The sequence below is a fragment of the Magnetovibrio sp. genome (assembly GCF_036568125.1).
Taxonomy (GTDB): Bacteria; Pseudomonadota; Alphaproteobacteria; order Rhodospirillales; family Magnetovibrionaceae; genus Magnetovibrio.
On sequence record NZ_DATCTF010000016.1, the window covers coordinates 1 to 115343 of the forward strand.

At 59.0% G+C, this 115343-nt stretch carries 101 protein-coding genes and 3 tRNA genes (1 of these 104 running past the window's edge); 45 read left to right on the forward strand and 59 right to left on the reverse strand.

What is annotated here, in order from left to right:
- The 3 genes from VIN96_RS14130 to VIN96_RS14140 form a co-directional block, all read right to left on the reverse strand.
- Window positions 1-363: GTP-binding protein (locus VIN96_RS14130; protein ID WP_331896992.1), on the reverse strand; the 363-nt coding region annotated here is incomplete at its 3' end.
- A 92-nt stretch (window positions 364-455) separates the two neighbouring features.
- Window positions 456-529: transfer RNA gene (locus VIN96_RS14135), tRNA-Gly, on the reverse strand.
- Between the two features lie 62 nt (window positions 530-591).
- A tRNA-Tyr gene (locus VIN96_RS14140) sits at window positions 592-677 on the reverse strand.
- Window positions 678-851: 174 nt separating this feature from the next.
- On the opposite strand from VIN96_RS14140, the gene rlmB reads away from it, so the two are divergent.
- A complete protein-coding gene (gene rlmB, locus VIN96_RS14145; RefSeq protein ID WP_331896994.1) occupies window positions 852-1706 on the forward strand; it encodes a 23S rRNA (guanosine(2251)-2'-O)-methyltransferase RlmB in 855 nt (284 codons plus the stop codon).
- A gap of 6 nt (window positions 1707-1712) precedes the next feature.
- Window positions 1713-2231: an isoprenylcysteine carboxylmethyltransferase family protein gene (locus VIN96_RS14150; RefSeq protein WP_331896996.1), complete on the forward strand. Its 519-nt coding sequence runs from the start codon at window positions 1713-1715 to the stop codon at window positions 2229-2231.
- Here the strand turns inward: VIN96_RS14150 and VIN96_RS14155 are convergent.
- Window positions 2185-2880, reverse strand: a complete 696-nt coding sequence (locus tag VIN96_RS14155; protein WP_331896998.1) for a haloacid dehalogenase type II — start codon at window positions 2878-2880, stop codon at window positions 2185-2187. The two genes, VIN96_RS14150 and VIN96_RS14155, sit on opposite strands and share 47 nt — an antisense overlap.
- A gap of 118 nt (window positions 2881-2998) precedes the next feature.
- Here VIN96_RS14155 and VIN96_RS14160 point away from each other — a divergent pair.
- From VIN96_RS14160 to VIN96_RS14175, 4 genes are all read left to right on the forward strand, one after another.
- Window positions 2999-3074, forward strand: a tRNA-Thr gene (locus tag VIN96_RS14160).
- 170 nt (window positions 3075-3244) lie between these two features.
- Window positions 3245-4030 (forward strand): hypothetical protein, encoded by a 786-nt coding sequence (locus VIN96_RS14165; RefSeq protein ID WP_331897000.1) that lies wholly within the window; start codon window positions 3245-3247, stop codon window positions 4028-4030.
- A gap of 253 nt (window positions 4031-4283) precedes the next feature.
- Complete coding sequence (locus VIN96_RS14170) at window positions 4284-4568, forward strand: hypothetical protein (protein ID WP_331897002.1); 285 nt, start codon at window positions 4284-4286, stop codon at window positions 4566-4568.
- A gap of 260 nt (window positions 4569-4828) precedes the next feature.
- Window positions 4829-7753 carry an MHYT domain-containing protein gene (locus tag VIN96_RS14175; protein ID WP_331897004.1) on the forward strand — a complete coding sequence of 975 codons (2925 nt, stop codon included), beginning with the start codon at window positions 4829-4831 and terminating at the stop codon, window positions 7751-7753.
- Window positions 7754-7867: 114 nt separating this feature from the next.
- On the opposite strand, the gene VIN96_RS14180 is transcribed toward VIN96_RS14175, so the two are convergent.
- Complete coding sequence (locus VIN96_RS14180; protein ID WP_331897005.1) at window positions 7868-8326, reverse strand: hypothetical protein; 459 nt, start codon at window positions 8324-8326, stop codon at window positions 7868-7870.
- A gap of 130 nt (window positions 8327-8456) precedes the next feature.
- Between VIN96_RS14180 and recQ the strand changes: the two genes are divergently transcribed.
- On the forward strand, window positions 8457-10253 hold the full coding sequence (gene recQ / locus VIN96_RS14185) for a DNA helicase RecQ (RefSeq protein ID WP_331897007.1): 1797 nt from the start codon (window positions 8457-8459) through the stop codon (window positions 10251-10253).
- Here recQ and VIN96_RS14190 read toward each other — a convergent pair.
- A complete protein-coding gene (locus VIN96_RS14190; RefSeq protein ID WP_331897008.1) occupies window positions 10250-10906 on the reverse strand; it encodes a cytochrome c oxidase assembly factor Coa1 family protein in 657 nt (218 codons plus the stop codon). The genes recQ and VIN96_RS14190 overlap by 4 nt on opposite strands.
- 8 nt (window positions 10907-10914) lie before the next feature.
- On the reverse strand, window positions 10915-11739 hold the full coding sequence (locus VIN96_RS14195) for a DUF805 domain-containing protein (RefSeq protein WP_331897009.1): 825 nt from the start codon (window positions 11737-11739) through the stop codon (window positions 10915-10917).
- Between the two features lie 184 nt (window positions 11740-11923).
- Between VIN96_RS14195 and VIN96_RS14200 the strand changes: the two genes are divergently transcribed.
- From VIN96_RS14200 to VIN96_RS14225, 6 genes are all read left to right on the forward strand, one after another.
- Window positions 11924-12277, forward strand: a complete 354-nt coding sequence (locus VIN96_RS14200) for a hypothetical protein (protein ID WP_331897011.1) — start codon at window positions 11924-11926, stop codon at window positions 12275-12277.
- Window positions 12278-12373: 96 nt separating this feature from the next.
- Entirely contained in the window at window positions 12374-13027 is a 654-nt protein-coding gene (locus tag VIN96_RS14205; protein WP_331897012.1) for a DUF6134 family protein, read from the forward strand.
- An 82-nt stretch (window positions 13028-13109) separates the two neighbouring features.
- A complete protein-coding gene (locus VIN96_RS14210) occupies window positions 13110-13730 on the forward strand; it encodes a thermostable hemolysin (RefSeq protein ID WP_331897014.1) in 621 nt (206 codons plus the stop codon).
- Window positions 13723-15198, forward strand: a complete 1476-nt coding sequence (locus VIN96_RS14215; RefSeq protein WP_331897016.1) for an AMP-binding protein — start codon at window positions 13723-13725, stop codon at window positions 15196-15198. The genes VIN96_RS14210 and VIN96_RS14215 overlap by 8 nt, the downstream gene beginning before the upstream one ends.
- An 18-nt stretch (window positions 15199-15216) precedes the next feature.
- Window positions 15217-15906: an iron-containing redox enzyme family protein gene (locus VIN96_RS14220; RefSeq protein WP_331897018.1), complete on the forward strand. Its 690-nt coding sequence runs from the start codon at window positions 15217-15219 to the stop codon at window positions 15904-15906.
- The gene (locus VIN96_RS14225; protein ID WP_331897020.1) at window positions 15903-16682 is read left to right on the forward strand and encodes an SDR family NAD(P)-dependent oxidoreductase; all 780 of its coding nucleotides are present in this window, start codon (window positions 15903-15905) and stop codon (window positions 16680-16682) included. Before VIN96_RS14220 ends, VIN96_RS14225 begins: the two co-directional genes overlap by 4 nt.
- Here the strand turns inward: VIN96_RS14225 and VIN96_RS14230 are convergent.
- A complete protein-coding gene (locus VIN96_RS14230) occupies window positions 16679-16891 on the reverse strand; it encodes a hypothetical protein (RefSeq protein ID WP_331897021.1) in 213 nt (70 codons plus the stop codon). The two genes, VIN96_RS14225 and VIN96_RS14230, sit on opposite strands and share 4 nt — an antisense overlap.
- A gap of 438 nt (window positions 16892-17329) precedes the next feature.
- On the opposite strand from VIN96_RS14230, the gene VIN96_RS14235 reads away from it, so the two are divergent.
- From VIN96_RS14235 to VIN96_RS14245, 3 genes are read left to right on the forward strand one after another with little or no spacing between them, the layout of a single operon-like run.
- Complete coding sequence (locus VIN96_RS14235) at window positions 17330-20245, forward strand: molybdopterin oxidoreductase family protein (RefSeq protein ID WP_331897022.1); 2916 nt, start codon at window positions 17330-17332, stop codon at window positions 20243-20245.
- 1 nt (window position 20246) lies between these two features.
- Window positions 20247-20984, forward strand: coding sequence for a 4Fe-4S dicluster domain-containing protein (locus tag VIN96_RS14240; protein WP_331897023.1), 738 nt, complete (start codon window positions 20247-20249; stop codon window positions 20982-20984).
- A gap of 15 nt (window positions 20985-20999) precedes the next feature.
- Entirely contained in the window at window positions 21000-21947 is a 948-nt protein-coding gene (locus VIN96_RS14245; RefSeq protein WP_331897024.1) for a dimethyl sulfoxide reductase anchor subunit family protein, read from the forward strand.
- Window positions 21948-22021: 74 nt separating this feature from the next.
- Here VIN96_RS14245 and VIN96_RS14250 read toward each other — a convergent pair whose 3' ends face one another.
- From VIN96_RS14250 to VIN96_RS14265, 4 genes are all read right to left on the reverse strand, one after another.
- On the reverse strand, window positions 22022-23011 hold the full coding sequence (locus VIN96_RS14250; protein WP_331897025.1) for a TAXI family TRAP transporter solute-binding subunit: 990 nt from the start codon (window positions 23009-23011) through the stop codon (window positions 22022-22024).
- Between the two features lie 112 nt (window positions 23012-23123).
- The gene (locus VIN96_RS14255; RefSeq protein WP_331897026.1) at window positions 23124-24020 is read right to left on the reverse strand and encodes a MurR/RpiR family transcriptional regulator; all 897 of its coding nucleotides are present in this window, start codon (window positions 24018-24020) and stop codon (window positions 23124-23126) included.
- A 198-nt stretch (window positions 24021-24218) separates the two neighbouring features.
- The gene (locus VIN96_RS14260) at window positions 24219-25406 is read right to left on the reverse strand and encodes a fumarylacetoacetate hydrolase family protein (protein ID WP_331897028.1); all 1188 of its coding nucleotides are present in this window, start codon (window positions 25404-25406) and stop codon (window positions 24219-24221) included.
- A gap of 249 nt (window positions 25407-25655) precedes the next feature.
- Window positions 25656-26423, reverse strand: a complete 768-nt coding sequence (locus tag VIN96_RS14265) for a FadR/GntR family transcriptional regulator (RefSeq protein ID WP_331897029.1) — start codon at window positions 26421-26423, stop codon at window positions 25656-25658.
- A 483-nt stretch (window positions 26424-26906) separates the two neighbouring features.
- Between VIN96_RS14265 and proS the strand changes: the two genes are divergently transcribed.
- Window positions 26907-28415 (forward strand): proline--tRNA ligase, encoded by a 1509-nt coding sequence (gene proS / locus VIN96_RS14270; RefSeq protein WP_331897030.1) that lies wholly within the window; start codon window positions 26907-26909, stop codon window positions 28413-28415.
- Window positions 28416-28433: 18 nt separating this feature from the next.
- Here the strand turns inward: proS and VIN96_RS14275 are convergent, their stop codons facing one another.
- A complete protein-coding gene (locus VIN96_RS14275; RefSeq protein WP_331897031.1) occupies window positions 28434-29186 on the reverse strand; it encodes an SDR family oxidoreductase in 753 nt (250 codons plus the stop codon).
- 234 nt (window positions 29187-29420) lie between these two features.
- On the opposite strand from VIN96_RS14275, the gene VIN96_RS14280 reads away from it, so the two are divergent.
- From VIN96_RS14280 to VIN96_RS14290, 3 genes are all read left to right on the forward strand, one after another.
- On the forward strand, window positions 29421-30419 hold the full coding sequence (locus VIN96_RS14280; RefSeq protein ID WP_331897032.1) for a DctP family TRAP transporter solute-binding subunit: 999 nt from the start codon (window positions 29421-29423) through the stop codon (window positions 30417-30419).
- Between the two features lie 94 nt (window positions 30420-30513).
- Window positions 30514-31185, forward strand: a complete 672-nt coding sequence (locus VIN96_RS14285) for a TRAP transporter small permease (RefSeq protein ID WP_331897033.1) — start codon at window positions 30514-30516, stop codon at window positions 31183-31185.
- Window positions 31186-31193: 8 nt separating this feature from the next.
- Window positions 31194-32792: a TRAP transporter large permease gene (locus VIN96_RS14290; protein ID WP_331897035.1), complete on the forward strand. Its 1599-nt coding sequence runs from the start codon at window positions 31194-31196 to the stop codon at window positions 32790-32792.
- A 7-nt stretch (window positions 32793-32799) separates the two neighbouring features.
- Here the strand turns inward: VIN96_RS14290 and VIN96_RS14295 are convergent, their stop codons facing one another.
- Genes VIN96_RS14295 through rsmI form a run of 3 tightly spaced genes read right to left on the reverse strand, consistent with a single transcriptional unit; the run spans window position 32800 to window position 35044 of the window.
- Window positions 32800-33171, reverse strand: coding sequence for a glutaredoxin domain-containing protein (locus tag VIN96_RS14295; RefSeq protein ID WP_331897036.1), 372 nt, complete (start codon window positions 33169-33171; stop codon window positions 32800-32802).
- Between the two features lie 41 nt (window positions 33172-33212).
- Entirely contained in the window at window positions 33213-34208 is a 996-nt protein-coding gene (locus VIN96_RS14300; RefSeq protein ID WP_331897038.1) for an RsmB/NOP family class I SAM-dependent RNA methyltransferase, read from the reverse strand.
- A complete protein-coding gene (rsmI, locus tag VIN96_RS14305; RefSeq protein WP_331897040.1) occupies window positions 34208-35044 on the reverse strand; it encodes a 16S rRNA (cytidine(1402)-2'-O)-methyltransferase in 837 nt (278 codons plus the stop codon). The genes VIN96_RS14300 and rsmI overlap by 1 nt, the downstream gene beginning before the upstream one ends.
- Window positions 35045-35202: 158 nt before the next feature.
- Here rsmI and VIN96_RS14310 point away from each other — a divergent pair, with 158 nt between their 5' ends.
- The 3 genes from VIN96_RS14310 (at window position 35203) to VIN96_RS14320 (ending at window position 39044) form a co-directional block, all read left to right on the forward strand.
- A complete protein-coding gene (locus VIN96_RS14310) occupies window positions 35203-36075 on the forward strand; it encodes a DNA/RNA non-specific endonuclease (protein WP_331897042.1) in 873 nt (290 codons plus the stop codon).
- 81 nt (window positions 36076-36156) lie between these two features.
- Window positions 36157-37449, forward strand: a complete 1293-nt coding sequence (locus VIN96_RS14315; protein ID WP_331897044.1) for a nucleotide sugar dehydrogenase — start codon at window positions 36157-36159, stop codon at window positions 37447-37449.
- Window positions 37437-39044, forward strand: coding sequence for an acyl-CoA synthetase (locus tag VIN96_RS14320; protein WP_331897045.1), 1608 nt, complete (start codon window positions 37437-37439; stop codon window positions 39042-39044). The genes VIN96_RS14315 and VIN96_RS14320 overlap by 13 nt, the downstream gene beginning before the upstream one ends.
- Here VIN96_RS14320 and VIN96_RS14325 read toward each other — a convergent pair.
- Window positions 39031-41844: a putative bifunctional diguanylate cyclase/phosphodiesterase gene (locus VIN96_RS14325; RefSeq protein ID WP_331897046.1), complete on the reverse strand. Its 2814-nt coding sequence runs from the start codon at window positions 41842-41844 to the stop codon at window positions 39031-39033. The genes VIN96_RS14320 and VIN96_RS14325 overlap by 14 nt on opposite strands.
- 95 nt (window positions 41845-41939) lie before the next feature.
- Between VIN96_RS14325 and VIN96_RS14330 the strand changes: the two genes are divergently transcribed.
- Entirely contained in the window at window positions 41940-42206 is a 267-nt protein-coding gene (locus VIN96_RS14330) for a hypothetical protein (RefSeq protein ID WP_331897047.1), read from the forward strand.
- 194 nt (window positions 42207-42400) lie between these two features.
- Entirely contained in the window at window positions 42401-42610 is a 210-nt protein-coding gene (locus VIN96_RS14335; protein WP_331897048.1) for a cold-shock protein, read from the forward strand.
- Window positions 42611-42689: 79 nt separating this feature from the next.
- Here VIN96_RS14335 and VIN96_RS14340 read toward each other — a convergent pair whose 3' ends face one another.
- The 3 genes from VIN96_RS14340 to VIN96_RS14350 all read right to left on the reverse strand — a co-directional run bounded on the left by VIN96_RS14340 (window position 42690) and on the right by VIN96_RS14350 (window position 47914).
- Window positions 42690-45404 (reverse strand): cation-transporting P-type ATPase, encoded by a 2715-nt coding sequence (locus tag VIN96_RS14340; RefSeq protein WP_331897049.1) that lies wholly within the window; start codon window positions 45402-45404, stop codon window positions 42690-42692.
- Between the two features lie 3 nt (window positions 45405-45407).
- On the reverse strand, window positions 45408-46256 hold the full coding sequence (locus VIN96_RS14345; protein ID WP_331897050.1) for a universal stress protein: 849 nt from the start codon (window positions 46254-46256) through the stop codon (window positions 45408-45410).
- 128 nt (window positions 46257-46384) lie between these two features.
- Entirely contained in the window at window positions 46385-47914 is a 1530-nt protein-coding gene (locus VIN96_RS14350) for a SulP family inorganic anion transporter (RefSeq protein WP_331897052.1), read from the reverse strand.
- Between the two features lie 278 nt (window positions 47915-48192).
- Between VIN96_RS14350 and VIN96_RS14355 the strand changes: the two genes are divergently transcribed.
- The 6 genes from VIN96_RS14355 (at window position 48193) to VIN96_RS14380 (ending at window position 54614) form a co-directional block, all read left to right on the forward strand.
- Window positions 48193-49860: a Na/Pi symporter gene (locus VIN96_RS14355; protein WP_331897054.1), complete on the forward strand. Its 1668-nt coding sequence runs from the start codon at window positions 48193-48195 to the stop codon at window positions 49858-49860.
- Between the two features lie 188 nt (window positions 49861-50048).
- On the forward strand, window positions 50049-51047 hold the full coding sequence (gene bioB, locus VIN96_RS14360; RefSeq protein ID WP_331897056.1) for a biotin synthase BioB: 999 nt from the start codon (window positions 50049-50051) through the stop codon (window positions 51045-51047).
- A complete protein-coding gene (locus VIN96_RS14365) occupies window positions 51001-52098 on the forward strand; it encodes an 8-amino-7-oxononanoate synthase (protein WP_331897058.1) in 1098 nt (365 codons plus the stop codon). Before bioB ends, VIN96_RS14365 begins: the two co-directional genes overlap by 47 nt.
- A complete protein-coding gene (gene bioD, locus VIN96_RS14370; RefSeq protein ID WP_331897060.1) occupies window positions 52095-52709 on the forward strand; it encodes a dethiobiotin synthase in 615 nt (204 codons plus the stop codon). The genes VIN96_RS14365 and bioD overlap by 4 nt, the downstream gene beginning before the upstream one ends.
- On the forward strand, window positions 52706-53971 hold the full coding sequence (locus tag VIN96_RS14375; protein WP_331897062.1) for an adenosylmethionine--8-amino-7-oxononanoate transaminase: 1266 nt from the start codon (window positions 52706-52708) through the stop codon (window positions 53969-53971). Before bioD ends, VIN96_RS14375 begins: the two co-directional genes overlap by 4 nt.
- Window positions 53934-54614 carry a hypothetical protein gene (locus tag VIN96_RS14380; protein ID WP_331897064.1) on the forward strand — a complete coding sequence of 227 codons (681 nt, stop codon included), beginning with the start codon at window positions 53934-53936 and terminating at the stop codon, window positions 54612-54614. Before VIN96_RS14375 ends, VIN96_RS14380 begins: the two co-directional genes overlap by 38 nt.
- On the opposite strand, the gene VIN96_RS14385 is transcribed toward VIN96_RS14380, so the two are convergent.
- Together VIN96_RS14385 and VIN96_RS14390 are read right to left on the reverse strand one after the other, a co-directional pair.
- Window positions 54580-55143, reverse strand: a complete 564-nt coding sequence (locus VIN96_RS14385) for a TetR/AcrR family transcriptional regulator (RefSeq protein ID WP_331897066.1) — start codon at window positions 55141-55143, stop codon at window positions 54580-54582. The genes VIN96_RS14380 and VIN96_RS14385 overlap by 35 nt on opposite strands.
- Window positions 55143-55631 carry an HPP family protein gene (locus VIN96_RS14390; protein ID WP_331897068.1) on the reverse strand — a complete coding sequence of 163 codons (489 nt, stop codon included), beginning with the start codon at window positions 55629-55631 and terminating at the stop codon, window positions 55143-55145. The genes VIN96_RS14385 and VIN96_RS14390 overlap by 1 nt, the downstream gene beginning before the upstream one ends.
- Window positions 55632-55778: 147 nt before the next feature.
- Here VIN96_RS14390 and VIN96_RS14395 point away from each other — a divergent pair, with 147 nt between their 5' ends.
- Entirely contained in the window at window positions 55779-56924 is a 1146-nt protein-coding gene (locus VIN96_RS14395) for a NapC/NirT family cytochrome c (protein WP_331897070.1), read from the forward strand.
- On the opposite strand, the gene VIN96_RS14400 is transcribed toward VIN96_RS14395, so the two are convergent.
- The 12 genes from VIN96_RS14400 to gcl all read right to left on the reverse strand — a co-directional run bounded on the left by VIN96_RS14400 (window position 56921) and on the right by gcl (window position 69823).
- Window positions 56921-57520: a TlpA disulfide reductase family protein gene (locus VIN96_RS14400; protein WP_331897072.1), complete on the reverse strand. Its 600-nt coding sequence runs from the start codon at window positions 57518-57520 to the stop codon at window positions 56921-56923. The two genes, VIN96_RS14395 and VIN96_RS14400, sit on opposite strands and share 4 nt — an antisense overlap.
- A gap of 47 nt (window positions 57521-57567) precedes the next feature.
- The gene (locus VIN96_RS14405) at window positions 57568-59085 is read right to left on the reverse strand and encodes an altronate dehydratase family protein (RefSeq protein ID WP_331897074.1); all 1518 of its coding nucleotides are present in this window, start codon (window positions 59083-59085) and stop codon (window positions 57568-57570) included.
- An 11-nt stretch (window positions 59086-59096) separates the two neighbouring features.
- Entirely contained in the window at window positions 59097-60359 is a 1263-nt protein-coding gene (gene glcF / locus VIN96_RS14410; protein WP_331897076.1) for a glycolate oxidase subunit GlcF, read from the reverse strand.
- A 10-nt stretch (window positions 60360-60369) separates the two neighbouring features.
- The gene (glcE, locus tag VIN96_RS14415) at window positions 60370-61551 is read right to left on the reverse strand and encodes a glycolate oxidase subunit GlcE (protein ID WP_331897078.1); all 1182 of its coding nucleotides are present in this window, start codon (window positions 61549-61551) and stop codon (window positions 60370-60372) included.
- A gap of 7 nt (window positions 61552-61558) precedes the next feature.
- Entirely contained in the window at window positions 61559-63046 is a 1488-nt protein-coding gene (locus VIN96_RS14420; RefSeq protein ID WP_331897079.1) for an FAD-linked oxidase C-terminal domain-containing protein, read from the reverse strand.
- Window positions 63043-63348, reverse strand: a complete 306-nt coding sequence (locus tag VIN96_RS14425) for a hypothetical protein (RefSeq protein ID WP_331897080.1) — start codon at window positions 63346-63348, stop codon at window positions 63043-63045. The genes VIN96_RS14420 and VIN96_RS14425 overlap by 4 nt, the downstream gene beginning before the upstream one ends.
- Window positions 63345-64517, reverse strand: a complete 1173-nt coding sequence (locus VIN96_RS14430; RefSeq protein WP_331897081.1) for a pyridoxal-phosphate-dependent aminotransferase family protein — start codon at window positions 64515-64517, stop codon at window positions 63345-63347. The genes VIN96_RS14425 and VIN96_RS14430 overlap by 4 nt, the downstream gene beginning before the upstream one ends.
- A gap of 17 nt (window positions 64518-64534) precedes the next feature.
- Entirely contained in the window at window positions 64535-64912 is a 378-nt protein-coding gene (locus VIN96_RS14435) for a cyclophilin-like fold protein (protein WP_331897082.1), read from the reverse strand.
- 14 nt (window positions 64913-64926) lie between these two features.
- Window positions 64927-66198, reverse strand: a complete 1272-nt coding sequence (locus tag VIN96_RS14440; protein WP_331897083.1) for a glycerate kinase — start codon at window positions 66196-66198, stop codon at window positions 64927-64929.
- Between the two features lie 132 nt (window positions 66199-66330).
- Complete coding sequence (locus VIN96_RS14445; protein ID WP_331897084.1) at window positions 66331-67218, reverse strand: 2-hydroxy-3-oxopropionate reductase; 888 nt, start codon at window positions 67216-67218, stop codon at window positions 66331-66333.
- A gap of 32 nt (window positions 67219-67250) precedes the next feature.
- Window positions 67251-68033, reverse strand: coding sequence for a hydroxypyruvate isomerase (gene hyi / locus VIN96_RS14450; protein WP_331897086.1), 783 nt, complete (start codon window positions 68031-68033; stop codon window positions 67251-67253).
- 26 nt (window positions 68034-68059) lie between these two features.
- Window positions 68060-69823 carry a glyoxylate carboligase gene (gcl, locus tag VIN96_RS14455; protein WP_331897088.1) on the reverse strand — a complete coding sequence of 588 codons (1764 nt, stop codon included), beginning with the start codon at window positions 69821-69823 and terminating at the stop codon, window positions 68060-68062.
- Window positions 69824-70089: 266 nt separating this feature from the next.
- Here gcl and VIN96_RS14460 point away from each other — a divergent pair, with 266 nt between their 5' ends.
- Window positions 70090-70515, forward strand: a complete 426-nt coding sequence (locus tag VIN96_RS14460; RefSeq protein WP_331897089.1) for a heme-binding protein — start codon at window positions 70090-70092, stop codon at window positions 70513-70515.
- A gap of 15 nt (window positions 70516-70530) precedes the next feature.
- Here VIN96_RS14460 and VIN96_RS14465 read toward each other — a convergent pair whose 3' ends face one another.
- Entirely contained in the window at window positions 70531-71382 is an 852-nt protein-coding gene (locus VIN96_RS14465; RefSeq protein ID WP_331897090.1) for an IclR family transcriptional regulator, read from the reverse strand.
- A 150-nt stretch (window positions 71383-71532) separates the two neighbouring features.
- Between VIN96_RS14465 and VIN96_RS14470 the strand changes: the two genes are divergently transcribed.
- Entirely contained in the window at window positions 71533-72423 is an 891-nt protein-coding gene (locus VIN96_RS14470) for an NAD(P)-dependent oxidoreductase (RefSeq protein WP_331897091.1), read from the forward strand.
- Here the strand turns inward: VIN96_RS14470 and VIN96_RS14475 are convergent.
- The 6 genes from VIN96_RS14475 to VIN96_RS14500 form a co-directional block, all read right to left on the reverse strand.
- Window positions 72416-72592 carry a hypothetical protein gene (locus VIN96_RS14475; protein ID WP_331897092.1) on the reverse strand — a complete coding sequence of 59 codons (177 nt, stop codon included), beginning with the start codon at window positions 72590-72592 and terminating at the stop codon, window positions 72416-72418. The two genes, VIN96_RS14470 and VIN96_RS14475, sit on opposite strands and share 8 nt — an antisense overlap.
- 50 nt (window positions 72593-72642) lie before the next feature.
- Window positions 72643-73986, reverse strand: a complete 1344-nt coding sequence (locus VIN96_RS14480; RefSeq protein ID WP_331897093.1) for an amidase — start codon at window positions 73984-73986, stop codon at window positions 72643-72645.
- A 24-nt stretch (window positions 73987-74010) separates the two neighbouring features.
- Window positions 74011-75360: a TRAP transporter large permease gene (locus tag VIN96_RS14485; RefSeq protein WP_331897094.1), complete on the reverse strand. Its 1350-nt coding sequence runs from the start codon at window positions 75358-75360 to the stop codon at window positions 74011-74013.
- On the reverse strand, window positions 75360-75950 hold the full coding sequence (locus VIN96_RS14490; RefSeq protein ID WP_331897096.1) for a TRAP transporter small permease subunit: 591 nt from the start codon (window positions 75948-75950) through the stop codon (window positions 75360-75362). The genes VIN96_RS14485 and VIN96_RS14490 overlap by 1 nt, the downstream gene beginning before the upstream one ends.
- Window positions 75951-76050: 100 nt before the next feature.
- On the reverse strand, window positions 76051-77187 hold the full coding sequence (locus tag VIN96_RS14495) for a TRAP transporter substrate-binding protein (RefSeq protein ID WP_331897098.1): 1137 nt from the start codon (window positions 77185-77187) through the stop codon (window positions 76051-76053).
- 395 nt (window positions 77188-77582) lie between these two features.
- Window positions 77583-78551: a D-glycerate dehydrogenase gene (locus tag VIN96_RS14500; protein ID WP_331897100.1), complete on the reverse strand. Its 969-nt coding sequence runs from the start codon at window positions 78549-78551 to the stop codon at window positions 77583-77585.
- A 266-nt stretch (window positions 78552-78817) separates the two neighbouring features.
- Here VIN96_RS14500 and VIN96_RS14505 point away from each other — a divergent pair, with 266 nt between their 5' ends.
- On the forward strand, window positions 78818-80992 hold the full coding sequence (locus VIN96_RS14505; protein ID WP_331897102.1) for a malate synthase G: 2175 nt from the start codon (window positions 78818-78820) through the stop codon (window positions 80990-80992).
- Between the two features lie 4 nt (window positions 80993-80996).
- On the opposite strand, the gene VIN96_RS14510 is transcribed toward VIN96_RS14505, so the two are convergent.
- Window positions 80997-81917, reverse strand: a complete 921-nt coding sequence (locus VIN96_RS14510) for an AEC family transporter (protein WP_331897104.1) — start codon at window positions 81915-81917, stop codon at window positions 80997-80999.
- Between the two features lie 281 nt (window positions 81918-82198).
- Between VIN96_RS14510 and VIN96_RS14515 the strand changes: the two genes are divergently transcribed.
- The 4 genes from VIN96_RS14515 to VIN96_RS14530 all read left to right on the forward strand — a co-directional run bounded on the left by VIN96_RS14515 (window position 82199) and on the right by VIN96_RS14530 (window position 86615).
- Window positions 82199-83299: an ABC transporter ATP-binding protein gene (locus VIN96_RS14515; protein ID WP_331897106.1), complete on the forward strand. Its 1101-nt coding sequence runs from the start codon at window positions 82199-82201 to the stop codon at window positions 83297-83299.
- 72 nt (window positions 83300-83371) lie between these two features.
- Window positions 83372-84427: an ABC transporter substrate-binding protein gene (locus VIN96_RS14520; protein ID WP_331897108.1), complete on the forward strand. Its 1056-nt coding sequence runs from the start codon at window positions 83372-83374 to the stop codon at window positions 84425-84427.
- A gap of 72 nt (window positions 84428-84499) precedes the next feature.
- Window positions 84500-85747, forward strand: a complete 1248-nt coding sequence (locus VIN96_RS14525) for an ABC transporter permease (RefSeq protein ID WP_331897110.1) — start codon at window positions 84500-84502, stop codon at window positions 85745-85747.
- A gap of 7 nt (window positions 85748-85754) precedes the next feature.
- Complete coding sequence (locus tag VIN96_RS14530; RefSeq protein WP_331897112.1) at window positions 85755-86615, forward strand: ABC transporter permease; 861 nt, start codon at window positions 85755-85757, stop codon at window positions 86613-86615.
- Between the two features lie 27 nt (window positions 86616-86642).
- Here the strand turns inward: VIN96_RS14530 and pyc are convergent, their stop codons facing one another.
- From pyc to VIN96_RS14580, 10 genes are all read right to left on the reverse strand, one after another.
- Window positions 86643-90089 carry a pyruvate carboxylase gene (gene pyc, locus VIN96_RS14535; protein WP_331897114.1) on the reverse strand — a complete coding sequence of 1149 codons (3447 nt, stop codon included), beginning with the start codon at window positions 90087-90089 and terminating at the stop codon, window positions 86643-86645.
- Between the two features lie 8 nt (window positions 90090-90097).
- Window positions 90098-90679 carry an antibiotic biosynthesis monooxygenase gene (locus tag VIN96_RS14540; protein ID WP_331897115.1) on the reverse strand — a complete coding sequence of 194 codons (582 nt, stop codon included), beginning with the start codon at window positions 90677-90679 and terminating at the stop codon, window positions 90098-90100.
- 133 nt (window positions 90680-90812) lie between these two features.
- Window positions 90813-91733, reverse strand: coding sequence for an FAD synthetase family protein (locus tag VIN96_RS14545; protein ID WP_331897116.1), 921 nt, complete (start codon window positions 91731-91733; stop codon window positions 90813-90815).
- An 8-nt stretch (window positions 91734-91741) separates the two neighbouring features.
- Window positions 91742-92335 carry a 2-hydroxychromene-2-carboxylate isomerase gene (locus tag VIN96_RS14550; protein WP_331897118.1) on the reverse strand — a complete coding sequence of 198 codons (594 nt, stop codon included), beginning with the start codon at window positions 92333-92335 and terminating at the stop codon, window positions 91742-91744.
- 9 nt (window positions 92336-92344) lie between these two features.
- Window positions 92345-93112, reverse strand: a complete 768-nt coding sequence (locus VIN96_RS14555) for a 2-keto-4-pentenoate hydratase (protein ID WP_331897120.1) — start codon at window positions 93110-93112, stop codon at window positions 92345-92347.
- Window positions 93109-94128: a 4-hydroxy-2-oxovalerate aldolase gene (dmpG, locus tag VIN96_RS14560; protein ID WP_331897122.1), complete on the reverse strand. Its 1020-nt coding sequence runs from the start codon at window positions 94126-94128 to the stop codon at window positions 93109-93111. Before dmpG ends, VIN96_RS14555 begins: the two co-directional genes overlap by 4 nt.
- 12 nt (window positions 94129-94140) lie before the next feature.
- On the reverse strand, window positions 94141-95088 hold the full coding sequence (locus VIN96_RS14565) for an acetaldehyde dehydrogenase (acetylating) (RefSeq protein WP_331897124.1): 948 nt from the start codon (window positions 95086-95088) through the stop codon (window positions 94141-94143).
- 6 nt (window positions 95089-95094) lie between these two features.
- The gene (locus VIN96_RS14570; RefSeq protein WP_331897126.1) at window positions 95095-95889 is read right to left on the reverse strand and encodes a 2-keto-4-pentenoate hydratase; all 795 of its coding nucleotides are present in this window, start codon (window positions 95887-95889) and stop codon (window positions 95095-95097) included.
- Between the two features lie 8 nt (window positions 95890-95897).
- Entirely contained in the window at window positions 95898-97391 is a 1494-nt protein-coding gene (locus VIN96_RS14575; RefSeq protein WP_331897128.1) for a 2-hydroxymuconic semialdehyde dehydrogenase, read from the reverse strand.
- Window positions 97392-97411: 20 nt separating this feature from the next.
- Complete coding sequence (locus VIN96_RS14580; RefSeq protein ID WP_331897130.1) at window positions 97412-97726, reverse strand: 2Fe-2S iron-sulfur cluster-binding protein; 315 nt, start codon at window positions 97724-97726, stop codon at window positions 97412-97414.
- 188 nt (window positions 97727-97914) lie between these two features.
- On the opposite strand from VIN96_RS14580, the gene VIN96_RS14585 reads away from it, so the two are divergent.
- The 6 genes from VIN96_RS14585 to VIN96_RS14610 all read left to right on the forward strand — a co-directional run bounded on the left by VIN96_RS14585 (window position 97915) and on the right by VIN96_RS14610 (window position 105901).
- Window positions 97915-98826 (forward strand): LysR family transcriptional regulator, encoded by a 912-nt coding sequence (locus VIN96_RS14585; RefSeq protein ID WP_331897131.1) that lies wholly within the window; start codon window positions 97915-97917, stop codon window positions 98824-98826.
- 95 nt (window positions 98827-98921) lie between these two features.
- Window positions 98922-99401 (forward strand): formate dehydrogenase subunit gamma, encoded by a 480-nt coding sequence (locus VIN96_RS14590; protein ID WP_331897132.1) that lies wholly within the window; start codon window positions 98922-98924, stop codon window positions 99399-99401.
- Complete coding sequence (locus VIN96_RS14595; protein WP_331897134.1) at window positions 99401-100963, forward strand: NADH-quinone oxidoreductase subunit NuoF; 1563 nt, start codon at window positions 99401-99403, stop codon at window positions 100961-100963. Before VIN96_RS14590 ends, VIN96_RS14595 begins: the two co-directional genes overlap by 1 nt.
- Window positions 100960-103782 carry a formate dehydrogenase subunit alpha gene (gene fdhF / locus VIN96_RS14600; protein WP_331897136.1) on the forward strand — a complete coding sequence of 941 codons (2823 nt, stop codon included), beginning with the start codon at window positions 100960-100962 and terminating at the stop codon, window positions 103780-103782. The genes VIN96_RS14595 and fdhF overlap by 4 nt, the downstream gene beginning before the upstream one ends.
- 3 nt (window positions 103783-103785) lie before the next feature.
- Window positions 103786-104601 (forward strand): formate dehydrogenase accessory sulfurtransferase FdhD, encoded by an 816-nt coding sequence (gene fdhD / locus VIN96_RS14605; RefSeq protein ID WP_331897138.1) that lies wholly within the window; start codon window positions 103786-103788, stop codon window positions 104599-104601.
- A 109-nt stretch (window positions 104602-104710) separates the two neighbouring features.
- Window positions 104711-105901, forward strand: coding sequence for a helix-turn-helix transcriptional regulator (locus tag VIN96_RS14610; RefSeq protein WP_331897140.1), 1191 nt, complete (start codon window positions 104711-104713; stop codon window positions 105899-105901).
- A gap of 90 nt (window positions 105902-105991) precedes the next feature.
- Here the strand turns inward: VIN96_RS14610 and VIN96_RS14615 are convergent, their stop codons facing one another.
- The 7 genes from VIN96_RS14615 to VIN96_RS14645 all read right to left on the reverse strand — a co-directional run.
- Entirely contained in the window at window positions 105992-106921 is a 930-nt protein-coding gene (locus VIN96_RS14615) for a catechol 2,3-dioxygenase (RefSeq protein ID WP_331897142.1), read from the reverse strand.
- Between the two features lie 54 nt (window positions 106922-106975).
- Window positions 106976-108031, reverse strand: coding sequence for a universal stress protein (locus tag VIN96_RS14620; protein WP_331897143.1), 1056 nt, complete (start codon window positions 108029-108031; stop codon window positions 106976-106978).
- A gap of 51 nt (window positions 108032-108082) precedes the next feature.
- Window positions 108083-109072, reverse strand: a complete 990-nt coding sequence (locus tag VIN96_RS14625) for a dihydrodipicolinate synthase family protein (protein WP_331897144.1) — start codon at window positions 109070-109072, stop codon at window positions 108083-108085.
- Window positions 109073-109203: 131 nt separating this feature from the next.
- A complete protein-coding gene (locus VIN96_RS14630; RefSeq protein ID WP_331897145.1) occupies window positions 109204-110409 on the reverse strand; it encodes an acyl-CoA dehydrogenase family protein in 1206 nt (401 codons plus the stop codon).
- Window positions 110410-110579: 170 nt separating this feature from the next.
- Window positions 110580-112940: an efflux RND transporter permease subunit gene (locus VIN96_RS14635; RefSeq protein ID WP_349257170.1), complete on the reverse strand. Its 2361-nt coding sequence runs from the start codon at window positions 112938-112940 to the stop codon at window positions 110580-110582.
- Window positions 112941-113026: 86 nt separating this feature from the next.
- Complete coding sequence (locus VIN96_RS14640; RefSeq protein WP_331897147.1) at window positions 113027-114112, reverse strand: WD40/YVTN/BNR-like repeat-containing protein; 1086 nt, start codon at window positions 114110-114112, stop codon at window positions 113027-113029.
- On the reverse strand, window positions 114109-115343 hold the 3' portion of the coding sequence (locus VIN96_RS14645; protein WP_331897148.1) for a DUF1329 domain-containing protein. Its footprint extends 127 nt past the window's final position; the window shows 1235 of its 1362 coding nt (coding positions 128-1362); the start codon falls outside the window, past its right edge — the gene reads right to left on this strand; its stop codon occupies window positions 114109-114111. Before VIN96_RS14645 ends, VIN96_RS14640 begins: the two co-directional genes overlap by 4 nt.

Sequence of the window (115343 nt, forward strand, 5' to 3'; positions counted from 1 at the left end):
CAAGATGTGCTCGCGGGTCTGCGGCATCGGGCCGTCAGCAGCCGAAACCACCAAAATGCCGCCGTCCATCTGCGCCGCGCCGGTGATCATGTTCTTCACATAGTCAGCGTGGCCCGGGCAGTCGACGTGCGCGTAGTGGCGCGCTTCGGTCTGGTATTCGACGTGCGCCGTCGAAATGGTGATGCCGCGCTCGCGCTCTTCGGGGGCTTTGTCGATGTCGGCGTAGCCAGAGAACGTGGCGCCGCCCGTTTCAGCAAGAACCTTCGTGATCGCAGCCGTCAACGTCGTTTTACCGTGGTCAACGTGACCAACCGTGCCGATGTTGCAATGCGGTTTAGTACGTTCAAATTTCTCTTTAGCCATTTCCGACTTCCTCAAAACCTTGCGGTAACAAAATCATAATAGATCAAACAAATATTGCCCGACCTACACTTAGCCTGCCCTTCACAGCGGGTTGGAGCGGGTGAAGGGAATCGAACCCTCGTCGTAAGCTTGGAAGGCTTCTGCTCTACCATTGAGCTACACCCGCAAGCGGTTTCCAACCCCCCGTAGGGATTCCGGCCAGTGTTCGGTAACGTGCGTGCATGAGGATGGTGGAGGGGGTTGGATTCGAACCAACGTAGACATACGTCAGCGGATTTACAGTCCGCCCCCTTTAGCCACTCGGGCACCCCTCCATATCCACAAGGATGCACGCCGGATTACCGACGGTCCGGACGGTGCGCAATATGAACAATTACAAGGCTGTGTCAACAGGCGAATGAGCCTTGCGGGCAAAGTTTTTTTTCGTCCCGCTCCTCAGCGCTGAAAAGGGCGCTGACAAGCGTGGCTTTGAAATGATACAAGCTGCCATGGCTAAGCGCAAAAAACACGGTCGCTCCGGGCGGCCCACCCACGATTTCGCCTCTCCTGACGGCGTCGGCGAGACCTTCAAACGCTCCAACAAAGGCGGAGAGCTGTGGCTCTACGGCGCGCACGCGTGCCTAGCCGCATTGGCGAATCCGGAACGCGACGTGCGCCGTATCGTGCTGGCGACGCAAAGCGCCGACGAATTGGAAATTCCGGTGTGCGACGCCGCCAATGCCGCGTTCGAGGCCTGCCAGACGCCGCGTCCGCAAATCGAATGGCGCGACCGCCGCGACATCAACGACTTGCTGCCGCGCGACGCCGTGCACCAGGGCATCTGCATCGAAACCACGCCCCTGCCCCATCCCCAGATCGAAGACGTGATCGAGGACGCCCAGGGCCTTTCCAGCGCCTGCATCGTGGTGCTCGACCAGGCCACCGACCCGCGCAACATCGGCGCGGTGATGCGTTCCGCCGCCGCGTTCGGCGCACTGGCGGTGGTGGTCCAGGACAAGCACGCCCCCGACATCACCGGCGCGTTGGCCAAGGCCGCGTCCGGCGCGGTGGAACGCCTGCCCTACATCAAGGTCACCAACCTTGCGCGCACGCTCGACCAGCTCAAAGCCGCCGAGTTCTGGTGTGTGGGTTTCGACGGCCACGCCGACGACTATCTGTCGGCCAAGACCCTGCAGGGCCGAAACGCCATCGTGATGGGCGCGGAAGGGGCCGGTTTGCGCCGCCTGACCCGCGAAACCTGCGACTTGCTGGTAAAAATCCCCATGACCGACGCGGTGGAAAGCCTCAATCTTTCCAACGCCGCCGCCATCGCGCTGTATCAGTTCCAGCAATCGAACGGCTAATCCCGCATGAAGACGGCTTTACACCTCATTCTCGGCGGATTGTTGCTGCCCGGCGTGGTGTTGTTGCTGGTGCCGGGCATCTTGGTGTGGCTCTATCCCATCGAACTGCCCAATCCGACCCTGGTGCGCTATTGGTTCGCCAAGGTGATGCTGCCGGGCGGGTTGGTGTTGATGGGCACCTGCGCCGCGCAATTCGTCGTCACCGGTCACGGCACGCCCGCACCCTGGGCCCCACCTAAAAAACTCGTCACCAGCGGGCTTTATGCATATGTGCGCAACCCGATGATCCTCGGCATGCTGCTGATGCTCGGCGGCGAAGCCCTGCTGATCGCGTCGCACGCCATCGGCATCTGGTTCGCCATGGTCGCAACCGTGATCGTCGCCTACGTGCACCTGATCGAAGAACGCGGCCTGCAAGCCCGCTTCGGTGACGCCTACGCCACCTATAAGGCCAATGTCCCCGCATGGTTTCCGCGGTTTAAGGCGTGGGCAGCACCAGACCAGCCAGACCCGTCAGATCCTTGATCTCCGCCTTAGGCGGAAAGCCCAGGGTTTCCGGCTTTTGGCCGCTGCGATTGACCCACGCGACCTGAAAACCGAAAGCCGCCGCGCCGGTGGCGTCCCAGCCGTTGGAAGAGACGAAGCAGATGTGTTCGCGCGCCACGCCGAGCTGATCGACCGCCAATTGGTAGACGCTGGGTGACGGTTTGTAGATGCCCGCGTCCTCGATCGAAATGACTTCGTTGAGGCTGTTTTCCAACCCCGCCGCCTGGACTGCGGTGGCGAGCATCTTGGGCGAGCCGTTGGAGAGAATCGCGGTTTTCATCCCCGCGCGGTTGAGGGTGTCGAGCATGCCCGGCACCTCCGGATAGGCATCCAAGATTTCGTAAAGCGCCATCAGCTTGTCGCGCAGGTCCCGCGCGTGCAGATCGAGCGTATCCATGGCGAAATCCAGCGCCATGGCGGTGATCTCGTAGAAATCGCGATGCCGCCCCATGAGGCTCGACAGCCACGTGTATTGCAACTGCTTGGCGCGCCACAGTTCCGCCAGCGGCCCGGCCTTGTCGCCCAGCGCGTCGCGGCACCGCGCCGCCGCCGCATTGACGTCGAGCAGCGTGCCGTAGGCGTCGAACACGCACGCGCGAATGTCGTGAAAAGGGGAAGTCCGGGTCATATCGTCACCTGCGTATTTGAGAACGCACGCAGTATAACCCGCGCATGGCCTTTTAGGTAAAGCCCGCGCTTGCAGTCGACCCAAGGCGGGGGTATATGATCCGGGTCTTGAAACATGTGCCGGCTTAGCTCAGTTGGTAGAGCACCTGATTTGTAATCAGGGGGTCGCGGGTTCAAATCCTGCAGCCGGCACCACTTCAATCGGGGCCTCCTTCATGGGTAACCCCATTTTTTCAAGTGCCGCCTCTATTGCTGTGAAAATAGACAGCACTGCTGAAATAAAACCTACTTGCCCCCCCCACACACTCACGCTACCTTCAATTGTATACACACAATCAACTCATTGAGTTATCACTGGGAGTGACATGATGTGGTTCAAAATAAAATATAAGTTACTTGCGGCTGGAATATTTGCACTAATTTTTGTTTCAGCAGCCCTTATAATGATCGAAACATATGTCAGCAGCCAAGTCATCTTATCTTATTTTAGAACAGTTTTGGTAAGCTTAATTTCGACAACTGTAATTGCGATTCTTGTCGACCAAATAATTCGTAGAGATATTATTGATTTAGTATTTGATAAAATCGGAGTAGGGGAAATACTTAAAGAATCTGGATTGTCTAAATTAAATAAAAAGAGAATGAATGAGAATTTAGAACATTACATATCCGAATCCAAGGGCAGTATTTTCATTTCATCCATGACGGGAAAGAACACCATTCACCATCATTATGATGAAATCAAATCCGCCCTAATTCGCGGTGTCAACATTACTCTCCTGACTCCAGATAAAAACTCTGTATTCTTAACAAAAAGAGAGGGTGAAGGGCATTCGGAAACGATATACAAAGATGAAGCAGAATTTGTCATTTCGACCCTACAAAGCATGTGCTCGGAAATTGAAGCTGCTTCACAAGCTGCTAAAGGCTCAATAAGCCTGTTATCTCACCATGAAATTCCATTTTGTTTTTCTGCTATTTTCGATGACAACCACATAATCTACGCCCCCTACTTATACAAAACGCCGGGCGGCAACACCGCATCCTACAGTTTCACTGGTTCGAATGGATTTGGGTTTAAAAGCATCTTAAAAAGTATGGATGAGCTGACACGCGACTCGACAGTAACATTTAAATGGCCTGAATGTTAAAGGTCATAACCTAAACACACTTCTGCTATCCACCATTCCGACGACCGGTCGGTTTCGTCGATATTTGAAAACTCAATTTCACAAAAAAAATTGGCGTTTTGCGTTTCATTTTGCAAAACACGGCTCTCCAGCCCCCTTGCCGAAAATGTTTTTGTCACGCGCTTTCAATGCATTAAGCGCCTTCGACAAGCTGGCGCACTCTTTGCTTTCACACCATTAACCATCCGAAACAAAATCTCGAGAGGAAGCCATCATGTCGTTCATCAATCCCCATGTGGAAATCAATGGCAGCACAGCTCAACTTGCCACGTTCACCGATTCATTCGCCTGTATCCACGTGGAGGACGAAACCTGCATCCAAGGCGAAGAGTTTAAATTCACGATCTTCGTCAACCTAATGGGCAAGCAGGTTCCGGTGAAGCTCTGTGGGCAAGTTGTGCAACGCCACGACGGGGCAATTGACGTGATGTTCAAGGCACCGACGAACAACTGGAACCGTCTCATTCGAGTTATGTTGCGGCGTGAATGTCTGATGTAATCCGAGGTCACCGTTCTTCGGGAAGCAAAGGCATGGAAAAGCAACCATGTACATCGGCATCAAATGCAAAACGGTCTACGCTAGCTCACATGGATTAACCGTTTGAGGCATCGGTTCTGCAGAGTGGAAAATATCTCTCATCGCCGTGAACGCGGTACCCACAATCATCAATGACGGAGTACAATCGAAGCGCTAGGCGCACCATGGATACAAGAGCCTGACGTGACCGCAATAAAGAACCAAACGGGATATATTTTGACATGGGAAGCTATCTACAGTTTTTAGACCCCACTCAAGATCTATCGCTTGCCTTCCACAGCGAATACAGCATTCCTCTTGTCATACTGTCCGTGTTAACCGCCGTATTTGCCTCGTTCATGGCGCTGCAGTTGGCGGATCGCATCCGCAATGCCCAGTCGCTTAGCATGAAAATCGTGTGGTTGTGTCCGGGTGCATTGGCGTTGGGCGGTGGCGTATGGGCTATGCATTTCATCGGCATGCTGGCGTTCAGCCTCCCCTGCGGCATCACCTATGACCCCGTCACAACCTTGCTGTCCATGTTTCCCGGGATCCTCGCCAGCGCCGTGGCGTTGTGGGTCATTGGTCTCAAGAGAACCACACTCTCCTCGCTCTTGATGGGGGGCGTGCTGATGGGCAGCGGCATTGGCACGATGCACTATGCCGGGATGGCGGCCATGCGCCTGGATGCCGTGATCTATTACTCCCCGACCATCTTTGCCGTATCGATCGTGTTTAGCATATTATTGGCGATGCTGTCGTTGTACGCCAAGATCGGTTTGCATCGTCAATTCCCCGACATTCCCGATTGGAGCGTGCTGTTTCTCAGCGCACTGCTGATGGGCCTCTCGATTTCGGGCATGCACTACATTGCGATGGAAGCCGCCTACTTCATTCCGGTTGGAGAAACGACCGCCTCTACACCCGGGATTTCCCCAACCGTATTGGCCATCGGCATTGGCACGATCACTGCCCTGGCCGTGGCATTGGCGTTGGCCGCAGTTATTTTGGGCAAACACCTTGAGACCATCAAAGTTCTCAACCATGAAATTTCCGAACGCATGCGCAGTGAAGACGAAATGCGCAAGATGTCGCGCGCGGTGCAGCAAAGCCCGGTCACCGTGGTGATTACGGACAGATTGGGCAATATCGAATACGTCAATCCGAAGTTCACGCAAACGACAGGCTACAGCGCAGAAGAAGCCATCGGCCAAAATCCGAGAATCCTCAAATCCGGCGACAAGCTACCCGGAGAATATCAAGAACTGTGGGATACCATTCTTGCCGGTAAGGAATGGCGCGGCGAATTTCATAACAAGCGCAAGGATGGAACACACTATTGGGAGGCAGCCAGCATTTCCCCGATCAGGGCGGAAGACGGAACCATCACCAACTTCATGGCCATCAAGGAGGACATCACCGAGCGGAAAAAAATTGACGCCGATTTGATCGCCACCCGCACCCAGGCGGAACTGGACGCGGCACAGGAAAAAGTGCTCGAAAACTTGATGCGATTATCTCTCGCGACGGTGTCGATGGAAGAGTACCTGAATAAAGCGATCAGTTCCCTGATCAATGATGTGCCGTGGCTGACATTGCTGCACCAGGGTGGAATTTTTCTGACCACCGAACAAGGCGCAGGCGATGGTTTGGAGTTGATCGCGGGTTATAAATTGCACCCTCAGCTTATGTCGCTGTGCGCCAAAGTCCCCTTCGGTTATTGCCTCTGCGGACGGGCGGCTGTAAGTCGAGAGATTATGCACGCCGATTGCATCGATGACCGCCATGACATCAGTTTTGACGGGATTGAGCCACACGGCCACTACATCGTTCCGCTTCTTCAGGAAGAAACCGTGCTGGGCATGATTACGCTGTACTTGCCGCATGGTTACCAAAAGCAAGAGAATGACGTGCAGTTTTTGCGCCGGGTCAGCGATGTGCTCAGCATTGGTATTTCCAGGCGATACGATGCGCGTGAGCTGAGGCAAGCGAAAGAGGATGCGGAAGCCGCCAATCACGCCAAATCCGAATTTCTATCGTCGATGAGCCACGAATTGCGCACGCCCTTAAACGCCATTTTGGGATTTGGGCAACTGTTGGATTACAACCCCAAAGAACCACTGACCCCGGCGCAAAAGGATTCCGTCAAACAAATCATGAGTGGTGGGCAGCACCTGCTTAATCTGATCAACGATGTCTTGGATCTTGCGAAGATCGAGGCCGGCAAAGTGCAGCTTTCCATTGAGAACGTATCCGTCAAAACCGTTCTCAACGAGTGCCTGTCGCTCACGCAAACGTTGGCGGATAAGCGCGGCATTCGGCAAATTGTCGGCGAGGGTTTTCAAACCAACAAGGATATTCGTGTCGATCATACCCGCTTCAAGCAATCGTTGTTGAACCTGATGTCGAACGCCGTCAAATACAACAAGGAGAACGGCTCGGTCACCTTGGATTGTCACGAAACCCTGGATGGTATGCTGCACATCTCCGTGACCGACACAGGCGAAGGCATCCCGGAAGAAAAATACGAAGAACTGTTCAAGCCGTTCAACCGGCTGGATGCTGAGAACACGGAAATTGAGGGTACCGGCATTGGCCTCACAATTACCAAGCAGTTGATCGAAAGAATGGACGGTCATATCGGCGTTGTGAGCGAAGTGGGACAAGGGTCCACTTTTTGGTTGGAACTACCATGCTCGGAGGCAAAGCTCGTGCAAATGACGGATGAAGAGGAGTTAGATGCAGAACGTAAAGATGCCTATTTACCCGGCATCGACGGAACCGTTCTGTATGTCGAGGACAATCCGGCAAACCTGAGCTTGATGGAGATGATCGTCCAACAGGTTGAAGGACTTTCCATGATCTCGGCCCACAACGCTGAATTGGGCATCGAGATGGCCAGAACGCAAAAACCCGACCTGATCATCATGGACATCAACCTGCCAGGCATGAACGGCTACGAAGCGCTCGCGAAACTACAGAGCCTGTCGGAAATCAAAAACATCCCCGTGATCGCGTTAAGCGCAAACGCGATGCCCAAGGACATTGAAAAAGGTATCGCGGCCGGATTCCGCCGCTATCTGACCAAGCCAATCGTGGTGGATGAAATCGTCTACATCATGAAGGATATTGTTGAGGGATTGCAGCACCCCAGCCCAAACGCATGACCTTACTGGCATGTTCCGGGGAGGCTGAATGGAAATGTAAGTTTTTTTCCACTGCTGGGGAAGCTCTGCAGCCGACACCATATCCTTCACATCCATCGATATAATTTGGGTTACCTATTTGGGCGTCCAAGCTCCGCCATTGCGCAAGATCAGCGGCGTGATCTCGAAGGCGCGGGTCATCGAATCACTGCGCCCATAGCGCCATTCGTCCGTCGAGCAGACGAATTCTGCGGTATGTCGGTTGAAATAAAGGTTGTCGCGAACCCCCTGCCCCGAAGCATCGACGACCACCCAGCCGTCCAGCAAATCCTCGATACTGTAGATGGTGATCTCGTCGCGGCGCACCTTTTGGCGCTGATTCAGCGACAAGGCGTCATTGCGATTGCTGACAACGCCTTCGCGCACCGGCTGTTGTCTGGACTGCTTACCCATCTGCACCAGCCCGACCACGCAGTGCTTGGCAAGGATGTCGCGCGCCAAATCTGCGTCCTTGCTTTGCAGATTCTGGGCGCTCTCGCAGCCGCTCAATGCCAAGACGCACACCACACCGAGCGAAACCATGATGCTCTTCATCGAACAAGCCCCTTAAATCGCGTTGATTTATAACGATACCATTTGCTTATGAACGCATACTGAACGCGCAATTTCAAATGAACCCTCTCAAAGGCTCTCGAATTTCACACCGACGGGGTATAGTCCCCCCATGCCCAACCAGATTCTCAAAAACGTTTTCGGATACGACAGCTTCCGCCCCGGCCAAGCCGAAGTGGTCGATGCCTTGCTTTCGGGCGAAAACGCCCTGGCGGTGATGCCAACAGGCTCAGGCAAATCGCTGTGCTTTCAAATCCCGGCGTTGGTCAAAGGCGGTCTGACCATCGTGGTGTCGCCGTTGGTGGCACTGATGGAAGACCAGGTCGCGGCGTTGAAACTGGCTGGCGTGGCCGCCGAAACCATCAATTCGTCGCGCGATCGCACCATCAACGTCGACGCCTGGCGACGCGTCGCGGCGGGGAAAACCCGGTTGCTGTATCTGGCCCCCGAACGGCTGATGACGGAGCGCATGCTGGATGCGCTGACGAAGCTGCCGGTGAGCCTGATCGCCATCGACGAGGCCCACTGCCTTTCGCGCTGGGGGCCGTCGTTTCGTCCCGAATACGAGGCCTTGTCGCGCCTCAAGGACCATTTCCCCGGCGTACCCATCGCCGCGCTCACCGCCACCGCCGACAGCGCCACCCAAGAAGACATCGCCGCCAAGCTGTTCGGCGGCCAGGGGCGTGCGTTCGTGTCCGGTTTCGATCGCCCCAACATTCGTCTCAGCGTCGAAATCCGCACCGACGCCAAGCGTCAATTGCTCAACGTCATCAAGGACTTCGAAGGCGAAAGCGGCATCGTCTATTGCCTGTCGCGGGCCAAGACCGAAAAAACGGCGGCGATGCTGAACGAAAACGGGATCCGCGCCTTGGCCTACCACGCCGGTCTGTCGGCGCAAATGCGCGCGCAAAATCAGCAAATCTTCATGATGGAGCCCGGCGTCGTGATCGTCGCCACCATTGCGTTCGGCATGGGCATCGACAAGCCCGACGTGCGCTTCGTCTGCCACACCGACATGCCCGGCAACGTCGAGGCCTACTACCAAGAAATCGGCCGCGCTGGTCGTGACGGCAAGCCCGCCGTGGCGCACATGTTCTACGGTCTCGACGACGTGCGCATGCGCCGTATGTTTATCGAACAAGAAGACAGCGACCCCGATCACAAGCGCCGCGAACACAAGCGCCTGGACGCGCTGATCGCGTACTGCGAAGCGCCCAGTTGCCGCCGCCAGGCGCTGTTGGAATATTTCAACGACACCATCGCGCCGTGCGGCAACTGCGACATGTGCCTCACCCCCCCGGAAATGGTCGAAGGCAGCGACACCGTGCAAGCCTTGCTGTCGGCGTGCGTCGCCACCGGGCAGATGTACGGCCAAGCGCACCTGATCGACATCGTGCGCGGTGCGGACACGGAAAAAATGCGCCAGACCGGCCACGACCAATTGCCTGAACACGGCCAAGGTGCGGACATTTCCAAGGATGCGTGGCGTTCCATCGTGCGCCAACTGGTCGCCGGCGGCTTTCTCAAGATCGACGTCACCGGCCATGGTGGATTAAGCCTTTCGCCCAAAGGCCAAGCGTTGCTCAAGGGTGAGGAAACTTTCCGCTACCGCAAAGATTTGGTGCACAAACCGGCGAAAAAGAAAAGCCGCGGCGGACGGGCCGAGCCTCCCGCCGACCTGAACCCGGACGACGCCAAGTTGCTAACGGAGTTGAAAAACCTGCGCACCCATCTGGCGATGGAACGCGAAGTCCCCGCCTACATGATCTTTTCCGATCGCACCTTGGAAGACATGGCGCGCAAAAAGCCCCGCAACGAGACCGCCTTCGCCGATATTCACGGCGTCGGCGCGGCAAAGCTTAAAGACTTCGCCGAAGCGTTCATCGGCGTGGTGGTGGAAAACACCTAAATGGCATCTGCCGGCTCCACCAGCACGATGCGTTCGCCGTCTTCGGTCAACACATTGAGCTGGCGGATGGTCCACACGCCACCACGTTTATCTAAATAGACGAACACCGTGCCATCCCCCCTGGGGCCTTGCACGTCGAAGCTCAGCTCCGCCCAGCCTTCATCGTTGGTGGTTTGAATGTTGCCCGTGGTCCACCAAGTCGACGGTTCGACCGGCAACCCCAACCGCCGTTCCAGCGCCGGGTGATCGCGCACCGCGTCCACGGTCAGGCGATAGGCGTCGCTGCTGGTGAACAGCATCGTGACAAGAGCGAACATCGCAGCAAACATCAGTGGAATGCCGATAAACGCGCCCCACCCGACCCGCGCCCATAGGCGCTGGGTGCGCTTGAAATGTTCGACGTCGCGCCATGTGTTGTTGGCCCAGGCCCAGGCGTTGCCCTTCGCCCCCAACACGAACAGCATCACGATGTTGACGCCGGGCACGAACATCAACAGCGCAATCGGCGTGTTGTGTGCGATCCCCCACACCCAGTTGAGAAAAAACGCCCCCCAGTTCCAGCCACGCAGTTCGATGGGCAACTCGGCAGGCTGCTTGCCGGGTAATTCTGGCGGCAAAGCGGATGGCCGGTGAACGGGGCTGCGGTTTGGCATCCCGCACCTTAGCCTACGGGCTCGCGACCGCCGCCGCCTTTGCGCTTGATCGGACGCATGATGTCGTCGCCGAGACGGCGCTTGATGACATCGAGATTGTCCGCACCGCCGGACAAATCAACCGGCGTGAAATCGGCCTCGGGCTGCGTCTCGGCTGGTGCCTCCGGCTTGGCAAACTTTCGCCCACCGAAGCCCTGGGGCGCATCGTCGCCACCTTGGGGCGGACGCGGGTTGGGGTGTGAAGGCGCGGACGCTTGCCCATCGCCGTCGTCTTGCGCGCCGCCGGTCATCTCATCGATGTAATCGTTGATCGGGTCGATGGGATCGGGACCGTAATCGTTGGGGCCCGGGGTGCCGCGAAAAAATCCCATCACGATGGCCATCCACAGGTTGTAGATCGGCACCAAAAACAACAGCAACCACCAGCCCGAATGACCCAAATCATGGGCGCGTTTGACGCTGATCGCCAAGCTGACCCAAAAATTGAACACCAACAGCGGCAACAGCACGAGCAACGCCGCACTGGCACCAAGGATCGCGCCAAGCCCCGACGTCCCCGACAGCAGACCGATCAAGACGCCGAACATCTGTACACCGAAGCCGATCAGCGACATCAGCAGCACGCCTTTGAGCCAATAGGCTTTGCGGTTCAGGCGTCCGGAAAGCGAAAACCACACCCACGAAAGCGGCTGATCCCAGCCCTTCATATTGCGCCGAGCAATCAGCAAGATCGCGCCAAACAGCAACACGAAGAAAACCAGCATGCCCAGTTCGATCATCGATGCCATGGTTTCCAGTTGCGCCATTTGCTCAGGCGCTTGTTGCGCCCCCATCTGAGCCCCCATCTGAGCCCAGGCCGGTGTCGCGAAGGCAGCCGCTACGAGACTTGTCCATCCAAGACGTGAAAGCATGTTCGAATAAAACATTTTGGCTCCACCACCGACCATACAGACATATTCCGCTCTCATTGTGCCCAAAAAATATAGAAATGCGAAGGCATTACGATATGCTGTCGATATGAACCGCATTATCGTCATCGTTATCGCCATGAGCATCGCGTCCCACGCATTGGCTCAAGCTGCTGCTCTCGAGCAAGTGTCCAGCGATCCGCGCCACGTTCAGTGTTTTACGAAATCAAAGAAAAAACCCGATTGGCCGGTGTGCGAAGAGCTGATCGAAGCGATGCTGGCGCGCCACAACCGGGGCGAAAAAGTTTCTGGTTTTATTTCCTGCGTTCCTCCTGGAACTCCACCAGAAGAGGTACGCAAAACCTTTCACGCCTGGATCTCAAAACGCCCGCATTTCGCTAAATACACCCCCTGGGACACGCTCTCGGGCGGACTGTCGGTGCTATACCGCTGTCCCCCCTAACTCCCGTTTAGATCACACAAATACATTCAGCACGGGTTCAGATTGTCACCCGTATGCTCCTCACCAGAATCGAAAAAATGTGTGGGGATATTTTTCATGAAGACCTTGATCCGCTCCGTTGCGTTTGCGATGGCCGCCGTGGTCGCCACCGCCACTTGGCAAGCACATGCCGCGAACAAAACCCTTGCGTTCACCGTTCTGCGTGATGGCTCAAACATCGGCACCCACAGCTACGCTATTTCCGAGCACGGCGACGAAACCCTGGTCGAGGTCAACACCGACATCGAAGTCAAAGTGCTGTTCATGACGGCATACAAATTCATCCATGCCTCCAAGGAAGTATGGAAAAACGGCAAGTTGGTTCAGCTCAACTCCACCACCGACGACGACGGCACCGCCAAGTCGCTCAACGTCAAAGCTCAAGGCGACACATTGACCGCCGACAGCGTGGTCGCAGGCCAAGACCGACGCCAGAACGCCGCGCCGACCGTGATCCCCGCCAGCCTGTGGAAACAAGACATCGTCAAACAAAGCGCGGTGCTCAACACGCTCGACGGCACGTTGATGAACATCAAGGTCGAAGATTTGGGTGCCGAGGAAGTCGAAGCGGGCGGCGCGAAGATCGAAGCGCAACACTATTCCATCACCGGCGAACTGACCCGCGAACTGTGGTTCAGCGGTGCGGGCGATCTGGTGCGGGTTCGCTTTCCCGACAAAACCGGATCAGAAATCGTCTACGCCTTAAAATAGAATTTTATTCAAATTGACGTGAATTATTTTCGACCGCCAACCGTTGTCCCTCGACGATAAAAATAATGAAGGTTGCGAACTCATGAAACCGGCGTTGCTTCCCGTTCTGATCTCCCCCGACCACCCTGACCGTGCCGCGGTCGAGGCCTTGGTGCGCGGCGTCTATGACCGGGAATACGGCGCGAAAATCGAAACCTTCGCCGAATTGATGATCGCGCTTCCGAGCGAAAACGGCGGCTATCTCGCCGCTGCGGGACTGCGCATCGGCAATGATTTCTTTTCCGAAATCTATCTCGACCGCCCCATCGAAGACTTGTTGTCCGACTATTGGCGCCCGCCCGCCGCCCGCAATGAAATCGCCGAGGTCACGACCTTGGCCGCCAGCCATCCGCACGCTTCGTTGGCGTTGATGGCGGGCATCACCGGACATCTGCGCAACGTCAATGTGCGCTTCGCCTTTTTCACCGTGACGGAACGTCTGCACATGATGCTCAAACGCGTCGGCGTTCCGGCCCATGAGTTGGCGCCGGCGCGTATCGACAAAGTGAAAAACCCGCAGGACTGGGGGCTGTATTACGCCACCAACCCGCGCGTGGTCGCGATCCACGACGCGTTCGTGTCCCTGCCCGCTAGCGATGTCGGCCATGTCGGCGGTGGCAAATCCGCACCCGTTCCCCTGCGGGAGGAGGCGGTACGTGTTTGAGGTCCTCGCCGCCCTCCACCGCCACAGCGAAGCCCGCCCCCAAGACCGCGCCTTTTTACAAGACGACCTTTCCCTCACCTACGCTGAACTCGCCGCGCGCGTTGGCGGACTGGCCCAAGACCTGACGGCGCTCGACAGTAACGTGATCGCCATCTACGCGTCCAACGGCCTGGAATGGGTGATCGCCGATTTGGCCGTGGCCTGCGCGGGCAAGACCATGGTACCCCTGCCGACGTTCTTTTCCCCGGACCAGATGCGTCACGTCTTGGCCAACGCCGAGGTCGGACACATCTTGACCAATGCCGACATTGCAGCATCCGCAAATGCGCTGGGCCTGCCGGTCACCGCCGTGCACCTCGACGGTCCCACCGCCGCGCTGCGCGAAGAGAATAACCGCGGTCGCGACGCGGGACGCATCATCTATACATCCGGCACCACCGGCGCGCCCAAAGGCGTGCGCCTGGGCGACCGGCAAATCGCCGCCAGCGCCAAGGGCTTGTTGGCCGCCAGCGGCGCGAGCGAGAAAGATCGTTACCTGTCGGTGTTGCCGTTTTCTCTGCTGCTGGAACAGATCGCGGCGATCGCCCTGCCGATTTTGGCCGGCGCACCGGTGACCATCGCGCCGAACGCCATGATGGCGGCTTTGCAAGGCGACACCATGGCGTTGGTCAACGCCTTTGAAACCGCTTTCGACCATCAAGGGGCCACCGCCAGTGTGCTGGTTCCCGGCTTGCTGGACGCATGGGTCAAAACCCTTGCGGCAACGGGTAAAACAGCACCTGGATCGCTGCGCTTCGTCGCTGTCGGCGGCGCGCCGGTGAACAGCGACCTGGCTCAATCCGCGTGGCATTTGGGCGTACCGGTGCACGAAGGTTACGGCCTATCGGAATGCTGTTCGGTGGTCAGCGTCAACCGCCCCGGACGGCGTGTCGCTGGCAGCGTCGGCGAACCGATCCCCGGTTTGAGCGTGACGCTGGACGACGGTGAAATCGTCGTTCACGGCGATACCGTGATGAGCGGCTACCTGGGGCACGACGTCGACCCCAATGGCGTTTGGCGCACCGGCGATTTGGGCGTATTCACGGCTGAGGGCGCGCTACGCATCATGGGTCGCAAGGACAACCTGATCGTCACCCCGGCGGGGCGCAACATCAGCCCCGAATGGGTCGAAGGGCTGTGCGAGGCCAACCCCACCGTTGCCAAGGCCGTGCTTACACAGGTCGATGGGCACGGCTTGGTGCTGATCGTCCTCGCATCGGCGTCCACACCCGACACGGCACTCGCCCTCGACACATTTTTGCAAACTCAATACGCCAAACTGCCCGATTACGCCCGCCCCGATCACACTGCCATCATCAATCGGACGGACGTGGCAGAGCACCAATTGCTGACACCGTTGGGAGATGCACGCCGCGCCCAATGCTTGGATTTCGCCCAAAAGTGGGCCGCCCGCCAGAACGCCGCGTGAAGACTTGAGGAACCGAACATGACTTTTTTTGACCGCCTTGTCACCGAAACCCAGTCTGAACGCGAAGACTTCCGTTCCATCAGCGTGATCCAGACTGCTATCAGTCAAGGCGTGACCAAAGAGCTCTACGCAAAGTACCTTACCCAGGCTTACCACCATGTGCGCTTCACCGTGCCGTTGCTGGAATGCGCCTTGGAAGACTGCGGTGTCGGCGACGAAGCCTACGCCAACGCGTTGGCCGAATACATCGCAGAAGAATCCGGTCACGACGAATGGATTTTGGATGACATCAAGGCGCTTGGCGCGGACAGCGAAGCGGTGCGCAACGGCCGTGGCGGTTTTGCCTGCCGGGTGATGATCAGTCACGCCTATTACTTGGTCGAAAAAGAAAGCCCTTATGCCCTGCTCGGCATGGTGCATGTGCTGGAAGGCATGTCGGTGGAACTGGCAGAACGCGCCGCAGGCGCGATCCGCGCGGGTTTTGGCGACACCCCGCCCAACGCGTTTTCGTACCTCACCAGTCACGGTGCATTGGACATGGAACACGTGCGCTTTTTCGAAGATCTGGTAAACGGCCTGAACGATACGGAAATCGAAAACACCATCATCGCTGCGGCCAAGGACTTCTACAAACTGTTCGGCAACATGTTCCGCGAACTGGGTGAAGAACTGCTCGCCCCGGCCGCGAACCAAGGGGCAAGCGCATGATCATCGACGGTAAAGTGTTTGTGGTAACCGGTGCCGGTTCCGGGATCGGGCGGGCGCTGGCGCAAAATTTGTCAAAACAAGGGGCCAGGCTGGTGTTGGCGGACCTCAATGCCGACGGCTTGCAAACCACCCAGGCCGCACTCGACCACCCCGGTCACGCCCGTTGCGTGACCGGCGACATCACCAAGAACGAGACCCGCCAGGCCATCATCGCCACCGCCGTTGAGGCCTTCGGCGGCATCGACGCGTTGGTCAACAATGCCGGCGTCGTCGCGGTGGGGCCTTTGGCCAAAGCCGAAGACGCCGCATTGGAACTGATGGTGCGGGTCAACCTGCTGGCGCCGATGCTGTTGGTGCGCGACGTTCTGCCGACCCTGGAGAAATCCGACTGCCCGACCATCGTCAACGTGGGGTCCATGTTCGGCGACATCGCGTTTCCGTTGTTTGCGGGCTATTCGGCCAGCAAATTCGGCGTGCGCGGCTTGTCGGACGCCTTGCGACGCGAACTGGCGCCGAAAAACATCACGGTGACCTATATCGCGCCGCGTGCCGCCAAAACCGGTGCGACGGGCGCGTTCGAACATCTGATCGAACCAATGAAAATGAAACTGGACGAACCCGAAAAGGTGGCGCAAAACATCGCCGATGCGATCCGGCGCGGCGCGCGTTCCAGCTATCCCAAAGGCGCCGAACGTTTGTTCGTGCTGATCCAACGCATCGCGCCCAAGCTGGTGGACAATTCGATCATTGCCCAGTTGAAATCTCTGAAGAGCTAGTCGTCATGCGAATCGTCATCGTGATTGGTGTCGAACACGCTCAGCGCGTCCCAATCGGCATCTTCCAAATGATCGACAGCGGCGAACACGGCTATGGATAACACGGCCAGAAAGATCCACACCAACGGGTGCAACCCCAAAAATTTGCGCGTCGGCGGCAGCTGCGGTTCATCGCCGTTTGGGGCTGGGTATTTGTCGGAATATTTCATCGCCGCAAGCTACCGTCTAATCCCTCTTTCCCGCAAGACGCAGATTGCTCAAAAGCTCGAAGGGGACGGGCCGGAAAAATAACCAGACCGATTCTAACCTAGGGCTGCTACACTTTCGGGCAACGGAGCTTCGCCTGAGGGTGGGAATAACACCTGCACAGGCAAAATATCGGCCAATAATGGTTAAATTCGGGCGGTTTTTATTTTTTAGGTTTCCCTTATATAACCATTTCATTATATATGATCCGGAATGCTTTGCGGGCCGCAAACAGTTCGCAAACGCACAAAAATAGCGCGCTTTTTGGGTGCGCTGCACAAAAATAATTGAACCCCCAATTCCGGGATCTGGCTTTGCTGTGGGCCCCGTGCGCCGAAAACCGATGCGCAAAAGGCCCTGAACGCTATAGGTCGTGAACAACGACCGAGCGGAGACGTCGAATGAATGAAATTAAAAAGCCGTCCACCGTCGTGGACGACCCCAATGCCGCCGACGACAACGTCGATCTATCGCCGAGCCTGGGCGATGAAGTGAAGTACACCACGTGCTATATGTGCGCGTGCCGCTGCGGCATCAAAGTTTATTTGGATGAGGGCAAGGTCCGCTATATCCAAGGCAACCGCAATCACCCCGTCAACGGTGGCGTGCTGTGCGGCAAGGGCTCCAGCGGCATCATGCAGCACTATTCCCCTGCCCGGCTGTCCAAGCCGTTGAAGCGCGTCGGCGAACGCGGGTCCAACCAATTCGTCGAAATCGAATGGGACGAAGCCCTGCAAATCGCTTCCGAGCGTCTCGGCAACATTCGTTCGACCGACCCCAAAAAGCTGGCATTTTTCACCGGCCGCGATCAATCCCAGGCTCTCACCGGGTGGTGGGCGAGCCAGTTCGGCACGCCGAACTACGCCGCGCACGGCGGGTTCTGTTCGGTGAACATGGCTGCGGGTGGCCTATACACCATCGGCGGCGCGTTCTGGGAATTCGCCGAACCCGATTGGCACCATTCCAAATACTTCATGATGTTCGGCGTCGCCGAAGATCACGATTCCAACCCGATCAAAAAGGGTTTGGGTCTGCTGAAAAAGCGTGGCGCGAAATTCGTCGCCGTGAACCCGGTGCGCACCGGTTACGGTGCGATCGCCGATGAATGGGTCGGCATCCGCCCCGGTACAGACGGCCTGTTCGTCATGTCGCTGGTGCACGAATTGCTGAAATCGGGCAACGTCGACGTCGAATACCTGATCCGTTACACCAACTCGCCTTGGCTGGTCATCCAAGACCCCGGCGCCGCCGACCATGGCCTGTTCGCCCGCGACGCAGACGGCAATCCGCTGTGCTGGGACCAAGACGCCGGCGCGTTGGCCAACGCCAAATCCGGCAAGGTCGAACGACCTGCGTTGAAAGGCGAGTTCACCCTGGCCGATGGCCGCAAGGCGGTGCCGAGCTTCGAGATCTTGGCCAGGCGCTATCTCGACTCTCAGTACGCCCCCGAACAAGTCGCCCACGTCTGCGGTCTGAAAGTCGCCGATATCAAGCGCATCGCCGCCGAACTGGCCCACGTCGCGTTCAAGGAAACCATCGAGATCGACCAGGAGTGGACCGATTGGACCGGGCGTAAGCACGACAAGATGATCGGTCGCCCGGTGTCGTTCCACGCCATGCGCGGCATCTCGGCGCACTCCAACGGCTTTCACACTTGTCGCATGCTGCACGTGTTGCAAGTGTTGCTGGGCTCGGTCGAAGTGCCGGGCGGTTTCCGCGTCAAGGCGCCGTATCCCAAGCATATTCCGCCGGGCATCAAACCGACCGGCAAACCGGGACAAGTCAACCCCAACACCCCGCTGCCAGGCGCGCCGCTGGGCTTCCCCACCGGCCCCGAAGACCTGTTGGTCGAAGACGACGGCACCCCGCGCCGCATCGACAAGGCGTACAGCTGGGAACACCCGATTTCCAGCCACGGCATGATGCACATGGTGATCCACAACGCGTGGAAGGGTGACCCGTACAAGATAGACACCTTAATGATGTTCATGGCCAATATGAGCTGGAACTCGTCGATGAACACCGCCGGCACCATTGAAATGCTGACGGACAAGGATGAAGACGGCAATTACAAGATCCCCAACATCATCTACTCGGACGCCTATTTCTCCGAAATGGTGCCGTATGCAGATCTGGTCTTGCCCGACACCACCTACCTGGAACGCCACGACTGCATTTCGCTGTTGGACCGTCCCATTTCCAACGCCGACGCGTGCGCCGACGCCATCCGTTACCCGGTGGTCGAACCGGACCGTGACGTGCGCGGCTTCCAAAGCGTGCTGATCGACCTGGGCCACCGCTTGGGCCTGCCGGGCCTGACCAATGATGACGGCACGGCGAAGTATCCGGGCGGTCTGGCCGATTACATGGTCAACCACGAACGCGCGCCGGGTGTCGGCATGCTCGGCGGTTGGCGTGGCGAAAAGGGCGACAAGCCGCTCAAGGGCGAAGTCAACCCCAACCAGCTCAACAAATACATCGAGAACCAGAGCTTCTGGCAGCATGAATTCGCGCCCGATCAGCGCTATTTCAAGATGGCCAACAAGAACTACCTGGACTGGTCCGCCGACATGGGCCTGTTGCCCAACGGCGATCCAATCATCTTCCAACTCTATTCGGAAGTGTTCCAGAAGTTCCGCCTGGCTGCCGAAGGCCACGGTGACAACGTGCCGCCGAAAGCCGACGCGGAACGCATCTTGAAGTACTTCGATCCGCTGCCGATCTGGTATCAGCCGTTCGAAGAATCCATGGTCGACACCAAGGAATTCAATCTGCATGCGCTGACCCAACGCCCGATGCATATGTATCACTCGTGGGGTTCGCAAAACACCTGGCTGCGCCAGATCACCGGCAAGAACCGTCTGTTCATCCATCAAGACGTTGCCGAAAAAATCGGTGCGACCGACGACGATTGGGTGTGGGTATCGAGCCATCACGCGCGCATCCGCTGTCAGATCAAGATCGTCGACGGCGTCAACCCCAACACGGTGTGGACCTGGAACGCCATCGGCAAGCGCCGCGGTGCGTGGAACCTGGACAAGGACGCTTCCGAAGCGAAAGAAGGCTTCTTGCTCAACCACTTGATTTCGGAACTGTTGCCGCAACAAGACGATGGCTATCGCTATTCGAACTCCGACCCGATCACCGGTCAGGCCGCATGGTTCGACTTGCGCGTGAAGATCGAGAAAGCCGAGCCGAGCCAATACGGCGAAAGCTATCCGCAATTCCCGGTCATCGAAAAGTTCGCGCAGCTCCCCGACACCCCGAAGATTTCGCGCTATGGCGAGGCCTTCCGCAAAAAGCGGGAGGGCAAATAACATGACGTCACTACCCAGTCACACGAAGAAAAAGCTCGGTCTGGTCATCGACTTGGACACCTGCGTCGGCTGTCACGCCTGCGCCACCAACTGTAAGGAATGGAACACCGGCGGGCATTCCGCACCGCTGCCCGATTACAACCCTTACGGCGCGGAGCCGGACGGCGTGTGGTTCAACCGCGTGCATTCGTTCGAAGTCAAACGCGGCGATCGCCCGAACCTGACCATCAACTTCCCGCGTTCGTGCCTGCATTGCGACAACGCCGCATGCGTCACGGTGTGCCCGACGGGCGCGTCGTACAAGAGGTCCGAAGACGGCATCGTGCTGGTCAACACCGACAAGTGCATCGGCTGCAAGCTGTGCAGCTGGGCATGCCCTTACGGTGCGCGTGAATTCGACACTGACGAAGGGGTGATGAAGAAGTGCACCTTGTGCATCGACCGCATCTACAACGAAAACCTGGAACCCGAAGACCGCCAGCCCGCATGCGTGCTGACTTGCCCCACCGGGGCGCGCCACTTCGGCGACCTCAACGATCCGGAATCCGATGTTTCCCAGTTGACCGCAGCCCGTCACGGCCGCGACTTGATGCCGGAACTCGGTTATAAACCCACCAACAAGTACTTGCCGCCGCGCGCACGTAAAGTCGACAGCTTTGATGTCGGCGCGCCCGAGGAGCTGGAGCCCATCGTGGCCGACGGCTTCCTCGGCTGGCTCGACAAAGTGCTTTCGAAGTAAGGGGGGACGACAGATATGCATCCCGCTTTTTCCGTTATCTTTTTCACCACCTGTTCCGGCGCGGGCTACGGCCTGCTCGCCATGATGGGCATTCTCGGCGCTTCTGGCATGTTGCCTTCGGACCGCTGGATGGGCCTCGCCGGGCTGTTCTTCGCGCTCGCACTGGTCACCGTCGGTTTGTTGTCGTCGACCTTCCACCTCGGCCGTCCCGAACGCGCCTGGCGCGCCATGACCCAATGGCGGTCTTCTTGGCTGGCGCGCGAAGGTGTGATGGCGGTGCTGACCTACATCCCCGCCGGGCTGCTCGGCATTGGCTGGGTGTGGTTCGAAGACACCACCGGCCCGTGGGCCGTAGCCGGTGTCGTGTCCGCCATCTTGGCGTGGCTGACGGTGATCTGCACGGCAATGATCTACAAGTCGCTTCGCACCATTCACCAATGGCACAACGATTGGACGGTGCCGTCCTATCTGTTGCTGTCGGTAATGAGCGGCGCGGTGCTGATGAGCGTGCTGATCCACCTGTTCGGCGTGGACAACCTCTACATCCAAGGCCTGACCGTGGTCACGCTGGCGTTGGGCTGGGGTCTGAAGACCATGTATTGGAGCTTCAACAAGCGCTCCAAGGGTCTGCCGACGGTTAATTCCGCCATCGGCATCGACGCTGCCGGTGACGTTAGCGTATTGGAACTGCCGCATACCTCAGCCAACTACCTGATGAAGGAAATGGGCTACAAGGTTGCGCAAAAGCATGCCGACAAGCTGCGAGTCATCTCCCATCTGACGGGCTTCGCCCTGCCGCTGTTGTTTTCCGCGTTGGCGATGTTTGCAAGCGGATACGTCGCTCTGGCGTGCGTGGTGTTGGCGTGGGGCCTGTGTTCGCTGGGCATCATCGTCGAACGCTGGCTGTTCTTCGCTGAAGCCAAGCACACGGTGAACCTCTACTACGGCGCCACCAGCGTCTAAGTGCGATACCGTCATCATTGAAAAGGCCGCCCTTCGGTTGCGAAGGGCGGCCTTTTCGTGTTCCGTTCAGCGGATCATTTCAGCAATCCCACCTCTCGGTAATAGCGTTCCGCCCCTGGATGCAAAGGCGCCGACAGGCCGTGGTTGATCATCTTGGCTGGTTCCAAACGCCCGAACGCGGGATGCAGCATGCGAAAATCGTCGATGTTTTCAAACACCGCTTTGACCAATTCATAAACCACGCTTTCGGGGGTGTTGGCCGTCGTCACCAGCGTTGCGCCGACGCCGAATGTCCGCGCGTCGCGTTCTGATCCCAAATACATGCCGCCGGGGATTGTCGAGAGACGAAAGAACGGCTTATCGGCGATCAGTTTCTCGATATCGGGCCCCGTCACCTCGACCAAGCGGGTGGCGCATGTGATCGAGGCTTCCTTGATCGAGGCGTTGGGATGGCCGACGATGAACACCATTGCATCGATCTTGTCGTTGCACAGCGCGCGCGATTGTTCCGCAGACGTCAGCTCCATGGTCTCGGAAAAATCAGAGGCGGACCAGCCCTTTACATTCATCAGCATTTCCAAGGTGGCGCGTTGGCCCGAACCGGGATTGCCGATATTGACGCGTTTGCCCTTGAGGTCGTCGAAGACCTTGATGTCAGCATCGGCGCGCGCCAGCACGGTGAACGATTCCGTGTACAAGTTAAACACCGACCTCAAATCGGGATACGGGCCCATGATTTCGAACGGGGCCTGGCCGTGAACGGCGGCGTATTGAACGTCGGACTGCACCACACCGAAATCCAGATCGCCGGTGCGCATGGCATCGACGTTGAACGAAGACCCCTTGGTGCTTTCGACCGAACAGCGAATACCGTGGCTGCGCCGTCCCTTATTGACCAAGCGGCAAACCGCGCCGCCTGCGGGATAATAGACCCCCGTCACGCCGCCGGTGCCGATGGTGACATAGCGCACCGCGGTTTGCGCATCGGCGGTGCCGCCGAAGGGCAATGCAAGCACCACCATCGCCAATGCGCCGCCCACGATAGTCGTCAAAAGCTGCTTCATAGCGTTCCCCCTTTTGCGCCTCGCGACGAGGAAAAATGTGATGTATCCAAGACTAAAGGAGTCCGCCGTCCCGATCCAGAAAAACAGCGCTACGCCGGGCTGAGCGCACGGATCAGCGACGTATCCGGGTCGATTTTTCCAGCCAATAGGCGTCGAAACCGTTGAGTTGCTCTTCACTTTCTTCCAGGGCTGAAATGGCTTCGCTGCCGCCGCGTGCGATCATCAGCATCACCAGCGCCTCGATCACGGCCATGGCTGGAACGATCGAATGAAACAGCGATGGGCTTTCCTTACCGACCACCAACGTCACGGTATCCTTGCCCCGTGTAATGGGCGACACCGTGCTGTCGGTGACCGCAACAACCCGCGCACCGTGATCCAAGGCGTAATCGACCGCCCGAACGGTGTTGCGGGTGTACGGCGAAAAACTCGTCGCCAAAACCACGTCGCCCGTACGCACGCCGCGCAATTGATCGGCAAATGTGCCGCCATGTCCACCGACGAGATGGACGTTGTCGGTGAACATCCGACAGGCATAGTGAAAATAAAAAGCCACCGGATACATGGACCGCACGCCGACCGCGAAAATGTTACGCGCGCCGCACAACACGTCTGCAGCCTTGGCGATTTCATCGGGGTTTTGCGATTGCGACAAGACCTTAAAGGCCTGGCATTCCATTTGAAACATTTCCGCGACCAAGGAACTTGTGTTGCCGTTGCCCCCGCGCGCCTGCAAATCGCGCGCACCGCCGACATAGCTGATTTTCGGCTTGGAACGCAGCCGTTCTTGAAACGGTTCTTGGAATTGCGCGTGACCGTCGAAGCCCATCTCACGCGCCAATCGCACCATCGTCGAGGGATGCACATCGGCATGCGCCGCCAACTGGCGCATGGAATATAATGCAACATCATCTGGGTGATCGATCACATACCGGGCCGCTTGTTTGAGCTGTGGACTCAAGCGCGAAAAGGCCCCTTCTATGCGGGCGATGGTTTCTTCGAAGGTCATACGGCTTCGTTTCACTTTGATTTTGTTGACTTAACCACGCTCATGATGATGAAAGCTTGGCCTGGGGTGCGACAGCGCTTCACGTTGAAAAGCAACCGATCATAATCTTGCCCGCACCCAAATTGCAACAAATGAAACACTAACAACTCACCTGACACAGTTGTGCCGTACCAAAACGGGGCCAGAATGGCTTGCCCTTCAGCCGATCAGGTGGCGATTGGCCAGATTGTTCATCAAGTCTGCAAAGCCGAAATTCCAGGGGCGCACCTTGTTGGAATGATTGACCTTGTTGATCAAAGTTCCCAACCCTGGTGCCTTGATGGTGACGATATCGCCGATTTTGTGGGTGAAGCCCTTGCCAGACTCATCGCGATCTTGGTCGGGATAGAACATCGTGCCGGTGAACAATGCCAATCCATCGGGGTATTGATGATTCTCGTTGAAGGTCTGGCCCACCAGCTCGTCAAGGGTACGGGTCATTTCCTCCATCGGATAGGTTTCGCTGAGCAGATAGCCGTCATCGCCCTGAATGGTCATGGCGACGTTTTGCGTGCGCACATCATCCAGGGTGAAGGTGTCATCGAACAGGCGGATGAACGGTCCCACTGCGCACGAAGCGTTGTTGTCCTTGGCACGGCCCAGGAACAGAGCGCTCAGCCCTTCAAGATCATGCAGATTGACGTCGTTGCCAAGCGTCGCGCCGACGGGCTGACCTTGATTGTTGGTGATCAGCACCACTTCGGGTTCGGAATGGCTCCATCTCGACTCGGGATGAATGCCGACTTCCGCACCAATACCGACGGTGCTGAGCGGTTGGGCCTTGGTGAAGACTTCCACATACGGACCGATCCCGGCTTCGAGATACTGCGACCACATACCGCGCTCAATCAACGCGGCCTTGAGTTTGGCCGCCTCTTCACTGCCCGGTTCGACGGTGGCGATTTCTCCGCCGATCTCGCCTTCCAGAACCTTGTACAGTTCTTCAGCTTTGGCCGGATCCTTTTGCGCCTGCTCTTCGATGGCGCGGACCAACATGCTTTTGACGAACGTCATACCGCATGCCTTAACCGCGTGCAGATCGATGGGCGACAGGAAATAAGGTTTCAACGGATCGTGCGTTTCCGGTGTGGAATTGGCGAGCAATTCGTCCAGCGTACCGAGATACACACAATTGCGCGTGGCTTTGGTGGCGCGCTCGATCGGATTGTGGGAATTCAGAAGCTCAGCCATGGTCGGCACGGTACCGGAAATGTTGTGCACGCCATCTTCGCGGATCACCACAACGCACGGCCCCGGATACGCGCCGGGAAACAGGGCTCGACCGACCAATGCGCCTGCGAAACCGTCCGCCGGCAAAATGTTTTGTGCTGTCATTTTCGGAAACATGTCGTCCTCCTGATCACCCCAGCCCCGGACGAACCAAGCGAGACTTTGCTCTTTTTGACTTTGGTTCCCGAGGTTGCGCCCATGCGCGCGCATCTACCTTAGCCTCTTGAATGTAGAGGACAAGTCGAAGTGGAGCAAACGAACCTTTATGATAGGAGTGCGGTATTGAACCAGCTCGTCTCTAAGACGAAAAACAGCCAAGAGAAAAACGAGCCATCACACGAACACTCGTCTCTCTCTTGCTGATTTTTAAGCTTCGACGGACTCGTTTTCGCGCATTTCGCTCAACACGGCCGTGTTGTAGCTTTTGGCGTAACCCAACAAATTGACCATGGCGTCATGGGCCTGCTGAGGGTTGCGGTCCAAAATGGCATCGAGCACCGCTTTGTGAACCGGGAAGGAATCCAGCTTGATCGCAGGTGTCGCGAGACGGAAGCTCATCGTCAACGCGGCCTCGATCAAAGCGCCCAACGGCGCCAGCAATTCATTACCGCTGGCATGCAAAATGCCTTGATGAAAGCGCAGGTCGGGCTCGACCCCTGCATGGACATCCTCACCGGCGGCAACCATATCGAAATATGCCTGCTCAATGTAGGCGAGTTGTTCTGTGGTGGCGCGGGTCGCGGCCAAGGATGCCGCCAAGGGTTCCACAGCCATGCGAAATTCGACCAGATCCTGAATAAAGCGATCCGGGTCATGCGCGGTGGACCGCCACGCCAGGATGTCCGGGTCCAGCATGTTCCATTCGTGACGCGGACGCACGCGCGTTCCCGTCCGGGTGCGACTTGCAAGCAGTCCTTTTGCGGTGAGAACCTTTATGCCTTCGCGCAAAGCCGTGCGGCTCACATCGAACGAAGCGCCCAGCTCCGTTTCATTCGGCAGCACTTCACCTTCGTCGATATCACCGGTGACGATGCGCTTACCAAGCTCATGCACCACCTGTCCGTGTAAACTCCGGGTAGAGTATGTGCGCTGGCCGCTTTTCGCGCCCTTCGCTTCTTTCCAATCGTGATTCACGTTGCAATCCCCTATACGAATTGTGCCACCGCCACCTCATCATTTCGTGATGATCAAGTGATCACTATGGCGTTTATATGATTTTTAGTTCTCTACCCTCGTTACAATGTAGTACATATGTACGCGTCGCGCCACAGTTCTTTGTCATATAATGTGATCAGAGCAGCGGAAATTTCGTACTAAAATCTGACGATTTCATCGTCGAACGTAAAAAAATCAATAACTCGGACGCCAACCTAATTAACACTGTGGGTTGCAAGGCCTTACCTACATTTAGTCAACTCGTGACACACAATTTATTGCCGTTTCTTGTCATTTTTATGACACCTCCCTAACGAAGGGCGAATTGGGTGGCGCATCAGCCCTTGATTTCCGGCTAACTTTGTTTGATACCAAGCGACATTGAAACGGAGCGCCCACTGAAATGGGGCGTCCACGCGCCCGCGCCACCCCACGAACGGTACACGAACGGTAAAAGCAGCCATGTCCAACAAGCCCAAAAAGACCGCCATCAGCGTCAGCCGCGAAAACAACTTCCCCAAGTGGTACCAGGAAGTGATCAAAGAGGCCGACATGGCGGAAAATTCCGGTGTCCGTGGCTGCATGGTGATCAAGCCGTGGGGCTTCGGCATCTGGGAAAACCTGCAGCGCCGTCTGGACCAGCGGATTCGCGAAACCGGTCACCAAAACTGCTATTTCCCGCTGTTCATTCCGCTGGAACTGATCGAAAAAGAAGCCGCGCACGTCGAAGGATTCGCCAAGGAAATGGCCGTGGTCACCCACCACCGCTTGGTCGCCAAAGACGGCAAGTTGGTTCCTGCGGGTGAATTGGAAAGCCCGTTGGTGGTGCGCCCGACCTCGGAAACCATGATCGGCGAAAGCTTCGCCAAGTGGATCCGCAGCTATCGCGACCTGCCGGTGATGATCAACCAGTGGGCCAACGTGGTGCGCTGGGAAATGCGCCCGCGCCTGTTCTTGCGCACGTCGGAATTCCTCTGGCAGGAAGGCCACACCGCCCACGCCACCGAGCAAGAGGCCCGCGACGAAACCGCGACCATGTTGGAAGAATACCGCAAGCTTGCCGAAGACTGGCTGGCGATACCCGTCATTCCTGGCGAAAAGTCCGCATCGGAGCGCTTCCCCGGTGCCGTGGAAACCCACACCATCGAAGCCATGATGCAAGACGGCAAGGCGCTTCAGGCCGGCACGTCACATTATCTGGGGCAGAACTTCGCCCACGCCGCCGACATCAAATTCCAAGACAAGGACGGCGGCGAAAGCTTCTGCCACACCACGTCTTGGGGGGTATCGACGCGCATGATCGGCGCCATGATCATGACCCATGGCGACGATGACGGCTTGCGCGTGCCGCCGACCATCGCGCCGCACCAGATCGTCATTCTCCCCATTGCCCGCGACGACGAAGCCGCCGCCCGGGTGCTGCCCGCCGCCGACGCGCTGGCGGAAAAACTCAACAACACCGTCGCATTCGGCAACGTGGTGCGCGCCCATGTCGACAAACGCGAAGTCAATGCCGGTGAAAAGCGCTGGAGCTGGATCAAAAAAGGCGCGCCGATCGTGGTCGAACTGGGCCCGCGCGACCTGGACCAGAACACCGTCATGGTCACCCATCGCACCGACATCTATGGCAAAGCCTCCCAAGACAGCGACGCCTTCGTCGCCACCGTGCGTGAGCAACTCGAAGCCATTCAAAAGACCTTGTTCGATGAAGCCAAAGCCTATCGCGACGCCCGCGTGCGCACCGACGTCACCGACTTCGAGGCGTTCAAGACAGTCTTCGCCAACGACGATCACGCCACATCCGGTTTCGTGCGCGCTTACTGGTGTGAGAGTGTGGAAAGCGAAGAAAGCCTCAAAGAGCTCGGCGTCACCATCCGCTGCCTGCCTTACGACCAACCCACGGAACCCGGCACCTGCGTGCTGACCGGCGCGCCCGCGACCAAGCAGGCCATTTTCGCCAAGGCGTATTGATCGCCCATAAAATCAGCCTTATGCGCTGGCCCCGCCGTCGATGGGCAGCGCCACGCCGTTGATCGCACGGGCTTGGTCGGAAGCGAGAAACACCGCTAAATCGGCGACTTCCTCCGGTTCGGTCAAGCGACCGTTGGGGCTGTCCGCTGCACACGCGGCAATCGTCTCGGTCACGTCCAAACCGCGTTGGTGAGCCTCGGCGGCCAGCATCGGCGTGTTGACGTCACCGGGGCAGATCGCATTGATGCGGATGTTTTCCGCAGCGTGATCCAGCGCCATGGCTTTGCTGAACAGCACCACAGCCCCCTTGCTGGCGCAATAGGCCGCTGCCCGCTCGCCACCTTGCAGCCCCCAGTCGGAGGCAATGTTGACGATCGCCCCACCGCCTTGATTGCGCAACGCCGGCACCACCGCGCGCGACAGATAAAACACCGCATCCAAGTTGACCGCCATGGTCTCGCGCCACTGATGATCCGTGGTGTCTTCTGCGCGGGCGCGATGAATAACGCCCGCGTTGTTGACCAGAACATCGACGCCGCCGAATGCGCCAATCGTCTCGGACACCAAATCGGCACAGGCTTGGGCGTCGCATAAATCGCCCGACCATGTGCGGACGTTTTCAAGTTCCGCCACGGCGGCGTGCAATCGCTGCGCATTGCGCCCCGCCGCCATCACCCGATAACCCGCACCCGAGAACGCCCGTGCTGTGGCCGCGCCGATACCACTACTGGCGCCGGTGACAATGACGGTTTTCAACCGGCTCTGCGTCATTTTGGTCGCAACTCCCATGTCTGTGTCCCACTTAAGTCTATGAAGCATGAGTACGAAGGATTTGTCGATGAATTGAAAATTTCAATTTTCACCATGTGAAAATCGCCCAAGGCGCCGACATGTTAACAGATGAGACTATTGCGCCCGGTGTACGCTTCGTTACACTGATTTGCCTAAAACTAAGCTCGAGGCTTAATTCTTGAGCATAAAACGATCCTTTGGGAGGAACATACTATGCGTCTCGTCAGTGTTGCCGCGCTTGCCGCCGGCATTATTGCAACATCCGCCACCGGCGCTCTCGCCAATTGCGACAGTGGCGAAATGGTCATCAAGTTTTCACACGTGGTCGCCGCCACCGGTCATCCCAAAGGCGATGCCGCCACGATGTTGGCCGATCGCGTCAACAAGGAGATGAACGGCAAGGCCTGCATGGAGGTGTTCCCCAACTCCACGCTGTACGATGACGACAAGGTGATGGAAGCCTTGTTGCTGGGCGACGTGCAACTGGCCGCACCTTCGCTTTCGAAATTTGAGGCCTACACCCTCAAATACCGCGTGTTCGATCTGCCGTTCATGTTCTCCAGCCAAGCCGCGTTCGACAAATTCACCACCGGCAAGGACGGCAAGGCATTGCTTGGCGCTGCATCCGGCAGCGGCTACCAGGGCTTGGGCTACTGGTTCTCCGGCCTGAAGCAATTCTCGGCTAAAAAGCCTTTGATTGCTCCGAGCGACGGCAACGGCCTCAAGTTCCGCGTTCAGACCTCCGACGTCGCCGTGGCGATGATCGAAGCGATGGGCGGTTCGGCGCAAAAGCTGGCGTTCAAGGAAGTCTATGGCGCGCTGCAGACCGGCGTCGTCGACGGTCAGGAAAACTCCTGGTCCAACATCTACACCAAGAAATTCTTCGAGGTGCAGGATGGCGTGACCGAAACCAACCACCAGGTGCTGGCGTACTTGCTGGTGACGTCCAAGGAATGGCTCGACAGCCTGCCCGCCGACGTGCGTGACCAATTCGTGAAAATCACCGAAGAAGTCACCCTGGCCGCCAACGCTGCGGTCGGCAAAAAAGAATCCATGAACCGCGCCAACATCATCAAGGCTGGCGGCACGGTGCGTGAACTGACCCCGGCACAACGCAAGATCTGGGTCGACACCATGAAGCCCGTTTGGGACCGTTTCGAAGGCGACATCGGCAAGGACTTGATCGAGTCCGCCGCGTCGTCCAACAACTAAGTCACCTTTGCAACCACCGTTCGGGTTTGAACGCCCGAACGGTGTATTGTCTTGGCGTACTACGCGTTCGCACGGTCTTGAGGGAGGGTGTCTTATGGGTCTCACGCTTGCGATTCTGGTTTTTCTCGCCCTGCTGTTCGTAGCCGAGCGCATCAAACCGGATTGGGTTCAAAGGACCGAGGAAAACATCCTCGCCATCTTGCTCGCCACCATCACGGTCGTGTCTTTCGCGCAAGTGATCGCGCGCTACGGCTTCAATATGGGCTGGGGCGGCGCTCTTGAATTCACCCGCATTCTGTTCGCGTGGATGATCCTGTTCGGCATGGGGTTCGGCATCAAGATGGGTACCCATCTCGGCGTCGACGCCTTGATCCGTAAATTTCCGCCGCCCCTGTTCAAGACCATCGCCCTGTTCGGCGCGCTGTGCGGCGTGTTCTACGGCGTGATCTTGCTGTCGGCGGATTGGCTGCAACTGTTCGGCGCCAACACCAAGGGCGGCGCCATCGTTTATTGGTCGAAATTCTTCAAAATCGGCATCGGTTTGGACGATCTGCGCTATCCGGCATGGTTCATGGACCTGTTCGGCGTGCAAGAACGCGTCCACCGCTGGCTGGCCTACATCATGTTGCCCCTGGGCCTGGCCTTGTTCGCCTACCGCTGTCTTCAGGCCGTCCTGCAGATCTGGCGCGGGGATCGTGAACTGATCGTCGCCGGTCACGAGGCCGAAGACCTGGTCGCTGAAAACAAAAACTTGCTGAGGGACTAGGTCGCGTCATGGAAGGTCTCATTCTTTTCGTTATGGTTCTGACCCTGCTGTTTTTGGGCGTTCCCATCGCGGTGTCTCTTGGGCTGTCCAGCATCATTGTGATCGCATTCTTTTCCAACGACTCCATGTCCTCGGTGGCGTTGCAGTTGTTCACCGCATCGCAGAACTACACCCTGTTGGCCATTCCGTTCTTCATCTTGGCGTCGTCGTTCATGTCGACCGGCGGGGTTGCGAAACGCATCATCCGGTTCGCCATCGCCACGGTGGGCCATTTTCGCGGCGGTTTGGCGATGGCCAGCGTGCTCGCCTGCATGATGTTCGCGGCCCTGTCCGGATCGTCGCCCGCCACCGTGGTGGCGATCGGCTCCATCGCCATCGCAGGCATGCGCCAAGTTGGTTACACCAAGGATTTCGCGGCGGGCATCATCGCCAACGCCGGTACCCTGGGCATCTTGATCCCGCCGTCCATCGTCATGGTGGTGTACGCCGCCGCCACCGACGTTTCGGTAGGCCGCATGTTCCTGGCCGGCGTCATGCCGGGGATCGTCGCAGGGCTGATGCTGATGATCGCCATTTACGTGATGGCGCGGATCAAAAACCTGCCGTCGGGGGAATGGCAAGGCATTGCCGAATTCGTCGCCGGCGGCAAGGACGCGGGTTGGGGCTTGTTCCTGATCGTGATCATCATCGGCGGCATTTACGGCGGCGTGTTCACGCCCACCGAGGCAGCCGCCGTGTCGGCGATTTACGCCGGTGGCGTGGCGCTGTTCATATATCGCGACATGGGGCCGCTCAAGGACATTAAATGGGTGAGCGACGACGCGCCGTTGAAGACCCGCGTCGGCTTCATGGCTTCCGTCTATGCGGTGTCGTTTTATTTCGTGTGGTTGATCCTGTCGTTCTTCATCATGCGCGAGACGCCGTTTGCCTCGCGCGCGCTGTTCGGGCTGGCGCCGGTGGCGATCATCTTGTTCGGCTATCCGTACAAAAAGGGCCTCGCCAATCCGTTGGCTTTTCTCGCCAGTCTCGGCGTGTGGCGGCGCAATCTGGGCCTGATCGCGGTGAAGTTCTTCCCCGCCCTGATCCACGACGATACCCGCAAAGTGCTGATCGATTCATCCAAGACCATCGTCATGTTGATGTTCATCATCGTCAACGCGTTGCTGTTCGCCCACGTGTTGACGTCGGAACGCATTCCCCAGCACATCACCGAATGGATGGTCGGGGTCGGCTTCAACTGGTTCACGTTCCTCATCGCCGTGAACCTGCTGCTATTGCTCGGCGGGCAATTCATGGAACCGTCGGGCCTGCTTTTGATCGTCGCCCCGGTGGTGTTTCCCATCGGCATGGCGCTGGGCGTCGACCCGATCCACCTGGGTATCATCATGGTGGTGAACATGGAAATCGGCATGATCACGCCGCCGATCGGCCTCAATCTATTCGTGACCTCGGGCATAACGGGGATGAGTCTGGTTCAGGTGGTCAAGGCCGCGCTGCCGTTCGTGGCGGTGCTGTTCGTGTTCCTGATCATCGTCACCTATGTCCCGGCGCTGTCCACGTGGTTGCCCTACGCCCTGATGGGGCCGGAGATCGTCGGTCACAGGTGACGCGGTTTTACGATGCCAGTTGAAGCTCGGTTTCCAAATACGAAATGATGTCGTTGGATTCGTAAAGCCAAGTGACTTCGCCGGATGCATTTTCGATGCGCAAGCAAGGCACCTTGTGCTTGCCGCCTTGGCTGGTCAGTTCTTCCTTGAACTGGGCGTTGTTTTTGGCGTCGCGCAGTTCGATGTTGAGCGCGTGCTTGCGCATCACCCGGCGCACCTTGACGCAAAAGGGGCAAGCCTCGAATTGATAGAGTGCCATCGGTGCGGTCTTGGCGTCGATGGCGGCTTGCGCGGCCGGATCGCGCTTGATCGGTTGGGGACGGGTGAGAAAGTCGATGGTCAGGACCAAGCGTCCCAGCAGCCAGCGCACGAACTTCATTGGTAGGCTCCAATTTTCTGATTTTGATCGGGGTCTGTCTTTTAGCCTTTTTTGCGCAAGCGGCACACAAAAAAACCTTCGAGGTAGTCCGACGGCAGCACCCGGACGGCGTGTTTCAGGTCTGGGTGGAACGGTTGGCCATCCCACGATTTCAAGCCAGGGGCGCGCCCAGGGATGTCGAGATCGATGGGTTCGATGGATGCATCGACGTTGTGCTTCAAGTGCCGCGACACCGGACCTTCGTTTTCTTCCGGGCCGAAGGTGCAGGTGGAATAGATCAGCACCCCGCCCGGCTTGAGGACCTTCCACGCCGCCGTGAGCATCTTTTGTTGCAGGTAGCTCATCTTGATCACGCGTTCCACCGACCAAAAGCGCAACGCGTTACCGTGGCTGAGGTCCAACATCCCCTCGCCGCTGCATTGCGCATCGAGCAAGATGCGGTCGAAGTGATGTTCCCCTGGGCCGCCGCCCATTTCATCCACGTGACGGTCGATGAACTGACCTTCGAAATTGGTGATGGTGGCGTTTTCGACGTGAAAGGTGGTGAGCACCTCTTCGAGTTTTGACAACCGCGGTTTCATCGCGTCGTTGGCGACAATCACCGCCCCGCCGCCCGCCAAGGCTTGGATATGCGAGGTCTTGCCGCCCGGCGCGGCGCACACGTCCAAAATACGTTCGCCCGCTTGGGGGGCCATCGCCAACGCAGGAATAAGGCTGGAGGCGTTTTGAATGTAGACGTGGCCGTCTTGAAACAAATCCGATTCCGCCAGCACACGTTTGTCGCTGTGCAGGTGATAGGCGCCAGGGCACCACGCAATGGGTTCCCGTTCAGCGCCGATGGCGTCGAGCTTGGCCAAGATTTCCGCCTCGTTCAGCGGCGACAGCGCGTTGATGCGGATCGAACTTTTGAGCTGAACCGAGGCCATGCGTTCCGCCAGCGCTTCGCGCACGCCGAAAATTTTGCTCAAGCGGCTCAAGTAGGTTTGACGCAGGTTGAGCTTGCCGCCACCTCGCCCGCCTTTGCCGGGACGCGCCATCAGTCGTCGTCCTCGTCATGCTTCGATTTGCGCCGTACTCCTTCGATCAACACCGTGATCTCGCCCTTGGGCTTGTCTTCTGCGAACTCCTCGACCAATTGGGACAACGGACCGCGATGATAGCGTTCGAACATCTTGGTCAGTTCCAGCGCCACCACCGCTTGACGATCGCCCAGGACCTCCAACGCGTCGGCCAGCAACGCGCCGATGCGGTGCGGGCTTTCATAGATGATCAAGGTGTGCTCGGCCTCGCGTTCGGCTTCCAGCATCTTCTTGCGCTTGCCCGATTTGCGCGACGCAAATCCCAAAAACGTAAAGCTCGACGTCGGCAGCCCCGACGCCACCAGCGCCATGGTCGCGGCGTTGGGGCCGGGTAAGACCTCGACCTTCACGCCTTCGTCCAACAAGGTGCTGATGACCCGGTAACCGGGATCGGATATGCCTGGCAAGCCTGCGTCCGAAACCAACCCCACCGCGCGGCCCTCGTCGATCAGGGAACGGATACGCCCAACCGTGCGCGCTTCATTGTGTTCGTGGCACGAAAAGGTCGGATGCGGCTTGTCGATACCAAGGTGGCTGAGCAGCTTGGCCGAAACGCGGGTGTCTTCGCTGGCCAGGGCGTCCACGGCCTTGAGCGTTTCCACCGCGCGAAAGGTGATGTCGCCCAAATTGCCGATGGGTGTGGCAATGACGTATAGGCCCGGTTCCAACACCCCTTTGGGTGCGGCCAACGGCGTCGGCGCGGGCGCGTTGGCGCCGCGCCGGTCGGACCGTTCACGAGAACCGTGCGGGGGGCGCGTTGAACGCGCGGAACGGGACGAGCGCTTTTGCGCCATGGCGGGATGCTCCGAAACAATTGAGCCCCTTGATAGCACTCTCCGTGCCCCCGTTACCAGATTGCATATGAATTAGAAAACTTCTTTGAGTTGTGTTTTTCCAAAATACACGCATAATTTGCTTCTTATCATCATTACACCTATTTCGAGCTTTCATCATGAAGCACATCGTTTGGTTGACGTTCGCCGCCGCGATCATCGCGTCCGTCCCCGCCAACGCCGCGAACGGCTTCGACACCTGCGGCGCGATGTTTCCCGGTGGCGTCATCCCCGCCCCCCGGTCGCAAACCGTGCTGGACCTGTGCAAGCACTCCGAGGGCGAGGCGTTGTTCGCGATCCGCTTCGACACCACCCGCAAAATCCCTAATTGGACCGTGCATCGCCTGACGCCCGAGCAGATGGCGCAGATCACGGCCAATTCCGGTACCAGCAAGCGGCCCAAATTCACCCCCGACACGGACATTCCGGCGGACGATCAAGCCGTCGACAAAAGCTATGTCCGATCCGGGTACGCACGCGGCCACATCGTGCCCGCCAACGACATGAGCTGGCGCAAGGATGCCTACGACGCCACCTTTCATTTTTCCAACGTGGTGCCGCAAAAACAGACCTTCAACGCCGGAACCTGGCTGGGTGAAGAAGACGCCTTTCGTGCATTCGTGGCCGCGAAAAACGTCCCCATGTGGGTCTTTTCCGGCGTTTACGGCACCGTCGAGGACGACCCGGCCACGACGGACGTGAAGGAAGGCCCGATCATCGGCACAGCCCCCTTTACGCCCAACGTGCCGAAATGCTTTTACAAGATCGTCGTCGCCCGACCCGCCCCCGACGGCCCTTACAAAGTGCTGGCTTCGCTGTTTCGATGGAACGATTACGGCAAACGCACCACCTGGGTGAACGCCGTCACCCCGTTGGAAACCGTCGAGGCTCGTAGCGGCATCGATTTTCTGGCCGGGCTCGACGTGGAAAGCGATTTCGACGCTGCCTATTGGGGCGTCGAAACGCCCAACACCCCAGGGGACTGCCCATAAGGATAAGGACTTGCACCCCCAGTTCCTTGCGTTTAGACAAGGGACAGAGCACCGTTCGTGCGTGCAGAAGGAGTGTCGTCCATGAGCCATAACCGCACCGTATCCGTCGTTGGACTGGGCTATGTAGGTCTTCCGGTGGCGGTGGCGTTCGGCAAGCTTGGCCGCACCGTGGCGTTCGACATCTCCCTCACCCGCATCGCGGCGCTCAAGGCCGGTCATGACATCACCGGCGAGGTCGAAGACACCGACTTGGCGGCGGCCGATTTGCTGCTGACCACCGAGCCCGCCGACATCGCCCAGGCCGATTTTCACATCGTCACCGTGCCGACCCCGGTCGACGCCGCCAACAAGCCAGATTTGCTGCCACTGGTGGCGGCCTCGACCACCATCGGCGCGCACCTCAAAAAAGGCGACATCGTCGTCTACGAAAGCACAGTCTTTCCCGGTGCAACGGAGGAAGTCTGCGTGCCGGTTTTGGAAGAAATGTCGGGACTGAGCTGCGGCGTGGATTTCACCGTCGGCTATTCGCCAGAACGCATCAACCCGGGCGACAAGGAACATCGTTTTGAAACCATCACCAAGGTGGTGTCGGGACAAGACGCCGCGACCCTGAAAATCGTCGCCGACGTTTACGGATCGGTGGTCAAGGCCGGCGTGCACCAGGCCCCGACCATCAAGACCGCCGAAGCCGCCAAAGTGATCGAGAATACCCAACGCGACCTCAACATCGCGCTGATGAACGAACTGGCGCAAATCTTCGAACGGCTCGACATCGACACCAAGGACGTGTTGGAAGCCGCCGGCACCAAGTGGAATTTCTTGAAATTTTCCCCTGGTCTGGTGGGCGGGCACTGCATCGGTGTCGATCCCTACTATCTGACATACCGCGCCGAACAGATGGGCCATCACCCGCAAGTCATTCTTGCCGGGCGTGAGATCAACGACGCCATGGGCGCGTTCATTGCACGCAACGCCGTCAAATTGATGCTGCAGCATCGTCAAAACGATGGCGCGACACCCAGCACCGTGACCGTACTGGGCCTAACGTTCAAAGAAAACGTACCCGACCTGCGCAACACCAAAGTCATCGATGTGATCGAAGAATTGATGACCTACGCCATGAACATCCAAGTTCACGATCCCATGGCGGTCCCGGCGGAAGCCCAGCATGAATACGGCATCGAACTGACCCCCACCGACAAGCTGGAGGCCACCGACGCGGTGATCTTGGCCGTGCCCCACGCAGCCTATATCGACGGCGGCTGGGATCTGGTCACGGGCCTGTTGAAAAACGGCCGCGGCGTGGTCATCGATGTGCGCGGCGTCTTGGATCGCGAGGCGACCCCCGAAGGGGTGACCTTGTGGCGTCTTTAGACCCGAAACTCACCACCAGCCTGTTCGACCAGGGCGCGCCCGAAACCTTCATCGGTCCCCGTCCGCACGCGTTCAACGCCGCCGCCTACTGCGTGTCGCGTCCAGCCCAAACGCACCCGGATAAAACAGCGCTGATCGTGGTCAGCGATCCCGTAAGTTTGGAACCGGCCGAGCGTTGGAGCTACGCCCAACTGGACGACGCCATCCGCCGTCTCGCCGCCGGGCTCAAACACATGGGTTTGCAACCGGGCGAACGGGTGATGTTGCGCCTGGGCAATCACAGCACCTTTCCGCTGATGTTTTTCGCCACCCTTGCGGCGGGCGGCATCGCGGTGCCGACGTCGTCGCAACTGACCGGGCGTGAGGCGCGCTTCATATCTGAAGATTGCGGGGCGCGTTTCATCTGCACCTCGCGCGATCTCCATCTCGACACCCAGCCTGATGGATGCGGCCAACTGCTCGAAGACGACATCCGCGACCTGATGACGGGCGATGACCGTGCCGACTACGCCCCTACCTACGCCGACGATCCGGCGTATATCGTTTATACATCCGGGGCGACATCGCGGCCCAAGGGCGTGCTGCACGCACACCGCGCGGTGTGGGCGCGGCGTATGATGTATGAGGGCTGGTACGGGCTCAGCAACACCGATCGCATGTTGCACGCGGGCGCGTTCAATTGGACCTACACCCTGGGTGCCGGCTTGATGGATCCGTGGGCGGTGGGCGCGTGCACGATCATCTACAACGGCGAAAAGGACCCCGGCGTGTGGCCGCGCCTAGCCGACAAGCACAAGGCCACCTTGTTCGCGGCGGTGCCGAGCCTTTATCGCCAGATGCTCAAATACGCCGATCACATCGCAGAAGGCTTCGCGCACCTGCGCCATGGATTGACGGCGGGCGAAAAGCTTTCCGAAGCGGTGCGCGACAACTGGCGGAACGCCACCGGAAAACCGCTCTACGAAGCGCTGGGTATGAGCGAATGTTCCACCTATGCCTCAAGTGCGCCTTTGGTACCGATCAAGCCCGGATTCACCGGCCGTCCTCAGCTTGGGCGACGGGTGGCGGTCCTCAGCTTGGAAGACGCCAGCACCGAAACCGTGCCGATCAACCAACCGGGTTTGCTGGCGCTGCACAAGGACGATCCCGGTTTGATGCTGCGCTATTGGAACCTTGACGCGGAAACCCGTGCGGCGTTTCGCGGCGATTGGTTCCTCACCGGCGATATGGCGGCGCTGGACGAAGACGGTTATCTACAATACCTGGGCCGCGCAGACGATTTAATGAACGCCCAAGGCTATCGGGTAGCGCCGCAAGACGTCGAAGACGTCTTGATCCATCACCCCGGCGTGCACGAATGCGCCTGCGCCGAAATTCAGGTGCGCGATGACCTCAGCCTCATCGGCGCGTTTATTGTTGCCGAAGCCCATGTCGAGGTGACCGCAGACGACCTCGCCGGGTTCGCCGCTGAACGCTTAGCCGCGTACAAGGTGCCCAAGCAATTCGTCTTCGTCGATGCCCTGCCCCACACCCCAACGGGCAAGGTTTTGCGCCGCGAACTGCCCGCATTATTCACGCGGATCAAACAAGCTTGAGATTGGGGCCATCTTTGGCGTTGGCGCTTTTTCCGGCGCTACGATTTCCCACCATGGCGTAGAATGCATCGACGGTCATCGGCTTGCCGTACAGGTACCCCTGCAAAATATCACAACCCTGTTCTTGCAGCCACGCGGCTTGGCCTTGGGTTTCGACCCCTTCGGCAATGACCTTGAGGTTGGATCGTTGCGCCAACGCCAACACCGCGGTGACCAACGAACGGCTGTCTTCGCTTTCGGGCAGGTCCATCACGAACATACGATCGATCTTGAGGGTCGTGAACGGAAAGCGGTGCAGATAGCTGAGCGACGAATAACCGGTGCCGAAATCGTCGATGGAAATGCTCACGCCGACCTCAGCCAAATCCTTCAAGGTGATTTCCGCTTCATGCGGGTCTTTGATCAGCAAACCCTCGGTGATCTCGACTTCTAGGGCCGCTGGCTCCAATTGGTGCTTGAGCAAGGCCGTTTTAATAGTCGCGGCCATATCCGAGCCGATCAACTGCACCGGCGAAATGTTGACCGCGACATGGAACTCGGGAATGGCATCCCGCCATGCACGTGCATGGCGGCAGGCTTCGTCCAAAACCCATTGACCGAATTCAATGATCAATCCGGTGCTTTCGGCGACGGGCACAAACTCGTCCGGTCCGATGGTTCCCAATTCCGCGTCGTGCCAACGCAGCAGAGCTTCTGCGCCAATGATGCGCTCCGACTTGGCATCGACCAGCGGCTGGAACGCCAAGGATATATCGCCGCGTGCTTTCGCCCCGGCAAGGCGGGTTTGGATCGCCAAGCGCCGCGCGGATGCCGCGTGCATATCCGACGTGAAGGTCCGATAGGTGTTCCGCCCTCCGTCCTTGGCCGCATACATGGCGGTATCGGCCATCTGCAACAGGCCGGTGGCGGTATCGGTTTCGGTATCGGCAAACGCAACACCCAAGCTGATGCCGACATACAGACGATGGCCGGCAACCTCCAAAGGACGTTCGAATGCGCTCAAGACCGCTTCGCAGACCTCGGCGGGCACGCTTCGTTTGCCGCGGCACGGCACGATCAGAACGAATTCATCGCCGCCGAAACGCCCCGCCAGACTGCCCAACGGCGCCTTTTGGTGAATGCGCGCCGCCGCTTCTTTCAAGGCTTCGTCACCGATCACATGACCCAAGGTATCGTTGACGATGCGAAAATCGTCCAAGTCGCCCATAATGACGGCGAAGGGACCTTCGGGACTTTGATTTTCATGCAAGGCGTCGGCGAGATGTTCCAGCAACAACACGCGATTGGCCAAGCCGGTCAAGGGGTCGTAGTTGGCCAGACGTTTGAGGCGTTCTTCGTAACTGCGCCGCAAGGTGATATCGCGGATGAACAGGGAAAACCTGGTATGGCCTTCGGTCTTGATCGGCGTCAGGGTGATTTCCGCGGGGAACCCTTCACCGGTGCCGCGCACGGCGTAGGTTTCAAAACGTTCACGTTCCATCAGTTTACGTACGCCATCGGGCTGGCGGATGGAAACGGTGTCGGGGTCCATCAAAAACTCGGAAATTTCTCGCCCAACCAGATCGACTTGAGGAACGTTGAACACCCGTTCGGCAGCATGGTTCGCATGCCGGATGTAACCGCTTTGCGAACACATCATCACAACATCGTCGGATGCTTCGACCACCGCAGTGTTGCGCCGTTCGCTTTCATTGAGCGCATCGACCAAACGGCGATGATAGAGCCCATCCATCTGTTCGCGATTGGCACGGGTGGCGGCGAGGCGCCAGCTGCCGAACCCCAAGATGATCAAAACCAGCGCCATCAAAGCGGCTTCGGGGGCATGTTCGACGACTTGCTCCATGTACCAATTGCTCATCGGTACACGTGAAATCAACACCCAGTAGGGATCCGAATTATCCGTGATCACGGCCTGAGTTGGGGCTGGAAGCTTGGCGATAGCGAAGATATCTTGGCCCGCAACCACCTTAACGGAAACATCGGAAACCTGCCCCCAGACATCGGGAAAAAGGTCTTGCAAGCGATCGTCACGCCCAAACATAAAGGCCCACTCAAGGTCCTGACGGGGACCGATCAGCCAATAGCCTTGGGCGTTGGTGAGGAAGCCTTCGCTCAGTTTGGACGCAAACGTTTGGCGCACATGGGCAAGAAAGTTTTCCGCCAGATAGTTGAGCACCACCAATCCATAGCGTTTCCCCCCGACATCGACGGGCGCGACGAAACGAATCATTGGCTTGTACGGGGTTTCGACCATCCGCCCTTCGAGGTTCAAATCGAGCCGTGAGATAAAGATCTGACCTGCCGGAAGATCCATCCCATCCTTGAAGTAGTACCTTTGACGTTTATCTTGCAGCATGGCGCCGGGGACGGCTTGCGCCTCGTGATTGATCAGGTTGATGCGCACACGTTCCATGCCTGAGGTATCGATAAAGCGCACCTGATCGAAGACCTTTTTGGCGTCCGAAAAGGATAGAAACGTGCGTTCCAAGCGTTGACGGTGTTCTTCATTGGGGGCGAGCACATAGCCGACGAGATTTTCATCACGGACCAAAAAATTCAGATCCGATACGGCCGTGTTCAAGGCTTCGCGCAGATTGATCCGCGCTTCGTTGATTTTCGTCGTTTCCCGATCGATGATCGTCGTGCGGGCGTGATTCACGTTAAGATTGAATACGAACACGCCTGCGACCAGCACCGCCAGAAAAATGGGCGTGAAAATATAAAAGAAGTACTTCCGCGCCAAACCCGCGCTTAATTTTGCGCCACCGGAAGCGGGCTCTATTTTGTGCAAACTATCCACGGTCGTACATGATCTCGGCTATCTATCGGTCGGGGCGATGGGATCTTTATCGCCTATCACATTGTGCCCCTATCCCTATCTGATTGCATTAGAAAATGCCGCAGGAAAGCTTTTCATTTGCCAATAAGATCAATCGAGTTTTCATCATGCGCGCAATTGCAGCCCAAGCGCGCAAATCATTCCCCAAACGGGGATTGCCAACGTGCACCCATCACGATGCATTCGCCATATCGGCACGAGCTGAGGGTGCACAAAAAACCCAAACAAAACCACAGGTTGATATCCACCCTAGAATTAAACATCCTTTTGGCAGCATAACTGAATTCAACTTCAGACCGCCAACTGAAGGTCCTGAAATTTGAAATATGATTGAAAATGTAGACAAGCCGTGCAAATTGTTGAAAATTGTTGTATAACGCTGTTCGTTGTTGACTTCGCTAGGCCTGTCCTTCTTGCGCAAAACACGCATGTAAGTAATGCCCTTTATGACGACGCAGCAATCTCATCCTACACGGATCGTAGGGTGTACCATGTTTTGCCAAGTTAAGGAGTACCCATGGCAACCGGCATTGTTAAGTGGTTCAACACCACCAAAGGTTATGGCTTCATCACCCCTGATGAGGGCGGCCCTGACGCTTTTGTTCACATCTCGGCCGTGCAGAGTTCTGGCCTTCAAGGCCTCAACGAAGGCCAAAAGGTTCAGTTTGAACTGCATGAACAACGCAATGGCAAGATGGCTGCTGAGGACTTGGTCGCGCTCGACTAATCCCGGACATCTACTACTGACGATAGAAAACGCCCCCAGATCCTGGGGGCGTTTTTTTTTGCGGATAGACTGCAAACGCTCAGCCGCTGGGAATGGCCATGCCCCGCGCGCGCAATCCCGCCAGAACCCGCTTGCGCGCATAGTCCAGGGCGAAAATCGCAAATGGCCCGATCCACGCGACGGCGTAAACGCTCAGATCCACAGGTCCGGTGCCCAGCACCGTCGACAACGGCGGAAAATACAAGATCGCCCAAGAGAACACGATTTCGAACACGATCCCGCCGACGATCAACGGGTTGGACAGAAAGTCCAGACTCAAGCCCGATCCGGTGCGCGAACGCCGCCCGAACAGGTTGCCGATCTGCATCAAGATGATCGACGACAGCGTGATCCCGGTCGCCGACAGGTACAAGGGGTCTCGCACGGACAGATCCGCGCCCCAAACCCATCCACCGTCGAACAGCACCCAGAAAAACAGGCTCAAGGCGAACGCCGCTTCGATAAGGCCCAAGAACAGATAACTGTGTGCGATCAGCGGAAACGTCAGCAGCCCTTGTTTGTGATCGCGGGGCGGTTGCTTCATCACTTCGGGATCGGGTTTTTCCTGGCCGAGCCCCATGGACGGAATGATGTCGGTACCCAGGTCGATGGCCAAAATTTGAATCACCGTCATGGCGAGCGGCACCGGGAACAGCATGTACAGCAAATAGGGCAAAATTTCCGGACCGTTGCTGACCAACACATAGTTGGTGAACTTACGAATGTTGTTGAAGATGGTGCGGCCTTCTTCGATGCCGTTGACGATGGATGCGAAGTTGTCGTCGAGCAAGATCACCTGAGCCGCCTCGCGCGCCACGTCGGTACCGCTTTTGCCCATCGCGATGCCGACGTCGGCGGCTTTGAGCGCCGGGGCGTCGTTGACGCCGTCGCCGGTCACGGCCACCACCTTGTTCAATTCATGAAAGGCCGAGACCACTTTCCATTTTTGTTCCGGCGTGGTGCGGGCGAACACGGTGATGCCGTCCTTGAGCTTCTGCACCAATTGCACCTTGCTCAACCGCGACAGTTCCGCACCTGTCACGGTGGCCGACCCGGCCGGGGCATCCGCGGCGACAATGCCCGCGCGCCGCGCGATGGCTTCGGCCGTTTCGGGATGGTCGCCGGTGATCATCACCACCCCGATGCCGGCCGTGTGGCAAGCCGCCACCGCACCTGGGACCTCGTCGCGGATCGGGTCTTCGGCACCGATGAAACCTTTCAGGATCAAGTCTTGCTCAAGCTGCTCCTGCGTCGCGTCACCGTCTGAAGCGTCCGCCAGTTGGCGATACGCCAAGGCGATCACGCGCTGGCCGCTGGATGCCATCTTGTGCACCACATCTTCGGCCGCAGCCAAACGCTCACCGTCCAGATCAACCACCGAACCGTCCGCCAGGGCCACCCGTTTCATCAGCGGGCGCAGGCTTTCCCAGGCGCCCTTGACGCAATAGTCGGTCTTGTCGGCTTGACGCCACACCCCGCCTGCACGGCGTTTTTCGTCGTCGAAGGAAAAGCGTTTGATCGTTGCGTCATTGACCGCCTGGAATATACCTCCGTCGGCAATGAACGCTTCGGCCACCGCCACATCCAAGGGATCGCCGCGCAGCCCGTTTTCGCCTTCGCCGACATCCGACGCCGCCAGCGCCATGCCCAACGCTTGGCTGCGCAATGCGTTTTCCAAAGGTTCAGCCGTCTGCGGATCGTTCAGCGCCGTGATCGCCATTTGGTTTTGCGTCAAGGTGCCGGTTTTGTCGGTACAGATCACGTGCACCGCGCCCAACGCTTCGACCGCGTTGAGCCCCTTGACCAAGACGTTGCGCTTGGCCATGCGCAAACTACCCATCGCCAGCGACAGGGTAAAGGTCGGCAACAAGCCTTCGGGTACGTTGGCGACGATGATGCCCATCATGAACACCAAGTTGACCCACAGCGAGCGTCCGGTGAACACCCCGTAAGCAAAGAAGATCGCCCCCATGGTCACGGCGATGTAGGTCAACACCCGCACCATGTGCCCGGTTTCGCGTTCCAGCGGCGATGCATTTCGCTTCACTTCGTGGGACAAGGTAGCGATTTTTCCGAATTCGGTGCGCCCGCCGGTGGTGAACACCACCGCCTGGCCCCGGCCCTTTTTGACCATGCACCCGGCAAACAGAACGTTGATGCTTTCTGTGAGTATGGTGTCTTGCGCTTCTGCTGAAAGGCGTACCGGATGGGCTTCGCCGGTCAGTGGGGCATTGTTGACGATCAGGTCCTGAACCTCGATCAGGCGTGCGTCGGCGGGCACCTTGTCGCCTTCGGACAGGCTCAGCACGTCGCCGGGCACCAATTGTTCGGCGAGGATCTGCATTTCTTGGCCGTCGCGGCGCACTTGTACGTTTTGCGGCAGGAACTTGCGCAACGCCTCCATCGCTCGTTCGGCGCGGTATTCTTGAACGAAACTGAACAAGGCGTTGAGGATCGACACCCCCAGCAAAGCCCAGCCGAGGATGTTCATACCCTCGCCTGGCTGGATGCTATCGGCGACGAAACAGATCCCGGCGGAGATATCCAACAGGATGGAGAAGAAATTGGTAAACTGACGGCCCAAACTTTTCAGCCATACGAGACGCCGGGTTTCCTCCAAGGTGTTGAGGCCGACTTCGTTGAGGCGTTCCTCGACTTCACGCGCGCGCAGACCACCTTCGCGGCTGTGGAGAAAACGATAGACCTGCTCGGGAGGGATGTTTTGGATCTGGCGCTGAAAGGATTGACCGTCCACGACTCACACCCCTCGATAAATGGCGACATCGCATGGCGTGTCGCGCAACACGACCTCGATGGGATTGCCATATAAGAATGGGGCGCTGAGATCTCGCCACGAGGCTTCCATCAACACCAAATGCGATTTATGGCGGTTGGCGTCGATGATGACTTCCTGCGCCCAGTCGTCGGAAACTTTCACATTGGCGTCGACTTTCCAGTGGTCCAGGCCGATCGCATTAGCCAGTTCGACGCTCAGCCCCTTAAGGCTCGCCCAGCCTTTTTCGCGCAGGGATTGGGCCTGATTGTTAAGCAACCGGCGAAACAGCTGACGCTTGATCATCATCACGCGCAGCAATTGAATGCGTTCGATATCCGGGGCGAAACGTTTGAGAATTTCGACGGCGGTCAAATACCCTTCCAGATCGCCCGCCACTGGCACCAAGAACCGCCTCGGCGCGCCCAAAAGGCCGGGTTGCGCCACCCGCACCGCCATCACGCTGAAGCTTTTGTCGCTGAGCAATTTCGCCGACACGGTGGCGGTTAAATAACCGCTGCCGCCCGGTTTCAGGCGTGCGCCGCATACCAGCAACGTTTCCGGCGTTGCGGGCACATGAGCTTTTAAATCGTGAAAGATACGATCCGCACCGGAACCCGACGATGCTACCACATCCAAAGACATCTCCACCCCGACGTCGGCGCATTCGCGCTTGAGCAATTCTGCCTTGTCACGGACCTCGTCGGCACGAATTTCGTCGGTGTTCACATAGATCACACGTAAATGATGATCGGGATCGTGACGCGCCAAATTCACGGCATACCACGCCACCCAATCGCCATTGATGGAACCGTCGTAGGCTAGATGGATCACAGTGCACCTCGCTCAACAGGGAACACTTAAGTATCGCACGAACGCATTGATTGCGCATGAAAAAACGGGAACCCGGCAGAGCCGAATTCCCGTCTTCCATGTTTTATTCATCCCACCAATTAAGCGCGTTACGCCAATTCGTCAGTGGCAATGTGATACTTGGGGTCTTCGATCACGTTGACTTCAACTAGGTCCTTGGCGCGGTGCAAAAGCTTGCGGCATTCCGGGCTGAGATGACGCAAGTGCAGACGCTTACCGCGACGCTCGTACCGTTCCGCCAAGCTGTCGATCGCTTCCAGGCCGGAGTGATCCGCCACCCGGGAAAGACGGAAGTCCACCACCACGTCGTCGGGATCGTTCTGGGGGTCGAACAGGTCGCGAAACGACGTTACGGAGCCGAAAAACAGCGGCCCTTCCAACTGATATTCCTTGCCGCCTTGGGCGTTGATGATCGTGCGCGCCTGCATGCGCGAAGCGTTGCCCCATGCGTAGACCAAAGCCGAGACGATCACGCCCACCACCACGGCAATGGCCAAATCGGTGAACACCGTCACACCGGAAACCAAGATCAAGACGAACGCGTCGGAACGGGGAATTTTGTGCAGGATGCGAAAGCTCGACCATTCGAACGTGCCCAGCACCACCATGAACATCACGCCAACCAACGCGGCCAGCGGTATCATCTCGATCAGACTGGAGGCGAACAGGATGAACACCAGCAAAAACAACGCCGCCGAAATGCCCGAGGCGCGCCCGCGGCCACCCGAATTCACGTTGATCATGGACTGGCCGATCATCGCGCAACCACCCATGCCTCCGAAGAACCCGGTAACGATGTTGGCGGTGCCCTGACCGACGCATTCACGGTTTCCGCGCCCGCGGGTGTCGGTGATTTCGTCGATCACGGTCAGCGTCAGCAGGCTTTCGATCAAACCCACCGCCGCCATGATCACCGCATAGGGGAAGATGATGGTCAGCGTTTCCCAGGTCATCGGCACCATTGGAATGTGAAATTCCGGCAGCCCGCCGGCGATGGACGCCATGTCGCCGACGGTGCGCACGTCCAAACCCAAGCCGATTGCCAATGCCGACACCACCAAAATCGCCGCCAACGGCGCGGGGAAGGCTTCCGTCAGCTTGGGCAAAAAATGAATGATCGCCATCGCCAACGCCACCAGCGCCAGCATGATGTAGAGCGGCTGGCCGCTCATCCACTCACTGCCACCGTCCGGCAGCTTGATCTGAAACTGGTTGAGCTGCGCCAGAAAAATCACGATCGCCAAACCGTTGACGAAGCCGAGCATCACTTGATGGGGCACCATGCGGATGTATTTACCCAACCGCAACGCCCCTGCCGTCACCTGCAAAATGCCCATCAACACCACCGTGGCGAACAGATACTCGACGCCGTGATCCGCCACCAACGAGACCATCACCACCGCCAAGGCGCCGGTCGCACCGGAAATCATACCCGGCCGACCGCCGACCACCGCCGTGATCAGCCCCACCATAAAGGCGGCGTACAGGCCGGTCAGCGGATTGACCCCGGCGACGAACGCGAACGCCACGGCTTCGGGCACCAGCGCCAATGCCACGGTCAGGCCGGACAATACATCGGCCTTCATGGAGATGGCCTTGCGGTAATGAAGATCGAACATGCGCTCACTCACCCAACAAGAGACGGAACGGATACAAAAAATCGCGGCTGGTGTCGGGTTCTCCAGCCGTTGGTAATCCATGCATTTCGGAATAGGGCGTTCATACCAGCCACCACCTCCAGGCGGTACCGCACCCAGAACATGGCAGATATGCAATTATCACATAGCACGGATCTCAAAACCAGTGCGGATGCCCCAACACGGCCCAACCCGCGTGATGCCGAATGTCTGCTAACATGTTATAATTGCGCTACAACTGGTCGTGAAGGACGGTTATCGTGATCACCTTCAACAGCATCGGACAATTGATGGGCGGCGTCGGCCTATTCTTGCTTGGCATGTTGCTGATGACCGACGGGCTCAAGGTCGCGGCGGGGCGCACCCTTAAGGACATTTTGGAACGCTGGACCGACACGCCCTTGCGCGGGCTGTTTTCCGGTGCCGCGTTAACTGCGTTGGTACAATCGTCCAGCGCCGTGACGGTGGCCGCCATCGGTTTCGTCAACGCCGGGATGCTGTCGCTGGAACGCTCAGTATGGGTGGTGTTCGGTTCCAACATCGGCACCACCATGACCGGTTGGTTGGTGGCGTTGATCGGCTTCAAGCTCAATATCTCTCTGTTCGCCCTGCCTGCTATTGGGTTTGGCATGTTTCTAAAATTGACTGGTGGCGATACCCGACGTGGTGCTGTGGGTATGGCGGTTGCAGGTTTCGGGCTATTCTTCGTTGGCGTTTCTATCCTCAAGGATGCCTTTTCCGATGTCGCCAACATCATCGATCTCAGCGGCCTAGCGGCTACCGGGATGATGGACTATGTCCTGTTCGTCGGCATCGGCTTCATGATGACGCTCCTCACCCAATCGTCGAGCGCCGCGATCTCTATCGCACTGGCCGCCGCTGCCGGATCGTTGATTGCCCTTGAACCTGCTGCCGCGATAGTCATCGGCGCCAATATCGGCACAACCTCAACCGCCATGATTGCGGTGATCGGCGCAACCCCCAACGCCAAGCGCGTCGCCGCCAGCCACGTCGTGTTCAACGTCATGACCGGTGCCGTGGCCATATTCTTGTTGCCACTGATGCTGGGCGCCGTAGAACTCATCCGCTCGTCGCTGCATTTGCAACCCGACGTAGCGACCTCTTTGGCGCTGTTTCACACCATCTTCAACGTGCTGGGCGTGATCTTGATCTTTCCCGTGGCCGAACGTCTGACGGCGTGGCTCAAACTGCGCTTCGTCAGTTTGGAAGAAGATCTGGGCCGTCCGAGGTTCCTCGACAAGACCGCTTTGGTGGTGCCTGCGTTGGCGGTGGAAAGCATGTTGATGGAGCTGCAACGCCTACAAGAAATTTCTCTATCCATCGTCATCACTGCGTTGGACCCGGTGCCGGCGCGTCACCAAGACCTACGCCAACGTCTGGGCGTAGTGGAGACCCTGTCGCGCACCATCGGCGAATACGCCCGCAAGATGTACCAAGCCGAACTGCCACCGAGCATTTCGGACGCCTTGATGCACCCCTACCGCGCCCTGCAACACTTCGAGGAAATCGCACGCATCGGCGCGGAATTGCCGTTGCGACGCGCGGAGCGCCCGGCGTTGGACGACGAAACAGAACATCTATTGGACGTCTATCTTCGTGCCGTGACCCAAGAGCTCAAACAAATGACCTCGTCCGACCCCACGCCCGCCGACTGGGACCCGAAACGCGCCCGTATCCATATCAAAGAAGCCTATGCGGTGTTGAAACAGGCGCTGTTGAAGCTCGGCTCGCATGGGCACCTGCCGTTCCAGCAATTGGAAAGTACGGTGCAATACATCGACCACATCCACGCCTGCGGGGTGCGCGCCATCAAGGCCGAACGGCGCTTGCGACTGATCCGCGACGCCGCCGCCGGGGTCAAGAGCCAAGACCAGCCCGACCAAGTCGAACGTACCGACGACAGTTGACCCCAGCTGATCGGCACTCGCCTGCTGCATTGCAACAATTTGCGCTTGCCCCACCCCGTGGCGCGCATTAACGTGGCCGCCTTCTCTCGCAGCACCACCGAACAGCAGCGCGAACAACGCCGAATGGCAGGGCGACGCTGGGTTTGCCAAACCGACAACACGACCGACACATTGGGGCAAAAGACATCATGACACAGTGCCGACACGACTGGACCGTCGACGAGGTTCAGGCGCTTTACGACTTGCCGTTCATGGAACTGCTGTATCGCGCGCACAGCCAACACCGCGAAAACTTCGATCCCAATCAAATCCAATTTAGCTCGTTGATGTCGATCAAAACCGGCGGTTGCCCGGAAGACTGCGGCTATTGCCCGCAAAGCGCCCACCACGGTGCCGACCTGGAGAAAGAACGCCTGGTCGAGGTCGAGCGCGTCATCGCCGAAGCCCAGGCCGCCAAGGACCGGGGCGCGACGCGCTTTTGCATGGGCGCTGCGTGGAAGAACCCCAACGACCGCGACTTCCCCGTGGTGTTGGAGATGATCCGTGGCGTTAAAAGCCTCGGCATGGAATGCTGCGTGACGCTCGGCTCGCTCGACGAACAGCAGACCCGCGCGCTCAAGGATGCGGGGCTGGATTACTACAACCACAACCTCGACACCTCGCCGGAGCACTACGAAAACATCATCACCACGCGCAAATTCCAAGACCGCCTAGACACCCTGGAAAAAGTCCGCGACGCGGGCATCAGCGTGTGTTGCGGCGGCATCTTAGGGCTCGGCGAGGGCGAAAAGGACCGCGCCACGCTGTTGATGGAACTTGCCAACATGCCGTCGCACCCCGACAGCGTGCCGATCAACCTGCTGGTGCGCGTCAAGGGCACGCCGCTGGAACACGCCGAACAGATTGATCCGTTCATTTTCGTGCGCACCATCGCGGTGGCCCGCATCATGATGCCGCATTCCTATGTACGTCTGTCGGCGGGACGCGAAAGCATGGACGACGCCACCCAGGCGCTGTGCTTCTTCGCCGGGGCCAATTCGGTGTTCTTCGGCGAAAAGCTGCTGACCACGCCCAATGCCCAGGCCGACCGCGACATGGAACTGTTGCGCCGCTTGGATTTGCATCCTCAGGAGTCTCAGATTGAACAACCCGTTTCAGGACCAGTTGAACACGCTCTCTCGGCTTGAGAAGCGGCGTGAACTGATCCCGGCCAGCGGGATCGACTTCAGCTCCAACGACTATCTGGGCTTGGCGGGTCACAACGCCATTCGCCACAGCCTGATCGAAGCGCTGCAAGGCGGGCTTGCGCTCGGCTCCGGCGGCTCGCGGCTGTTGCGCGGCAATCACCCGGAACACGAACGCTTGGAAACCTTCGCCGCCGATTTCTTCGGTGCGCAATCGGCGCTGTTCATGGCGACGGGCTATCTCGCCAACGTCGCGTTGTTCACCACCTTGGCCCGGCGCGGTGACGTCATCGTCATGGACGAGTTGGTGCATGCCAGCGCCAAGGAAGGCATCCATGCATCCCCGGCCCGACGCGCCAAGTTCACCCACAACGACGCCCAAGCGTGCGAAGATGCGATCAAACGCGCACGCGACACCGGCGCCGCCAACGTATGGATCGCGGTGGAAAGCGTTTATTCCATGGATGGCGACATCGCGCCGTTGACCGACCTGATCGACATCGCCGACCGCTATGACGCCTATCTGATCGTCGACGAAGCCCACGCCACCGGGGTGCACGGCCCCGACGGCAAAGGCTTCAGCGCTGCATTTGAAGGCCGCGATAACGTGGTCGCGTTGCACACCTGCGGCAAGGCCTTGGGCCAAGTTGGCGCGTTGGTGACGTTACCGACCGTGATGAAGGACATCCTCATCAACACCGCGCGCAGCTTCATCTACACCACCGCGCCGACGCCGTTGGCGGCCATCGCGGTGCAGCGCGCCTTGGAAGTGGTGCGCGACGAACCGGAGCGACGAGCCCGCCTGCACGACCTTATCGCCCATGCCCACGCGGCGTTTGGCGTTGGACAAACGCAAATTCTGCCATTGTTGGTCGGCGGCGATGGCGAAGCGCTGGCGCTGGCCAAGCGTCTACAAGCTCAAGGTTTCGACATCCGCGCCATCCGCACCCCCACCGTGCCCGACGGCACGGCGCGGCTGCGCTTATCGGTGACGCTTAACGTCGACAGCCACGACATCGACGCCCTGGCGGCCGCTTATGGGGCGGCGTCATGAGCAGACTGATCGTCACCGGAACCGACACCGGCATCGGCAAGACCGTGCTCAGCGCCATGCTGACCCTGGCGTTGGCCGCAAGTTATTTCAAGCCGGTGCAATCGGGCACCGTGGACGAAACCGACCGCGATGCCGTCAAGCGCATGACCGGCCTCGGCGACGACCGGGTGCTACCCAATGCCGTAACCTTGCGCGAACCGCTGTCACCGCACCGTTCCGCCGAACTGGATGGGGTCGAGATCGACGTGGAAAGCCTCGCCCCGCCGCCCTCAGGTCCATTGATCGTCGAGGGTGCGGGCGGGTTGATGGTGCCGCTCAACCGCAAAACCTTGTTCATAGATCTGTTCGCACGATGGCAGTTGCCGGTGGTGCTGGCGGCGCGCACCGGGTTGGGGACCATCAACCACACGCTTTTGTCGCTCGAAGCCCTGCGCGCGCGCGACATCCCCGTCTTGGGCGTAGCGTTCATCGGCGACGACAACGCGGACAACATCCGCACCATCGCTGAAATGGGTGAGGTCAAGGTGCTTGGCCGCATGCCACTGTTGGAACGCATCGACGCCGAGACCCTGAACCAAGTGTTCGCGGAACATTTTGGAGGGACGATATGACCTCGCCCATCTGGCATCCGTTCACCCAGCACGCCCTGCAACCCGACATGACCAGGGTCGAACGGGCCGAGGGCGCGTATTTGTTCACCAATGACGGTCGGCGCATCGTTGACGCCATATCGTCGTGGTGGGTCGTCACCCACGGCCATTGCCACCCCGCCCTTGTCGATGCGGCGCGCGAACAGGGCGGCAAGCTGGATCAAGTGATCTTCGCCGGGCACACCCACGAACCCGCCGAACGGCTGGGCGAAGCTTTGATCAAGCTCGCGCCCGATGGTCTCGATAAGGTGTTTTATTCCGACAGCGGTTCCACCGCCGTGGAAGTGGCATTGAAGATGGCGCTTGGCTATTGGCATCACATGGGCGAAACCCGGCGCCAACGCATCGTGGTGATGGAAAACGGCTATCACGGCGACACCATCGGCACCATGTCGGTGGGCGAACGGGGCGTGTTCAACAAACCCTATGCGCCGCTGTTGTTCGACGTCGATGTTATCCCCTTCCCCCACCCCGGCAAAGAGTCCGAAACCACCCACACGTTCGAACGTTTGCTCGCCGAGCATCCGGGTGAAATCGCCGCACTGATCGTCGAGCCGTTGGTGCTGGGCGCGGGCGGCATGCTGATGTACAAAGCCGATGTCCTCAAAGACCTCAAGCGTATTTGCGAAGCCCACGACGTGGTGTTCATCGCCGACGAGGTGATGACCGGATGGGGCCGCACCGGCACCCTGTTCGCGTGCGAGCAAGCGGGAATCGCACCCGACATCCTATGCACATCGAAGGGCCTCACCGGCGGCTTCCTGCCGCTGGCCGCGACGCTCTGTCAGCAACGCTTTTTCGACGCCCATTACAGTCCAGACCGATCACGGATGTTTTTTCATTCCAGTTCCTACACCGCCAACCCGATCGCCTGCGCGGTGGCGTTCGCCAACACAGAACTGTGGCGCACAGAACCGGTGCAAGCGCGCGTCGATGCATTGACGGTCGAACAAGCCCGGCAGATCAAGAAATTCGACGGACATCCGCGCTTCGAAAACCTGCGCCAATGCGGCACCATCGCCGCGCTCGACGTCAAGGTCGCGGATCAGGGCTATCTGTCCAACATCGCGCCGCGCCTATATCAATATTTTCAAGACCACGGCTTGCTGCTGCGCCCGCTCGGCAACACCGTTTACGTTCTGCCGCCTTATTCAATCACCTCTGAAGACTTGGATGACCTCTACCATGTCCTTTCAAACGCACCCGACGTACTTGGACTTTGAAGCCGCCAACGCGGACTTTTCACACCGCCTGGACGCATGCCTGGACCTCATCACCGCCGATGCTCCGTTGCACGCGCGGTTCCTCAACACCTTGTCGATGATGGAACACATGGGCGCGCGGCGCATCATGATCACGCAAAGCCATACGGACCTGGCGCAAGACACCCTCAAGCACATGGCCGAAGAGGCGCGTCACGCGTTTTTCTTCAAACGCCAAGCCGACAAGTTCGCCGGCCGGTCCATGGATTACACATCTGCCGACACCATCGCACCGGCGTTTGCGCGGATGTATTTCAAACGCTTGGAGAGCTTCATTGCCCAAGACTTGAAAGACGTCGAGAACCCCGGCTTGGTGACATACTTGTACATGTCGATGATCATCGAGTTTCGCGCCGTATGGTCGTTCGGCGTGTATCAAACACGCCTAGATACCAACGCCGTCAAGCTGTCGCTGAAAAGCTTGCTGGCCGAAGAGCAAGGCCATTTGGACGAGATGGAAGCCACCCTCGCCCAAACCGGTATCGGGACCTCCGAACGCATTAACCGCTACCTTGCCAAGGAACGCGAATTGTTCGTAAAGCTGCTGAGCGCGTTGGAAGGCGCCGTGCTTACGTCATCTTCAAGCGGTCACGCAGCCGCTTAAGCTCGCGTTCGAAATAGCTGTTGTCGTCGAACGCCCGGGCAATCACCAGACCACCCTGGATTCCCGCCAACACGTCCTCGGCGGCGGATTGCGCCTGGGTACGGCTAAGACCCGAACGGCGCAGCGCCTCGACCAACGCCTCGGCCCAACGGCGGAAGTATCCGTTGACCGCTTCGGCGAAACTGTCGCGGGTGTCGCTCAACGCAAATACCCCCACCAGACACACCCGACCGCCGCATTGAAAGTATTCGGCGCACGCGTCGAGCATGTGATCTATAGCCTTGGCCGCAGGTGTCTCGGGATCGTCCAACAGCGTGAACACATTCAGTTCAAACCAGGCATCGATATCTGCCAGGACCGCCGCCGCCATTTCATCCTTACCGCCGGGAAAGGCATGGTAGAGACTGCCCTTACCCAACCCCGTGGCCTTGGTGATATGCGCCAAACTTGCGCCTTCGAAGCCGTGTTCGCGAAAAACCTCGGCCAAGCCTTGGATCACCCGTTCGGGGCTGTGTATGCGCGCGGGCATCAGGGCTGCAACGGATAAGGTGTTTTCGGCGCGATGCGATGCACCACCGCCGCCACCGCAACCAAGGCCACCGCACCGGTCAAAGTCGGAAACAGCAAGAAATCGAACCCAACCCCGGCAGCCATCACCACCAACGGGTCCGCGCCCGCAGGTGGGTGGGTGATGCGCAACGCCGCCATCGCCGCGATCGCCAACCCGACCGCCAGCGCCATGCTCCACCATGTGACCGGAAGCATCGCCAGCACGATCAATCCGATCAGCGTCGACACGACATGACCGCCGACGACGTTGACGGGTTGCGACAGTGGACTGGCGGGAACGCTGAACAGCAACACGCAGGTCGCGCCGAACGGCGCCATCAACCACAGCACCCCGGAGGCGTCGCTCAACAGAGCAACGATGGCGATCCCCACCCCCCCACCAAATCCGGCTTTGAGCACCGTCGCAATGGTGATGGGCGGCAGATGTCTATGCAGATAGGCTTTCATGTGTTCCACCTTTAGATATTTGTACCATTCAGTACAATGATGACTGTAACAGGGCGCGTCAATAGATTTCATCCGGTGTACGCGGATGATTGCGCCATCCACTTGATATGTTTATGATTCTGAAGGACGAAAGATGGGGGACAAATAATGAAATCACCGTGGAAATGGCTGTGTGAAAACACCACCAAGCCTGTATTCGCTGCTGTGATTTTTCTCATCGGCGTCGTCGTGTGGGGCGGCTTCAACACGGCCATGGAAGCCACCAACACCTTGGAGTTCTGTGTGTCGTGTCATGAAATGAAGGACAACGTCTACGCCGAATACGTCCAGACCACCCACTATTCCAACCGCAGCGGCGTGCGCGCCATCTGTTCCGATTGCCACGTCCCTAAGGAATGGGGTCATAAAGTCATTCGCAAGATCAGAGCCACCAACGAGCTTTTTCATTGGATGATAGGTTCCATCGACAGCAAGGAAAAGTTCGAAGCCAAGCGTTTGGAGCTGGCGCAAACCGTGTGGAAGGAAATGAAGGCCAACGGTTCGCACGAATGCAAGAACTGCCACTCGTTCGACGCCATGCACTGGCAAAAGCAGAACCTGCGCGCCATGGTGACGATGCAAACCGCACAACTACAAGACATCACCTGCATCGAATGCCACAAAGGCATCGCCCACAAGCTGCCCGATTTTTACGCCCACTACGCCACCTGGACCGAACAGTTCAACACCCAGGTTGCCGCCGATCCGTTGAGCACCGACACGGTGACGACCACTGCGTTCAAGCGCTTGTATTCCGCGCCCGATGCGCAATCGGCCAAGATGCTCGACGTCATGCCGCTGACCGATTTCAAGGTGATTGGCCGCGATGGCGAATGGCTGCATCTCAGCCTCACCGCGTGGGATCTCAACGCCAGCGCGGAAATTTTCAAAAAGGAAGGCCGCGAATTGGAAATCGGTCTGCTGTCGGACACCGCGCTGCAAGCCGCACAGTACGACGCCACCTATACCGATTCTGAGACCGGCGAGGTGTGGCGCAAGCTCACCGTCGAAGGCTGGACCACCCGCGAGCATTTGTCGTCGGACCGCAAACGGGTCACCGGCTTTGTCGAAAAACTATGGCGCACCGAATGCAACACCTGCCACAACTTGCCTCAGCCAGAGCGCTACGCGGCACACGACTGGTTGAAGCCGATCACCGCCATGCGCGAAAAATCGAAGCTGCCCAATTTGCAGATGACCATGATCTTGAAATATTTGCAGTACGGCGCGAAGGATATGATCGAAGCGAATTAACCGTTTTCGTTCAGCAACGCTTCGATCAGCGCCTTGCCTTCATCGGAATGCCAATTGGTCATGCCCAACACGCCGCCGCGCATGCGCCCGTCACGGTCGATCAAGAACGTCGTCGGCAAAGTTTCCAGATCGAAAGCTCTGAGAAACAGCGAGCGCGGATCGTAGTACGTTTTCAGTGCATCAAGGTTGCGCGCCCGCAAGAACTCCGCCGCGTCTTCACGCCCCTGTTTACCGCTGGCCACAGGGACGACCGCAAAGTCACGCCCGGCGAAGTCCTTTTGCAGGGCGTTGAGGTCGGGCATTTCGCGAATGCACGGCGGGCACCAAGTCGCCCACAGGTTCAACAGCACCACCTTGCCCCGATAGGCTTCCAAGGTGGTCTCGGCCCCGGCCTCGTCCTTCATCACCACCGACGGCACCATCGGCGGATCGACCAAAAGGCTGAATCCGGCCAATCCGTCGGCGGCAGAGCGAACGCTCTGTTGCGGTGCCTGCGCCTCGCCGGAAGTAGAGGGGGCCTTTTGATACAAAAAACCACCACCGATCGCGATCGAAAGAACAGCGGCGACAACAATCAAAGGCGTGCGGTATGACATTCAGGCTAATCCTTGCGTGATTTCGCCCATCCTATCATCGACCCGCCTTACATCACCACGCCGATTTGCCACGGGCAGAATTCCAACCCGCCGATGCCGTGCGCTTCGCTACGTGGCTTGTAGCCGGACGCCGTCTTCAAGATCACGTCGAAGATGTGCAATCCGGCTTGTTCGGTGCTCATTTCACCATCCGCGATCAGGCCGCAGTTGATATCCATATCGTCGGACATGCGCTCGAACATCGGGGTGTTGGTGGCCAGCTTGATGCTCGGCACCGGCTTGCCGCCATAGACCGAACCACGCCCGGTGGTGAAGCACGTCACGTTGGCCCCACCCGCGACCATGCCGGTGATCGACGCGGGATCGTAGCCGGGGCTGTCCATGAACACGAAGCCTTTGGCTGTTACCGGTTCGGCATAGCGGTAGACGTCGACCAGCGCCGTAGTGCCGCCCTTGGCCGCCGCACCCAACGATTTTTCCAAGATGGTGGTCAGACCGCCCTTTTTGTTGCCCGGTGTCGGGTTGTTGTCCATCACGGCATTGTTGGCAGAGGTATGTTGCTTCCACCAGTCGATGCGCGCGATCAGTTTGTCGCCGACTTCGCGGCTGACGGCGCGGCGCGTCAACAGATGTTCGGCGCCATAAATTTCTGGCGTTTCAGCCAAAATCGCGGTGCCGCCGTGACGCACCAGGGTGTCGACCGCATACCCCAACGCCGGGTTGGCGGTGATGCCCGAATAGGCGTCCGATCCGCCGCATTCCAACGCCACGATCAACTCAGAAGCGGGACACGTCTGGCGCTGCCAGCCGTTGGCGGCCTTGACCATCTCGCGCACGTGTTCGATCCCTGCGGCCACTGTGGCGGTGGTACCACCGTTGTCTTGGATGACCAAGGTGCGCAGCTTATCGCCTTTGTCCAAGCCGTAACGTTTCAACATGTCGTCGATCTGCGCGACCTCGCAGCCCAGGCCGACGATCAGCACGCCCGCAAAATTCGGATGGCGGGCATGACCGACCAAGGTGCGTTCCAGATTGTTGTGGGTGTCGCCGTCCAACGGGATGCAACAACCGGTCTGGTGCGGCAACGCCACCACGCCGTCGACGTTGGGATAGTCGATCATCACGTCGGCGCTGAACGCCTGGGCGATCATTTGCGCGACCGAGTTGGAACAGTTCACGCTGGCCAACACGCCGACGTAGTTGCGGGTGCCGACGCGGCCGTCTTCGCGTACGTAACCTTGAAAGGTCGCACGCTCGGCTTCGGGGACATAGGCGGTTTGTTCCGCACCCTCGCCGAAAGCGTAATCGCGGGCAAATTCGCCGAATTCCAGGTTGTGGCTGTGCACGTGATCACCGGGGGCTATATCGGCGGTGGCGAAGCCGATGATCTGGTCGTACTTGCGCACCGCATCGCCTTTGGCGATCGCGGCGGTAGCGACCTTGTGCCCGCGCGGGATGTCGGCGGTGACAGCAATGCCCTCCCCGTCGACAGAAACCCCGGCAGACAGATCGGCCGAGGCCACCACGACGTTGTCGGCTGCGTTTAAACGAATGACGTTCGACATGATTTCAGTCCTCAGCTTTGTAAAGGAGACGGGCCGCCGGTGGCCCAATCGAGAAGTTCAACCGAATGCACCACGGGCGTGCCCGCATATTCGCCGATCTGGATCAAGCAACCGATGTTGCCGGTGGCGATGACGTCGGCGTTGAGCACATCGAGGCTCGACGCCTTGCGCCCACCCAGTTCCGCCGCCATTTCGGGTTGCATGATGTTGTAGGTGCCCGCCGACCCACAGCACAAGTGCGCGTTCTTCGGCGTCGAGACCGTGAACCCGGCGGCTTTCAGCAGGTCTGCCGGTCCGTCGAGGTTTTTTTGCCCATGCTGCAACGAACACGGCGCATGGTATGCGACGCGGGGCTTGTCGAAATCTTCAACACCGTTCAAGCCCAATTCGGCGATCACTTCGCTGACGTCGCGCGCAATGGCGGATATCTTCGCCGCCCGATCCGCCCACACCGGGTCGTCCTTGAGCATGAAGCCGTAATCCTTGACCGTCGAGCCGCAGCCCGACGCGGTGATGGCGATCAGGTCTGGCTTGGCCTTTTCCCATGCTGCGATGTTGGCGCGGGCCTGGGCCAACGCGGCGTCTTCCTTGCCCATGTGATGGGTCAATGCACCGCAACAGCCGACGTTTGCGGCTTCGAACACTTCACAGCCCAAACGCGATAGCAGGCGCGCCGCGGCGCGGTTGATGCGCGGCGCCAATACTTGTTGAGCGCAGCCCGGCAACAATGCCACGCGCTTACGCACCTTGCCGTGTGCCGATAAGGGCAACACCGGATCGGCCTTGGGCAATTTGCCAGGGGCCATCGCGATCATGCCTTTGAGACGCCCCGGCAACAATGCGCGAAATGGCTTGGCTAAGCGCGCGCCGATCAGCGACAGACGAAACAGGCCCGGACGCGGCAGCACCACCGACAGCATCAAGCGCAACGCGCTATCGGCCAGCGGACGTTTGTACGTGTTTTCGATATGCACGCGGGCATGGTCGACCAAATGCATGTAGTCGACACCCGACGGACACGTGGTCATGCACGACAGGCAGCTCAAACACCGATCGACGTGCTTGACCGTGTTGGCATCGGCGGGCTTATCCGATTGCAACATTTCTCGGATCTGATAAATGCGCCCGCGCGGACTGTCCAGCTCGTCGCCCAGCACCACATAGGTCGGGCACGTGGCGGTGCAAAAGCCGCAATGCACGCAGGTGCGCAAGATGTCGTTGGCGATCTTGATCGGCGCTTCGTGAAGCTGTTCGGGCGTGAAATGCGTTTCCATGGTCTCTATCTCACATCCGTCCGGGGTTGAGAATGTTGTGCGGATCGAACCCGGCGCGCACCCGCTTCATCAGTTGCGCAACGCCGTCCGCTTGCGGCTGGAACACCGGCACACGCGCACGCACGTCTTCGCTTGCGCGCATCAAAGTGGCGTGCCCTCCGTTGATCAAGGCACCACGCACCTGATCGGCATTGGCCGTGTCGGTGGCGTCGATCGCCAACCAGAGCAAACCGCCCGCCCAATCGAAAAAGTGCTCGCCTGGCAGCTGCGCCACGATGGCCGGGCCATCCGTGGGAGCGACAGACAAACGCCAAAGCTGGCGGTCGTCGGCAAAGAACGACACATCGCGGATTTCCGACCACAAGCTCGCGGTGTTGGCGGTGTGCAATTCTTCAATTGCCCCATAAGGCGACAGCAGTTCGCGTAGCGCCTTGCAGCGCACCTCGACCGAAGGCCCCGGGCCTTCGACGCGCACCGCCGTCACGGATGCACCCGCACCACTGACGTACGAAACGCCGGAGCGCGCGGCAACGCTTTGCGGCAAATGCGCCACGCCGGAAACCTCATAAGGACTGTTTTGCGCGGCGCGCATGGCCTGGCCCGGATCGGTCGCGCCGAACAGCAAAACGGTACGGGACTTTTCCGCTTTGGGCAGCACCTTGAATGACACGTCGGTCATCACCGCAAGCGTGCCCATCGAACCCGCCATCAACTTGGTGAGATCGAAGCCGGTGACATTCTTGACCACCCGGCCACCGGATTTGAACATTTCGCCACGCCCACTGACGGCATGAAAGCCGAGCATGTGATCGCGGGCCGAACCCACCAACGGACGACGCGGACCGGTCACGGCGGATGCGAACACACCGCCGACGGTGCCGCCATCCGAACCGTAAAGGCCTTTCGGCGACCACGGCTCGAACGCCAGCATCTGGTTGGCATCGTCCAAGGCGGCCTGAACCTCGGCGATGGGCGTGCCCGCACGCGCGGTCATCACCAATTCTTCGGGTTCATAGAGCGTGATGCCGCTCAGCCCCGACAGGTCCAGCACATTATCGGCGTTTTGCGCCCGGCCCAACCCGCGCTTGCTGCCGTGACCCCGGACCTCCAGCACCTTGACGTTGCCGGTCGCCGCCCAACGCAAAGCATCGAGAACGTGCTTATCGTTTTCAGGTTTGAAAATATCGCTCATCTGGGCCTCAGAACCTGGGGATATCGGGGAACGGAAGGTTGCCGTCCTTAACGTGCATTTTGCCCAACTCGGCGCAGCGGTGCAGGGTCGGATAGACCTTTCCGGGATTGAGCAAGCCGCCCGCGTCGAAGGCGCATTTCAGACGCAATTGCTGCTTCATGTCGTCTTCGGTGAACATCTCGCCCATCAGGTCGCGCTTTTCGACGCCGATGCCGTGCTCGCCCGACAGCACCCCGCCGACTTCGACGCACAACTTCAAAATGTCGTGGCCGAACGATTCGGCTTTGTCCAAATCGCCCGCGATGTTGGCATCGAACAAAATCAAGGGGTGCAGGTTACCGTCGCCGGCATGAAACACGTTGGCCACGCGCAAGCCGTACTTGGCCGACAGTTCGTTCATACGCGTCAGCACTTCCGGCAAACGATGGCGCGGGATGGTGCCGTCCATGGTCAGGTAATCGGGCGAGATGCGGCCAACGGACGGAAACGCCGACATGCGACCCTTCCAAAACTGCTGGCGCTCGGCCTCGTTGGCGCTGACGCGCAGGAACGACGAGCCGACGCTTTCGGCAATTTCGCGCACCCGCTCGGTGAGGTACACGACCTCGGCCTCGGGTCCGTCCAGTTCCACCACCAGCAACGATTCGACATCCAGCGGATAGCCGGAATCGACGAATTTCTGCATCGCCCCGATGGCCATCTTATCCATCATTTCCATCGCGCCCGGAATGATGCCCGCGCCGATGATCTTGGCGACGCATGCGCCACCTGCTTCGACGCTGGGAAAGCCGACCAACAAAGCCTTGGCGGTGTCGGGTTGTTTGAGGATGCGCACCGTCACCTCGGTGATGATGCCCAGCAGCCCTTCCGAGCCCGTCACCGCGCCCAAAAGATCCAGTCCGCCCGCGTCCATGTGCTTGCCGCCCAAACGGATCACTTCGCCGTCCATCAACACCATCTCGACCCCCAACACGTTGTTGGTGGTGAGGCCGTATTTCAGACAATGCATGCCGCCCGCATTCTCGGCGATGTTGCCGCCGATGGTGCAGGCGATTTTCGACGACGGGTCGGGGGCGTAATAAAAACCCGCGTCTTCCACCGCATCGGTGATGGCGCGGTTGGTGACGCCCGGCTGGACCACCACGCAGCGGTTTTCATAATCGATGTCGAGAATGGTCTTGAATTTGCCCAACCCCACCGTCACCGCATCGGCCAACGGCAACGCGCCGCCGGAAAGTCCGGTGCCCGCACCGCGTGGGACGATTTTGACGCCCAGTTCGTGGCAGGTTTTCAAAATCTGCGCGACCTGTTCGGTGGTTTCGGGCAGCACCACCACCATGGGCAATTGCTTGTAGGCCATCAAGCCGTCGCATTCGAAAGTGCGCAATTCGTTTTCGTCGACGATCACACCTTCGCCCGGCACGATGGCGCGCAGGCGCTGGATGATCTCGGCGCGTTTGGCGATGGTGCCGGCGTCGGGTATTGGCATTTTCATTGCGCGGCCTCCTTGCTCTCTTGCAGCGCTTTGCGTTGCTCGGACAAGCTCTGGGTCTCAGACCAAAAATTTTTGACCGCGTCGGTCAAGCGCTGACCGTGTTCGGGGTTGGCCATGAAGGCAATCGCCAACCACACGAACGTGGTCGCCACCACGGCGATCTTGAAGGTCTTGGCGACGCGCGGTTCAGCCATAAAGACTTTCAGGCGGGCGCGATTTTTGGCATAGGTTTCCATCACCCACACGATCATCACGAACGGCGTGCGCAGATAGTTCTTCAACCCTTCGGGCAAGCCCGTCATGCTTTGGTCTCCACCAAATGGTCCAGTGCGGCATTGACGCCGCCCGCCGTGTGCGGCACGCCCGACAATTTCAAGCCCATCTCGACCCCGCTTAAGGTGCCCGCCAGCATCAGATCGTTAAAATCGCCCAGGTGACCGATGCGAAACACTTGACCCTGCACCCGGCCTAAGCCGTTGCCCAACGACATATTGAAATTGTCCAACACCACGCGGCGAAAGGCGTCGGCGTCGTGACCGTCGGGCAAGCGCACGGCGGTCAGCGACGCGCTGTACTCATCGGCGTTTTGGCACTGTAGCTCCAGCCCCCATGCGCTCACCGCGCGGCGCACGGCTTCCGCGTGGCGGTTGTGGCGGGCGAACACGTTGGTTAAGCCTTCCTCCATCAACATGGTGATGGCTTCGCGCAATCCGTACAAAAGATTGGTGGCGGGGGTATATGGGAACAGGCCGTTTTCGTTGGCTTTGAGCATCGGCCCCCATGCCCAATAGGATTTGGGCAACGTTGAGAACTGCGCTGCGTAAAGCGCCTTGGCGCTGACCGCGTTGAAGCTTAGCCCCGGCGGCAGCATCAGGCCCTTTTGCGATCCCGCGACGGTGACGTCCACGCCCCATTCATCGTGGCGGTAATCGATCGAGCCCAACGACGAAATGGTGTCGACCATCAATAGCGCCGGATGCCCGGCGTCGTCCAAGGCCTTGCGCAACGCGGCGATGTTGGACGTGATGCCTGTGGAGGTGTCGTTGTGCACGGCGCACACCGCTTTGACGGCGTGGGCTTTGTCGTCGTCCAAGTGGGCGCGTAAATCGGCAGCGCTCGCGCCGCTGCGCCAATCGCCGGGAATAAAATCGACGCGCAGGCCCAGACGTTCGGCCAATTCCCGCCACAGCACGGAAAACTGCCCGGTTTCAAACATCACCACCCGGTCGCCCGGCGACAAGGTGTTGACCAAGGCCGCTTCCCAAGCCCCCGTGCCCGATGCGGGATAGATGATCACCGGCTGATCGGTGTCGAAAATCGGCTTCAGACCAGCCAGAACCTCATTGCCCAAACGCTCGAAATCCGGCCCCCGATGGTCGATGGTGGGCCGGTCCATGGCGCGCAAAATCCGGTCCGGCACGTTAGTCGGACCGGGTATTTGCAGAAAATGCCTGCCGCTGTGGTGTGACATGAAGGGGAGATCCTTGATTATCCGTCGGCGCGTTCGACCATGATATCATCACCCGGCGAAACAGTGGCGCAAATCCGCACATTTTCGTCCGCATGGCCCCAAATGTTCGCCGCCGAGGCCAAACGCAATTCGTCGCCTCGCGAAACCGGGGTCGGACCGTAGGGAATCGCGATGCAATTGCCCGCCAACCAAAAGCCCATTTCACCCGGCTGCAACACGTCGCGGGCATCGTCTTCCATATCGCACACGACGGGCGTGTCGAAGTAGACCTCGTCGCCCCAGGTCTGGGCGATGGCGGAAAACGGCGCGGCGTCGTACAGCGCGTCAGCGGTCGGCGTGTCGAGCAGGCGCACGGTCAACACGACCTCGCCCATGGTCAATTTCAAGGTCCGCATCGGCGTTTCCCCTTTTAGTCTTCGATCACGATAGCGCGAAAATCGTTGACGTTGGTCAGCGTCGGGCCGCTGATCACCAAATCGCCGAGCCCTTCGAAAAAGCTATACGCGTCATGTCCGGCCTGATAGGCCTTGGCGTTGAGACCTTGGGCTTCGGCGCGTTTCAGCGTATCGGGACCGATCACCGCCCCGGCGTTGTCTTCCGAACCGTCGATGCCGTCGGTATCGCACGCAATGGCATGAACCTTATCCAAGCCGTCAAGGCAGATCGCCAGCGCCAGCAAAAATTCGGAGTTTCGACCGCCGCGACCGCCTTTGTTGCGGATCGTCACGGTGGTCTCGCCACCGGACAGGATCACCGCCGGCGCTTTCAACGGCTGATTATAGCTGAGCACCTGTCGGGCGATGGCGGCGTGCACGGCGGCAACATCGCGCGATTCACCTTCGATCCGGTCGCTCAAGATCATCGGCGTGTAACCCGCGTTGCGCGCCACTTCGGCGGCAGCTTCCAGCGACATCTGCGGCGTGGCGATGAGGATGTTTTCGACGTTGTCGAACCGCGCATCGCCGGGCTTGGGCGTTTCGTCAGGTTTGGCCGTGAACAATGCTGCGACAGCGGGCGGCAGCTCAATATCGTATTTGTCGAACACCGCACGGGCGTCGTCGTAGGTGCTGGGATCGACGACCGTGGCGCCGGATGCGATCGACGACAGGTCGTCGCCCGGCACGTCGGAAATCACCAGCGACACCACCTGCGCCGGATGGCAGGCGATCGCCAAGCGTCCGCCCTTGATGGCCGACAGGTGCTTGCGCACACAATTCATCTCGGTGATCGTCGCGCCGGATCGCAACAACGCATTGGTGACTTGTTGCTTGTCGTCCAAGCTCAAGCCATCTGCGGGCAGCGACAGCAACGCCGACCCGCCGCCGGAAATCAGACACAGCACCAGATCGTCTTCGCTGAGCCCGGACACGGTTTCGAGGATACGTTTGGACGCATCCATACCCGCTTGATCGGGCACCGGATGGCTGGCCTCGACGACTTCGATGCGTTCGGTCGGCACGCCGTGACCGTATCGCGTCACCACCAGGCCTTCAAGTTCGCCGTCCCAATGCTGTTCCACCGCACGCGCCATGGCGGCGGCGGCTTTGCCCGCACCGACCACGATGGTGCGGCCCTTTGGTTTTGCAGGCAGATGTTGGGCGATGCATTTGTCGGGCAACGCCGCCGCGGTCGCGGCGTCAAACAGGGCGTGCAACAAATCTTTGGCGGCGTTTGAGCTCATGGCGCGGTCCCGACGATTGTTGGTCTCAGAGAAATGGGGTTCCCCTTCTCGTCAGAGGAGGAGGGGGAGAAGACAGCGAAGAGGAACCCCGTGGCCCTTAGGGAGGCCATAACACGTTCAAGCAGGCGTCGATCAAGCCACTTCGTGATCGGCCAGACGTTCCAACGCCTTGACCATCGCGGAGTGATCCCAACCAGCGCCACCGGCGGCCTTACACGCATTGAACAATTCTTGCGCGGTTGCCGTGTTGGGCAAGGATACACCAATTTCACGGGCCGATTGCAGGGCCAAGTTGAGATCTTTTTGGTGCAGCTCGATACGGAAACCCGGATCGAAGGTGCGTTTGATCATGCGTTCGCCGTGCACTTCGAGAATTTTCGAAGAAGCAAAGCCGCCCATCAGCGCTTCACGCACCTTGGCCGGATCGGCGCCCGCCTTGGAGGCGAACAACAACGCTTCGCTGACCGCTTCGATGTTCAACGCGACGATGATCTGGTTGGCGACCTTGCAGGTCTGGCCCGCGCCGTTGGCGGTGCCGACCAAGGTGATGTTCTGGCCCATCAGGTCGAACAGCGGCTTGGCGGTATCGAACGCCTCTTGCGGGCCGCCGACCATGATCGTCAACGTTGCGTTCTGCGCACCCACCTGACCGCCGGACACCGGCGCGTCGAGGTACTGACATCCCAAATCGTTGATCTTTGCCGCAAAGGTTTTGGTCGCGGTCGGTGAAATCGAGCTCATGTCGATGACCATCTTGCCCGCCGACAAACCAGCGGCGACGCCGTCTTCGCCAAACAGCACGGCTTCGACGTCGGGGGTGTCGGGAACCATGGTGATGATGATGTCGGACTTTTCAGCGACTTCCTTGATGGTGTCGCAAACCGTTGCGCCGCCGTCGAGGATGTCCGCCGGGGTCGGCTTGGAACGCTTTTGCACGAACAGCTCATTGCCGCCCGCTTGCAGGTGCGCCGCCATGGGATGGCCCATGATGCCCAGACCGATGAAACCGATTTTTGCCATGTCTTTATCTCCTAGAAATATGTGTGTCTGGGTTAGCCTTTGAGGTAGGCGTCCGCCCAGCCCAGCCCTTCGACCGTGGTGGTGGCGGGCTTGTATTCGCAGCCGATCCAACCCTGGTAGCCGATCTTGTCGAGGAAGCCGAACAGGAACGGATAGTTGATTTCACCCGTGCCCGGCTCGTTGCGACCGGGGTTGTCGGCCAACTGGATGTGGTCGATGCTGGCCAGATGCTTTTGCATGGTGGGGGCGAGATCGCCTTCCATGATCTGCATGTGGTAGATGTCGTACTGAACCGCAATGTTGTCGGAACCGGTCTCGGCGATGATGTCGAGCGCCTGTTGCGTACCGCACAGAAAAAAGCCCGGAATGTCGCGGGTGTTGATCGGTTCGATCAGCAAACGGATGCCCGCGGCCTTGAGCTTATCGGCGGCGAACTTGAGGTTCTCGACGAACGTCTTGCGCACCAGGTCCGCATCGGCGTCGGCCGGTGCGATGCCAGCCAAGCAGTTGACCTGCTTGCAGTCCAACGCGGTAGCGTATGCGATGGCTTTGTCGACCCCGGCCTTGAACTCTTCGACGCGGTCGGGATGACACGCGATGCCGCGCTCACCCGCGCCCCAGTCGCCTGCGGGCAGGTTGTGCAGCACTTGGGTAAGGCCGTTGTCTTTCAACCGCGCGCTCAGCTCTTCAGCGGTGAAGTCGTAAGGGAACAGGTATTCGACGCCCTTAAAGCCCGCCTTCGCCGCCGCTTCGAAACGGTCGAGGAAATCGACTTCGTTGAACATCATGGTCAGGTTTGCAGCAAGTTGTACCATGTCATGGTCTCCGTATTTTTTGGGCCTTAGGCCAACTGGTTTTCCGGCAAGGGCAAGTCGAGGGTGTCTTCGAATTCGACGATGTCGTCGATTTCCGCGCCCATGGAAATGTTGGTGACGCGTTCCAAGATCAGCTCGACGACCACCGGCACGCTGTACTGTTCCATCCACGCTTCGGCTTGCTTGAAGGCAGCCTGAATTTCCGACGGCTGCGTCACGCGGATCGCCTTACAGCCCAAGCCTTCGGCGACCTTGACGTGATCGACGCCGTAGCCTTCGACTTCCGGTGCGTTGATGTTTTCAAACGACAGCTGCACGCAGTAATCCATCTGGAAGCCGCGCTGCGCCTGACGGATCAGACCGAGGTAGGAGTTGTTCACCACCACGTGGATGTAAGGCAGCTTGAACTGTGCGCCGACGGCCAATTCTTCGATGAGGAATTGGAAGTCGTAGTCGCCCGACAGCGCCACGATCTTGCGGTCCGCGTCCGCCGCGCGCACGCCCAACGCTGCCGGCAACGTCCAGCCCAGCGGGCCCGCCTGGCCGGCGTTGATCCAGTGGTTGGGCTTGTAGACGTGCAGCATCTGCGCACCGGCGATCTGCGACAGACCGATGGTGGACACGTAGCAAACGTCCTTGCCGAACGCTTCGACCATTTCTTGATAGACGCGATGGGGTTTCATCGGCACCGCGTCGTAGTCGGTCTTGCGCAGCATGGTCTGCTTGCGGCCCAGGCATTCCTTCGCCCATGCCGAACGATCCTTGAGCTTGCCGGCAGCCTTCATCTCTTTGGCGACGTCGATGAACATTTCCAACGCGGCTTTCGCGTCGGACACAATGCCCAAATCGGGGCAGAAAATGCGGCCCAACTGGGTTGCTTCGATGTCGACGTGCACGAACTTGCGACCTTCGGTGTATTTCGCCACCGAACCGGTGTGGCGGTTGGCCCAGCGGTTGCCCACGCCCATCACGAAGTCGGACGCCAACATGGTGGCGTTGCCGTAACGGTGCGAAGTCTGCAAACCGACCATGCCCGCCATCAAGTCGTGATCGTCGGGGATCGCGCCCCAGCCCATCAGGGTCGGGATCACGGGCACGCCGACCAGCTCGGCGAACTCGACCAATGCGTCGGAACCGTTCGCGTTGATGATGCCGCCACCGGCGACGATCAGGGGGCGCTCGGATTCATTGAGCATCGCAATGGCTTTTTCCGCCTGCGCACGGCTGATCGTCGGGCGATCAACGGGCAGCGGCTCGTAGGTGTCGATGTCGAATTCGATTTCGGTCATCTGCACGTCGATGGGCAGATCGATCAGCACCGGACCGGGACGGGCCGAACGCATGATCTGAAACGCCTTTTGGAACACGCGCGGCACCTGGGCGGCTTCGCGCACGGTCACGGCCCACTTGGCGACGGGCTTGGCGATCTGTTCGATGTCGACGGCCTGGAAATCTTCCTTGTGCAGCTTGGCGATCGGCGCTTGGCCGGTGATGCACAAAATCGGAATGGAATCCGCAGAAGCAGAATACAGACCGGTGATCATATCCGTGCCCGCCGGGCCGGAAGTGCCGATGCACACGCCGATGTTGCCGGGCGTGGCGCGGGTGTAACCTTCGGCCATGTGCGACGCACCTTCGACGTGGCGGCACAGGTAATGCTGAACGGATCCAGCCTTGTTCATGGCCGAATAAAACGGGTTGATGGCCGCGCCGGGCACACCGAAGGCTTTGGTGATACCTTCTTTTTCAAGAACCTTAACTGCGGCATCCACAGCTGTCATGCGAGCCATTGGGCCTCTCCTCGTACAAAATATTGGGGCTGGTGTTGGCTCAGACTTAGCGCGCGCGGGGGCCACAAACAATGAAAATGATAATGTTTTCCGCAATTCGGAATTGTCATTTTTATATCTTTTATTTCAATATGTTAATTTATTTCCATACTGTGGAAACGACGCCTTTTCAACGCCGTATAGGTTGGTTTTGGAAGCGCTTTGACGTATAGATAGACGCCACATCCGCGCACCCTTGCCGCGTGCGCCCAACGGGAGAACCGAAAGTGCTCACCATCCAACGTCTCGACCATGCAGACGCCCAGATCCTGATCGAGGGCGCAAAAGAAAAAGCCAGCGAAATCGGCGTGCCCATGTGCATTGCGGTGGTCGACGAATCCGGCTTCCTGATCGCCTTCCAACGTATGGACGGCGGCAAGCCCCTATCCACCACCCTGGCCCAAGACAAGGCCCACACGGCGGCGATTTCGCGCAAAAGCACCCAGGCCTATAACGAATGCTGCGTACCCGGAAGTTTGACCTTTGGCATTCACATTTCGGCGGGCGGGCGGTTCTCGACCGTCGGCGGCGGCATTCCGGTCGAGGTGGACGGCGTGCTGGTTGGCGCGATCGGCCTTTCCGGCGGCGCCCCCGAACAAGACATCGCGTGCGCCCAAGCGGGCATCAATCGTTTCCTGGCTGAGCGGGCTTAGGCTTAAGACTGGATCTCAGTCGCAAAAGCAGGTCTTTTTGCTTTTCGGCACCACCCCGCCCATGGCGGCGGTGATTTCGGCGGCGCACTCCTTAACCATGCCGCCGAGAACCGGAAAACGATCATCGCCGACGCGCGCCATCGGTCCCGACAGCGACACCGCCGCGATGGGTTCGCCGAATTCGTCGAAAATCGCCGAGGCCACGCACCGCAGTCCGACGCAATGTTCTTCGTCGTCATAAGCGAAGCCGGTTTCGCGCACCTCTTCGATCTCTTTGCACAGCGCCTGCTGGTCGATCACGGTGTTGTCGGTGGCGCGTTCGAACTCGCGCATCTGAATGAATTTCTTGGCCTTTTCCACCGGCATCGCAGCCAGAAGCGCCTTACCGACGGCGGAACTGTGGATCGGCACCCGCGATCCGGGCTTGGCTTGCACGCGCATCATCTGGCGGCATTCCACCTGCGCCAGGTAGATGCACTCACCTTGATCGGCGACCGCCAGATTGACCGTCTCGCCGCTTTTTTCCATCAAGGCCGCCATGAACGGCCGCGACGTCGCGATGATGTCGCGCGAACGCACGAACGCGTTGCCGATGATGAACGCCTGCACGCCCATCTTCCACAGCGACTGATCGTTGTCGTATCGCACGTAGCGTTCATGCTGCAAAGTCGTCAACAGACGGTGGGTGGTCGACATCGGCAGGCCCGCGCGCTGGGAAATATCGGTCATGGTCATGCCGTGATCGTCGTCGGCGATGACATTGAGGATCGACAGCGCCCGACACAGCGACTGCACTTGACCGCTGCTGTCGCCGCTTTTTTTCACGACATTTTTGATTCGCGCTTTGCGTCGCACTTCTTTCGCCATAACCGGCCTCCAATAAACGGTTTATTGGTTGAATATACTGGATAATTCAACCATTTCCGAATTGTGGAATAACATTTCAATAATTGACCATATAATCAGATATCGACTACATTGCCTAGATAAAATTCACACCTCTTTGGGCAGGTAGACATGACAGCGACAAACGCCTTGAACACCCATACCATCGGCTTCATCGGCGTGGGCCTGATGGGCAAACCCATGGCCCGCAACCTGCACAAAGCGGGGGCCAAGCTGATCATCTACAACCGCTCTCAAGCGGTGATCGAGGAATTGGCGGGCGAAGGCATGATCCCCGCCGCCTCCCCCGCCGACGTGGTGCGCCAAGCCGACACCACCATCTTGATGCTGCCCGACACCGACACCGTCAAGGCCATCTTGGAACGTGAAGACGGTGTGCTCGGCGCAGTCGCGCCCGGCAAGTTGATCATCGACATGGGCACCACCGAAGCCACCTTCACCCGCGCCATGGCCGCACACGTAGAAGCGGCGGGCGGCGCATATGTGGACGCCCCCGTTTCCGGCGGCACCATCGGTGCGGAAAACGCCACCCTGTCGATCATGGCCGGCGGATCCAATGACGCCTTGGAACGCGCCCGCCCGATCCTCGAGGTCATGGGCAGCCGTGTGGTCCATGTCGGCCCGGTGGGCGCGGGCCAAGTCGCCAAGGCCGCCAATCAGGTGATCGTCGGACTGACCATCAGCGCGGTGGGCGAAGCGCTGAAACTGGCCGAACGCGCGGGTGCCGATCCGGCACGGGTACGCGAAGCGCTCAAAGGCGGCTTCGCCGATTCACGAATTTTAGAAGTTCACGGCGCACGCATGATCAGCGGCGATTTCAAGCCCGGCGGAAAATGCACCACCCAACGCAAGGACCTCGATCAAGCGCTCAAGCTGGGCCGCGAATACGGGCTCGATCTGCCCACTACCGCTTTGGTGATGGGCCAATACGAACGCGTCATCGAGGCCGGTTTCGGCGACCTCGATCACGCCGCGTTGATTAAGATTCTTGACCTTAATTAGCGGCGTCTTTGCGCGCGTCGCGAATGGATTCGTAAAAATCGTACAGCGCCATGGCCGCAATCATTGCCACGATGATGATGAACGGCGCGGCACCGATGGATTGAGCAAGGCCACCGATAAAGGCCAGGAACAGCGCGATCCCGAACAGGCCGGTCAAAAGATTGGTCATGATGATATCCTCTCCATATTCGTTTTGGCCTTAGGCCGGGCGACGAGTTTCTAGGCCTCGTCCGCCAATTCGTTCAAATGTTTGACAAACCAACTTGCGTTGCGAAACAGCCGCGCGTCGTCGTGACGCAGGCTCACCATCTGCACCCCCAGCGGCATCCCCGCTTCGCCTTGCAGCACCGGCAAGGTCAGCGCTGGCATGCCGGTGAACGACCACAGCGTCGAACAGGCCGGATTGCCGGTCGATTCCAATCCGACCGGCGCTTCGCCCAAGGCGGCGGGCGTTATAATGGCGTCGAATTCCATCATCACGCCTTCGAACCCGCGGGCGAACATCGCCATGCGGTCCAGCCCCAAACTGTAATCCACGCCGTGAACCTTGCGGCCACGTTCGATCATCGCGCCGAGCACGTCGCTGAGCGGCGCGTCGTCTTGGTCCAGATACTTGCCGAGGTTTTTGGCGATGTCGGTTTCCATCACCACGCGTTGCCAGGCGAACACCTCGTCATACACGTCGGCGATTTGAATTTCTTCGACCCGATCACCGAGTGCGTCGACCAGTTCGCCAAACGCTTCTTGGGTTGCCGCATCGCAGTCATTCCACGCCGGCCCCTTGAGAAACGCAAAGCGCGGCGGCATCGGCGGTTCTTCATGGCATTTGGCCAGCAGATCGGGACGTGGGCGCAGCACCGTGTCTTCGTCTTGGGCGTCGAAACCGATCATGGTTTCGGCCATCAACGCGGCGTCCTCGACGGTGCGCGCAAACAAGCCGACATGGTCCAGATTCCGCGATGTGCGCAAAACACGATGGCGCGAAATCAAGCCGAAGGTCGGCTTATAGCCGACCACCCCGCAATAGGATGCCGGACGAATGACCGAGCCGTTGGTTTGCGTTCCCAACGCCAACGGCACCATAGCCGAAGCCACCGCCGCCGCAGAACCACTGCTGGAACCGCCCGGTGTGCGGGTGGCGTCATAGGGATTGGTGGTTTTGCCCGGCGACAAGACTGCGAATTCAGCCGTCACGGTCTTGCCGAGAACAATCGCGCCCGCTTGACGCAACCGCGCCACAGCCGTCGCGTCTTCGACCGTCTTGCGACCCGCGTGAATGGGGCTGCCGTATTCGGTCGGATAATCGAAAGTGTCGAAGATATCCTTCACCGCCACCGGCACGCCATGAAGCGGGCCGACCGGCGCGCCGGAGCGCCGGTGCTTGTCGGATTCACGAGCCTGTTCCAAAACGTAGCCGGGTTCCAAATGGGCCCAGGCCTGGACCGTGCCATCGACTTCTTCGATGCGGTTCAGGCAGTCTTGAACCAGTTCCTCCGACGAGACCTGCCCGTCTCGAATGAGACGGGCGGCCTCGAAGGCGGTCAGTTGGTTGAGGTTGCTCATCCTACTTCACCAGTCCATGCGGCCTTATGCCGGACCGAACAGGTATTCCGGCAGCCACAGGGCGATACCCGGGAAGTTGTACAGCAGAACCATCGAGAAAATGACGATCGCCAAGTACGGCATGATGCCCTTGAAGATATCCATCAATTCGACGTCAGCCGGGGCAACGCCTTTCAGGTAATACGCCGCCATAGCCATCGGCGGGGTCAGGAACGAGGTCTGCAGGTTCAGCGCAACCAGCATGCCGAAGAACAACGGATCGACGTTGAAGGCTTCCAGCATCGGCAGGAAGATCGGCACGAAGATGATGATGATCTCGGTCCATTCCAGCGGCCAACCCAACAAGAAGATGGTGACCTGGGCCAAAATCAGGAAGCCCACGGTGCCGATATCCAGCGCCAAGAACCAATCCTTGATGATGTCGTGACCACCGAGGTACGAGAACACCGACGCGAAGGTCCACGAACCGACAAACAGCCAGCAGACCATCGCCGCCGTCTTGGCCGTCAGGAACACCGCTTCTTTCAAGCGCGTCCAGGTCAACGAACGATAGATCGCAGCCAACAACAAACCGCCCGCGGCGCCAACGCCCGCGGCTTCGGCCGGGGTCGCAAGACCAAGCAAAATCGCACCCAGAACGGCCGTGATCAAAATCGCCAAGGGGAAGAACGAAACCAACAGTTCGTACATCACCTTGGAGAACGTCACGTCCTCATCCGCAGGCTTCGGCGCCAGGGTCGGATTGAAATAGGCACGCGTCACCACGTAGACCATGTAGAAGCCCGCCAGCATGAAACCGGGGAACAGCGCACCGGCATACAGACGCAACGGCGAAATTTCAGCAATGGCCGCATAGACGATCAGCATGATCGATGGCGGAATGAGAATGCCCAGGCAACCGCCGGCGCAGATCACACCCGCTGCGAAGCTTTTTTCGTATTTGGCTTCGAGCATGGCCGGGAATGCCAACATCCCCATCAGCGTCACAACGGCGCCGACGATACCGGTCGCGGTCGCGAACACCGCGCACGTCAGCAATGCAGCGACGGCCATGGAACCGGGCAAGTTGCGCGCCGCCAATTGGAAACTGAAAAACAGCCGATTGACGATGTTGGCGCGTTCAACCACGTAGCCCATGAATAGGAACAATGGCACCGCGACAAGCACGTCGTTTGACATCACCGAAAATGTGTTCTGAACGAACAGATCAAATATTCGGTTGTCGAACAGCGACTGCATGCGCATGGGGTCGTAGTAGGCATAATAGCCGAAGCCCAAGCCCATGGCGACCAGAGTGAAAGCGATCGGGAAGCCCAGCAACACCACAAAGATGAACAGGCCGAGCATAAAGAGTGCGATTTGAGGATCAGTCATCAGTGTTTCTCAACCTCGAGCTGGTGAAGGTCTTCGATTTCATGCACCAGCATGGTCTCCGTCTCCTGGACGTCATGCAAACGCGCGGGCCATTCACCGGTGCGGATGCACTGCACGCAACGCACGGCTTCGGCGATGCCCTGCAGCAACACCAAGGTGCCGGAAATGGGAATCAGAGTTTTGAAGAAATAGATCTGGATGCGTGCGGGGCTCGACCAGCTCACTTCCTTATAGAACCAGGAGTCGGCCGCAAATCCGTATCCGTAATAGATCAGCGCCACGGCACCCGGCGCCAAAAACAGGATGTACAGGACCAAATCGACACTGGCCTGAACTTTTTTCGGCATCAAGCGATAGATCACATCGCCGCGCACGTGCGCATCTTGAGACAGCGCGTAGGCGCCCGCCATCATGAACAGTGCGCCGTACATCTGGATGCTCATATCGAACGCCCACACGGTCGGGGAATTCAAAATGTAGCGGACAAACACTTCGTAACAGGTCGAAAACGTCAACACCACGATGCACCAGGCGAACGCGCGGCCGGTCCATGCACTGAGACTATCGATAAAGTGTAGGATACGGGTCATGCCTACAACCTCAATTCAGAAAGAAATATAGTGTAAGCCGTAAGGGCGACGCTTGAAAGCGTCGCCCTCCCGGTTTGGACCGAAAAAGTCCCAACCGTTTTTACAGCTTGCCGTAGTAGTGCTCGTAAGCGAGACGGTAGTTCGGCGTGTTCTGCAACGAGTACGCACCGTAACGTTTCGCCCAAGCTTTTTGCGAAGCAACGACCTTGGCGAAGAACGGATCGTCCTTGCTCATGCGGTCGACGACCACGTCCCAAGCTTTGAGCTGGTCGGCCATGACGGAATCGGGCGTACGGTAAACGTTGACGCCGTGCTCTTCCTTCAGGCTGACGAGGTCGGCGGAGTAACGCTCCATAGCCTTCCAAGCCATGTCCGACGAAGCCGCTTCGGAAGCGTATTCGAGGATCGACTGCTGTTCGGGCGACAGGTTGTCGAACAGGGTCTTGTTGAAGATGATTTCGAACGATTCCTGCGACTGATGGAAGCTGGCCAAGTGGTAGTGCTTGGACACGTCCTGCATGCCGAAGTCTTTATCGGACGTCGGGTTGTTGAATTCAGCTGCGTCGATCAGGCCGCTCTTCATGGACGGCTGAATTTCGCCACCCGGAAGCTGCACAACCGACATGCCCATTTCTTGCAGAACGTCGGCGGCGAGACCAACGGTGCGATACTTCAGGCCCTTCATCTGCGAAGCGTCGGTGATGTGCTCTTTGAACCAACCCAACGGCTGCGCCGGCATCGGGCCGGAGAAGAAGCCGACCAAGTTCAAGCGCAGCTTGTCGTGCATCAGTTCGTTGTAGAGCTCACGACCACCGCCGTATTGGATCCAGCCCATCAGTTCGTTGGCGGACCAACCGAAGCAAGGGCCGGTGCCGAACAGCGAGGCAACCGGGCTTTTGGAGTACCAGTAAGCGGTCACAAGGTGTGCACCGTCGAGAACGCCTTTGTGCACAGCGGTCTGCATTTCGGCGGTTTTCACAACGGCGTCGACGCCCAACAGTTCGATTTTCATCGAGCCGCCAGCCATCTTGTTCACGCGATCGGCGTAGTCCTGGGCGAATTCCAGGAAGATGCCGCCGCCCCAGGCAGCCTGAACCTTCAACACGGTCGCGGCTTTGGCGACGTGCGGTGCGGACAATACGGCCGCGGCTGCGCCCGTTGCAGCGATACCGCTGCCTTTCAGGAACTTACGACGCGACAGCGCTTTGTCCTGGTTCGTTTCAGTGGTCTTGGTCATGCTCTTGGCCTCCCAATTAAAAGAATTCCCTTTGAGGATATGCTGACGCCACGCCTTTGGGCAAATAACGCATCATACTCACTGAACAAACCGGATCACCCTGCTGGACCTTCGGTCTTCAGCTGCGATTCGGTTCAAAAACCCTCAGTGACGCCCGGATCACCCGGACCGCCTCCATTCTACGTGGCCTCTTAACCTTATCGTTTCAATCGATTATTGGACGATGATGGGATAAGGGGAGGCCCATTTATACAGCGCTCAAATGCACTGTTTTGTATCCTGACCGTAGGGCCATGATGCAAACGGGTCAACGCAAATGGTTTTCTTTTCCATCCTGCGAAAATGATACATTTTAGCCATACTTTTCAATGCACTGCACTGCATTTACACAAGCATTATGCAATACGATCGCCCGGCTCTCGCCCTGCGAAAATGGCATCCAGATTGTCCAGCGCGCGAAAGCCCATGCCGTTACGCGTCTCTACGGTTGCGCTGCCCAGGTGGGGCAACAAGAATACGTTGTCCAACTCGCGATACTTTGGATGAATATGATCCGGTTCGCCATTAAAAACGTCGAGTCCCGCCGCAAAGACTTTGCCCGATGTCAGCGCTTCGATCAGCGCCTCGTCATCGACGACGCCACCGCGCCCGGTGTTCACCACGATCGCGCCATCGGGCAACAAGGCGATGCGCTCGCGGTTCAAAAGTCCAGTGGTTTGTGGCGTTGCCGGGCAATGGATCGACAGCACATCGCAATGGGGCAGCAAATCTTCGACCGTTTCATGATAAGTCGCGCCGCATTCGAGATCGGCGCTGAGGCGGCTGCGATTATAATAGTGCACTTCCATGTCGAATCCACGGGCGCGTTTGGCGGCCACTTGGCCGACCCGCCCCATGCCGACCACGCCGAAACGCTTGCCGGTGGTTTGCGCGCCGAGCATGAAGGTCGGACTCCAATCTTTCCATTGCTGAGCGCGGATCATACGCTCACCTTCATAAGCGCGCCGCGCCGCGCCCAACATGCAAAGAATGGCGATTTCCGCGGTTGCGTCGCTCAGCACGTCCGGGGTGTTGGTGACGATGATGCCTTTGGCCTTGGCCGCGTCCAGATCGACATGATCGTGGCCCACCGAAAAGTTGGCGATGGCGCGTACGTTTTCCGGTAGCCTGGCAATCACCTCGGCGGGGAATTTTTCCGTGTGACACGGCAAGATCGCATCGGCGTTTGCCGCCATTTCAATGATCTCATCGGTCGAATACAGCCGATCATCGGGATTGAGCATGGGCTGGTAATCGCGCTGCAAGCGGGCCTCCACGGCGTCCGGCAGTTTGCGGGTGACAAGAATTCTGGGTTTGTCGCTCATGGCTCACTTATCCTCGTAGTGTATTGACGCACGCCAGTCTGTTCACGCCAGCGCAGGTGCGATCATACGATCAACGAAAATCCCCAGGCTAGACTTATTCAACCCACAACTTCCGCATCGTGGAAAATCATTCTGCAAATGGCTTCTCAAGCTTGGCGTTTATGCTGCAGTGCACCATAATATATATGTCGGGTCGATCGTGCCCGACAGGCCCGCTTCCAAGGAAGTGAGGACCTCCCCAACGATGAGAACAAAGGGCCGATATCATGACGAACCGGATCGCCGTCGGCGACCTGCGGGTCGCACCCCTGCTTTATCAATTCGCCGCATCTGAAGTTCTGCCCGGCACGGGTGTCGAGCCCGATGCATTCTGGGCAGGCTTGGACCGCATGGTCAAGGAACTCGCGCCGCGCAACGCCGCGTTGCTGCAAAAGCGCGACGCTCTGCAGGCGCAAATCGATGCCTGGCACAAAACGCATGCCGACCAACCGTTCGACACTGCGGCGTACAAGCAGTTCCTCACCGATATCTGTTATCTGTTGAACGAAGGCGACGCCTTTAAAATCACCACCACCAACGTCGATGCGGAAATCGCCACCATCGCCGGACCGCAATTGGTAGTGCCGGTGATGAACGCACGCTTCGCGCTCAACGCCGCCAATGCCCGTTGGGGCAGCTTGTTCGATGCGCTGTATGGCACCGATGTGATTGCCGAAGACGAGGGCCTGGAAAAAGGCGCGACCTTCAACCCCGCGCGCGGCCAAGCCGTGTTCGCCTACGCCGCCAAGTTCCTGGATCAAGCCGCCCCGCTTGCTGAAGGGCGTCACGGCGAGGTCACCGCTTATGACGTGATCGACGGCAAATCCCTGCGCATGACGCTGGCCGACGGGCGCACCACTGCGCTGGCCGATCCGACGCAATTCATCGGTTTCGATACTGATGGCACTGCGCACACGGTGCTGCTCAAACACAACGGCCTGCACATCGAAATCCGCACCGACGCCGATCATTATGTCGGCAAGGTACACCCCGCCCACGTCGCCGACGTGGTGATGGAAGCGGCGCTGTCGACCATTCAAGACTGCGAAGATTCCGTCGCCGCCGTCGACGCCGATGACAAAGTCCTCGCCTATCGCAACTGGCTGGGCTTGATGAAAGGCGATTTGCAAGAACAGTTCACCAAAAGCGGCAAGACCGTCGTGCGCCGCCTGAAATCCGATCGCGTCTATAACACGCCGGACGGCGGCGAATTGCGCCTGCACGGACGCAGTCTGTTGTTGGTTCGCAACGTCGGCCATCTGATGACCACCGACGCGGTGCTCGACCAAAACGGCAACGAAATTCCCGAAGGCTTTCTCGACGCCCTGTTCACCAGCGCGTGCGCGCTGCACGACCTCAAAGGCGCCAACAAGGGTGGCAACAGCCGCGCCGGCAGCGTCTACATCGTCAAACCCAAAATGCACGGGCCCGAAGAGGTCGCCTTCGCCGACACACTGTTTTCGTATGTCGAAGACATCCTCGGTCTGGCGCGCAACACCTTGAAAATGGGCATCATGGACGAGGAACGCCGCACCACCGTGAACTTGAAGGAATGCATCCGCGCCGCCAAGGATCGCGTGGTGTTCATCAATACCGGGTTCCTGGATCGCACCGGCGACGAAATTCACACTTCCATGGAAGCCGGACCGGTGGTGCCGAAAGAAGCCATGAAGGCCGAACCGTGGATCGCGGCATACGAAGACTGGAACGTCGACATCGGATTGGCGGCAGGGCTCAGCGGCAAGGCTCAGATCGGCAAGGGGATGTGGGCGATGCCCGACGAAATGCGCCGCATGGTGCAACTCAAGCAAGCCCACCCCGAAGCCGGGGCCAACACCGCGTGGGTGCCCTCGCCCACCGCCGCAACCTTGCACGCCATGCACTATCACGCCGTCAGTGTGGCGGAACGCCAGCGCGCCCTGGCGGATCGCCCCCGGGCAAGCGTGGATGATATCCTCACCATCCCGTTGCTCGGCGATCGCAAACTGACCGACATTGAAATCCAGTCCGAACTGGACAACAACGCACAAGGCATTCTCGGCTACGTGGTGCGTTGGATCGACCAAGGTGTGGGTTGTTCGAAAGTGCCCGACATCAACAACGTCGGCTTGATGGAAGACCGCGCCACCTTGCGTATTTCCAGCCAACATCTGGCTAACTGGCTGCATCACGGCATCTGCACCGAAGACCAAGTGCGCGAGACCCTGGAACGCATGGCCGCGGTGGTCGACGGACAAAACGCAGGCGATCCCAGCTATCGCCCCATGGCCCCGGACTTCGCGAGTTCAATCGCGTTTCAGGCGGCATCGGACTTGGTGTTCAAAGGCCGCGAGCAACCCAACGGCTACACCGAACCGCTGCTGCACGCATGGCGCAAAAAGGCCAAGGCGGCGCACACCTAAGCCGCTAATGCATCAACCAGGTGATCAAAAGCGGCAAGGTGATCATCGACACGGCGGTGGACAACAACACCGCCGTGGATGCCCTTACCGGCATGGCATTGTGTTCTTGGGCGATGACGAACAGCGCCGCCGCCACCGGTGTCGCCGCCCCCAAGGTTGCGACCAAACGCCATTCATCGCTGACCCCAAACGCCGTCATCGCCCCCCACATGATCAGTGGGTGCAACGCCAGCTTGGCCAGGCTGGCGAACGACGCCTCGCCCACGCCGTCCGCGATCGGGCGGCCCGCCAGCACCGCGCCCAATGCGAACATCGCCGCAGGTGCGGCGGCTTGGCCCAACAAATTGGTGAAATCCGCCAATTCGCCTGGCAAGCCGATCCCGGTGGCTGAAAACAGCGTCCCAACAACGATGGCTAAGATCAGTGGGTTTTTCGCCACGCCGCGCACGATGATGTGGCGCACCTGCCCTGCACCCATCGGGTTCATCAAGATCGTCGCAAAGGGAATGAAAAACGCCACATCGACCAGCAGCATCAACGACAGGGGCGCAGCCGCGCCACCGCCCAGAACCGACACCAAAAGCGGGATGCCCAAAAATCCGATGTTGCCATAACACCCTGCCAGCGCCATCACCGCGCGGTTGTTGCGTTCGGCGTGAAACAGCGCCTGCGCCAAAAACCATACCGTTGCGAACACCGCCAAGCCCGCGACCAAATGAGCGAGAACGAAGGCGCTCTCGTTAACCAGACGTTGAAAATCGCTTTCCGCCATCTTGTTGAACAGCAACGCCGGAAGGGCAAAGAAATAGACGAAGCGGTTGAGGCCCACCACCCCCGGCGCATCGATGATGCGGCCGAGCGCGGCCACGTAACCTGCGACAACCAGGGCGAAGAAAGGCAAAACCAAAAAGAATATATCGTTCATCAGCGGAGCCTAAACGAAGGTTCCACAACGGCGCAAGCGGATCAGAGACCGCTTGTTGGAAACTTCAGCACATCGATCAAAGATCTTGGCTCAATTATCCGAAACACACCAAAAACCCTAATTTCATAGTATTTATTTGTAAAACCAATGGATTGACGAGCTCATACGCAATCTGTACCAATTCATATACATAAACTGATCTATCGCAGTTTTGTTCCGTATTGCAGTAGTGTTGATTAAACGATAACGGGCATCGGAACGAGAGACCCTGGGGGTTTTCAATGACCACGGATGGCGCGCCGGATTTCCTGCGCTTCGCCAATATTCAAAAGAGCTACGACCAGAAAACCCTGGTCGTGAAGGACTTCAACTTGGACGTCGCCAAGGGTGAATTCCTGACCTTGCTGGGACCGTCGGGGTCCGGTAAGACCACCGTGCTGATGATGATGGCGGGCTTTGAAAGCGTCACCAGCGGCGACATCCTGTTGGACGGACATCCGATCACCCGCACCGCGCCGTACAAGCGCAACATCGGCATGGTGTTTCAGAACTACGCCCTGTTCCCGCACATGAGCATCGCCGAAAACCTCGCCTATCCGCTCAAGGTGCGCAAGATGCCCAAGGCCGACGTCTCGGAGCGGGTCGAGCGTTATCTCAAGCTCATCGAACTGGATGGTTTCGGCGGACGCACCCCCGGCCAGCTTTCCGGCGGCCAACGCCAACGCGTCGCGCTGGCGCGCGCCTTGATCTTCAGCCCCAGCTTGGTGCTGATGGACGAACCGCTGGGCGCGTTGGACAAAAAGCTGCGCGAACAAATGCAGCTGGAAATCACTCGTCTACACAAAAAGCTCGGCTTCACGGTCATCTACGTCACCCACGATCAGACCGAAGCGCTGACCATGTCGGACCGCATCGCGGTGTTCGACGATGGCGTGGTGCAGCAATGCGCGGCGCCGGACGTTCTTTATGAACAGCCCGCCAACGCGTTCGTCGCCGACTTCATCGGTGAAAACAATTTCATGCCGGGCACCGTCGTCGGTCATGACGGCGACACGGTGCGGGTGAAAATTTCCACCGGGGAAGAAATCGTCACTCGGCGCGCCGACTGCGACACCGTCGGCAGCCCCTGTAAAGTCGCCGTGCGCCCGGAAAAACTGTTCATCCTGCCCAGTGACCACGCTTACGACAACACCATCACGGCGACATTTTCGGTGCGATTGTATGTCGGCGATTTCATTCGTTATTTCTTCGACCTACCCGACGGCACCGAAATTGTCGTCAAGGTTCTCAACGACCATGCGGCGCCCCAATTCGCAGAAGGCGAACAAGCGAAACTCATCTCACGCCAGCATGACTGCTTCGCCTTTGCGGCGAAATCATAAGTAAGACACGCCACCGCGATCAGAGGGCGCGGTTTCATTTTTTTCTCACACGTACGGGAGGCTAAACAAAACATGAAAACCACAACATTGATCGCCGGGGTCGCGTTGGGAGCGATGCTCTCTTCCACCTCGATGGCGGCGGAACTGACCGCCGTTTCGTTCGGCGGCGCATACGGCGCGGCCCAGAAGAAACACATGATCGATCCCTACACCGCCAAGACCGGCACCAAGATCCTGTTCGAGGATTATTCGGGCGGCATCGCCGAAATCAAAGCCCAGGTCGAAGCCGGAAACATCCAGTGGGACGTGGTCGACATCGAAGTGATCGACCTGGAACGCGCATGTTCCGAAGGACTGCTGGAAGTCATCCCGCGCAGCGTCTTGGCGCCGGGCGCCGACGGCACCCCGGGTGAGAAGGATTTCATCCCCTCCGCCATCGCCAACGAATGCGGCGTCGGCAACATTGTGTGGACGATCATCTACGCCTACAACGAAAAGACCATCGGGTCGACCGCGCCGCAAACGATCGGCGACTTCTTCGACACCGCGAAGATCCCCGGCAAGCGCGCCATGCGCAAGCGTCCGCAGGTCAACATGGAATGGGCGCTGATCGCAGACGGCGTGCCCCAGGACAAGGTCTATGAAGTGCTCGCCACCGAAGCCGGTCAAGCGCGCGCCTTCGCCAAGCTCGACACCATCAAGAACGACATCGTGTGGTTCGATTCCTGGTCCCAGGTTCCGCAACTACTCAACGACGGCGGCGCGGTGATGGGCCAATCGGCCAACGGCCGCATCTTCGACGCCATCAAAAAGGACGGCAAGCCGTTCAAGATGGTTTGGGACGCCCACGTCTACGACTTGGACGTCTGGTCGGTCGTCAAAGGCAGCAAGAAGAAGGATCTGGCGTTCGACTTCATTTCGTTCGCTACCGGCACCAAACCGCTTTCCGGCATGCCGGAAGTCGCCTACGGCCCGACCCGCAAGTCGTCCATGGCGATGGTCGACGCCGGCGTGATCCCCGACCTGCCGACCTCGCACCTGGATAAGGGTGTAAAGGCCGACGGCATCTTCTGGGCCGACTACGGCGAATCGCTCGGTGAAAAATTCAACGAGTGGCTTTTGAAGTAAACCTGCTTTCATGCGGCGGCGCGGACCCAACCTCGCACCGCGCCGCCAAATGAAACAAAGTGACCGAACGCCATGAGCACCGCACAAGCCAATTTGCTGAGCAAGCACGAAGCGCGAAATGCGCGCCGCGAAATGCGCCGCCACAAGATGGTCGCGTTCGCCATGGTCACGCCGTTGCTGGCGTTTATTTTCTTCGCCTTCGTCGCCCCCATCGGCACGATGCTGCACCGGGGCTTTTACAATCCCGTGGTGGCCGAACTGATCCCGCAAACCCTGGAACAGTTGAGCGGCTGGAACGGCGACGACGTTCCCGACGACCGCGTCCTGAACGCCATGGCGATCGATCTGAAACGTCTGGCCGCGGAACGCAAATCGGGCAAGCTGGCCGAAGAGATCAACCGCAACAAGCCCGGCGCATCCAGCCTGATCAAATCGACCGCGCGCAAGATGGGCCGCCTGGACGACGCGCAACTGGCCGAAACCGGCGCTGCCCTATTGCTGAAAGCGCACAAGGGCTGGGCCGACCCGGCGTTGTGGCGCGCGGTTCAAAAATCCGGCCAAACCTATACCGACAGCCATTACCTGACCGCCCTGGATCTGGAACGCACCTTCGACGGCGAACTGCAACTGCGCGAGGCGACGCAAATCTATATCCAACTCTACACCAAGACCCTGCGAATGGCCCTGATCATCACGGTGCTGTGTCTGCTGCTCGGTTACCCGCTGGCCTATTATCTGGCCAACGCCCCGTCCAAGACCGCGAACATGTTGATGATCTTCGTGTTGCTGCCGTTTTGGACCTCGCTTTTGGTGCGCACCACGGCGTGGATCGCGTTGCTGCAAACCAACGGCGTGATCAATTCGTTCCTCACCAGCTTGCGCCTGACGGCCGAACCGCTGGAAATGCTCTACACCGAATTTTCCACCATCATCGCCATGACCCACATTCTGTTGCCGTTCATGATCTTGCCGCTCTACAGCGTGATGAAGGGTATCGATCCCAGCTACATGCGCGCGGCGATGTCCATGGGCGCGCGCCCGATCCCGGCGTTCTTGCGCGTCTATCTGCCCAACACACTACCTGGCCTTTCAGCGGGCGCGCTGTTGGTGTTCATCATTTCGGTGGGCTACTACATCACCCCCGCGCTGGTCGGCGGCACCGACGGGCAGATGATTTCCAACATCATCGCCTTTCACATGCAGCAATCGAACAACTGGGGTCTGGCGGCCGCGTTGGGCACGTTGCTGCTGGTGCTGATCTTGACCCTCTATTGGGTCTACGACCGCTTTGTCGGCGCAAGCAACATCAAGCTGGGATGAGCCGACTATGACGCAAAACCTTCCCGCCTATTACACCGTTTGGCACAAGCTGGGGCACTATGCGTTGAAGTTCAGCGCCTGGGCGGTGCTGTTTTTCCTGATCCTGCCGATCTTGGTGATCATCCCGCTGTCGTTCAACGCCGAACCGTTCTTCACCTTCACCAAGGGTATGATGACGCTTGAGCCGTCAGCGTATTCGTTGCGTTGGTACCAGGCCATCGTCGACAATCCCAACTGGATGCTGGCGATCAAAAACAGCTTCATCATCGGCTTTTTCGCCACCATCGTCTCGACGGTATTGGGCACCATGGCGGCGGTTGGATTGTCGAGCCAGAATATGCCCTTCAAGCGCCTGATCATGGCGCTGTTGCTGTCACCGATGATCGTGCCGTTGATCATCATCGCGGCGGGCATGTTTTTCTTTTACACCAAGTTCAACTTGGCCGGCAGCTACGTCGGCCTGATCATCGCCCATGCAGCGTTGGGGGTGCCGTTCGTCATCATCACCGTGACGGCGACGCTCAGCGGGTTCGACAAATCGCTCTATCACGCCGGATTGAGCATGGGCGCATCGCCGCTGAAAACGTTCTTCGATGTGGTGGTGCCGTTGATCCGCCCGGGGGTTATTTCCGGGGCGATGTTTGCCTTCGTAACCTCGTTTGACGAAGTGGTGGTGGTTCTGTTTTTGGCCGGTCCGGGCCAACGCACAATCCCACGGCAGATGTTTTCCGGACTGCGCGAACAGATCAATCCGACCATTCTCGCCGTCGCGACACTGCTGATCTTGGTGTCGATTGCATTCCTGTTGACGCTGGAACTGCTCCGGCGCCGCTCTGAACGGCTGCGTGGCCTCGAAGACCAGCATTGAGAAAACGAACTATATCGCCTTCCCCCATCATTCCAACTCGATCAACAGATCCTTGGCCTCGACCTGCGCACCGGACTTGACCGTCAAGCGTTTGACGACGCCACTGCGGTCGGCGTGAATGGCGGTTTCCATCTTCATCGCTTCGATGGTCAGCAGCAAATCGCCAGCCGTGATCTTTTGTCCTTCATGCACGGCAACCGAAGCCACCACGCCCGGCATCGGCGCGGGGATGTGATTGGCGTTGCCTTCTTCGGCTTTGGGATGGCTCACCACCGTGGCGGCGACCGATTTATCCTCGACGCGCACAGCGCGCGGCTGGCCGTTGAGTTCGAAGAACACCTTGACTTGGCCTTCGTTGTCCACCTCGCCGATGGCGACGCAACGGATATTGAGGCTCTTGCCCATTTCCAGTTCGACACTGATCTCCTGGCCGGGTTGCATGCCGTAAAAGAACACCGGCGTCGGCAACGCTTCGACCGGGCCATAGTCGCGCCGGTGATTGGCGTAATCGACATAGACCTTGGGATACATCAGATACGATTGCAGCTCTTCGTCGCTGATCTGGCGGCCGACTTTATGTTCAGCGTCCGCCTTGACCGCGGAAAGGTCGGCGGGCGGCACCGACGCACCGGGGCGCACCGTGATGGGCTTCGCCCCCTTGAGCACCTTGTCTTGCAGGGCTTTGGGAAAGCCCCCCGGCGGCTGACCAAGATCGCCATGAAACAGCGACACCACGGAATCGGGGAACGCGACCTCGCGCTTGGGATCTTCGACCTCGGCGCGGGTGAGTCCCGCCGACACCATCGACAGCGCCATGTCGCCGACCACTTTGGACGACGGTGTGACTTTGACGATGTCACCGAACATCTGGTTGACCTCGGCATAAGCCTCAGCGACATCGTGCCAGCGCTCTTCCAAGCCCATGGATCGGGCTTGTTCTTTCAAGTTGGTGAACTGACCGCCCGGCATTTCATGCAGGTAGACTTCCGACGCGCCGAACCGCAGGTCGCTTTCGAAGCCGCGATAATCCTTGCGCACGAATTCCCAATAGTTGGAGAACTCACGCACCACCGCCGGGTCGATGCCGCTGTCGCGATCCGTATCGCGCAACGCTTCGATGATGGAGCCCAGGTTCGGTTGCGAGGTGAGGCCGGAAAAACTGTCCATCGCCGCATCGATGGCATCGACGCCCGCCTCGACCGCCGCCAGAACGCTGGCCGCCGCGATGCCGGACGTATCGTGGGTGTGAAAATGAATCGGCAGATCCGTTTCCGCCTTCACCGCTTCGACCAGCATCTTGATCGCGGTGGGCTTGCACAACCCGGCCATGTCCTTGATGCCGATGATGTGACAGCCCGCGTCTTTCAGCTCGCGCGCCATCTTGATGTAATAGTCCAAGTCGTACTTGGGCCGTTTGGGATCGAGCAGATTGCCGGTATAGCAGATCGCGCCTTCCAACAGCTTGCCGCTTTCCAACACCGCATCCATCGACACGCGCATATTTTCCACCCAGTTGAGACTGTCGAACACGCGAAACACATCGACGCCGCTTTCGGCGGCCTGCTTGACAAACGCCTGCACCACGTTGTCGGGATAGTTGGCGTAACCGACCCCGTTGGCGCCGCGCAGCAACATTTGAAACAGCACATTGGGAATGCGTTCGCGCAAGTGACGCAGGCGATCCCACGGGCATTCCTTCAAGAACCGCATCGACACGTCAAACGTCGCACCGCCCCAGCATTCCAAGCTGAACAAGTCGGGCAACAGGTGCGCGTAGCTGTCGGCCACCTGAACCATGTCATAAGTGCGCATGCGCGTCGCCAGCAGTGACTGATGACCGTCACGCATGGTGGTGTCGGTGATCAGCGCGCGTTTTTGGTCCTTCATCCACGCACTGAATCCGTCCGGCCCCAATTCGTTCAATAGATCGCGCGTGCCCTTGGGCGGGGCTTTGAAATCGTGCACAGGCACCTTGGGCAACGGGTGCGGTTCAGGCACCTTGCGCCCGGCGACCTCTGGGTTGCCGTTGACGATCACCTCGCCGATGAAGTTCAACAGCCGCGTGCCACGATCGCGGCGCTTGGGAAAATGAAACAGTTCCGGCGTTTCGTCGATAAAGCGCGTGGTGTAGCTGGCATCCTTGAAGGTCGGGTGATTGATGAGGTTTTCGACGAATACCAAGTTGGTCGCCACACCGCGAATGCGAAATTCCCGAAGCGCACGATCCATACGCGTGCGCGCCTCTTCCGGGGTCGCCCCCCGGCAGGTGACCTTTTCCAACAAGCTGTCGTAAAACCGCGTGATCACCGCGCCGGTATACGCCGTGCCGCCGTCCAGGCGCACGCCGAACCCGGTGGCGCCGCGATAGACGTTGATGCGGCCGTAATCGGGAATGAAGTTCTGTTCCGGGTCTTCGGTGGTGACCCGACACTGCATGGCGTGGGCGATAAGGCGGATATTTTTTTGTGCTGGAACGCCCGATTCATCCAAGTCGCCGATGCGCCCACCCGCCGCGATGAGCAGTTGCGCCTTGACGATATCGATGCCGGTGACTTCTTCGGTGACCGTATGCTCGACTTGGATGCGCGGATTGACCTCGATGAAGTAGAACGCGTCGGTGTCGGCATCCATGAGGAATTCCGCCGTGCCCGCGCATTCATAACCCGCCGTGCGCGCCAAGCGCAGCGCGGCGTCGCACAAATCCGCGCGTTGCTGATCACTGAGATACTGGGCCGGAGCACGCTCGACGACCTTTTGATTGCGCCGCTGCACCGTGCAGTCTCGCTCAAACAGATGCACCACGGTGCCGTGTTTGTCGCCCAACAGTTGGACTTCGACGTGACGCGCGCGCCTGACCAGTTTTTCCAGATAGACTTCGCCGTTGCCGAACGCGCTTTCGGCTTCGCGCCGTCCGGCGGTGACCTCGCGTTCCAGCGCATCCTCAGATTCGATCACGCGCATACCGCGACCGCCGCCACCCCACGATGCCTTGAGCATCACCGGGTAGCCGACTTCCAAGGCAAGCTTGCGCACCTCGCCCATGTCTTCGGGCAACGGTCCGGTGGCGGGCATCACCGGCGTACCGGCCTTAACCGCCATCTCGCGCGCGGAAACCTTGTTACCCAGGGACCGCATCACCTCGGGTGTCGGGCCGACAAAGGTGATGCCGTTTGCGGCACAGGCTTCGGCGAATTCGGGGTTTTCCGACAAGAAACCGTAGCCGGGATGGATCGCGTCGCACCCGGCTTGCTTGGCGACGCGGATCATCTCGTCGATCGTCAAGTAGGCTTTGACCGGGCCTAGGCCTTCACCGATGCGGTAGCTTTCATCCGCCTTGAAGCGGTGCAGCGACAGCTTATCCTCCTCGGCGTAGACAGCGACTGTCTTGATGCCGAGTTCGTTGGCTGCGCGAAACACGCGGATCGCGATTTCACCCCGGTTGGCGACAAGGAGCTTGTGAAAAACCTTACGCATGTGTCCTCCTAGGACGAGCGGTCGATGGTATAGAGCCACGACTTCAAGAGCTTCGTTACACGTGGCATAACAACATAGGTCAACATCAGGACCTGAAACAACACCACACAGAAAACCTTGGCCCACAGGGGGATATCTCCCATCAATGGGCCGACGTAGGCTTGCATGGGATATACTAGCAGAAATACCGTGATCACCAGGATCAATGCCATTTTATGCGGCGAAGGCCGCGCCGCGATCGGAATGACGGGCAAATCGAACCAAAACTCAAGTCCGGTGACCTTCTTATAGGTCGCCTCGCCTTCCGCCATGCCATCGAGCTTCGCCATCCAAAAGGCTCGCACGTCGGATTCTTCCCACGCGCGGCCATGCTCGTAGCTGTCGAATCGATAAATCAAAACGTACTCTCCACTGCCCTCCTGGTTGGGCCGGATGATGTTGATGCCTTGGTGACCGGTAAACTTGGCCGCGGCTACGCTCACGCCCGTGATCCAGTCTTCGTAGTCCTGTTCCCTGCCGGGCAGGATTCTCCGCGCGACGCTGACCGTGACCGGTGCGGAAGCGGCTTGTTCCTTGGTCATGGAATCCATGTCAATCATAGTGCCCCACAAGTTAAACCCAAAAAAATGTCCGGGCGCATGCGCACCACATGCATGCGCCCGGACCATGCCGCCTCACTGAACGCCATACACACCGTTCATTGAGGACGACAATCTTGAGAGCTCATAACCAACCGGTATCGAGAACGGGGAGGTCCGGTTTTTCGGTTGGATATGCCCAATTCGTGCCAACGTAGTCGAGCCGCCCTGCTTCGACGTAATCGAGAAATTGAACGCGCAGGCGCTTGCCGACGATTGCATCCGTATCGAACGAAATGTAGAGCTCGTTCTCGCCATCGAAGCGGGCGGCGTAATGCCACGCAAGCGTCTGAACGGTTTCGACGACTTTTCCTGTGTGCGGATCGCTGATATCGACCCGGACCACATACATTCCCGGCAAGGGACGCTGGTGGCCGTCGAACGCGATCGACACCACGCCATCCTCAAAATGCTCGGCGCGACCATGAAGCTCCCACGTGCGGCTCATGATCTCACGCGCCAAGTTGGGCATGCCGTCGCGCAAGGCGGCGCGCGCACGGGTCGACGAATACACCAGTCCGTGGCGATCCATCACCGGCGCGACTTCACTGACCCCGAAACCGCCTGCTTTGCCGAGCGCGCGCAACAGGGCGATGTCGCCGTGGCGACGGCTGCCGAAACGGTAATCCGCCCCCACCACCACATGGGCAACCGCCAAATCGCGCACCAGCACCTCGTCGACGAAGCTTTGCGCCGACAGCGCCGCAAAAGCCGCGTTGAATTCGGCGACAAATATATGATCGACGCCTTGGCTCGCCATGTAGGCCGTTTTCAGGTTCTCCGCCGTCAACCGAAACGGTGCTTGGTTGGGGTCGAAGAACGCGCGGGGATGCGGTTCGAACGTCAGCACGCCAACAGGCGCGCCAAGTTCCATCGCCTTGTCCCGCGCCCGGCAAATCAACGCCTGATGGCCTTGATGCACGCCGTCGAAATTACCGATGGCGACGACACAGCCCTTGGCGTCCGACGGCAGATTGGTGAGCGATTTGTGCACACGTGCGATCATCTTCGGCCTCACCGGTTATCCGCATACAGTTCGCGCAGATGTTCACGCACGAAATCAAGGCGGTCATTGCCCCAGAAAATCTGATCGCCGATGACAAAGCTCGGCACGCCGAACACGCACTTGTCCTGAGCCTCTTGGGCGTTGCGTTGCAGGGTCGCCAAATTGTCCGCATCGGTCGCCGCGGCGACGATGCCATCGCCGTCCAAGCCGATCCGCCCGGCCACCGCGCGCAACACGTCGAGATCGCCGATGTCTTGGCCTTCGCCCCACTCCGCCCGCATCACTTCGACGATAAAGTCCTTGAGCTTGCCTTCGCGTTCGGCCCACAGGCTGGCCGCACCGGCATGGGTCGGGTCGGTGGTGATCGGCGGCGGGGTCATCGGGATACCGAGTTTCTTGGTCCAGCGCTTGATGTCTTGGCGAACCGATGGGATTTTGATTTTGGCGCGTTCGGGATCCGACCGCCCGGACCAACCGCCCAACGGCCGCCACAGCAAATTGACGCGTTCGTCTTCGAAAATGTCCCACACCGCTTTGCTCGCCAGATAGCAATAGGGGCTGCGGAAATTGAAAAAGAATTCGATGTCGATTGGCTGGCTCATGACGCCCCCTTAGCTCGCGACGCGAAATTCGACGTTGCCGACATTTTGGAACTCGCCGCACACATGCACGCCCGCCGCCAACGGCGCCGCCGCAGTGGCGCCACCGGCCATCACAATCGAACCCGGTTCCAACCTTTCCCCCCACCGCGCAACCATGCGTGCGGCGGCAACAAGGGAACGGATCGGATTGCCGAGGATCGCCGCGGTGGAACCCATTTGCACCGGACGTCCGTCGAACTTCAAAATGATGCCGAGGTTGGCAACATCCGTGCTTGGTGCATGCCAATTGCCCACCACGAAGCCCGATGACGAAGCGTTGTCGGCGATAACGTCGCCCAAGGCGAATTTGAAGTTCTCATAGCGCGAGTCGATGATTTCCAACGCAGGTGCGACCGCTTCGACCGCGTCCAATGCTTCCAGCGGGCTGACGTCCCCCGACAATGGCTTTTTCATCAAATAAGCGATTTCCGGCTCGACCCGGGGGTGGACGTAGTTCGCCATATCCAACGCGCCGCCCTCTTCGATACGCATGGCGTTGGTCAAGCGTCCCCACACGACTTCCGAGACGCCGACCTGTTCCATTTTCTGACGACTGGTGAGGCCCATCTTGACCCCCACCCGACGTTCGCCACGATCCAAGCGTCGCGCGATGGACATCGCCTGAACGGCATACGCCTCATCGAGGTTCAGCGCATTGTCGCCATCGAACTGCGCGATAGCCGTTGCGCTACGCGCCGCTTCGTCGACAACTTGGGCGATGTGTGCGAGATCCTTCATGCCGCACCCCGTTGCTTGATCAGATCCAGGGCGACATCGACGATCATGTCTTCCTGACCACCGACCATCTTGCGCCGGCCCAGTTCGACGAGGATGTCGCGGGTGTCGATGTTGTAGGTTTTGGACGCGTTTTCGGCGTGACGCAGGAAGCTGGAATACACCCCGGCGTAGCCCAAGCTGAGGCTTTCCCGGTCGACACGCACCGGACGGTCTTGCAGCGGACGTACGATGTCGTCGGCGGCATCCATCAAGGTGAACAGATCGCAGCCGTGGTTGTAACCGATGCGGTCCATCACCGCGATCAACACTTCCAGGGGAGCATTGCCCGCCCCCGCACCCATACCGGCGAGCGAAGCATCAACGCGGTTGGCGCCTTCCTCCAATGCGGCGATGGAATTCGCCACGCCCATGGACAGATTGTGATGGCAATGAATGCCCAGTTCGGTTTTCGGATCGATGGCGTCGCGCACCGCGCGCACGCGTACGCGGATGTCGTCGGGCAGCATCGCCCCGGCGCTGTCGGTGACGTAAATGGTTTGGGCGCCATAGCCTTCCATCAGCTTGGCTTGTTCGGCCAAACCTTCGGGCGTATTCATGTGCGCCATCATCAAAAAACCGACCGTGTCGTAGCCCAATTCACGGGCGATAGGGATGTGTTGCTGGGCGGTGTCGGCCTCGGTGCAATGGGTGGCGATGCGGCATGACCGCGCCCCGGCGTCATACGCGGCCTTGAGGTGTTCGCGGGTGCCGATCCCGGGCAGCGACAACACCGTCACGACGGCGTGCTCGACCGCATCCGATACCGCCGCGATCCATTCCAGATCGGTGTTGGAGCCGAAGCCGTAGTTGAAACTTTCGCCCGCCAAGCCGTCGCCGTGGGTGATCTCGATGGCGTCGACGTTGGCTTTGTCCAATTCCTTGGCGATCGCCACCACGTCGTCGATATCGAACTGATGGCGTAGCGCATGCATGCCATCGCGCAGCGTCACGTCTTGAATGTAGATTTTGTCCGTCATGCGATGTGTTCCTTATTCAGCCGCGGCCGCGTTCGTTTTCGCCGCCCAGCGTTCCGCCGTCGCCAGTGCCGCCGACGTCATGATGTCGAGATTTCCGGCGTAGGCCGGCAGGTAATGCGCCGCGCCTTCGACCTCCAAGAAAATGGTCGATTTAATGCCTGCGAACTCACCATATCCGGGGATCTTGACCGGGTTGTTTTCGCCGAAACGTTCGAACTGCACCTCTTGCTTGAGGCGATACCCGGGCACGTAGTCCTGCACCGCCGCGACCATGTCTTCGACGCTTTTTTGGATCGCATCGGGTTCCGCGCCTTGGCTCAACACATAGACCGTGTCGCGCATCAACACCGGCGGTTCGGCCGGATTCAAGATGATGATCGCCTTGCCACGCGCCGCACCGCCGACCGTTTCGATGGCGCGGGCGGTGTTTTGCGTAAACTCGTCGATGTTGGCGCGCGTACCGGGACCGGCGGATTTCGACGAAACCGAGGCGACGATTTCCGCGTACGGCACCGCGTGGGCAACGCGCTTGACAGCATAGACCATCGGAATGGTCGCCTGTCCGCCGCACGTCACCATATTGACGTTTTGCTCGTTCAGGTGCTCGTCCATGTTAACCACCGGGATGCAGTGCGGACCGATGGCAGCAGGCGTCAGGTCGATCATCTGCTTGCCGTGTTCGACGCAGATGTCGTTGTGCTTTTTGTGCACATACGCGGACGTCGCGTCGAACACCACGCCGATGTCTTTCCATACGTCCATCTTAACCAGGCCTTCAAGACCTTCAGCGGTGTTGATCACGCCCAAGCGCTCGGCACGCGCCAAACCGTCGGACTTCGGGTCTACACCGACCAGCGCGCCCATTTCGATGTTCTTGCCGGTGCGCATCACCTTGATCATCAAATCGGTGCCGATGTTACCCGGCCCGATGATGGCGCATTTGGTTTTTGTTTGGCTCATTCGTCGTTACTCCTTAGCAAATGCTGCACGCACGGAACCCAAACCTTCGATCCGTGCCTCAAGCACATCGCCGGGGGATGCGGTCACCATGGGGCCCAAGGCCCCGGACATGATTTGATCGCCCGCACTCAGCGGACGGCCCACGCGGGCCATGGTTTTCGCCAGCCACAACGCGGCATTGAGCGGGTGGCCCAGACACGCCGCGCCCACGCCGGTGGACACGGGTTCGCCGTACAAGCTCATCACCATGCCGCAAGTGCGCAAATCCAGACCGTCGAGCTTGACCGGCTGCGCCCCCAACACATAGAGGCCACTGGATGCGTTGTCGGCGACGGTGTCGAGAATGCGAATGTTCCAATCCGCCACGCGGCTATCGACGATTTCCAACGCCGGTAGCGCGTACTCCACCGCACTGATGAGATCGGACAAGGTCATCTGTTCATCGGTTAAATCCTTGCCGATGACGAATGCGACTTCGGCTTCGGCCTTGGGCTGCAACAACGCGCCCAACGGCATTTCCTCGCCTTCCGCAATCGCCATGTCGGCGAACAACATGCCGTAATCAGGCTGATCGACACCCAACTGCTGTTGCACCGCGACCGAGGTCAGGCCGATCTTGCGGCCGACCAATTTGCGACCCTCCGCCAGCCACCGCCGGGTGTTGGTTTCCTGCACCGCGTACGCGCCATCGACATCACCGTCTTCGAGCAAGTCGCGGATCGGATCGCACGGCGTTTTGGCCTTGTGCGCTTGGTAAAGCGCATCGGCGGCTTTTTGAATATTCTCGGGCTTTGAGGTCATGGTCGGTCTCACAGCTTGACGCAGACGTTGGAGAGTTCGGTATAGAACTCGAGAGAGTGCACGCCGCCTTCACGTCCGATACCGGACATTTTCGATCCGCCGAAGGCCGTGCGTAGATCACGCAAGAACCACGAATTTACCCACACGATTCCGGCGTCGAGTTGGCGTGCGACACGGTGGGTGCGAGAACTATCGGTGGTCCACACAGCCGCAGCCAATCCGTACGGCGTGGCGTTCGCGATACGGATGACTTCTTCTTCCGTATCGAACGGGCGGATGTGACAGCACGGTCCGAAAATTTCTTCGTTCACGGTCCGGCTATCGTCGGGGAGGTCCGTCCAGATTGTCGGCTCGATCCACCAACCACCGTTGAGATCGCCCATCTCGGGGATTCCACCGCCGGTGACCACCGTAGCGCCTTCGGAAACGGCAAGGTCGTAGTACGACTTCACCTTGTCCCGATGCTCTTGGGAGATCAGCGGGCCGAGATTGGTGTCCGCATCGTTGTAGTGACCAAGCTTGAGGTTCTTGGCCTTTTTCGCCAGCTCAGCGACGAATTTTTCATAGATCGGGCGCTCGACGAACATGCGCTCGGTGCCCAGGCACACCTGGCCGCAGTTGGCAAACACCGATCGCATGGTGCCTTCAATGGCGGCATCGAAATTGGCGTCGGCGAACACGATGCCGGGGTTCTTTCCGCCCAGTTCGAACGATACGTCGCGCACGCCGTTGGCAGCTGCTTTCATGATCGCCTCGCCGGTGCGGGTCTCGCCGGTGAAGGTGATCGCATCGACGTCCGGATGCTGGGTCAGGAACTCGCCTGCCGCATTGGGACCGTGGCCGTGCACGACGTTGAACACGCCCTTGGGCATGCCCACGGCATTCATCACCTCGCCCAGCAACGTGGTGGTGGTTGGCGTTTCTTCGGACGGCTTGACGACCACGGCATTGCCGCACGCCAACGCCGGGCCGACTTTCCACGTCATCAACAGCAACGGCAGGTTCCACGGGCTGATCACCGCGATCACCCCCTTGGGCTTGCGCACCGCATAATTCAGCGCACCCGCGCCGTCAGGGGTTTCCAAGAAGAAGCTTTCGGTGGGCTCGTTTTTCACCACGTCGGCGAAGACCTTGAAGTTCGCCGCGCCGCGCGGAATGTCGATGTGCGCCGCCAGCGAGCGCGGCTTGCCGGTATCGGCGATTTCGGCTTGCAGAAAATCGTCAAACCGCCGATCGATTTCATCGGCCACCGCATACAGCAGCTTCAAGCGCTCCGCCACCGGCATCCGTCCCCACTCGCCGTCCATGGCGGCGCGCGCGGCGGCGACGGCGGCATCCACGTCTTGCTTGCTGGCCTTGTGGATCACACCGAGCTTTTCGCCGTTCAGCGGACAGATGTTGTCAAAGGTTTCGCCGCTTGATCCCGCGACGAATTCACCATTGATAAAGTGCTTGATCTCGACCAGCGCGCCAGTGGTATTCGGGGCAGTCTGCGTGCTCATGTGGTTTCCTCTTGGATGGTTTAGTTTGACGTCTTCGGCGCGGCTTCGATGACCAAGTCGCTGTTGGGCATGACCCGGCAGGCCAACGCGAAACCTTGCGCGGCCTCTTCATCGGATACGTGGTTCTTGCTCATGGGCAGCAGTTCATACTCGCCTTTCAAAACAGCGATCCGGCATGCCCCGCAACCGCCACCGCGACAGCCGATCTGCACGCCCGCCATGTGCAGTCGCTCCATGGCGAGCAAAACCTTTTCATTCTCCGCACACTCGAACCGTTCACCCGTAACCAGGGACACGCTGTACGTTTTGGGGACAGGATTGTGTTCGGTACTCACGCCGCGCCATCCCATTCGATTTCTTGGTTTCACTTCATTCATGTTCACAGGGGCGTCGAAACCGGATCGACGCTTGGACGATCATCGTCGACTTTTGGACACCTGCCCGCATCACCCGAACAGGTGAAACGTTTTGGGCAAAAGTGTGCGCAAAATTCTCTGTCGGGCGGTCATCACCGGGGTATCCCATGTTGCGCAAATACACCTATCTGTTGGCTTTGGCCCGCGAACGCCATTTCGGTCGTGCGGCGGCGGCGTGCAACATCACCCAGCCGACCCTTTCCAATGCCATCCGCAATTTGGAAGAAAACCTCGACGTCGCCATTGTCGAGCGCGGCCAAAAATTTCAAGGCTTCACGGACGAAGGTCAACGGGTTCTAGATCATGCCCGGCGCATGGTCGCGGAACACGAATCGTTTATGCAATCGATTAGAGAAACAAACGCGGGTCTTAGCGGCATCGCCAAGATCGGCGTGATCCCGTCGGCGCTGCCGTCGGTGGCGCATCTGCTCGGTTCGTTTTCCCAGCAACACCCACACGTGCGCTTCACGGTGCGCTCGATAAGTTCTCGCCAAATTCAGCGCAACTTGAAAGAATTCGAACTGGATGTCGGCATCACGTACCTCAATAACGAACCACTCAGCGGTGTGATCACCACTCCATTATATGAAGAGCGTTATTTCTTCCTCACTCAGCGTAGCCTTGTGAATGAACGCTTGAGCGAGATGCCGTGGACGCATGCTGCCGATCATCCGCTATGCCTGATGACGCCGGACATGGAAAACCGCCGCATCACCGACACCGCATTCGACGCAGTTGGGCTGAACGTCACACCGGCAATCGAAACGAATTCCTTGATCAACCTGTATACCCTTGTGCGCCACGGTCCGTGGTCGAGCATCGTCACCAATCAACTGCTCACCTTGATCAGCCCCGACCCAAACCTCATCGCCGTTCCCCTGACGCAACCGACCATGAACCATATGGTCGGACTGGTTCACCCGGATCGCACGCCGCCCTCGCCCATCGCCATTGCATTGGCGGACATAGCTTCATCGCTACGAATACCCGATCCGATCACGGATGCCCTGCGGCGATAGTTTTTGCCTATCAGGCGATGAACAAATGAAATTTGATTGCAGCCTGTATTCGACCGATCTTCAGCGCAGCCTTAACATGACATTGGAGAACGGACATGTCCGGCCGTGCGATGTGGTCGGAAGAGCGCGCCTCTTCCCTTATCTCGAACCACCAAGACCAGCGTGGCGCGCTGTTGCCGATGCTGCATGCCTTGCAGGAAGAATTCGGCTGCATCGAAGACGCTGCCATACGCCTGCTGGCCAAGACCTTGAACCTGTCGCGCGCCGAGGTTCATGGCGTGGTGTCGTTCTATCACGATTTCCGCCGCACCCGCGCGGGCCGGCACGTGATTAAAATCTGCCGTGCCGAAGCCTGCCAAGCGATGGGCGCGGAATCCTTGATCGAACATGCCCAGCGTCACCTGTCCACCGACTTGGGCACCACCACCACGGACGACGCCTTTACGTTGGAAGCCGTTTATTGCCTGGGCAATTGCGCCTTGTCGCCCGCCATCATGATCGACGCTCAGTTGCATGGTCGTGTCGATGCGGCACGCTTTAACGCACTTGTCGGCGTTTACGGAAAGGATCAGTGATGCGCGCACAAACCATTTACATTCCCAAAGATGCCGCCGCCGTGTCGGTCGGCGCCGACGATGTCGCCGCCGCCATTGCAACTGAGGCTGAACGCCGCCGCTTGTCGGTCGAAATCGTACGCACCGGATCGCGCGGCCTGTTGTGGTTGGAGCCGTTGGTCGAGGTGAGTTTGCCTGAGGGCCGCGTGGCCTATGGCCCGGTGAGCGTCGCCGATGTGCCGTCGTTGTTCGACACCGGCTTCCTCAGCGCCGCGAACCATCGCTTGGCGTTAGGCTTCACCGAGGAGATCCCATATCTGAAAAACCAAGAACGCCTGACCTTTGCGCGTTGCGGCGTGATCGACCCGCTGTCGGTTGACGATTACCTTGCCCACGGCGGCATGGCAGGCGTAAAGCGCGCACGCGACATGACGCCCGCCGAAATTTGCGCCGAGGTGCGCGAAAGCGGCCTGCGCGGGCGCGGCGGCGCGGGTTTTCCCACCGGCATCAAGTGGCAGACCGTGCTCGACGCGGACGCCGATCAGAAATTCATCTGCTGCAACGCCGACGAAGGCGACAGCGGCACCTTCGCCGACCGCATGATCATGGAAGGCGACCCGTTTGCGCTGATCGAAGGCATGACCATCGCCGCTTTCGCCGTGGGTGCGACGCAGGGCTACATCTATGTGCGTTCGGAATATCCCCACGCCATCGCCACCCTGCGCGAAGCTATCGCCATTGCAGAGCGTAAAGGCTGGCTGGGCGACGGTTTGCACGGTACCGACCGGGAATTTCACCTCGACGTCCGGGTCGGTGCGGGCGCATACATCTGCGGCGAAGAAACCTCGATGCTCGAAAGCCTCGAAGGACGGCGCGGACAGGTGCGCAGCAAACCGCCCCTGCCCGCCTTGGAAGGCCTGTTCGGTCAACCCACCGTGGTCAACAACGTGCTGTCCCTGACCACCGTTCCGGTGATCTTGGCCAAAGGCGCGGATTTCTACCGCGATCTCGGCGTCGGTCGTTCGCGCGGCACGCAGCCGTTTCAGCTGGCCGGCAACGTCAAACGCGGCGGCTTGGTGGAAAAGGCTTTTGGCGTGACCTTGCACGACCTGCTTTATGAGTTCGGCGGCGGCACCGCGACGGGACGCCCCATCCGTGCGGTGCAGACCGGCGGACCGCTGGGGGCTTACGTTCCACCCAGTTTGTTCGACACCCCCGAAGATTACGAAGCCTTCGCCGCCCAGGATGCCTTGGTCGGCCACGGCGGCATCGTGGTGTTCGACGACAGCGTCGATATGGCCAAGCAAGCGCGTTTTGCGTTGGAGTTCTGCGCCCTTGAAAGCTGCGGCAAGTGCACCCCGTGCCGCATCGGCAGCCAGCGCGGCGTCGAGGTCATGGACCGCATCATCGCCGGCGATCGCCGGAACGAAAACCTCGCCCTGCTGAACGATCTTTGCGAATTGCTCACCGACGGGTCGCTGTGCGCCATGGGCGGCCTCACACCGCTGCCGGTGCAAAGCGCCTTGAAACACTTCCCCGAAGATTTCGGCCTCGCCCGCCCAACGGAGAAAATTGCATCATGAGCGTGTTGAAGGACAAAGATTACGGAACCCCGCCAGTGACCGGCGAGACCACCGTCAATATGACCATCGACGGCCGCGCCGTCAGCGTGCCCAAAGGTACCTCGGTGATGCGCGCGGCGGCTGAAGTCGGAATTTCCATCCCCAAGTTGTGCGCCACCGATTGTCTGGAGGCCTATGGCTCGTGCCGCTTGTGCTTGGTTGAAATCCACGGACGCAAAGGCACGCCTGCATCGTGTACCACGCCAGCCACGGAAGGCATGGTGGTCGCCACCCAAAGCCCGCGCCTAGCCAAACTGCGCAAGGGGGTGTTGGAGCTTTACATTTCCGACCATCCGCTCGACTGCCTGACCTGCGCCGCCAATGGCGACTGCGAACTGCAAGACATGGCCGGTGAAGTCGGCTTGCGCGAGGTGCGTTATGGCGATCAAGGCAAAAACCACCTAAACGCACCAACCGACGCCAGCAATCCGTACTTCGCGTTCGATGCCTCCAAATGCATCGTCTGTGCGCGGTGCGTGCGCGCGTGCGAAGAGGTTCAGGGCACCTTCGCCCTGACCATCCAGGGCCGTGGGTTCGACGCCAAGGTCAGCGCCGGAATCGGCGAAAGCTTCCTCGACAGCGAATGTGTGTCGTGCGGCGCGTGCGTGCAGAACTGCCCAACCGCGACATTGACGGAAAAAAGTGTGATCGAGCACGGCCAAGGCGAACACACCGTTTCGACCACCTGTGCCTACTGCGGCGTCGGCTGTTCGTTGAAGGCCGAGATGCAGGGCGAAACCGTGGTGCGCATGGTGCCCGACAAAAACGGCGGGGCAAACGCCGGGCATGCGTGCGTCAAAGGCCGGTTCGCGTGGGGCTACGCCACTCATAAAGACCGCGTCACCAAACCGATGGTGCGCGACAGCACGTCGGCCCCGTGGCGCGAAACCACCTGGAACGAAGCCATCGCGTTCGCTGCCACACGTCTCAAAGACATCCAAAAGCGTCACGGCGTCAAATCCATCGCCGGCATCACCTCGTCGCGATGCACCAACGAAGAGGTGTTTGTGGTGCAAAAGATGATCCGCGCCGCGTTCGGTAACAACAACGTCGACACCTGCGCGCGGGTCTGTCACGCGCCGACCGGCTACGGCCTGAAGGAAACCTTCGGCACCTCGGCTGGCACCCAGGATTTCAAGAGCGTCGAGAAAGCCGACGTGATCTTGCTGATCGGCGCTAACCCCACCGACGGCCATCCGGTGTTCGGTTCGCGCATGAAACGCCGTTTGCGCCAAGGCGCGAAGCTGATCGTCGCCGATCCACGACGGATCGATCTGGTGCAAAGCCCGCACATCCGTGCCCAGCACCATCTGCAACTGCGCCCCGGCACCAATGTCGCGATGGTCAATGCGCTGGCCCACGTGATCTTGAGCGAAGGCCTGGAAGATCGCGCTTTTATCGAAGAACGCACAGACTTGGATGCATTCACCGCTTGGGAATCCTTCATCCGTCAAGAAGAGAACTCCCCCGAAGCCCTGGAGCCCATTACCGGCGTGCCAGCCAAAGACTTGCGCGCCGCTGCACGCCTTTACGCCACCGCCGAAAACGGCGCGATCTATTACGGTCTCGGCGTGACCGAGCACAGCCAAGGTTCGACCATGGTCATGGGCTTGGCCAATCTGGCGATGGCGACCGGCAACGTCGGACGCGAAGGCGTCGGCATCAATCCGCTACGCGGCCAGAACAACGTTCAGGGTTCGTGCGACATGGGTTCGTTCCCCCACGAATTCAGCGGCTATCGCCATGTCAGCGACGACGTAACCCGCATCCAGTTCGAAACGATTTGGGGGGCCGAACTGGACTCCCAGCCGGGCTTGCGCATCCCCAACATGTTTGACGCGGCAATCGGCGGTGAGTTGAAGGGGCTGTTCGTGCAAGGCGAGGACATCGCCCAGTCCGACCCCAACACCCAGCACGTGCACGCAGCCCTGAACGCGTTGGAATGCGTGATCGTGCAAGACCTGTTTCTCAACGAAACGGCGGCCTTCGCCCATGTGTTCCTGCCCGGCACCTCGTTCTTGGAAAAAGACGGCACCTTCACCAATGCCGAACGCCGTATCAACCGTGTGCGCCCGGCGATGCGCCCCAAGACCGGCAAGCACGAATGGCAAGTCACCTGCGAACTGGCGACGGCCATGGGGTACCCGATGCACTACGACCATCCTTCGCACATCATGGATGAAATCGCCCACCTGACCCCAACCTTCCAAGGGGTGAGTTTCGCCAAGATCGACCAATTGGGCAGCGTGCAGTGGCCGTGCAGCGACGCCACGCCACCCGAAGGTACGCGCACCATGCACCAAGACGGTTTCGTCCGCGGTAAGGGCAATTTCGTCATCACCCAATTCGTGCCCACCGATGAACGCGCCAGCCGTTCGTTTCCGCTGTTGCTGACCACCGGGCGGATCCTCAGCCAATACAACGTCGGTGCGCAAACCCGGCGCACCGCCAATACCGTTTGGCATCCCGAGGATGTGTTGGAGATCCACCCCCATGACGCCGAACAACGCGGCATTCAAGACGGCGATGTGGTGTCCCTCGCCAGCCGCATGGGGGCGACCGCATTGACCGCGACCCTTTCCGAACGCATGCCGCAAGGGGTGGTATACACAACCTTTCATCACCCGGTAAGCGGCGTCAACGTCATCACCACCGAACGAGCTGACTGGGCCACCGACTGTCCCGAATACAAAGTCACCGCGGTGCAGGTCACGCGTTCGAATCAACGGGCCGATTGGCGACGGGTGCACTCGCCAATCGTAGCCGAGGTAGCGGAATAAAACATGGTCATTCCCGCTTTCCGTTCCCTGCAGCATTCGGCCTCTTGTTCGGTACTCACCGCAGGTTCGACTCATCGCAGCGACCAACGCGAACAGGCCATCGATTGGCATCTGGCCGAAGAGGTGCCCGTCGCCTTCGTCTACAACACCGCGCCCCATGCGGTGATGATGGCGACGCCGGCCGACCTGGAAGACTTCGCCCTGGGCTTTTCCATCGCCGAGGAAATCATCACCCATCCCGACGCCACCTTGCTGACCAAGGTCGAACATCACGATGCGGGTGTGCGTTTGTGCATTGCCGTCGATCCCGACCATGTGGGGCGCGGATTTGCTGCGCGCCGCTCCATGGCTGGACGCACCGGGTGCGGAATGTGCGGCATCGAAGATCTGCAGAACGCCGTGCGCAAACCCAAGCGCCTCAAAACGCCCGTGCCACATGTCGGCGTGGAGGCGATCATGCACGCGTTCGAACAACTGCCGCACAACCAGCCCATGAACAGTGTCAACAAGTCCGTTCACGCCGCAGCGTTTTGCGCCCCGGATGGGCGCATTCTCATGGCACGTGAAGACATCGGTCGGCACAACGCCTTGGACAAGCTCATCGGTGCCGTACACCGCGCGGGGCTATCGCCGTCACTTGGGTTCGTGGCGATGACCAGTCGCTGCAGTTTCGAGTTGGTGCAAAAAGCCTGCGCGGCGGGTATCCCCCTGCTCGCCACGCTTTCGGCTCCCACCGCGTTGGCGGTCGACTTGGCCGAGCGCGCAGGCATGAGCCTGGCCGCCCGCGCCCAGTCCGGCACGGTGGTCCGGTTTCGCTAAAGGAACCTAAACACCACTTATTATTGATAAAACAATAAAACATCCCGCTCAAAGAACGGGTACAATATTAAACAACACCGGGAAGCGACCTTTGGAGAGGCATACGGGCATGACAGTCTCAAAAAAACCTGTCGCGGCGCAACACAGCGACGACTTATCGCCGCCGACGCTGGCTGATTTCAGCGAAATGGTGGCGCGCTTTTACGACGGACCGTTGGCGCAAGAACCGTCGTGGAAAGGTTCTTTGGAAGCGGTGCGCAATTTCTTCCACGCCAACTATGCGGTTTCCATTTCACGCATCCCCACGTCGCCGGGACGCTCACGGACCATGTCGCACATCACCTACAGCGGCGTGCAAAACGTACCGGATGTGAACGAGTTCTATAACGAAAATTTTTACGCCATCGACCTGTTCGTCAATCTGCCCCAGGACAAGGCTTTCACGGCCCAGGACTTCGTCAGCGAAGAAGAGTGGGAAAAAAACGCTTTCTATCAGCAGTTCCTCGCCCCCATGGACGTCTTTCATGTGCTCGGCGTGGACATGTGCACCGCCGACGGCGGCGGCTGTCAAATTCGCATCTGCCGGCCCAAAAGCGCACCGAACTTTTCCCAGCAGGACAAAGAGTATCTGGAACTTCTGGTCGTACATATGAAACGCTGCGTGGAACTTCACGCCAAACAATACGAAACCCAATCGACCAATCAGTTGTTCGCCAGCGTCATTGATCGGTTGATGTTCGGATCGATCATTCTCGACCAGTACGGGTTCGTGTTGCGCCAGAACAAAATCGCCGAAGACACCATCGCACGCAAGGATGGCTTGTCGATCACCAGCGGCAAGGTCCACGCCTTGATGGAACGTGACAACAAGGAACTGCAAACGCTCATCACCAATGCCTTGGCGGTCCACAGCGGCGACCAGCCCAACATCGTCCAGGCGCTGTCCATTTCCCGCCCCCAAGGCGATTGCCCACTGGGTATTTTGGTGCGCAACGTGACGGCGGAATCGTGGGTGGAAGGCGACCGCAAGGCCGCCGTCGCGATCTTGTTTCGCGACCCCTTATGTGCAGTCGAAACCTCACACGAAGCCGTAAGACGGCTGTTCGGGTTCACCCCGGCGGAAGCGGGACTGGCGATGATTCTCGCCGATGGCAAGACCTTGGATGACGCCGCCGCTGAATTGGGTGTCAGCATGAACACGGTGCGCACGCACCTGAAATCGATGTTCTTGAAAACCGGCACCACCCGTCAAACGGATTTGGTGCGGATGATTTTGGGCAGCGTAGCAACCATTTACTAACAAACCTTTGCATCCCCCCCCCCCAAAAAAACCCGGATCTGGGGTAGCAGATCCGGGTTAAGTGGGAGAATTCCAATGAGCACTTGGAACTTAGGTCATCACGGTCAGGAACTTGTCGTTGATGACACGGTCGTGATAGAAAATGCCGCGTCCCGCTTCGTCGAAGGTCCATGTAATCGGTTCGAAATCGGGATAGGCTTCATAGCCGCCGCTGAAGGTTTCGAAACGATTGCCTGAATTGTCGAACGCATAGATGGTGGTGCCGCGGGTGATGCCGTGGCGCGTCGGCCCGATGTCGATGGGCACGCGGTTCATCGACATCAAGTCTGCGGCGCGCAGAACTTTTTCCCAGCTGTCCAACAAGTACGCGACGTGATGCAACTTGCCGGGCTCTTCATGGCGCACGAAGGCGATGTCGTGGGCTTTGTTCGACGTCGACAGCCAGATGGCGAGGTCGGCGCCGCCGTCGGGCAGCAAAACGTGTTCGACCAGATAGAAGCCGAGCACCTCTTCGAAAATCTTTTGCACCTTTTCGATGTCGGGACCGTACAGCAAGCAGTGATCCATACGCGTCGGCGCGATGCCGATTTCCGCTTCGCTGGTCCAGGCTTCGGGGTTGGTGTAGCTCTGACCATTGCCGACGTCGGTTTTGTGGGCATACAGCTCGATCAAGTGGCCGCTGGGAATTTCAAACCGAACGCGTTCGCCGGTTTCCAGCAAATCGCCTGCCTGAATGCGCTCGGTCTTCACGCCGTAAGCGTTCAAGTCGGATTCCAGCTTGTTCAAGGACGCCACGCCGTCGACCTTAAAGGCGAAGAAATCGATGCCCGCTTGGTCCGCTTGGCGCAAAATCACGCTGTTGTGGTCGCGTTCGTCCCAGGCCTTGAAATACACCCGTCCCTGTTTGTCGGTGCCCATGTTTTTCAGGCCCAACACGTTGCTGTACCAATCGACGCTTTCTTTCAGGTCGAGCACGCGCAGCTGTGCGTGTCCCGGCCGTAAAATTCCAGTCAATGCCATCGCTAAGTTACCTCCTGTCGTTGATCTATGTGCGGCTTACGCCCTCTGAATGCTTCAAAGATCCGTCGTTGTGCCGTCATTGCCGAGCACCCCTTCGGGGGCCAGGTTGATGATGCGGGTGAACAATTTTTTGTAGGCGTTGGTGGTGTCGGCATCGAAACAGGGATCGCCGTTTTCGGCGAACGCCGCCGCAACCACGCGCCAATCGTCGGCGCTGAGATGTTTGATCGCGGCGGGAATGACGACCCGCTCTTCCAAGCTCATGTGCGCCCACACGGCCTCGGCGAAGGCATCGACGGCATGAGACAATTCGTTAAATGCGCGTGCGCCTTGCGATGCGAAACGCTCTAGGCTGACCTCCAACGCATCGACAAGCACGAGCTCTCGTTTGTGCTGGCGTTCCAGCTCATCGAGAACCTCATCGACCTCATGGGTGTGTTCGCGCAGCTTGCGAAACAGGTAGAGCTCTTCCTTGGGGTGGTGCAGGGTTTCGGGAAAGTCGTGGATGTAACGCATAATGGCGCGAAACAGCGCGATGTCGGGCGCGCTACGCCCGGCTTGGATTTCCTGCACCAGATAGCGCATCGCGTGAATCACCGCCGACAGCGACAGGTGTTCTTGATGGATCGTCACCACCGCCGGATTGAGCTTCCATTCCGACTGATTGCTTTCGACCATGCTGACCAACACCGGTATTGGTGAATGGGCCAGCACCTTTTGCGTCTGCGATCCCAACACCAACGCCTGCAAGCCCCGCCGTCCATGCGACGCCATGAAAATCAGATCGCAACCGTGTTCCTTCGCGGCTTCGATGATCGCCTCAAAGGGCCGGTCCGCCGTGCGCACAATGGATTGGCACGGCACCTTTTTCATGCGCGCCTCGGCCTCGGCCTGGGCCACGTAGCCCTTGGCCGCACCTGCCGCATGTTCGACGAACCCGTCGGGATTGAGGGTGCGTTCCAAGGCCCCTCCATCGGTCGCGCCATAATCGCGGCGCGCCGATAGAAAGGTGATCTTGGCGCCGAGGGTTCTTGCGAACTCCACGGCCTTGCCAACCGTTTCGACCGACAAGTCGGAGCCGTCCGTGGGTACGAGCAAATGACGATACATGCGTCTTTCCGATCTCAGTTCAATGTCGAAACCTGCGGTCCGACCGACGCTTTAGGCGTCGGCGGTCAGTTCGCGGTGGATATCCGCCCACATCGAACCGGACTTGCGCGCCCCTTCGAGATACGGCTCGGGCACGATGTGGTACGGCGGACGGATTGGACCGGTCTTGATCAAACCGCCGGCTTCCATGCGCGCCTTTTCCAGGCCGATGTTGTAGGTGGAAAATTCCTTGAAGCTGCCGTTGGGGAACAACGGTGCGGCGGTCGCGCCGAGACGGCCGTTGAACGCCTTGGCCTTGCTCCAATCGCCGCTTTCGCGAGCCTCGACGACCAAGTCGCGCAGCGTGGTGGAGACGGACGGTCCGCACACCGCGCCGCTGCTCCAAAACGCGTCGATGAATTCGTCGGTGCGCGCGGCGGAGTAATAATCAAAATCGATCGGCAGCAGCTTGATTTGGCCCTTGGTCAAATGCAAATCGGCGGCCAATTGACCAATGCCCAGATACTTCGCCGTGACCACTTGGCGCACCTGCGCGACCTGGGCCCAGAACGGACGAGGAAACTCGAATTTGAACGCTTCGGGATTGGCGTAGACGGCAATGTTCATATCAGGCACCGCTTCGGCGACGTCCCTGTAAAACTGCACCGCGACCGGAACGCTCGGTGCGCACCACATCGGAATCCCCAACATGGTGCCGTCCGCACCCAGGTCGTGGGCATACTTGGTCATTTCAATGGTGTCGCGGGTGTTCATGCCCAAGGTGCCGACGAACAACGGCACCCGCCCGGCGACGGTTTCGACCAAAGTGCTCATGAACAGTTTCTTTTCGTCCCACGTCATGGTGGCGCATTCGCCCAAGGTGCCCATGGAGAGGATGCCGTTGACGCCGCCGTCGATCAGCATGTTGACCATGCGCACGGTCTCATCGACATCCACGGTGTTGGTTTCGCGCCAATCGCTGGCATTTTCCTTGGACGGGCTGGGAATGATCGCCCATGCGCCTTTGATGTCGTTGACTTCCAAGAGACCTTGACGAGACATGTACTGTTTTCCTTTTTGTATTGCGTTCGCTGTAGGCGTCGTTGGCGGCCGGGGAAACATTCCACCGAACCGCCAAGACACGCTTCACACGGGTTCCGCACGTTGGCGGATTGAGATGTATTCGAGCAGGCTCAGCAGATCGGCGAGACGTCCTCTGCGCCGAGCAACATCGAGCCCAGATTGATGGCCATGCCCTCGACGTGCATCGAGATGTGGTTGGTGCCCGCCAAAACGTTGCGCAACACCGCCTGCATGTGATTGTCGAGCATGATGCCGCGCGCGCCGGTGGCCTTGTACAAAAGCATCACCGCGTCTTCGCAGTCCTTGCCGCACTGGGCCGCCTCGGCCATGTAATGCATGCGGTCGGGCACCGGAATGGCTTCGCCGCGCTCGATAAAGTCGGTCATTTCGAAGACGACCTTTTCCAGACGCGCAATCGCACCACGCACCAACACCGTAGCCTTGCCAAGGCGCGCACGCACAAACGGGTCTTGGGTCGCGGGCGCCCGGCCCGAGCCCATGTCGAAGCTGCCGACGCGCGCCCCCATCTGTTCGACCAGTTCATCCAAACCGCCGCGGGTGCCGCCGATGACGGCCGATGCGACACAGAAACCGAACGCCACCCAGAACGGATAACGATAGTGCTTGGGCAGTTTGTCTTGGCCCAACATCAGATGCGCTTCGATCAGGCTGTGACTGTGATCTTCGGGAACGAACACATCGGTGATTTGAATATCTTTGCTGCCGGTTCCGGCCAAACCGAAGGTTTGCCACGAGTCCGGATCAATTGTGTATTCGGATGCCGGCACCATGCACACGCGATAGTCCGGACGATCGTGACCGGGAATTTGCACCATACCGCCAACAACGACGTGTTGGGCATGATCGATGCCGCTGCAAAAACGCCAGCAGCCGTTCAGCTTATAGCCGCCATCGACCTTTTCCATTTGCCCCAGCGGCGCATAGGACGAAGCCACCAAGGCGTCTTGATCGTCGCCCCACACCGCGTCGCACGAGGCTTTGCCCATCATGTAGACTTCGTAGCTGTGCAGCGCCAAGACCATCAGTACCCAGCAGCTCGACATGCAGCCGCGACCGACTTCGTGCAAAACCCGATAGAGCGTTAACGGTGACATGCCATAGCCGCCGTATTCGGTCGGCTGAACGATTTTAAAGAAACCCGCCGCGCGGAAATCGTCGATGGTTTCCTGCGGAACGGAACGCAGCGATTCACAGGACTTCGAACGTTCCTTCAAGACCGGAATCAGCGCTTGAGCGCGAGCAATCAGGTCACCCTCGGTTGGCGTATCAACGGTATTTGTTTGCGCAAGCGGCATAAAGCTATCCCCTAAATCTTTGGTTACTCGAGCACCAATTTCGATCTCTGTTCATGGTGAACGTGAAAGACACACTGGTGAGTAACGGCTGTTCTGATCTTTGTTATTGAAGGAAGGATATTGGTCGGCTCCTCCCACGGTCATCACCCAATCAGGTGATATGAAACGCGCTACGAAATCGTTTTTGCGGCACTTGCGGGCTTCAACAGGAAGAACGCCAGCGACGGCAACAACACCAGGGATCCGATCATGTTCCAAAGGAACATGAACGCGAGCAAGATCCCCATATCGGCTTGAAACTTGATCGGCGACCACACCCACGTCATCACCGCGATGGCCAAGGTGAAACCGGTCAGCATCACCACGCGTCCGGTAAAGCGCATCGCGATGTGATAGGAATGTACCAGGCTGTCGCCTTGACGCAGGCTGTTGAGCATCACCGTCAGCACGTACAGCGCATAATCAACACCAATGCCCACGCCCAAGGCGATCACCGGCAAAGTGGCGACCTTAACGCCGATGCCCAATCCCACCATCAACGCTTCGCAAAGGATTGACGTCAGCGCCAACGGCAAGATCGCGACCACCACCGCCCGCCAGGACCGGAACGTCACCCAGCACAACAACGTCACCGCACCGTAAACCCACAGCAACATGGTGTTGGATGCGTCCTTGACGACGATGTTGGTTGCCGCCTCGATACCGGCGCTGCCTGCCGCTAACAAAAATTGCACATCGGCGGTGTTGTGCTCAGAAGCGAAGCTTTCGACGTGGTTCACAACCCGAGTCAGGGTGTCGGCCTTGTGGTCCTTGAGGTAGACGTACAAGGTCAGCAGGCTGCATTGCTGATTGAACATCTCACGCGGTGCACGGGTCTGCACCGAACCCAGCGCGCCGCGATTGGCGATCAGTTCGAACCATTTGAAATTGCCTTCGTTGTAACCGACGGTGAACAGCTTCGACAGCGCGGCCATGGAATTGGTCGAATCGACACCCGGCAACTGTTCCAGTTCCCACGCCAATTGATCGACCTTCGACAACGTGTCGTATTCGGTGCATCGATCCGGTGGCGTGCGCACCATGACGACGAACACGTCGCTGCTGGCCATGTAGTTGCTGACCATGAAGGCATTGTCTTGGTTGTAACGGGAATCGGGCCGCAGCTCCGGCGCGCCGGGATCCAAGTCGCCGATTTTCAAATGCTGACTGACGGCAAATCCACCCACCGCCAAGATCACCCCCACCGCCACGGTACCAGGTGCCCAGCTGCGTGAGGTGAAGCGTTCCAAAAACAAAAACAGGCCTTTTTTGCCTTCATTTTCGCTGTCTTGTTCCAACTTCAGGCAACGTTCGGCCGCGCGTTTACTGACGCCGACATACGACAACAAGATCGGCAGCAAGATCAGATTGGTGAAGATCAACACCGCGACGCCGATGCTGGAAATCAAGGCTAGGTCTTGGATGACTTCGATGTCGATGATCAACAGCACCGCAAAGCCGACCGCGTCGCACAGCAGCGCCGTCATGCCCGCGACGAACAACCGGCGGAAGGTGTAGCGCGCCGCCACCACCCGGTGGGTCCCGCGCCCGATGTCTTGCATGATGCCGTTCATTTTCTGCGCGCCGTGGCTCATGCCGATGGCGAAAATGAGAAAGGGCACCAAAATCGAATACGGGTCGAGCTCGAAGCCCAGCATCACCACCAGGCCCATTTGCCACGACACTGCCACCATGGAACACGCCATCACCAGCAGCGTACTGCGCAAACACCGGGTATAGGCGAACAACACCGCAGTCGAGATCACCGCCGCGACGGCGAAGAACATCAAAACCTTTTCCAGGCTGTCGATCAGGTCGGCGACGATCTTGGCGAAACCGGTGACATGAATGCGGATCTTGTCGTTTTGGTACTTAGCCCGGATCTGTTCGATATGATCGCCGAACGCGCTGTAATCGAGCGGCTCCCCGGTTTGCGGATTGAAGTCGAGCAACGGAATAAAGATGATAGAAGATTGGAAATCCTGCGCGATCAAACGGCCGATTTCACCCGAGCGTTCGACGTTGGCGCGCAGTTGTTCAAGACTTCCGGGTGAACCGTCGAACCCGTCAGGCACCACAGTGTCGCCGTCCAAGCCTTCTTCGGTCACGGCGGTCCAGCGCGTCGTCGGCGTCCACAACGACTTCATGTACGGCCGGTCGACGCCGGGCAGCAGGAATATTTCATCGTTGATGCGGCGCAGGACATCCATGTATTCGGCGTCGAAGATGGTGCCGTTTTCGTTTTTGACGGCCAATCGAACAGCGTTGCCAAGTCCCTTGAGATCATTTTTGTTTTCGAGATAATTCGCCACGTAAGGATGCGCCGTGGGAATCATCTTTTCGAAGCTGGCATTCAGCTTCAAGCCCATCGATTGCCATCCCAAAAAGACAGATACGAGAAGACACGCGACCGCAACCCACAGCCGGTTGTTGAACAACACGCGCTCGGCCAGCGAACCCGACTGCGGATCGAAATCGGCAATGCTGCTGATGACGGGATGCTGATCTTTCTTTTGGATATGCAACTTCTCATGCCTCCGGGAAGCGGCTGTCGGGGGGATCAGCCGATATTTTTTGTTTAGTTTCTGGAACCCAGATCGATGCGCTTCACGCCGCGCAGGCTGCCGATGACAATGGCGCCGTCATCGGTTTGAACCACACTGGTCGCCGGCAACGGTTGGCGCATCGGTTGCGGCTTGAAATCGAGACCCTGGTCCGAACCGATGAACACTTCACCGGATTGACTGACCAACGCCAAAGAACCGTTCGAAAGCCGCACGCCGTCGCTGATGGACACCTGACTGGATAGATCGACCTTGTTCCAGGTCACTCCCCCGTCGGCGCTGCGGTAAGCGTTGGCGCGCAATCCAAAAACGATCACGTCGCCGGACCGATCGGCTATCAGGCCGAAATAACTGCCTTCGTAAGGTGTTTGCAGTGCTTTGAATTGCGCGCCGCTGCGATCGGCCTTGAGCAACAACCCCTGCTCGCCGACGATATAGATGTCATCGCCGACGGCGCGGATGCCGTACAGGTGCAGCCCACCGGGGTTGTCCACATGCGCTTGCCACGACGTCCAGGTCTTGCCCCCGTCGTCGGTACGGAAAATCAGGTTGTAAGCGCCAATGACAAAGCCGGTGTTCTCGCTGACGAACAGCACATCCAAGAACGGTTTATCTGGGCCATCGGCAACCAGATAGCGGGCCTCGCTCAGCGCGCGCGCCGCCCCTTCGGGATCGGCGATGGCGCGTTGTTCTGCCGCCTGCAAAGCTAGGGTCGCGGCTTGCTGGCCGTCCAACTGCTTGGTCCAGGTTTCACCACCGTCATCGGTGTGCAAGACGATGCCGAAATGTCCGACTGCCCACCCAGAAGTGCTTGAGACGAAATTCACCGCCGTCAGCGTCACCGAAACCGGCACCGTCACTTGACGCCAAGTCAACCCGGCGTCGTCGGAGAGCAGGACAATGCCCCGCTCTCCAACCGCAACCAGACGTTCCCCGGCCTTGGTGACCGACAAGATGGCCGAGCTCGACGCCCGTTCGCTAACCACCGCCGGTGTGTCGAGAACCGGAAAAACATCAGCTGCTGGTGCCGCAAAACCTACGGAGGGGAGGATACCGAAGAACGGCACCAGCAACCAATTGCTTAAGCGCATGCGCTTCATCGCGCCCCCAGATTGGCGAGTTCGCCAGGACTGAAGAAGCTTTGACGCAACCGCTCGATCGGGGCGTACTGACGCGGCTGCTCGTTGGATGCGGCGTTGTGGAAATACGCGCCCGTTTGCAGATTGTAGGTGCCCCAGTTGACCAACCCGGTGAGTACGGGAATGTCCGGCGCCAACAACGTCAAGGCGTAGTTCAAACGCCAGATGTTGCCTTGCGCGTCCCAACCGTCTTGCAGCAGGATCTGCCACGTGTCTTCATCGATGTAGTACTTGCGCTTGGGCACAACGTGACGCTTGTCGGACTTCAAGGTCGCCTCGACCACCCACACGCGGTGCAATTCCCAGCGCACCAAGTCGGGATTGAGGAACTTCGGCCCGATCAACTCGTCAACGGTGGCGTTGGCGGCGCGATTGTTGTTGTAGGGCACGTACATTTCCTGCTTGCCGACCAACTTCAATTCATGACGGTCGATGGGGCCGAGCAGCATGAACGCTTCATCGAACAGGCCGATGCCCGAAGTCACGAAGTCCGGCGTGTCGTAGGAAATCGTCGGCGCTTTGCGCACCCGGCGCTGACCCACCAAATATTGCCAGATGCCCCGTGCTTGCTTCGACATGTCGACGGGTTCGTGCAGCAAGATCGCCTCGCCCGCTTTAGACACCGGCGCGCTGGTCAACAGACGTGCACGTTTGTAATAGCCGTCGAAGTCTTCCAACTTACCGTCTTCAAAATAGTACGGCCGTTGATCGAATTCCTGCGCCTTGGTCGCCAACACACGATTTCCGTCGCGCGTCACCACGTAGGTGATCATCGGGAATTCAACAGTCTGGCCTTGCCATGCAAGACGGTGGTTGATGATCGCCTCGTAGCCGTTTTTGACGATCGGAAACGGAATGCCGCCATATGCGCCTTCCACGCCTTGCTTATCCTCGGACAACTTCGCCCGCGTGGCGTTTTTCTTTGTGTTGTCATAGACCCATTGCGGTGCGGCTGCGGTGCGGTGGGTCGGGTAAACGTCGAGACGAAAGTCGGGGTACTTTTTCAACAGTTCCTTGACGCCGTCGGTCAATTTGTCGGCGTGTTGGTCCATGTTGGCGCTGGTGATCGACAAGCGCGGTTTTTCCCCGGCGAAGAAATCGGGGCGCGGCGTACCACTGACGTAATCTGCGGGCACTTTGGTGTAGCCGCCATCCCATGCCGGAATGGTGCCGTCCGCGTTGCCGGCGCGTT

Excerpts from the sequence above, each read along its gene's own strand:
- rlmB (WP_331896994.1), top strand. The coding sequence starts at position 852 with ATGGCTAAGCGCAAAAAACACGGTCGCTCCGGGCGGCCCACCCACGAT.
- VIN96_RS14150 (WP_331896996.1), top strand. The coding sequence starts at position 1,713 with ATGAAGACGGCTTTACACCTCATTCTCGGCGGATTGTTGCTGCCCGGC.
- VIN96_RS14155 (WP_331896998.1), bottom strand. The coding sequence starts at position 2,880 with ATGACCCGGACTTCCCCTTTTCACGACATTCGCGCGTGCGTGTTCGAC.
- VIN96_RS14165 (WP_331897000.1), top strand. The coding sequence starts at position 3,245 with ATGATGTGGTTCAAAATAAAATATAAGTTACTTGCGGCTGGAATATTT.
- VIN96_RS14170 (WP_331897002.1), top strand. The coding sequence starts at position 4,284 with ATGTCGTTCATCAATCCCCATGTGGAAATCAATGGCAGCACAGCTCAA.
- VIN96_RS14175 (WP_331897004.1), top strand. The coding sequence starts at position 4,829 with ATGGGAAGCTATCTACAGTTTTTAGACCCCACTCAAGATCTATCGCTT.
- VIN96_RS14180 (WP_331897005.1), bottom strand. The coding sequence starts at position 8,326 with ATGAAGAGCATCATGGTTTCGCTCGGTGTGGTGTGCGTCTTGGCATTG.
- recQ (WP_331897007.1), top strand. The coding sequence starts at position 8,457 with ATGCCCAACCAGATTCTCAAAAACGTTTTCGGATACGACAGCTTCCGC.
- VIN96_RS14190 (WP_331897008.1), bottom strand. The coding sequence starts at position 10,906 with ATGCCAAACCGCAGCCCCGTTCACCGGCCATCCGCTTTGCCGCCAGAA.
- VIN96_RS14195 (WP_331897009.1), bottom strand. The coding sequence starts at position 11,739 with ATGGGGGCGCAACAAGCGCCTGAGCAAATGGCGCAACTGGAAACCATG.
- VIN96_RS14200 (WP_331897011.1), top strand. The coding sequence starts at position 11,924 with ATGAACCGCATTATCGTCATCGTTATCGCCATGAGCATCGCGTCCCAC.
- VIN96_RS14205 (WP_331897012.1), top strand. The coding sequence starts at position 12,374 with ATGAAGACCTTGATCCGCTCCGTTGCGTTTGCGATGGCCGCCGTGGTC.
- VIN96_RS14210 (WP_331897014.1), top strand. The coding sequence starts at position 13,110 with ATGAAACCGGCGTTGCTTCCCGTTCTGATCTCCCCCGACCACCCTGAC.
- VIN96_RS14220 (WP_331897018.1), top strand. The coding sequence starts at position 15,217 with ATGACTTTTTTTGACCGCCTTGTCACCGAAACCCAGTCTGAACGCGAA.
- VIN96_RS14225 (WP_331897020.1), top strand. The coding sequence starts at position 15,903 with ATGATCATCGACGGTAAAGTGTTTGTGGTAACCGGTGCCGGTTCCGGG.
- VIN96_RS14230 (WP_331897021.1), bottom strand. The coding sequence starts at position 16,891 with ATGAAATATTCCGACAAATACCCAGCCCCAAACGGCGATGAACCGCAG.
- VIN96_RS14235 (WP_331897022.1), top strand. The coding sequence starts at position 17,330 with ATGAATGAAATTAAAAAGCCGTCCACCGTCGTGGACGACCCCAATGCC.
- VIN96_RS14240 (WP_331897023.1), top strand. The coding sequence starts at position 20,247 with ATGACGTCACTACCCAGTCACACGAAGAAAAAGCTCGGTCTGGTCATC.
- VIN96_RS14245 (WP_331897024.1), top strand. The coding sequence starts at position 21,000 with ATGCATCCCGCTTTTTCCGTTATCTTTTTCACCACCTGTTCCGGCGCG.
- VIN96_RS14250 (WP_331897025.1), bottom strand. The coding sequence starts at position 23,011 with ATGAAGCAGCTTTTGACGACTATCGTGGGCGGCGCATTGGCGATGGTG.
- VIN96_RS14255 (WP_331897026.1), bottom strand. The coding sequence starts at position 24,020 with ATGACCTTCGAAGAAACCATCGCCCGCATAGAAGGGGCCTTTTCGCGC.
- VIN96_RS14260 (WP_331897028.1), bottom strand. The coding sequence starts at position 25,406 with ATGTTTCCGAAAATGACAGCACAAAACATTTTGCCGGCGGACGGTTTC.
- proS (WP_331897030.1), top strand. The coding sequence starts at position 26,907 with ATGTCCAACAAGCCCAAAAAGACCGCCATCAGCGTCAGCCGCGAAAAC.
- VIN96_RS14275 (WP_331897031.1), bottom strand. The coding sequence starts at position 29,186 with ATGACGCAGAGCCGGTTGAAAACCGTCATTGTCACCGGCGCCAGTAGT.
- VIN96_RS14280 (WP_331897032.1), top strand. The coding sequence starts at position 29,421 with ATGCGTCTCGTCAGTGTTGCCGCGCTTGCCGCCGGCATTATTGCAACA.
- VIN96_RS14285 (WP_331897033.1), top strand. The coding sequence starts at position 30,514 with ATGGGTCTCACGCTTGCGATTCTGGTTTTTCTCGCCCTGCTGTTCGTA.
- VIN96_RS14290 (WP_331897035.1), top strand. The coding sequence starts at position 31,194 with ATGGAAGGTCTCATTCTTTTCGTTATGGTTCTGACCCTGCTGTTTTTG.
- VIN96_RS14295 (WP_331897036.1), bottom strand. The coding sequence starts at position 33,171 with ATGAAGTTCGTGCGCTGGCTGCTGGGACGCTTGGTCCTGACCATCGAC.
- VIN96_RS14300 (WP_331897038.1), bottom strand. The coding sequence starts at position 34,208 with ATGGCGCGTCCCGGCAAAGGCGGGCGAGGTGGCGGCAAGCTCAACCTG.
- rsmI (WP_331897040.1), bottom strand. The coding sequence starts at position 35,044 with ATGGCGCAAAAGCGCTCGTCCCGTTCCGCGCGTTCAACGCGCCCCCCG.
- VIN96_RS14310 (WP_331897042.1), top strand. The coding sequence starts at position 35,203 with ATGAAGCACATCGTTTGGTTGACGTTCGCCGCCGCGATCATCGCGTCC.
- VIN96_RS14315 (WP_331897044.1), top strand. The coding sequence starts at position 36,157 with ATGAGCCATAACCGCACCGTATCCGTCGTTGGACTGGGCTATGTAGGT.
- VIN96_RS14330 (WP_331897047.1), top strand. The coding sequence starts at position 41,940 with ATGCCGCAGGAAAGCTTTTCATTTGCCAATAAGATCAATCGAGTTTTC.
- VIN96_RS14335 (WP_331897048.1), top strand. The coding sequence starts at position 42,401 with ATGGCAACCGGCATTGTTAAGTGGTTCAACACCACCAAAGGTTATGGC.
- VIN96_RS14350 (WP_331897052.1), bottom strand. The coding sequence starts at position 47,914 with ATGTTCGATCTTCATTACCGCAAGGCCATCTCCATGAAGGCCGATGTA.
- bioB (WP_331897056.1), top strand. The coding sequence starts at position 50,049 with ATGACACAGTGCCGACACGACTGGACCGTCGACGAGGTTCAGGCGCTT.
- bioD (WP_331897060.1), top strand. The coding sequence starts at position 52,095 with ATGAGCAGACTGATCGTCACCGGAACCGACACCGGCATCGGCAAGACC.
- VIN96_RS14375 (WP_331897062.1), top strand. The coding sequence starts at position 52,706 with ATGACCTCGCCCATCTGGCATCCGTTCACCCAGCACGCCCTGCAACCC.
- VIN96_RS14380 (WP_331897064.1), top strand. The coding sequence starts at position 53,934 with ATGTCCTTTCAAACGCACCCGACGTACTTGGACTTTGAAGCCGCCAAC.
- VIN96_RS14385 (WP_331897066.1), bottom strand. The coding sequence starts at position 55,143 with ATGCCCGCGCGCATACACAGCCCCGAACGGGTGATCCAAGGCTTGGCC.
- VIN96_RS14390 (WP_331897068.1), bottom strand. The coding sequence starts at position 55,631 with ATGAAAGCCTATCTGCATAGACATCTGCCGCCCATCACCATTGCGACG.
- VIN96_RS14395 (WP_331897070.1), top strand. The coding sequence starts at position 55,779 with ATGAAATCACCGTGGAAATGGCTGTGTGAAAACACCACCAAGCCTGTA.
- VIN96_RS14400 (WP_331897072.1), bottom strand. The coding sequence starts at position 57,520 with ATGTCATACCGCACGCCTTTGATTGTTGTCGCCGCTGTTCTTTCGATC.
- VIN96_RS14405 (WP_331897074.1), bottom strand. The coding sequence starts at position 59,085 with ATGTCGAACGTCATTCGTTTAAACGCAGCCGACAACGTCGTGGTGGCC.
- glcF (WP_331897076.1), bottom strand. The coding sequence starts at position 60,359 with ATGGAAACGCATTTCACGCCCGAACAGCTTCACGAAGCGCCGATCAAG.
- glcE (WP_331897078.1), bottom strand. The coding sequence starts at position 61,551 with ATGAGCGATATTTTCAAACCTGAAAACGATAAGCACGTTCTCGATGCT.
- VIN96_RS14420 (WP_331897079.1), bottom strand. The coding sequence starts at position 63,046 with ATGAAAATGCCAATACCCGACGCCGGCACCATCGCCAAACGCGCCGAG.
- VIN96_RS14425 (WP_331897080.1), bottom strand. The coding sequence starts at position 63,348 with ATGACGGGCTTGCCCGAAGGGTTGAAGAACTATCTGCGCACGCCGTTC.
- VIN96_RS14430 (WP_331897081.1), bottom strand. The coding sequence starts at position 64,517 with ATGTCACACCACAGCGGCAGGCATTTTCTGCAAATACCCGGTCCGACT.
- VIN96_RS14435 (WP_331897082.1), bottom strand. The coding sequence starts at position 64,912 with ATGCGGACCTTGAAATTGACCATGGGCGAGGTCGTGTTGACCGTGCGC.
- VIN96_RS14440 (WP_331897083.1), bottom strand. The coding sequence starts at position 66,198 with ATGAGCTCAAACGCCGCCAAAGATTTGTTGCACGCCCTGTTTGACGCC.
- VIN96_RS14445 (WP_331897084.1), bottom strand. The coding sequence starts at position 67,218 with ATGGCAAAAATCGGTTTCATCGGTCTGGGCATCATGGGCCATCCCATG.
- hyi (WP_331897086.1), bottom strand. The coding sequence starts at position 68,033 with ATGGTACAACTTGCTGCAAACCTGACCATGATGTTCAACGAAGTCGAT.
- gcl (WP_331897088.1), bottom strand. The coding sequence starts at position 69,823 with ATGGCTCGCATGACAGCTGTGGATGCCGCAGTTAAGGTTCTTGAAAAA.
- VIN96_RS14465 (WP_331897090.1), bottom strand. The coding sequence starts at position 71,382 with ATGGCGAAAGAAGTGCGACGCAAAGCGCGAATCAAAAATGTCGTGAAA.
- VIN96_RS14470 (WP_331897091.1), top strand. The coding sequence starts at position 71,533 with ATGACAGCGACAAACGCCTTGAACACCCATACCATCGGCTTCATCGGC.
- VIN96_RS14475 (WP_331897092.1), bottom strand. The coding sequence starts at position 72,592 with ATGACCAATCTTTTGACCGGCCTGTTCGGGATCGCGCTGTTCCTGGCC.
- VIN96_RS14480 (WP_331897093.1), bottom strand. The coding sequence starts at position 73,986 with ATGAGCAACCTCAACCAACTGACCGCCTTCGAGGCCGCCCGTCTCATT.
- VIN96_RS14485 (WP_331897094.1), bottom strand. The coding sequence starts at position 75,360 with ATGACTGATCCTCAAATCGCACTCTTTATGCTCGGCCTGTTCATCTTT.
- VIN96_RS14490 (WP_331897096.1), bottom strand. The coding sequence starts at position 75,950 with ATGACCCGTATCCTACACTTTATCGATAGTCTCAGTGCATGGACCGGC.
- VIN96_RS14495 (WP_331897098.1), bottom strand. The coding sequence starts at position 77,187 with ATGACCAAGACCACTGAAACGAACCAGGACAAAGCGCTGTCGCGTCGT.
- VIN96_RS14500 (WP_331897100.1), bottom strand. The coding sequence starts at position 78,551 with ATGAGCGACAAACCCAGAATTCTTGTCACCCGCAAACTGCCGGACGCC.
- VIN96_RS14505 (WP_331897102.1), top strand. The coding sequence starts at position 78,818 with ATGACGAACCGGATCGCCGTCGGCGACCTGCGGGTCGCACCCCTGCTT.
- VIN96_RS14510 (WP_331897104.1), bottom strand. The coding sequence starts at position 81,917 with ATGAACGATATATTCTTTTTGGTTTTGCCTTTCTTCGCCCTGGTTGTC.
- VIN96_RS14515 (WP_331897106.1), top strand. The coding sequence starts at position 82,199 with ATGACCACGGATGGCGCGCCGGATTTCCTGCGCTTCGCCAATATTCAA.
- VIN96_RS14520 (WP_331897108.1), top strand. The coding sequence starts at position 83,372 with ATGAAAACCACAACATTGATCGCCGGGGTCGCGTTGGGAGCGATGCTC.
- VIN96_RS14525 (WP_331897110.1), top strand. The coding sequence starts at position 84,500 with ATGAGCACCGCACAAGCCAATTTGCTGAGCAAGCACGAAGCGCGAAAT.
- VIN96_RS14530 (WP_331897112.1), top strand. The coding sequence starts at position 85,755 with ATGACGCAAAACCTTCCCGCCTATTACACCGTTTGGCACAAGCTGGGG.
- pyc (WP_331897114.1), bottom strand. The coding sequence starts at position 90,089 with ATGCGTAAGGTTTTTCACAAGCTCCTTGTCGCCAACCGGGGTGAAATC.
- VIN96_RS14540 (WP_331897115.1), bottom strand. The coding sequence starts at position 90,679 with ATGGATTCCATGACCAAGGAACAAGCCGCTTCCGCACCGGTCACGGTC.
- VIN96_RS14545 (WP_331897116.1), bottom strand. The coding sequence starts at position 91,733 with ATGATCGCACGTGTGCACAAATCGCTCACCAATCTGCCGTCGGACGCC.
- VIN96_RS14550 (WP_331897118.1), bottom strand. The coding sequence starts at position 92,335 with ATGAGCCAGCCAATCGACATCGAATTCTTTTTCAATTTCCGCAGCCCC.
- VIN96_RS14555 (WP_331897120.1), bottom strand. The coding sequence starts at position 93,112 with ATGAAGGATCTCGCACACATCGCCCAAGTTGTCGACGAAGCGGCGCGT.
- dmpG (WP_331897122.1), bottom strand. The coding sequence starts at position 94,128 with ATGACGGACAAAATCTACATTCAAGACGTGACGCTGCGCGATGGCATG.
- VIN96_RS14565 (WP_331897124.1), bottom strand. The coding sequence starts at position 95,088 with ATGAGCCAAACAAAAACCAAATGCGCCATCATCGGGCCGGGTAACATC.
- VIN96_RS14570 (WP_331897126.1), bottom strand. The coding sequence starts at position 95,889 with ATGACCTCAAAGCCCGAGAATATTCAAAAAGCCGCCGATGCGCTTTAC.
- VIN96_RS14575 (WP_331897128.1), bottom strand. The coding sequence starts at position 97,391 with ATGAGCACGCAGACTGCCCCGAATACCACTGGCGCGCTGGTCGAGATC.
- VIN96_RS14585 (WP_331897131.1), top strand. The coding sequence starts at position 97,915 with ATGTTGCGCAAATACACCTATCTGTTGGCTTTGGCCCGCGAACGCCAT.
- VIN96_RS14590 (WP_331897132.1), top strand. The coding sequence starts at position 98,922 with ATGTCCGGCCGTGCGATGTGGTCGGAAGAGCGCGCCTCTTCCCTTATC.
- VIN96_RS14595 (WP_331897134.1), top strand. The coding sequence starts at position 99,401 with ATGCGCGCACAAACCATTTACATTCCCAAAGATGCCGCCGCCGTGTCG.
- fdhF (WP_331897136.1), top strand. The coding sequence starts at position 100,960 with ATGAGCGTGTTGAAGGACAAAGATTACGGAACCCCGCCAGTGACCGGC.
- fdhD (WP_331897138.1), top strand. The coding sequence starts at position 103,786 with ATGGTCATTCCCGCTTTCCGTTCCCTGCAGCATTCGGCCTCTTGTTCG.
- VIN96_RS14610 (WP_331897140.1), top strand. The coding sequence starts at position 104,711 with ATGACAGTCTCAAAAAAACCTGTCGCGGCGCAACACAGCGACGACTTA.
- VIN96_RS14615 (WP_331897142.1), bottom strand. The coding sequence starts at position 106,921 with ATGGCATTGACTGGAATTTTACGGCCGGGACACGCACAGCTGCGCGTG.
- VIN96_RS14620 (WP_331897143.1), bottom strand. The coding sequence starts at position 108,031 with ATGTATCGTCATTTGCTCGTACCCACGGACGGCTCCGACTTGTCGGTC.
- VIN96_RS14625 (WP_331897144.1), bottom strand. The coding sequence starts at position 109,072 with ATGTCTCGTCAAGGTCTCTTGGAAGTCAACGACATCAAAGGCGCATGG.
- VIN96_RS14630 (WP_331897145.1), bottom strand. The coding sequence starts at position 110,409 with ATGCCGCTTGCGCAAACAAATACCGTTGATACGCCAACCGAGGGTGAC.
- VIN96_RS14640 (WP_331897147.1), bottom strand. The coding sequence starts at position 114,112 with ATGAAGCGCATGCGCTTAAGCAATTGGTTGCTGGTGCCGTTCTTCGGT.